Raw genomic sequence first — 113,132 nt, 5'->3', positions numbered from 1 at the left:
CACACCAGGTCTGGTTGGGTTCATCGGCCGGGCGTAAATGCGTCGGAGCACGCGGGCGCAAAGGATAAGGGCGCCGCGCAATGACCAAGCCAGCCTTCTTCAACCACTCACCGGCAGTGCTCGCGGCCGGCCATGGGATCTGTGGATCGGACTTTCGCAGGCGATCAATGATCTGTTTGGGACCTCGATCCGGATGCTCGTTTTTCTTGGCCAGCAATGTGGCGATGATTTCATCCGGGGTTTGATGAGGGCAGTTCAAAGGCTTGCGGGATTGCTCTTTCAAGCCATCCACACCGAGCGCTGCATACCGATCCAGCCATTTATCGACGGTTGGCCGGCTGACCCCATAACGCCGGCTCAATTGGCTCTTGGTGTAGCTGCCACTGAGCCAGTCACTGACTAATTTCACTCGTTGATCCATCGGGGACTCTTGATTCCAGGGCATGGTCAGCACCTCCTGACCATGATTGATACCTGTAAACCATGTCCCCGGTCTCAAACGTAAAGGATGTACCCGGTCTTTACCCACCCCAGCCCTCTCCCCGAGGAGAGGGAGCCGTTTTTTGTGCTTTTCAAAGCCTGAGTTCAACGCGGTATCGCACGTCGGCGAACCTCTCCCAAACCACTCGGTCAGTCCCCTCTCCCTACGGGCGGTCCGACGTTTCGGGAGGGCTAGGGTGAGGGGCTCTTGATCTGGCTCTTGATCTGGCTCTTGATCTGGCTCTTGATCTGCTTTTGATTTTTTGCCTCTTCGGCAGGCCGAGCGAAGGTGTCCATCAGGGGGTAGGCGCGCAGCGCCGTGCGGCGCAGCCGCATACATCGAGAGGAGGTGCAGCGAAGCAAACCGTAGGCGATGCCCCCTGATGGACACCGTAGCGAGGGAACACTGAGCCTAAGCGAAGTGCCGTACGCCGGGGCAAAAGCCTTTTGGTTCCTTTTTGGCGTTTGAAAAAGGGACTCGCTGTAAGAGCGAAACCGCCAGCGGCAGCACCCGAAGCAACGGATATGCCCCCAATCTCAAAATCCACCAACCATTGACCCATCCCCACACCCTGCGTAGCCTTGCGCTTTCGAGGTTCTTCGGCCCACGCCGAAGCTAAGAAGGGAACGCGGTCCAAGCCGCGGCTGCCCCCGCAACTGTGAACGGTGCTGTTCGCTGCCACGCCACTGCCAACTCAATCCAGAGCCAGCGGGAAGGCGCAGCGAATACCGGGCCAAGGCCCGAACACCGTCAGCCAGGAGACCTGCCTCGTCACAGATTCTCACTTTCAACCGGGCGGGGTGATCCGGTGGCGAACTCTCCAGGCACGCACTCGCGTTGCCGGTCTCGTCCCGTATGCCCGCCACCTTGCCAAAGGGCATCCGATGAAAACACTGGCCAAACTCCCCGTCACCATCGTCACTGGCTTCCTCGGCTCGGGCAAAACCACCTTGCTGCGGCACATGCTCGACAACGCCCAGGGCCGCCGTATCGCGGTAATCGTCAACGAGTTCGGCGAGCTGGGCATCGACGGTGAAATCCTCAAGCAATGCACCATCGGCTGCACCGAAGAAGAAGCCACCGGCCGCGTCTACGAACTGGCCAACGGTTGCCTGTGCTGCACGGTTCAGGAAGAGTTCTTCCCGGTGATGCGTGAACTGGTGGCCCGTCGCGGCGACCTCGATCACATCCTGATCGAAACCTCGGGCCTGGCCCTGCCAAAGCCGCTGGTGCAAGCCTTCCAGTGGCCGGAAATCCGCAGCGCCTGCACCGTTGACGCGGTGATCACCGTGGTCGACAGCCCGGCCGTGGCCGCTGGCACCTTCGCCGCGTTCCCGGATCAGGTCGACGCCCAGCGCAAGCTCGATCCGAACCTGGATCACGAATCGCCACTGCACGAACTGTTCGCCGACCAACTGGCCAGCGCCGACCTGGTGATTCTCAACAAGGCCGACCAGACCAGCCCTGAAGACCTCGCGCGCGTCCGTCTGGAAGTCGCCGAAGAGCTGCCGCCAGCAGTGAAAATCATCGAAGCCAGCAATGGTCGTCTGCCGCTGGACGTGTTGATCGGCCTCGGCGCCGGTTCCGAAGAACACATCGACAGCCGGCACAGCCATCACGATCACCACCACGACGATGACGATCATGATGACCACGATCACGACGCCTTCGATTCGATTTCCATCGAGCTGCCGCAAGCCGACGAAAGCCTGCTGCTCGACGCATTGACGCAACTGGTGGTTCAGCACGGCATCCTGCGAGTCAAAGGCTTCGCGGCGATCCCGAACAAGCCGATGCGTCTGTTGGTTCAGGGTGTGGGCACTCGTTTCGACAAGCACTTCGACCGTCAGTGGGGCGCCGATGAGGCGCGCGTGACGCGTCTGGTGTTGATCGGTCAGGAGCTGGACGCCGCCCAGCTCGAAGCGCAACTGCGCGCCGCGCTCAGCGTTTAAGCCATGCACCTGCTCAGGACCCAGCCCGGCGGTTTCGTGTCGGATGACAACATTGCCGACCTTGGACAAACCCCCGCCGAGCTGGTGATCCTGTGCAGCGGCGATTCCAGCCTGGCGCTGCTCGCCGAAGCCGCGCAGCAACTGCCTGAGGATTACCCGAGCGTGCGGCTGGCCAACCCGATGCAGGTGCAGAACCATGCGTCGGTCGACCTCTATGTCGATGAGGTACTGCGCCACGCCAAGGTCATTCTGATTTCGCTGCACGGCGGCATCGCTTATTGGCGTTATGGCGTCGAGCGGCTGGTCGAGTTGTCCGAGCGTGGCGTGCAGGTGATTCTGGTGCCGGGCGATGACCGGCCCGACCCGGAACTCAGCGACTTGAGCACCGTGGGCGCCGAGGATCGCGACCGGCTCTGGCAGTTTCTGCGTCAGGGCGGCATGGGCAATGCGCTGGACTTTTTCCGTTGCCTGGCCAATCGCTGGCTGGCGCGGGATTACGTGTGGGGCGAGCCGCAAACGCTGCCGCGCACGGCGATATATCATCCGAACAAAAACACCGCCGCACTGAGTGACTGGCAAGCCGATTGGCTGCCCGGTCAACCGGTGTCGGCGGTGTTGTTTTATCGCTCGCATTTGCAAGCGGCGAACACGGCGTTTATCGACGTGTTCTGCCAACGGCTTCAGGCGGCCGGACTCAATCCGCTGCCGATCGCCGTGGCCAGTTTGAAAGAGCCCGGCTGCCTGTCGGTGGTCGAGGGCTGGCTGGATGAAGTCGAGGCCTCGGTGATTCTGAACACCACTGGTTTCGCCCAGTCCAGCCCGGAAGCGCCGCATCTGCGGCCGTTCCGTCGCAACATTCCGGTGATCCAGGCGATTTGCGCCCAAGACAACGAGCCTGGCTGGCGCGAGAGCGAGCAGGGCCTCGGCCCCCGGGATCTGGCGATGCACATCGCCTTGCCGGAACTGGACGGCCGGATTATCAGTCGGCCGATCAGCTTCAAGGATCTGGCCTGGCGCAGCGAGCGCAGTCAGTCCGACGTGGTGTGTTATCGGGCCCAACCCGAGCGCATGGATTTCGTCGCCGAACTGGCGCGACGCTGGGTCGATCTGGCGCGGGTGCCGAACGCTGAAAAGCGCATCGCCCTGATCCTCGCCAACTATCCGACCCGGGACGGGCGCATCGGCAACGGCGTCGGCCTCGACACGCCGGCTGCCGCGCTGAATATCCTGCGGGCATTGCGGGCCGAAGGTTATCCGCTGCCCGCCGAACTGCCGGACAGCGGCACCGAACTGATCCGGCAATTGCTGGGTGGCGTCAGCAATGACCTCGACACCCTCGATCAGCGCCCGTGCCAGCAAAGCCTGGCGATGAATGATTACCTGTCGATGTTCAACGCACTGCCCGAAGCCAACCGCACGGCAGTGCTGGAGCGCTGGGGTTCGCCGCAAAACGATCCGATGTGCCGGGACGGGCGGATGATGATCGCTGGCCTGCGTTTTGGCCTGACTTTCGTCGGCATTCAACCGGCGCGGGGTTATCAGGTCGATCCGAGCGCGGTGTATCACGACCCGGATCTGGTGCCGCCGCACGCATACCTCGCGTTCTATTTCTGGCTGCGCCAGACCTACGGGGCTCACGGCGTGATCCACGTCGGCAAGCACGGCAACCTCGAATGGCTGCCCGGCAAAGGCGTGGGTCTGTCGGAGAACTGCTGGCCGGACGCGCTGCTCGGGCCGCTGCCGAACATCTATCCGTTTATCGTCAACGATCCGGGCGAGGGCGCCCAGGCCAAACGTCGCACTCAGGCGGTGATCATCGACCACCTGATGCCGCCGCTGACTCGCGCCGAAACCTATGGTCCGCTGCGTAATCTGGAGCTGTTGGCAGACGAGTATTACGAAGCTCAGTTGCTCGATCCGCGCCGCGCCCGGGAATTGCAGCGCGATATTCTGCAACTGGTGCGTGACACGCAGATCGACCGCGAGCTGCAACTCGACGAAGCCCTCGACAGCGATGCCGATGCGGCGATCTGGCTGCCGCGTCTGGATACTTATCTGTGTGATTTGAAGGAGTCGCAGATCCGCGATGGTCTGCACATCTTTGGAGAGTCGCCGAGTGGTCGGCTGCGCATCGACACGTTGCTGGCGTTGCTGCGGATTCCGCGTGGCGATGGCAAAGGCGCGCAATCGAGTTTGTTGCGGGCGTTGGCGAAAGCGTTTCAGTTGGGGTTCGATCCGCTGGATTGTGCACTGGCTGATTCCTGGACCGGCCCGCGCCCAATGGAATTGCAATCGCTGAGCGATGAAGTCTGGCGTACGGCGGGGGATACTCGCGAACGTCTGGAGCTGTTCGCCACCCAACTGATCTCCCAGTCACTGCCATCCCCCTGTGGGAGCGAGCCGCGCTGGGTTGAAGTCGGTGCAATCCTCGACAACCTCCGCGAAGTGATCGCCCCACGCCTCGACGCCTGCGGCCCGGCCGAAATGCGTGGCCTGCTTGATGCCCTGAGCGGCCGCTTCGTCCCGGCCGGCCCGAGCGGCGCGCCAAGTCGCGGTCGCCTCGATGTGCTGCCCACCGGTCGCAATTTTTACTCCGTGGACGTGCGCAACCTGCCGACTACCACGGCGTGGCGAATCGGCTTCCAGTCCGCGACCCTGATTCTCGAGCGACACCTGCAGGATCACGGCGATCACCTGCGCCAGCTCGGCCTGTCGGTGTGGGGCACCGCGACCATGCGTACCGGCGGAGACGACATCGCCCAGGCCATGGCGCTGATGGGCGTGCGCCCGGTATGGGCCACCGGCAGTCAGCGGGTCGATGATTTCGAGATTCTGCCGCTGAGCCTGCTCGACCGGCCTCGGGTCGATGTCACGCTGCGGGTCTCCGGATTTTTCCGCGATGCGTTCGCCAACCTGATCCGCCTGTTCGACGCCGCCGTGCAAGCCGTGGCCGAACTGGACGAGCCGGACGACCTCAACCCGTTGGCCGCCAAGGTGCGTGCCGAACGTGAGGCGTTGCGTCAGTCCGGGCTGGACGAAGAGGCTGCCCGACGTCAGGCCGGCTGGCGGATCTTCGGTGCCAAGCCCGGTGCCTATGGCGCGGGCGTGCAGGGCGCCATCGATGGTCGCCTGTGGCAAACCCGCGAAGATCTGGCCGAGGTCTACCTGAACTGGGGCGCCTATGCTTACGGTGGTTCCGACGAAGGCACTGCCGCCCGCGAGCAATTCGTCCAGCGCCTGAGCCAGGTGCAGGCCGTGCTGCAAAACCAGGACAACCGCGAGCATGACCTGCTCGATTCCAACGACTATTACCAGTTCCAGGGCGGCATGCTCGCCGCCGTGGAAAGCCTGCGCGGCGAAGCGGCGGCCAGTTATCACGGCGATCACAGTCAGCCGGACCTGCCGAAGATCCGCACCTTGAAGGAAGAACTGAACCGAGTTATCCGCTCGAGGGCGGCGAATCCGAAATGGATCGACGGGGTCAAGCGCCACGGCTATAAAGGCGCGTTCGAACTGGCGGCGACGGTCGACAACCTGTTCGCCTTCGACGCCACCACGCAACTGATCGACGACCATCAGTACGCCTTGCTGGCCGATGCGTATCTGCTGGACCCGGCGACCCGCGAGTTCGTGCGCGAGCATAATCCCCACGCACTGCGCGACATGACCGAACGCATGCTCGAAGCGCAGCAGCGCGGGATGTGGCAGGAACCGGGCGCCTACAAAGAAGCTCTGGAAAACCTGCTGCTGGACATAGAAGAAGAGAGCTAAGACTGAACATGACCGACATTTCGCATTTCCCGCTCTCCGCCGTGGTTGGCGCCGATGATCTGAAACTGGCGCTGTACCTGACGGCCATCGACCCGAAGATCGGCGGCGTGCTGATCGAAGGCCCGCGCGGCATGGCCAAGTCGACGCTCGCCCGGGGTCTGGCGGATCTGCTGGCCAGCGGTCAGTTCGTCACCTTGCCGTTGGGCGCCACCGAAGAGCGACTGGTCGGCACGCTGGATCTGGACGCGGCGTTGAACGACGGTCGCGCGCAGTTTTCTCCCGGCGTTCTGGCGAAGGCTGACGGCGGCGTGTTGTACGTCGATGAAGTGAATCTGCTGCCGGATCATCTGGTGGACTTGCTGCTCGATGTGGCTGCCAGCGGCACTAACCTGATCGAGCGCGATGGCATTTCCCATCGGCACTCGGCGAAGTTCGTATTGATCGGCACGATGAACCCGGAAGAGGGTGAATTGCGTCCGCAATTGCTGGATCGCTTTGGTTTGAACGTCGCCCTGAGCGGTCACACGGCGCCGGCCGAGCGTGGTCAGATCATTCGTCGTCGGCTGGATTTCGACAGCGATCCGCAGGCGTTCTGTGCGCAGTGGGAGGCTGAACAGCAAGCTCTGCGTCAGCGCTGCGAGAACGCCCGCAAGGTTTTACCGGGCATCCCGCTGGATGACGCGGCGCTGGCACAGATCACCGAGCGCTGCTTCGCGGCAGGCGTCGACGGTTTGCGCGCCGATCTGGTCTGGCTGCGTGCCGCGCGGGCGCATGCGGCGTGGCGCGGTGCGGACGCCATCGCCGAGCAGGATATCGATGCGGTGGCTGAGTTCGCATTGCGTCATCGTCGTCGCGAACAGTCTTCGACCAGCTCGCAGCCACCGGCGCAATCGCCGTCCGGCACTAACGCCGAGCCGAGCGAGGGGCAGGGCCAGTGGGGAGAAATGCCGGCGCCGGCACTGGCTACCGGCGCACGCTGCGAAGTCCCTACCTGGCCGCCACACCTACAAAAAAAGCGTTAGGCATTCGCCCCCGATCCGACGCGGGGGCGAATGCCAGACCCCGCGCCGGACGCCTCGATAACGGCCGCCAGGGCAAGCGTCATGCCGCTCGCAGTGGCTCGGTGAACTGGCCCGGAACCTTGCTCAATGGCCGCCCGAAAACCCGGGCGGATCTGCTGTTTCAACTGCGTACCCGCACGCCCCATGAACTGTGGCTGGTGATCGTCGATGCCTCGGCCTCGACCCGTCGTCATCAGGCGCTGAGCGATGCCAAGGGCGTGCTCGCACAACTGTTCGATGACGCTTACCGGCAGCGCGCGCGCCTTGCGTTGCTGACCGCAAGCGGCGCCGCGCCGAAATGGCAGGTGCAAGGGCTGAAGGCCTCCAGCGGCTTGCGCGCGTGGCTCGATGGATTGGGTGCGGGAGGCGGCACGCCATTGTTGGCGGCGTTGACGGAAGCCGGGCATTGGCTGACGGTGCGGCGCAAGCGTTTCCCCGCTGAACAGCAACGGTTGCTGGTGATCACCGATGGCCGTTTGAAAGACTGGCCGCAACTGCCGGCGCTCGCATGTCCGGGCCTGTTGATCGATATCGAGCGCGGGCCGATCCGCCTGAAGCGCGCAAGGCAATTGGCGACCGCACTGGACGCGGATTACCGGCATATCGACGAGTTATTGTCGGTCTGAGGGCTATGCTGCATTCAGGCCAATTCACAAGGAGTGAGTCATGCGCGTGCTGGTCGCCAATCCGCAGGATGATTTTCGCGTCAAGGCCTACGCCGGCACCAACGGCGTGTTGCTCGCCATGGATCTCGCCGAACCCCGGCGCAAAGGCCTGCTGGGGTTTGCCATCGAGAAACAGCAGGGCGCCAAACCGTGGCTGTTCCTGTTCAACAGCCTGACCTTTCCCGGCAGCGCCCATACCTTCGCGCAGTTCCACGCCACGCCGAGCGACAAGGCACCGCTGCAGAAATTTCGCTGGGCCGATTACGCGGTCAATCCGGGCATGACGATCCACTATCGCGTGCACCTGGCGTATGGCACGCCGGATGCGCTGCAACTCGGTGAAGCGCTGGAGCTGACAATCCGTTCTGATGACGGTCATCCTGTCAGTCAGGGCGTGATCTTCAACCGTGCCGTGGCCGCCAGTCAGGCGTTTCAGCGCAAATTCCCCGATCTCGACGCACAGATCAGTGCCAACAAAAACCTGCCCATCGAAGCCTGGCCCGATGCCGCGCGTCAATGGCTGGAGAACGGTCTGCTCGGGCGTCTGCAAGGCTTTATCGAGCGTGCAGTCGACGGCCAGTGGGCACTGGACATCGCGATCTACGAATACCAGTTGCAAGCCATCGTCGACACGGTGAACGCGGCGTTCGATCGAGGTGTTCAGGTGCGTGTGCTGTATCACGCCCGGCCCGACGACGAAGACACGACGATCAACGAAGCAAGCCTTGCGAAACTGCCGGCGAGCAGCAAGCGCGGGCGGGTCACCCACAATATTTTCCATAACAAGTTCATCGTCCTCAGCCGCCTCGACAGAGGCGGCGAGCGTCAGCCGCAAGCGGTGCTGTGCGGCAGCACCAACTTCACCGCCAACGGCGTGTACCGCCAGGCCAACGTGGTGCATGTGCTGGACGATTCGGCGGTCGGCACGAGTTACTTGAAAACCTTCGAGCAGATCTGGGCCGAGCCGGCAGACGTCGGCGCCACCCGCGACTGGATTACCCAACACAACCCGATGAACCCGGCGCAACCCCTGTTCGCCGGGTTCTCCCCGCGTACCGGCGGCGCGGATCTGCGGGAGTTCGTCGATATCATCGAGGGGGCGAAAAAAGACCTGCTGTTCGTCACCGCCTTCGCCTTGCCCGACGCGATTCTCAACGCGTTGCTCGGCCAGCCCCACGACGACATCCTGCGTTACGGCCTGCAAAACACGGTCAGCCGCATCACCGGGTTTCACGCCGACCGAACTGCCGAATTCGCCGCCACCGCGTTGCTCAACACCGGGCTGGAAGGCTGGTTGCGGGAAAACATGAAAGGCCAGAAAGGCAACCTGCTGGTGCACACCAAAGCGGTGGTCACCGACTTCACCAGCGACAGCCCGACCATCATCAGCGGCAGCCACAACCTCAGTTCATCGGCCAGCAACGGCAATGACGAAAACTACCTGATCATTCGCGGCGACACCGATCTGGCGGATCGCTATGGCCTGGAACTGCTGCGGTTCTACGAGCATTACCGTTTTCGCTACTTCGCGAAAAAACTGGCGTTGAAGCAGGTGCAGCCGTTGGCGGCGGATGACAGCTGGACCAACGACTACTACGTCGAGGGCGATCTGCGCCAGTTGTCTCGCCTGCGGTTTTCCGGGCGTTAGCCCTTGCGCATCCGTTGGCTGCCGATGCTGACGAGAGCGGCGATAGGCAGGCGGCGTACAGATTTTGAAATGATTTCCAGCTGTAGGAAAAGTCATCAGAGCCTGTACGCTTCAAGGCCTTTTTTCATTCAGGATTTGCATGAACACCCTCTCGGAGCCTCCCAGTTCTATTCAAAGAACCCTGTTCCCCTCGCGCCACCGCGCGGTCTTGACGCACTCGCAACATCCGGTCTACCGACTACCGACTATCGTTGTTGGCGCAGCCTTCGAGCTTTCCCGTCGTACTTTGCCGTGTCCGGCCGCCTGAATTCACTGACGAGAGATAGAGACAGATTATGGAATGGTTAGCGGATCCCACGGCGTGGCTGGGCTTGTTGACACTGATCGTGCTGGAACTGGTACTGGGTATCGACAACCTGGTGTTCATCGCGATTCTGGCGGACAAACTGCCGCCGCATCAGCGCGACCGCGCACGCATCATCGGTTTGAGCCTGGCGCTGATCATGCGTCTTGGCCTGCTGGCGAGTATTTCCTGGCTGGTCACCCTCACGGCACCGTTGTTCGAGGTGTTCGGCAAGAGCTTCTCCGGCCGTGACCTGATCATGCTGTTCGGTGGTGTGTTCCTGTTGTTCAAGGCGACCATGGAATTGCACGAACGGCTGGAAGGCCACATCGGCGAGCGCTCGACCAACACCGCTTATGCGCTGTTCTGGCCGATCGTGGCGCAGATCGTCGTGCTCGACGCGGTGTTCTCCCTGGACGCGGTGATTACTGCCGTGGGCATGGTCGATGAACTGGCGGTGATGATGATCGCGGTGGTCGTGTCCATCGGTGTGATGATCGTTGCCAGCAAGCCGCTGACCCGCTTCGTCAACGCCCACCCGACGGTGATCATGCTGTGTCTGGGCTTCCTGATGATGATCGGTTTTGCCCTGACCGCTGAAGGCCTGGGTTTCCACATACCGAAAGGTTATCTGTACGCGGCCATTGGTTTCTCGATCCTGATCGAGATCTTCAACCAGACCGCCCGCGCTCGTCGCAAGCGCTCGATGCAGGGCTTGCGCCCGATGCGTGAGCGCACGGCCCATGCGGTGATGCGTCTGTTGGGTGGTCGCAAACTGGCGGAGGAAGAGGTCGGCGAGGAGATTTCCGACTTGCTGGACAACGGTGAAGCGCCGAGCGCGGAGCTGTTCGACCGTCGCGAGCGGGTGATGATCAGTGGTGTGCTGCAACTGGCCGAACGACCGATTCGCGCCTTGATGACAGTGCGCGCCGATGTCGATCACATTGATCTGGCGGACGACGCCGAGGCTATTCGTACGCGGTTGATGCATTCGTCCTACTCGCGCTTGCCGCTGATTCGTAACGGCGCAGTGGATGAGCCGCTGGGCTTCGTGCACAAGAAGGAACTGCTCAAGGAGTATCTGGCCGGCAACGAGCCGAACCTTGAACACCTGGCGCGCAAGACCGTCAATCTGCTGGACAGTTATTCGATCCTCAACGCACTGGAACAAATGCGTGCGGCCTCGACCCACATTGCCTTTGTGGTGAACGAGTTCGGTGACTTTGTGGGGGTGTTGACCATGACCGACATTCTCGAATCGATTGCCGGTGAACTGCCGGATGCCAGTGAAATCGCCGGCCCCGACGTGGTCGAGGAGCAGGGCGGGTTTATCGTCAATGGTGCGCTGAACCTGACCCGCATCCGCGAGCACACCGGTTTTCGCGCCGAGCCGACCGAGGATTATCAGACCTTGGCCGGACTGGTGATGAGCCTGCTGGATCGCCTGCCGATGAAGGGCGATCGACTGGAGCATGAAGGCTGGGGCATGACCGTGATGGCGGTCGAAGAACGTCGTGTGACACGGGTGTTACTGGTGCGTGAGGCCTGACGGGCTCATTGATGAAAAGTGTAGCGGTCCTTGCCGGTATGCTTTGACTCATACAGTGCTTCGTCAGCCTTGATCAGCGCCTGGTTCAGGGTGTCGCCATCTTCGACCCGGGCCAGACCGATGCTGATGGTCACCGGGTGCCGGGTCGGTTGCTCACGCACCACCCGGCACAATTCCCCGGCCAGCGCCTCGACATCCTCGCGGCGCACACCGGCCAGGTAGATCGCAAACTCCTCGCCGCCCAGTCGGGCGTATTCGAAGCGTGACATCACGGTTTTGATGTCCGCCGCGATGCGCTTGAGCACTTCATCGCCGATGTCATGGCCGTAGACGTCATTCACTTTCTTGAAGTTGTCGATGTCGATCATCGCGAGGTAATGGTCGTGCTCACGAGGCACGGCTTGCAGGGTTTTTCCGGCGCGGCTCATGAACGAGCGACGGTTGGGAATTTCGGTGAGGGTGTCGTTGTAGGCCTGATCCAGCAACAGCTTGGACATGATGTAGTTGTAGAGCTTGGCCTCGCGCAGCTTCAGAAACGTATAGATCGTCAAAGCACAGAGAAAAACGCTGTAGGCGATGGTCATCACGCCTTTGAGTTCCAGCAGGTCGATGCCGGTGTTCATGAACGGATTGAGCACCAGCCAGGTGATGGCCTGGGCACCGAAGAACGACCAGCGGCTGAGCGGCAGTACCGAGGCGCTGTACAACGTAGTGGCTGCGGCGAGCACCAGCCAGATGCCATGAAAGGTCGGCGGCAGGCCGTCGATCACCATTCGGATGCCGAGTGTGATGATCACCACGAATGTCAGGTTCAGCCAGTCGAAGTGTCGAGCCTTGCGGGTGAACATCAACACCACAGCAAGAATCGCAAAGGCCGCGATGAACACCATCGAACGCCAGGTGAATCCCTGATTGCCGATGAAGCTGACGATCAGGTCGAAGGCGAGCCAGATGCCGATGCTCGCCAGGTAGATCAACAGGCAGAACGAATGCAGCCGCTCGAATTCATGCTGGATGAACTCGCTCCACAGTTCGGCGGGTGCGGTCTTCTTCAGGACTTCGTCTTCAATGGTTTTGTACATTGCTGCCCGGATGCTTGCGTTGGTTGTCGAGGATGACCGAGCCCCACGGTCGATAGCGCAGGGAAAACACCGCGTTCTGATGACAGCCGGTCGAGGTCGCATCCGGGCTGGCCGGTTCGGCACGGAAGGGCTCGCCCTCGCGGCTGACCTGCCGGAAGGCTTCGCGCACGATCCCCACGGAACAGGGCAGTGCACTGGCGTAACCGTTGCGCACCAGCGGTGACAAACGACCGGTGCCCGCGCCGTCCTGCCACCAGACCTGCGCACCCGCCGCCGTCAATTCGCCCAGCCATTGGCCGTTGACCGCCGGAGCCAGCTTGCCGGCACTGAAGGCGCTGACATGCAGCGGCGCATCCAGCTTCGTGGCGAAATCCTTCAACTGACGCTGAAGCGTGGCCCGTCGATCTGCCGCCAGAAAGTGCAGGTCATCCAGTTCCAGCGGCAGATACCAGCCGCTGACCGGCAGCTTCCAGTCCTGCCGCAGCTTCTGCTGCTGGGCGAGCGACTGGCCCAGTTGCGCCTGCCAGTAGGCGCCGAGGCCGGCGCTGTCCAGTTCATCGATGCGCTTGTAGTAAGCCGGGTCCATCGCCAGGCCGAGCACCAGTTGCAGACCTTGTCGTTGAGCGAGTTTCAAGCTGTTGGCGAGCCAGCCATTGGCGCCGCCGAAGTCCGAGTCGCCATAGGCTGTCCACTGCACGATCACGGTTCGCGTGCCTTGTTTCGCGGTGTCTTGCCAGACCTTCTGCCACTGCGCCTGCGTCAGGCCGGCATCGACATTCAGCGGCTGATAGAACAGCCGCTCATCGGCCTTCGCGACGGTGGCGCTCATCAGCAAACACAAACACAGCATCCATCGAGCCATCAGAAATTCCACTCCACGCCCAGCAGCACACCGTTGCCGCCTTCATACAGATTGCCGCCCAGCGACTGTTGATATTCGGTGCGAATCGTCAGTTTCGAACGGTAGGCGTTGTAGCGATCCTCGTCGTACCACCATTGCCAGCGCAGACCGACACCGGTGCGCAGGTCCTGGCGCCAGTCGTTGCTCGGGTCCTGGCTGGCAAATTCGAGGAAGCCGTAAGGCATGATCGTCTGGGCTCCGCTGAACGGCAGTTTCCATGCATGACCTTGCTGGAACCGCGACAGCCACTGGTGATCGCCGGCCTTGGTCCACCACGCGGCGTCGAGGTACAGGAAACGCTCGTCCCAGTCGTTTTCGTCGACACGCCAGTCGTTGCGGTACTGGCCCTGATCGAGGAATGAGGCGGTGGCGCGCAGCAGGTAATCAGTGGTGGTGTGGCCGTCCTTGCGGTGATCGTTGACCTGATCGAACAGCTTTTCCGGCACCAGCATCTGGCCGAGGCTCAGGCTGTGACTGTCGTCATCGTCGAACTGGCTCTGCTTGTAGATCTCGCCGTAGAAGTTGATGTTCTGTGTGCCCCACGGTTTGTAGCGCAGGCCGACACCGGCGGCGAGGGACTCGGCGTAACTGGAGCGACCTTGTCCGCCCAGCAAGACACGTCCGTACACCGACAGCGTGCTGCCGGCGCGGCTTGGTTCTTCGCCCAGGGCGTGGTCCCACATTGCCAGTTGCACATTCTGCGAATCCGAGCGACGGCGTGAACCTTTGCTGTCGTCCGGTCGCACGAAGTCGTTGGTGGAGATCCCGGCCGGCGACCAGGTGCTGGCAATCGTCCGGCTGTCACGCCGGGACAAGGTTTCATGGGCGCGGCGCTGGCGATAACGGCGGGCCTCCATGCTGCCGTCTTCGTCATCCGCCGCCACCGGGTTCTGCTCCAGATCGATCACCCGGCGCAGTTCCTTGCGTGCGGAGGCGCTGTCTTCCACTTCGTCGTAGCGCCAGGCCAGGGTTTCGCCGAGGCGGTAATCCTCGGGGAAATCCCGGGTCGCCTGTTGCAGATACGGAATCGCCGTGGCGCGCTCTTCGCGGGTTTCGGCACCGGCCAGACGCATGCCGTAGTCGGCGCGATAACGCGGGTTGTTCGGCTCGTGGTGTACCGCTTCGGCCAGCCATGCAGTGCTTTGCGGCAAGTCCCCGGCCTTTTGCGCTGTGACCGATGCGGCGTAGAAGTGGCCGGCATCCGGAGCCTGTTGCAGGGCCTGCCGCTGACGTTGCAGTGCCTGGGCGTGATCACCCCGTGCGTCGGCGATGGCTGCGCCGAGGGCCCACTCATTGGCGCCGCGAGTGGTGCTTTGTTGCCAGTAGGTTTCTGCGGTCTGGCTGTCGCCGACATTCAGTGCGCTGCGACTGGCTGTCAGACGCGCGTTGTCGCTGAGTTCGGCGGTCGGGAAGCTGCGCCAGATGGCCAGCGCACCGGCAGAATCACCGGCCGCTTCCAGGGCATAGGCCAGCGGCAGACGACTGCCGCGATCACCGAGTTTTTCAGCCTGCTGGTAATAGACGACGGCCTCACCCGGGCGATCAGGCATGGCGCAGCGACCGAGCGCGCGGTAATCGCCAGCCGCTTGCGGGTGGCTGCCGATGGCATGCTGCACGGCGTCGCACTGGCCGGTCTCCGCGAGTTGCGCGAGCAGTTGGCCGCGCGTGGCACCGTCCACCCGGTTGAGCAGGAGCGCCATGCGTCGCTGTTGCTCCGGAGTCGTGGAGGGCGCTGCGGCATACAAACCGGCCAGACGCTGCAACGCCGTCGCCGGCAAACGCCCGCCATGACGATCGAACGCGGATTCCAGCAACTGTTGGGCATGCGCGCGATCACCCGCATTCACTGCCAGATAGGTGGCCTGATTCAGCGAGGACAGATTGTCGGTTTGCCGGTAATGCAGTTCCCACAGGGTTTGCGCTTCGATCATTCGCCCCATGCGCTGTGTCAGTTCGGCTCGGCGCTTGACGATATCGGGCGTCTGTTGCTGACCGGCCAGCCACGCGTTGACCTCGGCGCTGCGACCTTGCTCCTGCCAGATGTCGAGCACCTGCGTTTGCCGACGGCTGTCCCAAGGCTCCGGCAGACGGGTGCTTTGCAACAGATCCGTGGCTTGCAGGCGCTGGGCGAGTACCAGCCAGGTTTGTGGGTCGTCCGTTGGCGTGCAATTGCGCAGTTGCTTGAGCGCCGCTTCCGGATCCTGCCGCGACAGCCATTCGGCGGTTTCCAGGCAAGGACGTTGCAGATCGTTGCTCAGACGCTGCACGGTGGGCACGTCTTCGGTCTTGCGTGCCAGTTCCCACAGACGCTGTCGTTGCGCCGGATCGGCGAGGTCGCTGGCCGGCAGCGACTGCATCCAGCGCTGGGCCTGTTGCTCGTGACCCATGGCGATGGCGCGATCGACCATCGCCAGGCGAATGTTGCGCGCGGCTTCGGGACTCGGCGCCTGTTGCAGCAGTTGCTGCAGCGGCTTTTCATCGAGGCGTTGCACGTAGGCATTGGCCAGACGTTGCCAGCCTTCGGCGTCCAGTTGTTTGCGTGCGGCCAGCGGTGCCAGTTGGTCGATGGTGCCGCTCCAGTCGCGCAGTTGCTCCGACCAGTTGGCGCGGGCCAGACGCAGGATATTGTCATCGCCCTTGGGCGCCAGTTGCGCCAGCCAGTCGTGGGCCTTGGCCGCGCCGCCGAACTTGGCCAGGCTCAGGCTGTAGGCCTGCCAAAGGCGCACGCGGTCATTCAGGTTGCTGGTGGCCATCCAGCTTTCCACTTGCGTGCTGGTCGGAGGATCCTGTTCGATCCAGGTCAGGCGCAGGTCGAGCAGCGCTTCGCTGTTGTCCGGCAAGGCTTGCAGCGCTTCCTTGTAACGACGCTGCTTGGCCAGGGACTCCACCAGCAGTGCCCGGGCCTCGTCATTTTTCGGGACCTTTTCCAGCAAGTGGCGCATCAGGCGTTCGACTTCTTTCCAGTTACCCTTTTTCGCCTCGCGATAGCTGCGGTCCATGTAGGGATAGCTGCGGAACTGTTCAAAGTCGCTCAGTGGTGCCGCTTGCAGCGGATACGTGGTGCTCAGGCCCAGCAGCAGGCTGCCCATCAGCAAGGTTTGACGATGCACAGGCTTCATGCGACCTCCCGGACAATGCGGTAGGCAGCTTGCTGTTCGCTGGTCTGATCAGCCAGCGCCTGTTCCAGTACTTCCTGGGTAATCATGCCCCGAGAAATCAGGTGTTCACCGAGTGACATCTTCTCGGCATCGAAGTCGATCAGCGCCTGATTGAACAGGGTGGGCGGCACCATGCCGCGTACCTGCAACAGATTGCCGAGCAGCACTTGATGGCGACTGACCCGTTCCAGCAGGGCCTCATCGTCCTGATGGCGCTCAAGCACTTCGAGCATATGACGCACTTCCTCATTCTGGCGGGGGCTGGCGTACCAGTAGCGAATCCCCAATGTGACGCGGCCCTGTGGTGCGAGACGGCTGCGCACCGGGCGTTTCAATTGACGGCTGATGGCGCCCAGCGAGACCTGGCTGACCGGGCCTTCGGAGGCCAGAATCAGGGTGTCGCCTTCTTCGGCCACCGGCAAAATGCCGTAGTGGGAAGCGACCCGGCGCGGTACGGCATCGATCAGGCGTTTGTCGAGCTTGAACGGATTGAGTGGCGCCCATTCCAGATCAAGCTGTTCGGCCAGGGTTTGCACAAGTTGGGTGCTGTTGATGTATTCACGCAAAAGCAGTTCGCGCCCGAGGCGCCGGCGTACCGGGCTGGTGATCGCCGCTTCCAGTTGCTCTTCGGTAAGCAGGCCTTTTTCCACCAGCCGATGGCCAAGTGGAGTGCGCTGGGCCTTGGTCAGCGCCGGGAATTCGTGGGTGGTCTTGTCCCAGGCCACGCGTCGCGAATCGCCCATTTCCATCACCTGACGCAGGGCGCGCAGGTTGGCGAAGAAGTTGACGAAGTTGCTCCACATCATGCGCGGCGCTGACAGCAGACCTTCAACCAATCCGTAGTAACGAGTGACAAACCAGCCGCGCTGGAACAGGCGGTTGAGCAGCATCAGGCCGTTGAGCCACAGCAGCACCGAGAGCAGCGAACTGTCCGCGAGGATCGAGGGATAACGCCACGAGTCCGGGGAAATGATCGTGACCGCCCACATCGCCAGCAGCACCAGGAACAGCAGGTTCACCAGAAAGCTCAGCAAATAGGCGATCAGCCCGCGACGGTCGCGCCACAGGAAATAATTGAGCAGACCCTTGCGGCTCCAGCCCAGGTTCTTGGTGCCCTGGAACACGATGCCGACAATCCACCGCGATTTCTGCCGGATCGCGTGTTGAAGGTCGCGGGGAAAGTGCTCGCGCACGCAGATCACCTGGGAGAACTCGCGGTTCATACCGAACACCCAGGGTTGCTCCAGTGCCAGTTTTGGATCGCTGACCGAATAACGGGCGAAGATGCATTTCATGCCTTTCTGCTTGAGCCGGAAGCCGATGTCGTAGTCTTCGGTGAGACTCTGCACATCGAAGGCAATACCGTCGCCGTCTTCCAGCAGGGCGCTGATGGCCTTGCGGCTGAAGCAGGTGCCGACGCCGGCGCTGGGCACTTGACCGGTGAGGGCTTCGCGAACAATGACGTCTTTGCCGTGGTTTTCCGCGAACTCATCGACGTAGTGCCCGGCGGTGAAGCCTTTCCACTCCGGCGCGTAGGGGTAGACCGGAATCTGGATCAGGTCCTTGTTCGGCAACAGATAGTTGTAGAGGCGCAATTCCATCGGCGAAATCACGTCTTCGGCGTCGTGCAGGATGAACCCGGCGAACTGGATTTTCGCCTCGCTCTCGAAGCGCAGGATCGCGTCGATGATGTTGTTCAGGCAGTCGGCCTTGCTGGTCGGGCCGGGTCGGGCGCAAACCACTTTGTGCACGTTGGGGTAGTGCTGGCACACCGCGTCGACATCGGCCTGGGTGTCGGCATCGTTAGGGTAGGTGCCGACGAAAATCTGATAGTTCTCGTAGTCGATGGTCGAGGCGGCCAGACGCGCCATTTCGCCGACCACGCCGACTTCGTTCCACGCTGGCACCATGATTGCCAGCGGCTTCTCGGGAATCGAATACAGGCGCTCCTCGTCGGCGCGCTTGAATTTTTCGTAGATCCGCCAGCGCCGGATGAACTTGCGGCTCCAGTACACGAGGTCGATGAACAGGTCATCGAGGCCGAGGATGAACATCAGCAGGGCGAGGGCAATCGCCACATATTTGAGACCGAACAGCACATACGCGAAGAAATCGACCCAACCCAGACTCATACCCCTTTACCCACCGCCGAGTGTGCGCTCAGCCAGGCGTGGAGGCGGGTGGCGATCAGTTCGCTGGCGTGACCGTCGCCATAGGGGAAGTGCACGCGGCTCATGCGGGCGTAAGTGTCCGGGTCGTCTAGCAGTTGGCGGGCTTCCTTGACGATGCGCGCCTTGTCCGTGCCCACCAGCAGCATGGTGCCGCTCTCGAGCACGGAAGGCCGTTCGGTGACGTCGCGCAGTACCAGCAGCGGTTTGCCGATTGCCGGCGCTTCCTCCTGGACGCCGCCGGAGTCGGTCAGGATGAAGTGCGCGCGGCCCATCAGCCAGACGAAGTTCGGATAGTCCTGCGGTGGCACCAGATAGATGTTCGGTTTGTCGGCGAGCATGCCGTACACCACCTCCTGCACCAGCGGATTGAGGTGCACCGGATAAACGAATTGCACGTCCGGGTATTGTTCGGCCAGTTCGGCCAGGGCCTGGCAGATATTGCGGAAACCGTCGCCGAGATTTTCCCGTCGATGGCTGGTCACCAGAATCATCCGGCGCTGGTCATCAATTGCCGCCAGAGGCGAATCGGCGGGCGGATGCCAATCGATGTCCTGCTGGTGCTTGCGCATCCACAGCAAGGCATCGATCACAGTGTTGCCGGTGATTTCAATGTTGTCTTCGGGTACGCCTTCGCGCAGCAGATTGGCAGCGGATTTGGAGGTCGGCGGGAAATGCAGGTCGGTTATCACGCCGGTCAGGCGCCGATTCGCTTCCTCGGGCCAGGGCGCGCGCAGATTGCCGGTACGCAGACCGGCTTCGACGTGACCGATGGGCAGCTGACGATTGAAGGCGGCGAGGGCGGCGATGAAGCTGGTAGTGGTGTCGCCGTGGACCAGCACGATGTCCGGTTTGACCCGCTCGTAGGCCTGATCGAGCTGGGCGAGCAGATGTTGCGACAGACCGTTCAGGGTCTGGCCTTGGGTCATGACTTGCAGGTCTTCGTCGACCGTCAGTTCGAACGCGTCCAGCATTTGAGTGAGCATCTCGCGATGTTGACCGGTGGAGCAGATGTTGAGTGTGATGTCGGGCCCCTGACGCAGAATCCGGGCCAGCGGAGCCATTTTGATGGCCTCCGGGCGGGTGCCGAAAACCATCATGACTTTAAAGGACATTGACCCCTCCTGGGACGTAGCAAGGCTGCGACCCGAGGGCCGGCAGCACTCTTCTCTTTCTGAGAAATAAAGAAAAGCAGCCGGATGGGAGCTTGTCCAATCCGGTCTCGAGGCTAGTTGTTACAGATCAATAGCAGCGAAGGTGCAACTGCCTGATGGCGCTTGGATGGCACTTTCAGGAAAGGTTCCACCGTTTTGCGCGGTGGACGGTGCAGAGGGTGCGGAGGGTGTGATGCAGCCAGTTCAGGTCATGGCTCGGTTTGCGTGGTGCAGCGCAGTGCCTGGTTTTGCCGAGGTGTTGGGTGAAGTTGTGACGCAGGGATTCCTCTGTACCGATGCCTTTCAGTATTTTGACCAGAACCCCTTCCTTGTAGAACAGCACCGTCGGTGTGCCCTTGACATCCGGATGCCGACACGACTGTGCGGTATCGAGCATGAAGATATCCATCCAGGGCCGAAAGGGCTTGGCGATCTCGAGAAAAACGGGGCCGGAAGACACGCAGGCACCGCAGTGCTCGTTGAAGAAATACAGGACAACAAGGCGCCTGGCTTTCAAGACTTTCCGGTACGTCGGGGGCAACGCTGAATATCGAGTCGGTGTCGTCATCGGAGCCTCCTGAACAATGAATCTGGAAGGCCTTTGACGTTAAAGCAGGGCAAAACGGCGGTCTACTGTCAGAAATTACAGGTAGGTCCTGCAAAGGATGATTTCGTCCTACTTTGATGCAAGAGCATTCCCTCAGAAGACTCAGATCCGCGGAGGCAAGGCAGCTGGTATCGTTTTCAGGCATTTATCATAGGAGCTCCTGATGGGCAGCGATGCAGGTTTGAAAGCAGTTTCCGTAGTACGAATCGATGAGGCACTTATGAATCGCCTTGAGGATCTGGAGCTGATAGCTCTCTGCAAGGAGCGGGAAAATGATCCGACCATAAAAGTTTCGATAGACGACCTTTGAGCTAGGTTCTCGGAGATAAACGCTGCCCCTGAATCGATCACCCGTGCACCGACTGGGAACCTGTTACCCGCATTGTTGTAGCCAACGGTAGCGCACGCTCCGCGCTCTCGCTGTTTCTCTATTTTTCCGTTTTACGTATCTCTTTGATTCCTGTGAATTTTCAAACGGGTGCAGATTCCCCGCGAATCCTGTGGCACACTTTCTGCTGTCTATTCCGTAGTAACAAACCGTGTTCCGGTATAGCGGAATAAACAATCCTCTGGAGTGCTTGCCATGCATCGCCGACCTTCCTTGTTCAAAGCGTGTGTTTTTGTTCTCGCGGCTTCTTCCGCTGTCATGGGTATGGCCGAAGCGGCCGACAGCAAGCTCGACAGCGTCCTGGCCCGTGGAAAACTGATTGTGGGCACCGGCAGTACCAACGCGCCGTGGCACTTCCAGGGCGCGGACGGCAAGTTGCAGGGCTTTGATATCGACATCGCGCGGATGGTGGCAAAAGGGCTGTTCAATGACCCGAGCAAGGTCGAGTTCGTGGTGCAGTCGTCCGATGCGCGGATTCCCAACCTGCTGACCGACAAGGTCGACATGAGCTGTCAGTTCATCACTGTCACCGCCAGCCGTGCGCAGCAAGTGGCATTCACTCTGCCTTACTACCGCGAAGGCGTCGGCCTGCTGCTGCCGAACAACAGCAAGTACAAGGAAATCGAAGACCTGCAGGCCGGGGGCGATGGCGTGACCGTAGCCGTATTGCAGAACGTGTATGCCGAGGAATTGGTGCATCAGGCGCTGCCCAAGGCCAAGGTCGATCAGTACGACAGCGTCGATCTGATGTACCAGGCCGTGAACTCCGGTCGCGCCGATGCCGCTGCCACCGACCAGTCTTCGGTCAAATACCTGATGGTGCAGAACCCTGGCCGCTACCGCAGCCCGACGTACGCCTGGAGCCCGCAGACCTACGCCTGCGCCGTCAAACGTGGCGATCAGGACTGGCTGAACTTCGTCAACACCGCGCTGCATGAAGCCATGACCGGCGTCGAGTTCCCGACTTATGCCGCCTCGTTCAAGCAATGGTTCGGCGTCGATCTGCCATCGCCCGCCATCGGTTTCCCTGTCGAATTCAAATGATCCCGTGAGAGTGGGGCGCTCTGACGCGCCCCGCTCAAGGTACTGCCGACCATGAACTATCAGTTGAACTTTGCTGCCGTGTGGCGCGATTTCGACACCTTGCTGGCGGGGCTCGGTCTGGGCCTCGAACTGGCGCTGGTGTCGATCGCCATCGGCTGCGTGATCGGCCTGCTGATGGCGTTTGCCTTGCTGTCCAAGCATCGCGCCTTGCGGGTGCTGGCATCGGTGTATGTGACGGTGATCCGTAACACGCCGATTCTGGTGTTGATTCTGTTGATCTATTTTGCGTTGCCGAGCCTGGGGATTCGGCTGGACAAGATCCCGTCGTTCATCATCACGCTGTCGCTGTATGCCGGGGCGTACTTGACCGAAGTGTTCCGCGGCGGTTTGTTGAGCATCCCCAAAGGCCAGCGCGAAGCCGGGCTGGCCATCGGTCTGGGCGAGTGGCAGGTGAAAGCCTACGTCACCGTGCCGGTGATGTTGCGCAACGTGCTGCCGGCGCTGTCGAACAACTTCATTTCGCTGTTCAAGGACACCTCGCTGGCCGCCGCGATCGCGGTGCCGGAGCTGACCTATTACGCGCGCAAGATCAACGTCGAGAGCTACCGGGTGATCGAAACCTGGCTGGTAACCACGGCGTTGTATGTCGCGGCCTGTTACCTCATAGCCATGCTGCTGCGTTATCTCGAGCAGCGTCTGGCAATCCGCCGATAGGAGGCTGCGATGTACCAATCCCCCAATTGGTTGCATGAGTTGTGGATTGCCCGTGAAGCCTTGTGGCAAGGCTTTCTGACCAGCGTGCAGGTGTCGGCGCTGGCGATTCTGTTCGGCACGGTCATCGGTGTGTTTGCCGGGCTGGTGCTGACTTACGGCAAGTTCTGGATGCGCGCGCCGTTCCGCTTTTATGTCGACCTGATTCGCGGTACCCCGGTGTTCGTGCTGGTGCTGGCCTGCTTCTATATGGCGCCGGCGCTTGGTTGGCAGATCAGTGCATTTCAGGCCGGCGCCCTCGGGCTGACGCTGTTTTGCGGCTCCCACGTAGCCGAGATCGTGCGCGGTGCGTTGCAGGCGTTGCCACGCGGGCAGATGGAAGCCGGCAAGGCCATCGGCCTGACGTTCTATCAATCCCTCGGCTACGTGCTGTTGCCTCAGGCGCTGCGGCAGATCCTGCCGACCTGGGTCAACTCGTCCACGGAAATCGTCAAGGCCTCGACCTTGCTGTCGGTGATCGGCGTGGCCGAGCTGTTGCTCAGCACTCAGCAGATCATCGCCCGGACGTTCATGACTCTGGAGTTTTACCTGTTCGCCGGTTTTCTGTTCTTCGTCATCAACTACGGCATCGAATTACTCGGCCGGCACATTGAAAAGCGGGTGGCCCTGCCATGACTCAAGCTCAAGTTTCCAACGTCCAGAACGGTCAGCCCCTGCTGGACATCCGTGGCCTGCACAAACAATACGGCGCGGTCGAAGTGCTCAAGGGCGTCGACCTGAGCATGCAGCGCGGCAACGTGGTGACGCTGATCGGCTCCAGTGGCTCGGGCAAGACCACGCTGTTGCGCTGCGTGAACATGCTTGAGGAATTCCAGGGCGGGCAGATCCTGCTCGACGGCGAATCCATCGGCTATGACGAACTCAACGGCAAACGCGTGCGCCACCCGGAAAAAGTCATTGCCCGTCATCGGGCGATGACCGGCATGGCGTTTCAGCAATTCAACCTGTTCCCGCACCTGACCGCGTTGCAGAACGTCACGCTCGGCCTGCTCAAAGTCAAAAAGATGCACAAGGACGAAGCCGTGGCCCTGGCCGAAAAATGGCTGGAGCGGGTCGGTCTGCTGGAACGGCGCAATCACTTTCCCGGCCAGTTGTCCGGCGGTCAGCAGCAGCGCGTGGCGATTGCCCGGGCGATTGCGATGAACCCGAGCCTGATGCTGTTCGACGAAGTCACCTCGGCCCTCGATCCGGAACTGGTCGGCGAAGTGCTGAACGTGATCAAAGGCCTGGCCGAGGACGGTATGACCATGTTGCTGGTGACCCACGAAATGCGTTTTGCCTTCGAGGTATCGGACAAGATCGTTTTCATGAATCAGGGGCGCATCGAAGAGCAGGGGCCTCCCAAGGAACTGTTCGAGCGTCCTCAATCGCCGCGGCTGGCGGAATTTCTCAAAAGCACGCGGTTCTGACTTTTCACTTTTTCAATCAGGAGAAACACCCATGAGCATTACTCGTTACGGCACCGGCAGCACCGCCGCTGGCGGCCAGCCGCGTCCATTCGCCCGCGCCGTTGAAGCCGATGGCTGGCTGCATGTTTCCGGGCAGGTGCCGGCGGTGGATGGCGAGATCATTGTGGGCGGCATCGTCGAGCAGACGCACCAGACCATGAAAAACCTGATCGCGATTCTCGAAGAGGCCGGTTATGGCCTGGAAGACGTGGTACGTGCCGGCGTGTGGCTGGACGATCCGCGGGATTTCACCAGTTTCAACAAGGTCTTCGGCGAGTACTTCAAGCCCGAACACGCACCGGCCCGGGCCTGTGTGCAGGCGAGCATGATGGTCGACTGCAAGGTCGAGATCGACTGCATTGCGTACAAGAAAAAGGCCTGATCAGCACGCGGATCGTTCCCACGCTCTGCGTGGGAATGCCTCAAGGAACGCTCCGCGTTCCAAAGGACGCAGAGCGTCCCTGGCTGCATTCCCACGCGGAGCATGGGAACGATCTTTCGCGATAAACTCCCGGCACTTTGAATGGGAACCACAGAAATGACCGAAGACACCATCAAGCGCCGGGCACGCGGTCTGGACCGGGCGTTCGATATCCTCGATTTCCTCAAGGAAATCGGCCAGCCACTGCGCCCCAACGACATCGCCAACGGCATCGGCAGCCCGAAATCCACGGTCTACGAACTGGTGGCGTCATTGCTCGAGCGGCGGATCCTGGAGCCGGTGGGCAAGGATGGTCACGTCTATCTCGGTCGTCAGCTGTACTTCCTCGGGCAGGCGCATTTGCGGCATTTCGACCTCAGTCGCGAGGCCGATCACGCGCTGCAGGAGATCGTCAGCCAGACCCGGGAAACCGCGCAGATGTGCCTGCTTAACGGGCGCAAATACACGGTGGCACTGATGAAGGAGGGCGAGCGGCATTTCCGCATTTCTTCCGATATTGGCGAAAACGCGCCAATCCCGTGGACCGCCTCGGGACGCCTGCTGCTGGCGCACTTGAGTGACCAGCAGATCAGCGACTTGATCGACCCCGACGACTTCATCCTGCCGGATGGCGAACGCCTGCCGATGGAGACGTTTCTGGCGGAAATCCGTCAGGCCGGCATCGACGGTTTCTTCTCCTTCGACAGTGTCGCCGACACCTTCACCCACTGCTTCGCCGCCCCGGTCAAAGACCCGAATGGCGTGGCCATCTGCACCCTGTGCATCGTCGCGCCGCGCGCCGATGCCAAGAACAATTACAACGACTATCGCCGGGTCTTGATCGAGAGCGCCAACAGCCTCGCCCGGCGAATCAACGAATAACCGCGCCTGCCTGCGGGCGCGACTGTGAGGAGTTCGACCATGACGACTGCCAACAACACTGCTGCCGTGGAAAAGGGCGATGCCGCCATCGGCGCACAACTGGTGCGTGACATCAGCCTGCCGGCGCTGGTGCTGCACCGCGAAGCGCTGGAGCACAACATCCGCTGGATGCAGAAATTCGTCAGCGACAGCGGCGCCGAACTCGCGCCCCACGGCAAGACCAGCATGACCCCGGCGTTGTTTCGTCGTCAGCTCGACGCCGGCGCGTGGGGCATCACCCTGGCCAGCGCCACCCAGACCCGCGCCGCATACGCCCACGGCGTGCGCCGGGTGCTGATGGCCAACCAATTGGTCGGTACGCCGAACATGGCGTTGATTGCCGATCTGTTGGCGGCCGATTCGGGCTTCGATTTCTATTGCATGGTCGACCACCGGGACAACGTCGCCGATCTGGGCGCTTACTTCGCGTCGCGTGGCGTGCGGCTGAACGTGATGATCGAGTACGGCGTGGTCGGTGGCCGTTGCGGTTGCCGCAGCGAGCAGGAAGTCATCGAACTGGCCAAGGCCATTGCTGCACAACCGGCGCTGGCCCTGACCGGCATCGAAGGTTACGAAGGCGTGATCCATGGCGATCACGCTGTCACCGGCATTCGTGAATTCGCGGCTTCGCTGGTGCGCCTGGCGGTGCAGTTGCAGGACAGCGGCGCGTTCGCTATCGCCAAGCCGATCATCACCGCGTCGGGTTCGGCCTGGTACGACCTGATCGCCGAATCGTTCGAGGCGCAGAACGCTGGCGGGCGTTTCCTCAGCGTGTTGCGTCCCGGCAGTTACGTGGCCCACGACCATGGCATTTATAAAGAGGCGCAGTGCTGCGTGCTCGATCGTCGCAGTGACCTGCACGAAGGGCTGCGTCCGGCGCTGGAAGTCTGGGCCCACGTGCAGTCGATGCCCGAGCCTGGCTTTGCCGTGATTGCCCTGGGCAAGCGTGACGTGGCGTTCGATGCCGGGATGCCGGTGCCCTTGCTGCGTTACAAGGCCGGTGTGCTGCCAGCGGTGGGCGACGATGTCGGCGCCTGCAAGGTGACGGCAGTGATGGACCAGCACGCGTTCATGACCGTGGCGCCCGGCGTGGAATTGCGCGTCGGCGACATCATTTCCTTTGGCACTTCGCACCCGTGCCTGACCTTCGACAAGTGGCGCGTAGGGCTGCTGGTGGACGAGCAGCTGTCGGTGATCGAAACCATGGAAACCTGTTTCTGATGAACACGCTCAGTCCGTTGGGTCCGAACACCCCGCGCATCGCCCTGATCGGCGAATGCATGATCGAACTCCAGCAACGTGCCGATGGCAGCCTGCAACAGAGCTTTGGCGGGGACACGCTGAACACGGCGGTGTATCTGTCCCGCGCCATGGGCGACAAGGCGCAGGTCGATTACGTCACGGCGCTGGGTGACGACAGCTTCAGTGATGCGATGTGCCGCAGTTGGGCCGATGAAAACATTGGCTTGGATCTGGTTCAGCGTTTGCCCGGTCGCCTGCCGGGCCTGTATTGCATCCAGACCGACGCTGCCGGGGAGCGCCGCTTCCTTTACTGGCGCAACGAAGCCGCCGTTCGCGACTGCTTCACCACGCCGGCGGCTGCGCCGATTCTGGCGGCGCTGCCGGATTATGACGTGTTGTATTTCAGCGGTATCACGCTGGCGGTACTCGGCGCACAGGGTCGGGAAAAGCTGATTCAAACCTTGATCGAAGCCCGTCAGCGTGATACGCGAATCGTCTTCGACAACAACTATCGGCCGCGTTTGTGGGCATCGGTGGAGGAGGCGCGGACGGCGTATCGCAGCGTGTTGCCCCATGTCGATCTGGCATTGCTGACGGTGGACGACGAGCAGGCGCTGTTCCATTTCGAGGACTGTGACGCGGTGTTTGACGCGTACGCGCAGATTGGCACGCCGGAAGTGGTGCTCAAGCGCGGCGCTGAAGCCTGTCTGATCCGTTGCGACGGGGAAGCGTTTGAAGTTCCGGCGCAGAAGGTCGAAAAGGTGGTGGACACCACGGCGGCGGGGGATTCGTTCAGTGCGGCGTATCTGGCGAGTCGCTTGTCGGGCGCAAGTCCTGCGCAGGCGGCGGAGGCGGGACATCGTTTGGCCAGTCAGGTCATTCAAGTGCCTGGGGCGCTGATCCCCAGGGATTGATGCCGATTCCTGAAGGCGCTGCCGAAAGCCGCGCCTTCAGGGCACTGGATCAATCGCGGTAAAACACCTGCACCAGGTGATACCCGAATTTGCTCTTGATCGGCCCGTGCACCGTGCGCAGCGGCTTTTTGAAGATCACCGCATCGATCGCACCGACCATCTGCCCCGGCCGCACTTCACCCAGATCGCCGCCGCGCTTGCCGGACGGACAGGTCGAAAACTTCTTCGCCAGCACATCGAACGCTTCACCATTGGCGATGCGTTGTTTGAGTTTTTCAGCCTCTTCGGCGGTCTTCACCAGAATATGGCGGGCTTGGGCTTTCATCGTGCAATACCTGTAGCGGGGTGACGGCGGGGCGCGGATTATGCCTCAAGTCACGGATTTTGGCTGATCATCGTGCGGATCTTGCCGGCCAGCTGTTCGATGGAAAACGGCTTGGCGACCATGTCCATGCCATCTTCCAGAAAGCCCTGGCGTTCGGCGGCTTTCTGCGCGTAACCGGTCATGAACAATACTTTGAGCCCCGGACGATGCTGGCGGGCGATCTCAGCCATTTGCCGGCCGTTCATGCCCGGCAGGCCGACGTCGGTCACCAGCAGGTCAATCCGCATGTCCGACTCCAGCAGCGGCAGGGCACTCTTGGCGTCTTCGGCCTCATGGGCGCGATAACCCAGCTCCTTGAGCAGATCCATGACCAGCATGCGCACCGCCGGATCGTCCTCGACCACCACCACGTTTTCGCCGGTCGCGGGGGTGGGTGTCTCGCTGACCGTTTCCGCCAATGGCTGCTCAGGTTCCGGCGCGTGGAGGCGCGGCAAGTACAGCCGCACGCAGGTACCCTGGCCAGGCAGGCTGTCGAGGCTGACGTGTCCACCCGATTGCTGGGCAAAGCCATAAATCATCGATAACCCGAGCCCGGTGCCTTGCCCGATGGGTTTGGTCGTAAAGAACGGATCGAACGCCTTGGAGCGCACCGAAGGCGTCATGCCGGTGCCGTTGTCGCTCACCGCGAGCATCAAGTAGTCGCCGGCCTTGACCGGTTCGAGGGTGGTGATGTCGTTGCCGTCGAGGTAGACGTTGGCGGTTTCGATCAACAGCTCGCCGCCGTCGGGCATGGCGTCGCGGGCGTTGATCACCAGGTTGAGCAGGGCGTTTTCCAGTTGGCTGACATCCGTACTGACGGACCAGACATTGTCGGCGAGGCGCAACTTGAGCTCGATCGGATCACCCTTGGTGCGGCGGATCAGGTCTTCCAGCGAGTGGATCAGTTCATTGACGTCGATGGTCTTGCGATCCAGCGACTGACGTCGGGAGAACGCCAGCAGGCGGTGAGTCAGCGCGGCTGCGCGGTTGGCCGAGGACACCGCCGCGTCGGTGAAACGGCCGATCTCATCGGCGCGGCCATTGGCGATGTAGCGCTGCATCAGGTCGAGGCTGCCGATGATGCCGGTCAGCATGTTGTTGAAGTCGTGGGCGATGCCGCCGGTGAGCTGGCCGACCGCTTCCATTTTCTGTGCGTGACGCAGGGCGTCTTCGGCGCGTTCGCGTTCGAACATCTCGTTCTGCAAACGCTGGTTGGCCTGGGCCAGTTGCTCGGTGCGCGCGCTCACACGTTCCTCAAGGGTTTCGTTGAGGTTGCGCAGGGCTTCTTCGGTCTTTTTGCGTTCGGTCTCGTCGATCACGAAGATGTAGAAACCGTTCACCGCACCGTCCGCACCGTGGCGCGGCAGGTAATTCATCAAGGCATGCCGCTGGCTGCCGTCGCGGTGTGGCGTGTACAGGCTGAACGAGCAGGGCCGACCGGCGAGGGCTTCAGCGATGTACGGTGCCCGCAGGAAATAAGCCTCTTCGCCGATCACTTCGCGGATCGTGCGACCGTACAGCTCCTGTGGCGTGAGCCCGTACCAGTCGAGGTACGCGGCGTTGTTCAGGCGAAAGCGTTGTTCGTGGTCGACATAGCTGATCAGGATCGGCATGGCGTTGATGATCAGTTGCAGCTCGGTCTGGCTTTGCCGCAGTGCCTGTTCGGTGTGCTTGCGTTCGGTCAGGTCCAGCGCGGCGCCGAGAAAACGCATCGGCCGGCCATGATGATCCTTGTAGCAGCGCCCGCGCGCGAACACCCAGCGCAGTTCCCCATTGGCTTGCAGCAGGCGATATTCCTCGGCGTATTCGGTGCCGTGGGTAATGCAATGCTTGATACTGCGGGCGATCATTGCGCGGTCTTCGGGGTGCACGCCGTGCAGGTACTCGCTGATCGGCAACTGACCGGCCAGGGCCGGATCGACACCGTGCAACTGGGCGAAATGCGCATCGGCGATGAAGCGGTCTTCGCCGATGTCCCAATCCCAGGTGCCGACCGCATCGGTGGCCGCCAGCGCCAGTTGCAGGCGCTCTTCGCTTTGACGCTGGGCCTTGAGGCTGTCTTCGGAACGTTGCTGCAGTTCCAGGGCGATGCGTCGGCGTTCGTTGGTTTCGATGGCGGTGACCAGAATGCCAGCCACTTGCGCGCTTTCATCGCGGATCGGGCTGTAGGTCAAATCCAGCCAGAAGTCGGAATCCTTGCCGTCCCGTTGCAAGGTGAAGCGACGTTCGCTGTAGGTTCGCACCTGGCCTTGTAGGACTGCGCTGTAAATCGGGTCGGTAAAGTCTCGAAGTTCCGGCCATATCTGGTGTGCCGGCTGTCCGAAAGCGTGCGGATGCTTGCTGCCGGCCAGCAGCGCAAAGCCGTTGTTGTAGATCTGGGTCAGTTGCGGACCCCACAACAGCAGCATCGGCATCGGCGAGTGAATCACGATGTCCACCGCGGTGCGCAAGCTCTGTGGCCAGGTGCCGGAGGCGCCCAGCGGGCTGCGGCTCCAATCGGTTCGGGCAATCAATGCCTGGGCGTCGTTGGTGTTCGGTACAGCGTTCATCACATCAATCCTGAGCATCGGTCGGTGAGGCGGCGTCTACTATCCTAGTGCGGTAGACGCTGTAAGGCCCGTCGCGTCACGACGCACGGTCTTAAGTTCATTGAAAGCTTCGCAGGTGCTTTTGGCCATGGAAATCGACGCATTGCTCAAACAACTGGCGAGCCGCCACGGTTCGGATCTGTTCCTGTCCACGGGCGCGCCGCCCAGTGCACGGTTCGACGGGGTACTGACGCCCTTGAGCGATCAGCCCTTCAAACCCGGCGAAGTAGCGACTGTCGCTGCCTCCCTGATGGACGCCGAGCAGCGCCGGGAGTTCGACCGGGACTTGGAAATGAACCTGGCGATTTCCCGCACTGGCATCGGCCGGTTCCGGGTCAATATCTTCAAGCAGCGCAACGACGTGTCGATCGTGATCCGCAACGTCAAGCTCGATATACCGCGATTCGAAGACCTCAACCTGCCACCGGTGTTACTGGACACGGTGATGCTCAAGCAGGGGCTGATCCTGTTCGTCGGCGCTACTGACTCCGGCAAATCCACCTCGCTGGCAGCCCTGATCGACCATCGCAATCGTCATAGCAGCGGGCATATCGTCACTATCGAAGATCCGATTGAATATATCCATCGACATCAACGTTCGATCATCAACCAGCGTGAGGTCGGTGTCGACACCCGCAGCTTTCATGCTGCGCTCAAGAACACCCTGCGCCAGGCGCCGGATGTGGTGCTGATCGGCGAGATCCGCGATCGCGACACCATGGAGCATGCACTGGCGTTCGCGGAAACGGGTCATTTGGTGCTGTCCACATTGCACGCCAACAACGCCAATCAGGCGCTGGACCGGATCATCAATATGTTTGCCGAAGAGCGTAAGCCGCAGCTGTTGCAGGCGCTGGGCAATAATTTGAAAGCCTGCATCTCGCAACGGTTGGTGCGTACAGTGGCGGGGCAGCGAAGAGCAGCGGTCGAAGTGCTGCTCGGCACGTCTACCGTCGCCGATCTGATACAGGGCGGCGAGTTGGACAAACTCAAACCCATCATGGAAAAGTCCACGGAACTTGGCATGCAAACATTTGACGCAGCGTTGTTTGCGTTGGTGTCGGAAGGCGTGATCAATGAACGGGAAGCCTTGAAGAACGCTGACTCGATTAATAATTTGAAGTTGCGAATTAAACTTTCAGATGGTGCGGATGATGCTCAAGGCTCAGTGTCCGGGAAGTGGGATTTGATGGAATAGTTTTTTGCGTGCGCAAGTTTGTGAAGGGGGTTGGTAACGGAATTTAATGGTTTTAAACTAGACGTTGTTTTTTCGTTTAAGTACAACTTCGTCCGGCTGAGCGAATAAGCTCTTAACTTGATGAGGTTGTAAATTGGATACCGTTAAAAAGAACAAGTTCTTCCGGCCATCGGCCGTTACGCTTGCCGCGTGGAACAAAACATCCAAGGCTGATGCCGATGAACGTCGCGTTGTCCTGGAACAGTTGGAAATTGCGCTGGACAAGTATTCCGATGATCAAATCATCGACTGGTTTGCGCATGAAGTTGAATTGCAGGATGGTTCGTCGCTGTTCCAGATTTACAATCCCGGCATGCTCATGCTTAACAAGCTAGAGGAGTTAGGTGCGGTATTTGGGGCACTTATTCGGGAGGACGCTCGCGATCATGACGGTCTGTTACGCGTTACGGCCGACGGCAAGATGGAAGTCTACGTCGGAAAAAGAGGTTGGGTGGATCTGGTTGCAGCAGGGCACTTTGAATTCACTGAGGAAGTACGTTCAGAAATAAAGCTGATTTCAGATGTGGCTCGGGCGGCAGGCGGTTATATATGGACCGATCTCGCTATTACGCTTGACCAGTGGTTTGAGTTTCATGAAATCGACGTGCCGAAAAACAAGGCGCAGGTCAGCAACCTCATTGCGTTGTTCAAGTTTGATCCTCAAGTAGACGAACCCGCAGACTACTGGGAACATTTTCAAACTGAAGGCCAGACACTGGTAACGTTGTCAGATGAACAGTTTTCGGCCATTCGCCGGGCCAAAGCCAAAGTCATGACGAAAAGCAAGTTACTGACCGCTTTTTATAACGTCACCGGACGCGCCAAGGTCTCCCATGAAAACGCTGCTCAGCGCATTGTCGAGTACGTCAGTTATCCCGTCTCCCAGATTGCTGCCAGGAAGTATCTGCAAGAACTTGGCTGGGTGGGCGAGAACGAACAACTGCCTGTCTCCGATGCCGTTCTCCGGCAGTTCTTGACTACCGCCATATTGCTTGATCTGGATCCCTCGATAGGCCACAGCCATCAGCGCAGGAACATTGGCGGATTTGTTCTGTATTCACCGGACGATATGGATCGTCATCCATCGGTAATACGTGAGCTACTCGCCGATTTTCTTTCGGCCAAGGGATGGGTAGATCGACAGGTGGCTCCCCTGGCTGCGCACTTGCTCCTGGCGCGCACGGCTCCGGAGTTTCTGGTCAGTGATACACCGTCCTCTGTCACCCTGGGATCGATTGCATGGCTCAACCTCAGTCGTGCCGTTGCACTGGTGGAGGCGGTGAAAACGGGTGCGTCGCGAGTATTGAGCTATTCGCAGATCATGGCTTACGCCGATCTCGAACCGGTCAGCGCAGCACAAAAACATTTACGGGATCTGGCTGTGATCGACCCGATCGTCGATTGGGCACTGCTTAACCAGGTAGTGACAGGCACTGAACTTGAACAAGCTGAGGAAGCCACCACTCGACGTGCGATCGATGCGTTCGAACAATACTCGGAGCAACTCGCCCAGATAGCCCGTGCATTCTCGACCCCATTACCCTCCAGAGCAGCCATTGCCCGCGCGGCATTGAAAGTCGCGGCACCGGGCTGTGACACCCTGGACGAAAATGCCCTCTCCGAGCTGGGAGGGCAGCAAGTCATGTCCATGGTCGACCTGCATCAATCGGGCGATCTGGTCACTGGCAAGTGGGACAGGCGCACTGTGCGTCTGGTGACAAACGGGATCCCCAAACCGGCCATCAATTACAACCCCTCGGGTATCAGCCTGTACACGCGCTACCCACAATTATTGAAGCTCACTTCCTGTGACGAGGAGATGGATCGTCAGTTAGCGGTGTATCGGACGGAACTCAACAGCGCCATGTTGTCCACCGTGAAACTGGCGTTGGCGCAGATGCCCGAACCGGATCTGAATGTATTCATGAATGCACAGATAAACTTTCTGACGGTGCGCGGATCAGCGATCTATACCGTTAAACGTCGTGGGCCTGGCCCTTTGGAGATAGAGCAAGATAGAGAAACCCAGCAAACCAGAGACGCTGCGACCGGACGTTTTGGCTTGGTGATGTTCGCTTCTCACGACAACGCCTTCATTTGCTATGAGCTGTTCACCTCGCGTGGAGAATTCCGCAAAAACGACGCGCTGGGTAATTGGATCATTCGCGAGCGAAAACTCGAACAGCGTTCGCGAATGAGTTGGCCGGCAGATCTGACTACTCAAGTGACGCTGACTGACCCGCAAGAACTGCCACTCAATTTGAAATGCTATACCCATGCGGCGGCACCGGACCCTGCGACCACTACCAGCCAGGCAATCCTCGATAACTTTGGTAAGTTGCCCAAGCCCCATACCTCTGCAAATCCCAGGCAGGGTTTATACCAGCGCTTCAACGATCCGAACGTTGCGCGCATTGCCAGGTTCATCGTCGATCACCGTCCGTTCCTGCATGCCCATGAACTCAGAGAGTTGGTGCGCATACCGACGCCACTTGAGCTTTCCCGACAGGAGGGTGAGCGACTGCTCACTTATTTCATCGACCTGGTGGTGCCGTTCAAAAAATGTATTGAGGACATTGCATCCGGCGAACATGACAAGGTAGTAGACGGGATCTACGGTTGTTTGATGGATGGCATTGGCCTGGTGGGAACGGTGGCGGGAGCCGCTTCGAAAGTGGTGAGCATTTCAGCCAAGGCCATTTCCAACACGTCAAAAGCGGCGCGTTTCACCAGGTTGGCCTTTACCTCGGCGATTTCCCTTTTCAATCCGTTCGACGGTGTGCCTTCGGGCCTGCAGAGCGGTGGGAAGCTCGTTCATAAAGGCCTGCTGCGATTCAATAAAAATACGCATGAGATTATCACGAGAGCGAACAGGCAGCTTCACACGATCAGCGGTCGCCGACATTCCTTTGATCTGATCGAAAGCGCCGGTACGCAAGTGGGAGTTGGCAGCTGGCGGCCATGTGGTGTCGCGAGCGACAGCGTTTCGGTACTGGCTGCGCGCAGAGATGGCAAATGGTATGCCTTGAATCGTCGCGGCGACCTTTGGGGCAAGCCGCTGGACGGTTTTTCGTATCGAGCGCCTGTGCAGTTGCCTTATTCCCCTAAAACCCTGCCAGAGAGCTACACGCGCAAGTTCGTCGAGCAGAGTCTGCCGCGCGCTCGAGCGAAAATAGATAACGCCATCAATGTAATCCAGCAACATGACTTCAAAAAAGATTGCAGCCTGGTGATGAAGACATTATTTGGTGACACCTCAGCGGTAGCCACCGATCGCCTGGTGAACTATCTGCGCTTGATCCGCTTCGACTTTGCCGGTTTTTCGATGAGTAACATTGTGCTCGATGGGTTTAAGGAAGACGCCACGCTCGCCGCATTGGACGTGGACAATTACAAACGCTGGAAAAGTTCTGGGTCCAGTAGCGGATCAAATATTGCATTTGTTGAAATCCATACCAAAAATCTCAACAGTCACTTCACAGGTCTGGGCTTCAACCATGATGTGGTGGCCGATGACCTGATTCATGAACTGTTCCATGCAAGCGCTCAAACCGATGATGTCGGCTATGTCACTGATGCAGAGTTCGAAAGTAACGAGGGGCAGCGACTCGATATAACGCCGTTGCTGAATATCGCCATGGGTTGTCTGCCTGTATCGGAGGAAGGCACGGAATGCCATCCTCCGTCCAAGGCATTTGCAAACGCCGACTCTCTGGCTGTGGCGACGTCGCTGCTGAGTCAGGTTTGCACCAACAAGATCACGTTTGACGACAATATGGCGATTATTGGCGGCGCGGTCGACACCAGTGGCGGCAAGCCAATTGTCGAACCGGTGATCATCACGTTGAACAAGCCAGTGTAAGCATGCTGGCTGTCGGTTGATTCAAAACCGCCGCCCGGTCAGGTCGTCAACTCCGGCCGATCCCGAAACTGCTCCAGCGCTTCGGGATTGGCCAGGGCATCGGTGTTTTTCACGGGCTTACCGTGCACGACATTGCGAACCGCCAGCTCAACCACTTTCCCGCTGATGGTGCGCGGAATGTCGGTGACCGCGACGATCTTCGCCGGCACATGGCGTGGTGTGGTGTTGGCACGGATCACCTGGCGGATCTGCTGTTGCAGCGCTTCCTCCAGCGCTACGCCTTCCTTGAGGCGCACGAACAGCACCACACGCACATCATCCTGCCACTGCTGACCGATGGCGACGCTGTCCAGCACCTCCGGGACTTTTTCCACCTGACGGTAGATTTCCGCCGTGCCGATGCGTACGCCGCCGGGGTTGAGCACCGCGTCGGAGCGGCCGTGAATCAGCATCCCGCCGTGAGGCAGTTGTTCGGCGTAGTCACCCTGGGCCCAGACGCCGGGGAACTGACTGAAATAGGATTTGCGCAGCTTCTCGCCATCGGGGTCGTTCCAGAGTCCGATGGGCATCGCCGGGAATGGTCGCGTGCACACCAGCTCACCCTTTTCGCCAATCACCGGTTGCCCCGCGTCATTCCACACTTCCACTGCCATCGCCAGGCTCTTGCCCATGATTTCGCCCCGGCGAACCACTGACATCGGGTTGCCGTTGACGAAGCAGGACACAATGTCCGTACCGCCGGACATCGATGACAGGCACACGTCCGGTTTGAAGTCGCGATAAACGAAGTCATAACTCTGCGGCGACAGCGCGGAGCCGGTGCAAAGCAGGGTTCTCAGGTGGCTCAGGTCGTAGCTTTCGCGCGGCTTGATGCCGCTGCTTTCCAGAGTCGCGAGGAATTTCGGGCTGGTGCCGAACACGCTGACCTGCTCGTCGTCCAGCAACTCCAGCAAGCGCTCGTTGTCCGGATAAAACGGTGAACCGTCATACAGCACCACCGCGCTGCCGACCGCCAGTGCCGAGACCAGCCAGTTCCACATCATCCAGCCGCAGGTGGTGTAGTAGAACAACCGGTCGCCGGGGCCCAGGTCGACATGCAGCCCGTGCTCCTTGACGTGTTGCAGCAGCACGCCGCCGGTGCTGTGCACGATGCACTTCGGCACGCCGGTGGTGCCGCTGGAATACAGCACGTACAGCGGATGATCGAACGGCACCGGGACGAATTGCGGCTCATCGGCCGGTTCATAGAAGTCGTTCCACAGCGTGACGTTGGCGGGCGTCCGGTAATCCGTGACATGGGCGTGGGGGCGCGCGTAAGGGACGATGATCAGCTGTTGCAAGGACGGCAGCTGTTCGAGGATTTCGTTGATCTTGACGGTCTGGTCGATCTCTTTGCCGGCGTAACGGTAACCGGCGCAGGTGATGAGTACTTTCGGTTCGATCTGGCCAAAGCGGTCGATTACGCCGTGGGTGCCGAAATCCGGCGACGAGCATGACCAGATTGCCCCGAGACTGGTGGTCGCGAGCATCGCCACCAGGGTTTGCCAGGTGTTGGGCATGCACGCGGCAACCCGGTCGCCAACGACAACGCCAGAGGCTTGCAGGCTGGCCTGGAACCCGGCGACTTGCTGGGCCAGTTCGCCCCAGGTCAGCAGTTCTCGCTGGCCATTTTCCCCGATAGCGATCACGGCGATGGCATCGTCGCGTCTACTCAGCAGATGCTCGGCGAAATTCAACGTGGCGCCGGGAAACCATTCGGCCCCCGGCATTTTCATGCCTCCACGCAGAACAGCGTCGGGCTGGGTGTGAAAACTGATGTCGAAGAAATCCACGATCGCCTGCCAGAACGCTTCGCGCTGGTCGACGGACCATTGGTGCAGGGCCGGGTAGTCGTCGAGCTTCAGGTGGTGGCGCTGATTGATGAAGCGCCGAAAGCCGTCCATGCGGGACCGGGCAATGCGTTTGGCATCGGGCTGCCAGAGAATGTCGGACATGGTTTGCCTCTTATTGTTGGTCAGAAAGCTCCCACTGCAATGTGGGAGCGATCAGTTGCAAGCTTACTGCGCCAGCCATCCGCCATCGATATTCCACGCCGCGCCACGCACCTGGCTGCCGGCCTCGCTGCACAGAAACAGCACCAGCTCACCCAGATGTGCCGGGGTGACGAACTCCAGCGACGGCTGTTTCTCGGCCAGCAGATCGTGCTGCGCCTGCTGCGGGTCGACACCTTTGGCCGCGCGATCGTCGATCTGCTTTTGCACCAGTGGCGTCAGCACCCAACCAGGGCAGATGGCGTTGCAGGTGACATTGCTGGCGGCGGTTTCCAGACCGACCACCTTGGTCAGGCCGATCACGCCATGCTTGGCCGCTACATACGCGGCCTTGCCGGTGGACCCGACCAGACCGTGCACCGAGGCGATGTTGACGATCCGTCCCCACCCCTTGGCGCGCATGCCCGGCAGACTGAGGCGGGTGCTGTGAAACACCGACGACAGGTTGATGGCGATGATCGAATCCCAGCGCTCCACCGGAAACTCTTCCACCGCCGCGACGTGCTGGATACCGGCGTTATTGACCAGAATGTCCACGCCGCCGAACTCGCGCTCGGCGTAGGCGATCATGTCGGCGATCTGCGCAGGGTCGCTGACGTCTGCCGGGTGATGGCCGACCTTGCCGCCGAACTGTTCGACTTCGGCGATCACCTTCGACGCGTCGCCAAAGCCGTTGAGGATCAGGTTGGCGCCAGCCTTGGCCAGCGTCAGGGCGATGCCCAGTCCGATGCCGCTGGTGGAACCGGTAACCAGTGCGGTCTTGCCAGAAAGAGTCGTCATCAATACCTCACACAATGCCAGTGGCGTAGAAAGTGCCGATCACCACGAAAACCGCCAGGGTCTTGATCAGCGTAATACAGAAAATGTCCTTGTAGGCCTCACGGTGAGTCAGGCCGGTGACGGCGAGCAGGGTGATCACCGCGCCGTTGTGCGGCAGGGTGTCCATGCCGCCGCTGGCCATCGCGGCCACCCGGTGCAGCACTTCCAGTGGAATGTTGGCGGCGTGGGCGGCGCTGATGAATTGTTCGGACATCGCTGCCAGCGCGATGCTCATGCCGCCCGAAGCAGAACCGGTGATGCCGGCCAGCAGGGTCACGGTAATCGCTTCGTTGACCAGAGGATTGGGAATGCTCTTGAGCCAGTCGGCCAGCACCAGGAAACCCGGCAACGAGGCGATGACGGCGCCGAAACCGTATTCCGAAGCAGTGTTCATTGCCGCCAGCAGCGCACCGCTGACTGCGCTTTTGCTGCCCTCGGCGAGCTTGCTTTTGATCGCTTTAAAACCGAACGCCAGCACCATCAGAATGCCCACCAGCAAGGCTGCCTGCACCGCCCAGATCGCCGTGAGTTTGGCGATCTCGGTGGTGACCGGCGCGGTCATGCCAGGCAGCGCGAGGCTGTGGGTCTTGCCGTACCACTGCGGAATCCATTGGGTGAACAGCAGGTTCATGATCCCCACCGCCAGCAGCGGCGACAGGGCAATCCACGGGTTAGGTAGTTTCAGGTCTTCGGCGGTTTCCGGTTCGTTGCGCAGTTCGGTGCCGTAGCCCTCACCGGCACGCTGCGCCTTGTTGCGTTGGCGCTGCAGGAACAGCATGCCGGCGCAGAACACGAAAATCGTGCCGATCACACCCAGCCACGGCGCCGCCCACGCGGTGGTGTTGAAGAAGGTGCTGGGAATGATGTTCTGGATCTGCGGCGTACCGGGCAGGGCGTCCATGGTGAAGGAGAACGCGCCGAGGGCGATGGTTGCCGGGATCAGGCGCTTGGGGATGTTGCTCTGGCGGAACATTTCCGCTGCGAACGGGTAGACCGCGAACACCACGACGAACAGCGAAACGCCGCCGTAGGTGAGCAGGGCGCAGACCAGCACGATCACCAGCATTGCCTGGCGTGTGCCGAGCAGACGAATCGCTGCCACGACGATCGAGCGGGAGAAACCCGAGAGTTCGATCAGCTTGCCGAACACCGCGCCGAGCAGGAATACGGGAAAGTAGAGTTTGATGAAACCGACCATCTTCTCCATGAACACCCCGGTGAAAGCAGGGGCGACGGCAGACGGGTCGGTGAGCAGGACGGCGCCGAGGGCGGCAATCGGGGCAAAAAGGATAACGCTGTAGCCACGGTAGGCCGCGAGCATCAGCAGCGCGAGGGCCGCCAAGGCGATGATCACACTCATGGTGTGCTCCTTCGATTGTTATTTTTGTGGGTGGAACGGGTGTGGGGAGTGCTATAGCGAGATTTGTGCCAGATGGTTAAGTTGTTGAAATAAAAGGAGTTAGTTTGGTTTTTGGCGGCGGTCTTCGGGGTTTTGTCTCGGTTTGGAGACTTCTATGACTGAGAGGACGCTTTCGCGGGCAAGCCCGCTCCCACAGTTGAACGCATTCCCCTGTGGGAGCGGGCTTGTCCGCGATGCTTTGGATGTTGTCTTGATTTGGAGAGTTGTGTCTCCTTATTGAGACTCTGCGATCCCCAGCGCAATCATTTTCTTGTAAAGCGTCGACCGCCCAAGCCCCAGCCGCTCAGCCGCTTCAATCACCTTGCCCCCGCATTGCGCGAGGGTCGATTGAATCAACTGTCGGTCAAACCGCTCGCGGGCCTGACTGAAAGTCTCGTTGGTTGCCGGCTCTGACAGAGGCGTCAGCGTTCGCTCAACCGGAGTAAACGTGCCAATCGCCGCCCGAATGTCATCCGCCGTCAGCATCAAGTCATCACTGAGCAGCGCCGCCCGCTCCAGCACGTTGCGCAGCTCGCGGATATTCCCCGGCCAGGCATGCTGACCCAACAGCTCCAGCGCTTCACGGTTCAACTCGTGCTGACTGCGCAACTCCTCAAGAATCGCCTCACTGAGCGCCGGCAGATCGTCCAGCCGTTCTCGCAGCGGCGGTACCTGAATCGGCAATACGTTGAGGCGGTAATACAAGTCGGCGCGGAACTCGCCGCGCTTGATTGCCGCTTCCAGATCCGTCGAGGTCGCGGCAATCACCCGCACATCGCTCTGGATCACTTCGTTGGAGCCGACGGGTTCGAACTCCTTTTCCTGCAACACCCGCAGCAATTTGCTTTGCAAGGGCAGCGGCATGTCGCCGATTTCGTCGAGAAACAGTGTCCCGCCCTGAGCGATCTGCAGCTTGCCGGTGCGGCCCTTGCGGTCGGCTCCGGTGAAAGCACCCGGCGCAGTGCCGAAGAACTCGGCTTCAAGCAGTGCCTCGGGAATCGCCGCGCTGTTGATGCTGACGAAGGCCTTGTGCGCCCGTGGCGAAGCACCGTGGATGGCCTGTGCCAGCAACTCCTTGCCGCTGCCAGTCTCGCCCAGTAACAGAACCGGTGACTCAGCACTGGCGCTGCGACGGGCACGGCGTTTGACTTCCAGACTGGCAGCGCTGGTGCCGATAAAGTGGGCGAAGTTGTATTTGGTCTGCCGGGCGCGCAGCAGCGAACGGGTGGAGGCCAGTTCTTCCTGCATGCTCAGGTAGCGCTTGAGCATCGGCGACAGCGTGCGCAGTTCGTCGAACAGGGCAAAACCGATGGCGCCGATCACCGCGCCGGCGTCGTCATGGATCGGCAGGCGCATGACCACCAGCGGTTCTTTCGGGGTGTCCTGCATGTCCAGCAGAATCGGCCGCCCGGTGCGTACCACTTCGCGCAGCAGGCTGCCGGGGATCACGCTTTCGCAAGGCTTGCCGATGGCGCCGGCGGCGGAGTCGAGCCCGAAGCGCCGGGCGTAGCGCTCGTTCATCCAGACGATGTTCGCATCGCGATCGACAATCACCGTGCCTTCACTGGATTGCTCGATGATCTCGAACAACGAACGGATCGCCAGCGTGCGGACCCGTTGGTAATCCTTGAGGCTTTCGGTGGTGTTCATGGCGGCGTCCATTGGCGGAAGTCAGGTGGCGCGATTATGCCTATCCAGGATGCGCCGCCGCCAACAGCTCTTTGGTATAGGGATGCTGCGGCGAATCGAACACATCATGGCTGGCGCCGCTTTCGACCACTTTGCCGTCCTTGATCACGATCATGTCGTGGGCCAGCGCCCGCACCACAGCCAGGTCGTGACTGATGAACAGATACGTCAGGCCATGTTTTTCCTGAAGCTGGCGGAGCAGGGCGACCACCTGTTTTTGCACGGTGCGATCCAGCGCCGAAGTCGGCTCGTCGAGCAGGATCAGCGCCGGTTTGAGCACCAGCGCCCGGGCGATGGCAATGCGCTGACGCTGGCCACCGGAGAACTCATGGGGATAGCGATGACGGCTTTCGGGGTCGAGGCCCACTTCCTTGAGCACGCGGATCACCTGGTCGTCGCACTCGTCGGCAGTGGACTGGCAATGCACCTCCAGCCCTTCGCTGATGATCTGCGCCACCGACATGCGCGGGCTGAGGCTGCCGAACGGATCCTGGAACACCACCTGCATCTGCCGGCGCCACGGCCGCATCTGTTTCTGGTCGAGGCCGTCGAGTGCCGTGCCCTGGAAGCGAATGCTGCCCTTGGAGTCGAGCAGCCGCAGGATCGCCTGACCGAGGGTCGACTTGCCCGAACCGGACTCGCCGACGATGCCCAGCGTCTTGCCACGCTGGATGTTCAGGCTGATGCCGTCCACCGCGCGCAGGTATTGCTTGCGCTGGAACAAACCGCCGCCGACTGTGAAATCCACCCTCAGGTTATCGACTTCGAGCACGTTTTCGCGTTCGTCCCGCGGGAGCGCTTCGCCTTCCGGTTCGGCGTTGAGCAACACACAGCTGTAAGGGTGTTTCGGTTCGGTGAACAGGGTTTCGCACGGCGCCTGCTCGACGATTTCCCCGGCCTTCATCACGCACACCCGTTGGGCGATGCTGCGCACCAGATTGAGGTCGTGGCTGATCAGCAGCAGCGACATGCCCAGACGCCGTTGCAGGGACTTGAGCAGCAACAGGATCTTGCGCTGCACGGTCACATCGAGGGCTGTGGTTGGCTCGTCGGCGATCAGCAGTTCGGGCTCGCAGGCCAGGGCCATCGCGATCATCACCCGCTGGCGTTGACCACCGGACAGCTGATGCGGATAAGCCTTCAGCCGTTCTTTCGGTTTCTGGATGCCCACCAGTTCGAGCAGTTCGAGGATCCGTGCCTGAGCCTCTTTGCCACCGAGGCCACGGTGCAGCAACAGCGTTTCGCCGATCTGCTTTTCAATCGTGTGCAACGGATTGAGCGAGGTCATCGGCTCCTGGAAAATCATGGCGATGCGGTTGCCCCGCAGGTCGCGCAGGGTCTTTGGGTCGGCGCCGACCAGTTCCTGCCCACGATAACGGATGCTGCCGGTAGTCCGGGCATCGCATTCAGGGAGCAATTGCAGGATCGAATGAGCCGTCACAGACTTGCCCGAGCCCGACTCGCCGACCAGTGCCAGGCACTCGCCGGGGCGGATGTCCAGGCACAGGTTGCGCACCACGGTCTGGCCATGGAAGGCGACGCTGAGATCACGGATTTCGATCAGGTTGTCAGTCATATCAAGGGTCCGTTCATGAGCGCGGGTCAAAGGCATCGCGCAATGCTTCGCCGATGAATACCAACAGGGAAAGAATCAGCGCCAGGGTGAAAAACGCGGTCAACCCGAGCCAAGGCGCTTGCAGGTTCTGTTTGCCCTGACCGATCAACTCGCCCAGCGATGCGCTGCCGGCGGGCATGCCGAAGCCGAGGAAATCCAGCGCAGTCAGGGTCGAAATCGCCCCGGTCAGAATGAAGGGCAGGTAGCTCAGGGTTGCGTTCATCGCGTTGGGCAGGATGTGCCGGACAATCACCTTGCGATCGCTCAAGCCCAAAGCTCGGGCAGCCTTGACGTACTCCAGGTTGCGCCCGCGCAGAAACTCGGCGCGGACCACGTCCACCAGCGCCAGCCAGGAAAACAGCGCCATGATCCCCAGCAGCCACCAGAAGTTCGGCTCGACGAATCCCGAAAGGATGATCAGCAGGTAAAGCACCGGCAAGCCCGACCAGACCTCCAGCAAACGCTGGCCGAGCAGATCGACCCAGCCCCCGTAATAGCCCTGCAGGGCGCCGGCCGCGATGCCGATCAGGGCGCTGACAAACGTCAGCATCAGGGCGAACAGGATCGACACCCGTGCACCGAAGATCACCCGGGCCAGGACGTCGCGCGCCTGATCGTCGGTGCCCAGCCAGTTGATCGAAGTCGGCGGGCTCGGTGCCGGTTTGTTGAGGTCGTAGTTCGGGGTGTCGTCACTGAACGGAATTGGTGGAAACAGCAGCCAGCCACCGTCCTTGCGGATCAGTTTCTGCACGTAATCGCTGCGGTAATCGGCCTGGAACGGCAGTTGTCCACCGAACTCCTGCTCGGTGTGGCGTTTGAACACCGGGAAATACCATTGGCCCTGATAACTGACGACCAATGGCTTGTCGTTGGCGATCAGTTCGCCGCCAAGGCTGAGCAGGAACAGGCCGATGAACAGCCACAGCGACCACCAGCCCCGGCGATTTTTCTTGAAGCGTTCGAAGCGGCGACGGCCCAGAGGCGAGAGCTTGAACATCAGGCATTCCTCGCGGCGAAGTCGATGCGCGGGTCGACCAGCGTGTAGCACAGGTCGCCGATCAGTTTTATCAGGAGGCCGAACAGGGTGAAGATGAACAGCGAGCCGAACACCACCGGATAATCACGGGACACCGCCGCTTCGTAACTCATGCGCCCCAAGCCGTCGAGGGAGAAGATCACTTCGATCAGCAACGAACCGGCGAAGAACACGCTGATGAACGCCTGGGGAATCCCCGACACCACCAGTAGCATCGCGTTGCGAAACACATGTCCATAGAGCACCCGGTTTTCGCTCAGGCCTTTGGCGCGCGCGGTCACCACGTATTGCCGGGTGATCTCATTGAGGAACGAGTTCTTGGTGAGAATGGTCAGGGTGGCGAAACCGCCGATCACCAGTGCCGTGACCGGCAACACCAGGTGCCAGAAGTAGTCGGTGATCTTGCCCAGCGTCGACAGGGATTCGAAGTTGTCGGACACCAGCCCGCGCACCGGGAACCAGTTCAGCGAGGTGCCGCCGGCGAACACCACAATCAGGAACATCGCGAACAGGAACGCCGGCATGGCGTAACCGATGATGATCGCCGTGCTGCTCCAGATATCGAAATGGCTGCCGTGGTGCACGGCTTTGCGGATGCCCAGCGGGATCGACACCAGATAAGTGATCAGCGTCGCCCACAGGCCGAGGGAAATGGTCACCGGCATTTTCTGCAGGATCAGGTCGGTGACCGTGGCACCACGGAAGAAGCTCTTGCCGAAATCCAGCTGCGCGTAGTTCTTGAGCATCAGCCACAGGCGTTCATGGGCCGGTTTGTCGAAGCCGTACTGTTTTTCGATGTCCTTGATCAACTGCGGGTCGAGGCCGCGGCTGGCGCGGGACGTGCCGTTCATGGTCTCGCTCGCCCCGCCGCCGACGCTGGCGCCGCCAATGCCTTGCAAGTGGGCGATGGCTTGTTCAACCGGACCACCTGGCGCGGCCTGGATGATCACGAAGTTGACCAGCAGAATGATCACCAACGTCGGAATGATCAGCAGCAGGCGCCGCAGTATGTAAGCCCACATCAGTGCGGCCCTCCGGGTCTGCCACGGCTGATTTTCTCGGCCGTCATCTGCTGGTTGGTCAGCGGCGTGCTGCTGATTTCCCACCAGCTCTCGATCGCTTCGTCATTGCTCGCCTGCACGGTGGGAATGCCGAAACGGTTCCACCACACAGTCGATGTGCCCGGCGGGTAGTAGTTGGGAATCCAGTAGTAGTTCCATTGCAGCACCCGATCCAGTGCATGGGCGTAACGCAGCATGTCGGCCTGGGTCGAGGCGCGGATCAGGCCGTTGATCAAGGTGTCGACCGCCGGGTTCTTCAGCACCATGTAATTGTTGGCGCCCGGGTCGTTGGCCGATGCCGAACCGAAGTAGTTCAACAGTTCGCCGCCGGGGGAGGTGGTGACCGGGTAACCGGTCACGATCATGTCGTAGTCGCGGCTCATCAGACGGTTGACGTATTGCGATGAGTCGATGCGACGGATGTCGAGGTTGATGCCGATCTGTTTAAGTGTGCGCTTGTACGGCAGCAGCAGACGGTCCATGCCGTTCTGGCTGACCAGGAACGTAAAACTCAACGGCTCGCCACGGTCGTTGACCAACTGGTCGCCATCGGGTTTCCAGCCGGCCTGTTCCAGTAGCTCCAGTGCTTGCAGTTGTTTGTCGCGGATAATGCCGCTGCCATCGGTTTTCGGCGCTTCGAAAACATGGGTAAACACTTCGTCGGGAATCTGTCCGCGCAAGGGTTCCAGAATCTTCAGCTCTGCGGCATCCGGCAGCTGGCGCGCGGCCAGGTCGGTGTTGGAGAAGTAACTCTGCTGGCGAATGTACATGTTGCGCATCATCTGCCGGTTGCTCCATTCGAAATCCCAGAGCATGGCCAGGGCCTGTCGAACGCGGCGATCCTGGAACATCGGCTTTTGCAGGTTGAACACGAAACCCTGGGCCGACTGCGGTGCCTCGGTGGCCAGATGAGCCTTTTGCAGGCGCCCGTCGCTCAGGGCCGGACTGTCGTAACCGATGGAGTAGCCGGTGGCGGAGAATTCACGGTTGTAGTCATAGGCGCCACCGCGCAAGACCTGGCGGGCAACGTCGGTGTCGCCGAAGTACTCGATGCTGAAGTGATCGAAGTTGTACAGGCCACGGCTGACCGGCAGGTCCTTGCCCCACCAGTCTGGATTGCGTTCAAAGGTGATGCTGCGCCCGGAGTCGACTTTGCCGACCCGATACGGGCCGCTGCCCAGCGGTGGCTCATAGCCTCCACCGCCGGCGAAATCACGGGTCTTCCACCAATGTTCTGGAAATACCGGCAGGGTCGCGATGTCCAGCGGCAGGGTACGGTTTTCGTTGCTCTTGAAGTCGAAACGCACGGTGAGCGGGGCTTCGACTTCGACGCCTTTGACGTCGGCGAACTGGGTGCGATAACGCAGGCTGCCCTGGGTCATCAGCAAATCATAGGTGTAGCGCACGTCTTCGGCGGTGATCGGCTTGCCATCGGCGAAGCGGGCTTTTGGATTGATAAAGAAGCGCAGGGACAGGCCGTCATCCGAGCGTTCCATTTTCTGCGCCACGAGGCCGTATACGGTGTAGGGCTCGTCGAGCGAGCGCTGGGCCAACGGGGAATACAGCAGGCCGTCGATCTGGCTGACGCCGATGCCTTTATCGATATACGGCAGGACATGATCGAAGTGGCCTATCTCGATGGCCGAGCGGCGCATCGTCCCGCCTTTGGGCGCCTGGGCGTTGGTGTAATCGAAGTGACTGAAACCGGGCGGGTACTTTGCCGGTTCGCCATAGACGGTCATCGCATGCTGCGGTGCGGCGTCCACACCAGTGATCCCAAGCAGCAGGATCAGGGCAGTGAACATCAATGTCGGGAAAGCCAGTCGCATTGTCAGCCTTAAAGCCGGGTAATCGATAAGCGCAATTTGTACGCGAGCGGCGCGCCGTTCGCCAGCGGTGCGGTGTAACCAAAACAAAACGGCCCGCCATCAGGCGGGCCGTTGCACAGCAGGTCGGGCTGAAATCAGTCCTGACGGCTGGTGACTTCCAGCAGGTGATAGCCAAACTGGGTCTTCACCGGGCCTTGCACGACGTTGATCGGTGCGCTGAATACCACGGTGTCGAATTCCTTGACCATCTGGCCAGGACCGAACGAACCCAGGTCGCCGCCCTGACGGCTGGACGGGCAGGTGGAATTGGCCTTGGCTACTTCGGCGAAGTCGGCACCGCCTTCAATCTGGGCCTTGAGTTCGTTGCACTTGGCTTCACTGGAAACCAGGATGTGGCGGGCAGTGGCTTTAGCCATGGGGAAATTCTCCAATCAAATCGATAAAGGGTGGAGCCTACCGGATTCAGTGGTCGATTTCTCGGCAAAGTTCCGTTCGCTGGTCTGATGAGACATCTATAGATCAGCGGCTTGAAGGCGCAAGGCGTGCTCGACATAGAGACGTATCGAGTCGTTAGCCATGGCGTGTTGCCCGCTTGCCCGCCGCAGAGTATGCAGGTGATCGAGGGAGTAGTCGGAGCGGATCACGGTGCCCAGGTGAGAGCTGAAGCGACCGACAAGTCCGTCGTTCTGGGCGAGTTCTGTAATGAAGTATTCCGAGAGGGCGCAGCAGATGTCCTGGACAGGGTCGAGCGACGGCTCTTCGGGTTCGGGTACGACGCCGCTCCATGAAAAATAGCGAACGCCATTCACCCATTCTGCACCGTGACCGCCCCAGACCTCGGGCAGACCCTGCGGGTATTTGTCGTTGAAGTTGCCGACCCCCTCGGTCGTCAAGGCACCCAGCGCAGCCAGTGCGCTGTGCGGCAATGCCTTTTGCCCGCTGAGCAGTGACAGAAAATCGGCAAACCGGGTCGCTACATTCTGTGCCACGACCTCCGGAAGTCTTCCAGGTATCAACGCCTTGCGCAGGAAGTCCGCCAGTTCCGAGCCATGGTTTGGCCCGCTGACTGACGTAACAGACGCAACGTTGTGTGGGGCTAGCGCTGCAGCATAGCGTGCCGTGAGTGCGCCTTGACTGTGGCCGATCAGGTTGACTTTGGCCGCGCCTGTGCCCCTTAACACGGCGTTGATTTGCGAGAGCAGTTGCTCCCCGCGTATTTCATTGTCATGGATGACCGACAGATGGGGCACAAACACCTGCGCGCCGGCAGCCTTGAGCGCCTGTTTTACGTCGTGGAACAGTTCGAACGGGCCAATGCGCTCGAATCCGAACAGGCCATGCACCAAAAGAATGGGATGATTGGTTGTCGCATTTAGTAGCATTTTTCGTCCTTGATCGCAGATGATCGTCGATGTTTTCTGCTTGCCACTCTAAAACAGTCATGAGGCTGGGGATGCCTGAAGAATCGCCGTCATGCGTTGGAAACTGGATCAATGCGTGTATGAATTTTCACTGCTGCATGAACTCCGCTTCGGAACATTCAGACAGCTCCCGCCTCATCGAATGTACTTTTCCCTTTTTTACCTACTTCCTTTAGTGCGTTTGGCCATGGCTCGAACAGTAAGGAGCTGACATCCGATCGGTGGTGAAGCGGTTTAAATGGAAGCTCTTCGACGCAGAGCTCAGGCGACGTGTCATTTCCAGGGAATGGAGAGGCAACTGATGAATGATTTACAAGCAGCGGTCTTGCAAGAAAAGGAGACAGGGATGGAGGGTGGCAGCGTTCAGTCGTTCGGACCCTGTCGGGAGGGCGCAGGGGCTTTGCCGTTGCCGGCGCCCACACTGGATTCGATTGTCGGCGCTGTCGTTGATCCGTCATTGAGCAAGGTTGTCGTGCGGATTGCGCCCTGGCCTGGAATGGCATGCGGTGACAGGGTCGTGTTGAGCTGGCATGGTTTCGATACAGAAGGCCTGCCGTATCGGCACGACATTGCGAGATCCGTCAGTGAAAGTCAGCTGGGCAAGGATGTCGTTTTGATCGTGCGGGACGTTCACATCGCAGCATTGGACGGGGGCACGCTGGAGGTGTTCTGGACATTGAACAGCGTCACGAGATCGGCGCCTGGTTCTTCAATGCGTACGCTGCTGGACGTCGGAGACGTCCGCTACAGTCTGTTACCGGTCCTCGTGGAGGATGCCGTCGGGGGCAGTCTCGATCCGGCTCGCGTACCCGACGGAACGACTGCCATCCTTCAACCCTATGCCGGAATGAGTGCAGGCGACCGGGTAGAGTTGATCTGGCAGGGGCCTTCGCCGCAGGCATCATTTCGAGACATTCTTATCGTTGAGTTCTTTGCTGTCGGTCAGCCCTTGGTGTTCGGAGTCGCGCCCGAATTCATCGCTCCGCATATGGGGGGCGAGGTGTTGGTTCACTACCGTGTAGAGCAGAAAAGCGGAGCCATTCGCGAGTCAGGCGCTACGCGGATCAGCATTGGCCCATTGGCACGAGATGAGCTACCGGCACCCCGAGTGCTTGAAGCGGAAGACGGCGTGCTTGATATGCATGACGCCACCGATGGCATCAGCGTGATGGTAAGTGATGCGCAGGTGGAGGAGGGTGAGCTGGTTTATCTCAAGTGTGACGGAGAGTCGTTCTTCCATCGGGACGACCGGGAAATCATCGGGGGGATGGCCATGCAGCCGTTGGTTTTCATCGTGCCTTACCGGTTCTGGCGAGAGCATGTGAACACTGTTGTGCGACTGTCCTACTCGGTCGAACGGCTGGATGATGTGAGTCAGGAGTCTGCGGTGACTCTGGTCCGCGTACAGGCTTGATCCAGCGTTGCGAACGTAGCCCGCCCTCCGCTTGAAATTCGGCGGAGGGCGGTGCTCATCATCAGACCGAAGTCTGTTTGCGCATACGGTGGGCGGCATCCAGCAGCAATTGTCTCGTGGCATCGAACCCGAGGCAGCCATCGGTTACCGAAACCCCGTAGCGAAGCGACTCGCTCAAGGGCTGGCATCCTTCGAACAGGTGCGATTCAAGCATCATGCCGATCAGCGAGCGGTCGCCCTGCAAACGCTGCTCCAGTACATGATTGAACACTTCGGGCTGACGAAGCGGGTCCTTGCCGCTGTTCGCGTGGCTACAGTCGACCATTATCCGGCTCGGGATTTTCAGTCGGCTCAATTCGCTGTTGATCCTGGAAACGCTTTCACGGTCGTAGTTCGGCCCCTGATGTCCACCCCGCAACACCAGATGCGTATCCGGGTTGCCCAAAGTCGGGATGATTGCCGGATGGCCCTGGCTGTCCACGCCGAAATGGCGGTGGGGATGAGCTGCCGAACGCATTGCATCGACGGCAATGGCGACACCACCATCGGTTCCATTCTTGAAGCCGACCGGCATGCCAAGCCCGCTGGCCATTTCACGATGGATCTGAGATTCAGTGGTGCGGGCGCCGATGGCGACCCAGCTCAGCAAGTCGTCGAAGTATCCGGCGGCCATGGGTTGCAGCAGTTCAGTGGCAACCGGCAGTCCGAGGCGGATCATTTCCAGCATCAGTTCGCGCGATAGCGTCAGGCCCGCAGCCATGTCGTCGCTGCCGTCGAGATGAGGGTCGTATGCCAGACCTTTCCAGCCGACGGTTGTGCGAGGCTTTTCAACGTAGGCGCGCATGACAAGCTGCATGTCCTGACGGACTTCGCTGGCCAGTTGTGCGAGTTTTCCGGCGTATTCAAGTGCGGATTCGGGGTCGTGTATCGAGCAAGGACCAACGATCACCAAAAGGCGTTGATCTTCACCATTGAGAATCGCTCGGACCGCCTGGCGGTGGGCAACGACTTGATTGTTCAGGGCATTGCTGAGCGGCAATTGCTGCTTGAGTTGCAGCGAACTTGGCAGACGCAGGGTCAGCGCTTCGTTGGCAGAGTTCAACGTGGACAGTGGCAGAGCAGAAACGGACGAGTTCATATTCGGTATTCCTGGGCGGACGGCGGGGTCTTCCCGCTCAATCGACCCTACTGGGGTGTTCGACAATTGGCCGGATTGGCTACGTGTGTTGGCTTGCCACCTGTGGGTGACCGATCGGAGGCGGCAGGCTGTCCCGAGCGGAGGCTGGTAAATCGCCAGGCGGTAAAACTGTCGTAACGGTAATAAGTGGCGTAGTTCATTGGTTGAATCCTCAAAGTGTCTGGTGTGTTGCTGAAAAAAGTTCGGGCCTGAAAAAACAAAACCCCCGGTCGGGAGGCCGACCGGGGGTTGAGAAATCTCTGGTAGGCGACCCGTTAAAATGGGCGCCGGTTGGGTATCAGGCGCGCCAGTGGCTAAACCAATACCCAAAATAAAAGCTTGCTGGAGCCGAGGCACCGTTCACCCGGGCAGCCGCAACCGAGCGCGAGGCGCTGCTGGTATGGAGCTGTGAAAGGGCGTTGAACATGAGCTGTCTCCGATGAATGCGCCGAGCTTACTAGAGGCTGCTGCGCATCAGCAATCAGAAAATGCTATCGGAGTAGCAAGAAGGACTTTATGGGTTGAGCGCTCGCCTGGGTGTGCCACACTCTGCTTTTGACGCGTATCGAGGCGGGAATGAGTTTTGAATTGCGCCAGGCAACGGCCGCCGACCTGTCGTTTGTGCGAGAGCTGACTTGCCGAAACATGCTCCGCTACTACATTCACTATGACTTGCTGTGGCAGGACGAGGCGTTCGATGTCGCCTGGGCCGGGCGCGACAACTGGTTGATCCTTCAGGAAGGCGAATTGGCGGGTTATTTCAGTCTGAGTCGTGATGCTCGGGCCGTGTACATCCGCGAATTGCAGATCGTCGAAAGCGCTCAAGGCCAGGGCGCGGGATCCTGGGCGATCGATCAGGTTGTTGCGATGGCGCGGCTGGAGCGTCGCCCGGCGTTGCGCCTGACGGTGTTCAAAAACAATCCGGCGCAAAACCTGTATCGAAAAAAAGGAATGTTGGTGCAGGGTGAGGATGAGTGTTTCCTGCGAATGCAGCTCGATTTCAGTACACCTGTGCTCTGAAACCCACAGCCGGCAAGCCCCCGATGAAGAATTGAAACTTTTAATATGTCGCTTGCCGCTAGGTCTGCCCCGCACTTTTTGCTAAGGTGTCCGGCATCCCAATAAGACCATATCGCGAGGTGTCTGCTTGATTAGGGTGCTAGTGGTCGATGACCATGATCTCGTTCGTACAGGCATTACACGTATGCTGGCCGACATCGATGGCCTGCAGGTGGTGGGCCAGGCCGAGTCCGGGGAAGAATCCCTCATCAAGGCTCGTGAGTTGAAGCCCGACGTGGTGCTGATGGACGTCAAGATGCCGGGCATCGGCGGCCTCGAAGCTACGCGCAAACTGTTGCGAAGTCATCCCGACATCAAAGTGGTTGCAGTCACCGTGTGTGAGGAAGATCCGTTTCCTACACGTTTGTTGCAGGCCGGTGCGGCGGGGTATCTGACCAAGGGCGCCGGGTTGCCGGAAATGGTTCAGGCCATTCGCCTGGTGTTCGCCGGCCAGCGCTATATCAGCCCGCAGATTGCCCAGCAACTGGCAATCAAATCCTTTCAGCCGACCAATGATTCACCGTTCGATGCGTTGTCGGAACGGGAAATCCAGATTGCGCTGATGATTGTCGGCTGTCAGAAGGTTCAGATCATTTCCGACAAGTTATGCCTGTCGCCCAAAACAGTGAATACCTACCGTTACCGCATTTTCGAGAAGCTCTCGATCAGCAGCGATGTCGAACTGACGCTTCTGGCAGTCCGTCACGGCATGGTTGATGCCAGCCTCTGACCATGACTGAAACATTCGATTCGGGCGCTTTTTTATCGACCGTCAGCGGGCGCCCCGGCGTTTATCGCATGTTCGACAGCGACGCGCGTCTGTTGTACGTAGGCAAAGCCAAGAACCTGAAGAAACGCCTGGCGAGTTACTTTCGCAAGACGGGGCTGGCGCCGAAAACGGCGGCACTGGTCGGGCGTATCGCCCAGGTCGAAACCACCATCACGTCCAACGAGACAGAGGCGTTGCTGCTTGAGCAGACTCTGATCAAGGAGTGGAGGCCGCCGTACAACATCCTGTTGCGCGACGATAAATCCTATCCTTACGTCTTTTTGTCTGACGGGCAATTCCCGCGCCTGAGCATTCATCGCGGGGCCAAGAAGGCCAAGGGCAAGTATTTCGGTCCCTATCCGAGTGCCGGGGCGATTCGCGAAAGCCTCAGCCTTCTGCAGAAGACGTTCTTCGTGCGTCAGTGCGAGGACAGCTATTACAAGAACCGGACCCGGCCGTGCCTGCAATATCAGATCAAGCGTTGCAAGGCGCCTTGTGTCGGGCTGGTCGAGCCTGAGGTGTACGCCGAGGACGTGCGTCACTCGGTAATGTTCCTCGAAGGACGCAGCCATGCGTTGACCAATGAACTGTCTACGGCGATGGAAGAGGCTGCAATCAACCTCGAGTTCGAACGCGCCGCCGAACTGCGTGACCAGATTGCCTTGCTGCGTCGGGTACAGGATCAGCAGAGCATGGAAGGCGGAACGGGTGATATCGATGTGATCGCCGCGTTCGTCAATCCGGGCGGTGCTTGTGTTCACCTGATCAGCGTGCGGGGAGGGCGAGTGCTTGGCAGCAAGAATTTCTTCCCCCAGGTCGGGATCGAAGAGGACGTAGCCGAAGTCATGGCTGCGTTTCTGGGGCAATACTTCATCAGCAGCCCGGAGCGCGACTTGCCGAGCGAGTTGATCGTCAATGTCGTTCACGAAGACTTTCCTGCGTTGATCGAGGCTATTCACACGCTACGCGGACGTGAGTTGACCATCAGTCATCGGGTGCGGGGAACACGGGCTCGCTGGCAGCAGTTGGCCGTGACCAATGCCGAGCAGGCGCTTGGCGCAAGGTTGGCCAACCGTCAACACGTTGCCGCACGCTTCGAAGCATTGGCTGAAGTGCTGAACCTCGATGAGCCGCCACAACGGCTGGAGTGCTATGACATCAGCCACTCCAGCGGTGAAGCCACGGTTGCTTCCTGCGTGGTGTTCGGGCCGGAAGGAGCGATCAAGTCGGATTATCGCCGCTACAACATCGAAGGTGTGACCGCTGGCGACGATTACGCCGCCATGCATCAGGCCCTGACCCGACGCTTCAGCAAACTTAAGGAAGGCGAGGGCAAGTTACCGGACATCCTGTTGGTGGACGGTGGCAAGGGGCAGCTGTCGATGGCACGTGATGTGCTCAACGAGCTGGCTGTCCCCGATCTGATTCTGCTGGGGGTCGCGAAGGGTGCCACGCGCAAGGCGGGCTTCGAGACTTTGTATCTGAATGATGCGGCGCATGAGTTCACCTTGCGGGGTGATTCGCCAGCACTGCACCTGATCCAGCAAATCCGTGACGAGGCCCACCGCTTTGCGATCACCGGCCACCGTGCACGGCGCGGCAAGACCCGCCGCACGTCAACGTTGGAAGGCGTTGCTGGCGTAGGGCCGACCCGGCGGCGGGACTTGTTGAAACATTTTGGTGGATTGCAGGAGCTGTCTCGTGCAAGCATCGAAGAGATCGCCAAAGCACCGGGGATCAGCAAAAAGCTAGCAGAGTCGATTTATGCAAACCTGCATAGTGAGTAGAATGCCCATTCACCTCGTAGCCAGTTGTGCCGATGAATATCCCTAATCTGATTACCGTTCTCCGCGTCCTGCTCATCCCGATCTTCATTCTGCTGTTTTATCTGCCTTACCAATGGAGCTATCTGGCCTCAAGTTCGGTATTCGCCTTTGCGGCGGCGACGGACTGGCTGGACGGCTATCTCGCGCGACGCCTGGAGCAAAGCACGCCTTTTGGTGCGTTTCTCGATCCGGTAGCCGACAAGCTCATGGTCGCCGTCGCACTGGTCTTGCTGGTGCAAGAGCATGGCAACCTTTGGCTCACACTGCCGGCAGCTGTCATTATCGGTCGCGAGATCGTGGTCTCGGCATTGCGTGAGTGGATGGCCGAACTTGGTGCCCGGGCCCATGTGGCCGTGTCGAATCTGGGCAAGTGGAAAACTGCTGCGCAGATGCTTGCTCTGGTGATTCTCCTGGCCAATCCCAAGGTTTTCAGTTTCTGGGTTGTCATCGGTTACGCGTTGCTGATGGTGTCGGCAGGCCTGACCCTGTGGTCGATGGTTCAATACCTTCGTGCTGCCTGGCCACATCTGAAGACCGATGTTGAAAAGAAATAAAACTTTTTTGAATCAAAGGGTTGACGGGGCATCTGGAATCTATAGAATGCGCCACACCAAGCGGGAATAGCTCAGTTGGTAGAGCACGACCTTGCCAAGGTCGGGGTCGCGAGTTCGAGTCTCGTTTCCCGCTCCAAGTTTGTACAACGTTTGTTGTTGCGCTACTGACAGCAAATGTTTTGAGGCCGAGTAGCAAAATGGTTATGCAGCGGATTGCAAATCCGCCTACGCCGGTTCGATTCCGACCTCGGCCTCCACTCTTAAAAACCCCGTAGATCAATGATCTACGGGGTTTTTTATTGCCTGCTGGAAAGTGATGTGTTCCGCAATTTTAGGGAGGTGTTCCGCAACTATCGTTGTGCCCGCGTCGATTTGTTGTGGATATTGAGCTTCCCTTAGTGACGCTGAGTGGGCATCAGAGTGGCGGCATGGCTCGACAACACTGCTGGCAGCATGCCACTCTGAACCAAAGGGAAATGCTGGAGAGGCATATGTTTTTCATCAAACTTTTGGCGTTTATAGCCTTTGTGGTTTCCGGTGTATGGTTCTGCGTCCAGCCGGATTACGAGCCAGGGATAGCGGTCGTAACTTCGCTCTCCACATTCATAGGGCTCTGGCTTGCTCAGCGACAGTCGCGGTCGCGCAATAGCCCTGCTCAGGCTCAGACTGTAGGAGCGGGAGGTACCGCGATTCAGTCAGGCGGTGACACCCATATCGGAAACATATCGACTGGGAGAGCGAAGGATGCTCAATAAGGATCAAAATCAAGATGTTGGTGCTGGTGGTATCGCAATGCAGGCCGGTGGCAATATCGTGTTCGGCATATCAGCGGCAGATGCTCGAGCCATTGCGTTAGACGTTGCCAAGGCAACGTTTTATGAGCTTTCGGGAGTGGCAAAGGATGCAATGATTGCCCGTGTTGAGGAAATCACTGATAAGTTCATATCGAGGCTCGAAAACGAGTTTCCTGAAGGATTGAAGAAAGCAATCGATCCAGACTTTCAGCACGCACTTTATACCGTTCAAAAAAATTATGGTAGGACTAACGACAAGGATCTCGGTGATTTACTTGTTGATATATTGGTAGATAGAAGTAAACAAGATCAACGCGATTTTATGCAAATTGTTTTGACTGAGTCGCTAGATGTCGCACCTAAGCTAACGCCGTCACAGATTTCGGCTTTATCTGTCTCATTCTTTCTGGGTAATTCAGCAATGCAGGGGATGAGTACGGATGATCAGCTATTTGAGCTTTTCGATAAATTTCTGATGCCGTTTGTAGATAGCGCAGCCATAAGTGAGCCTAGTATTCAGCATCTGATTTTTGCAGGATGCGCCATGCATGACATCGGATCCGTATCTTTGGAAGAGATCTTGTTCCAGCGCTACCCATTCTTTTTTCTGCACGGATATTCGTTAGAGGATATAAATAACTCTGGGGTTTCTGCCAATCAGATACAGAATTTTTTTATGTATTGCCTGAATGACAAAGATAAGGGTCAAGTAGCTGCAATCAATGATAACGTGCTTCGGGAGAAATTTGAGGTGTTTCAGGCTTCCGAGAGTGATCGCACTATAATTTCCGGAATGCTGAATGGAAATCGAATGAGCGCTGAAAATATCCGTTCTAAGTGCGTGCAAGCGCGTCCTTATATGGATGAGATATTTTCCATATGGAACTCTTCATCTTTAGGTAGGTTGCGCTTGACGAGTGTCGGAAGTGCTATAGCCCATGCAAATATTAAAAGGTTGGTTGGGGAGTTTGCAGATTTATCAATCTGGATAAATTGAGTATGTGTAAGATGGGCAAGATAGACTGCCCATCAGCTCATTTAGTTGGTTTGACGATCTCTCCAACCCGACGATAAACCTTCTTGGTCATCTCTTCTGTGGAGTGGCCGAGCAGCCGGCTTGCATCCTTAATGTTCTCGATTTCGCTGCCTGCCTTCGGTCGGATATCCCTGAATTGAAACTTCCGAATTGTGCTGGCCAGCTCGGCGTCACCTTCGGCCGCTACCTTGGTGGCGGCCTTGTCTCGGGCTTCGTCCCAACGGTTGCGCAGCATGTTGTAACTCATCCGTAGTCCGGCTTGGTTGGTAATGAGTATCGAAGTTCTGACGCCGGCCTGAGATCGCCGATCCAGCAGCCCGTTTATAAAGATGCACAGATCCGTCGCTGTATCGCCGTCGTATAGTTTGATACGCAGCCGCTTTTCCGTCTTGCCCTGGTCAACCATCAGATAGCCATTATTGAGGTCGTTGGTTGAGGCTTTCAGCACATCGGCCGCGCGCTGGCCTGTCAGATATGCCAAATCCATCGCATCTCTGAGATCTTGCCCGGCTTGCTCGTACACCGCTTTCCAAACGATATCCCCGGCATAAAAATCCCTGGGCGTTTCCTTGTTCCGGCGCAAACCGAAGCAGGGGTTGGCCTTGTCAGTCAGTCCCCACTCGCGGGCGAAGGTGAACATGGTCGATAGCAGCGCTATCTCCCGATTGGCACGTACCTTTGCCGTGCGTGCATCTCGATATTGGGCGATGACCTGAGGGCTCATCGCCTCTATTGGGGCTGACTCGAAAGCTTTTCGAAGCTGCTTCAGGCTTAAGAGGTAGTCGCGCTGGGTGCGTGGTTTCAGTGTCGGTATTATTTTCGATGCATATTCGTCAAAGAGGCGGTCCATCAGGTGGGCGGGCTTGGGCGTCGCTTTGCGATCGAGGCGCGCCCATTCGATTTTGGCTTCGTCAAGATCGCTACCTAAGGGAATCTCAACGCGATTACCCTCGGCATCCCTGCCGTTGTAGTAATACCCAACCCAGATCTGTCCGTTTTTCCTTTTTCGGGAACGACGGATCATCCGTGGGGGCAGGTCTCGGTTTTCGGGTTTCTTCAGGCGCATTATTAGCTCACACGAGATAGATCGAGGGACCAGGTTTCGGCGACAGCGTTGGTTGCTGAAGGCTTTACTCCGGCAAGCTTTAAGCGGGCGTAAACACGGCCTACGATGGGGCGTTGTGCGCCGGTGAGTACGTATTCCCATTCGTTTCGGGTAAGCCACTGGCGCTGAAAACACGGCGTCTTGTAGCCGGTGATGGTTGTCAGCTCATCTTCCGAAAGTGTCTCGCTCGCCATTTGAGGCTGGCTTTCGCGGTTCATGATTTCTCCAGAGGGAACCGGTCCCGTGGCTGCGTATGTTCACCAGTTGAGGCATTTAGTTGTTCTCGGAGGTCGGAACTCTTCGCTCTTGGCGTCATCTCGTCGCGGACTTTTAAGGTGTTCGTGCTGGGCCTCGTGCCGCTACCACTTTGGCTTTGTGCATGCATGGTGTTACTCCTTTACGCATCCCAGCACTACCGTACCGGGTGATCCATTAATTGCAGCGTGTTACGCCCGCTGGAAAATCCAGCAGCGCACCGTGGTGCTCCTTTTTGGCGTGCCATTTATGACGGCCTGCGACGCACGCACCGCGCTGTAAACCGCCTTATTGGTCTCCACCCATTTACGGCTACGGCTATTCACCAACAGCCCGCGCAATGTCTTCAGGTCAGCAAGGTTCTGCCGATGCTCGCTGGCCTTTTCTGCGAATTCGTTGAGGTTGATCGCGATGAGTTTCGGGTCGGTGCTGTGATTGACCTGCGGGCCTTCGCCCAGGCTTTCGAGGTATTCGAAAACCTCCCAAAATTCGGCAATCAGTGGGTGATCTGCGCTGATCGCGGCCTGCCGTTCCAGTGCCATGGTCATCAGCGCCTGCTGCGTCGTGGCGACGTGGTTATCCTCGAGCGGGCAAACCAGGCGCAGGCAATCGACCAGGGCCATCAGCTGGCTGTGGTTCTTGATGATCCGCTCCACGCGGATGTCCTTGAGCTTGCGCAAATGCTGTTCATGAACTCGCACACGTTCGGCAAACTTCGCCATCACCTGGGCTTCCGCACGCACGGCAAGCAATAAAAAGTGGCTCAGTTGCTCGACTGGGATCAGGTTCAAGTTGTCAGCCGCCGCACGGCTCTCGGTGGTGACTTCCGGACGTGCAAAGTGCGATTTGATAATCCGCGTCAGGATCGCTTCCGACGCGCTGACATCAGCGTTCTGGCTGATCGCAATTGCGCCCCGGAACGGTGGTTCGTAAGTCTCGTTGCCGCTGGTTTTCATGCCCTTGGTGCCGAGCGTGCCGCCGCCGTAGAAGTCCTTCAGCTCGTCCCAGTCGAAACCCTTGGCGTGGGCCTTGTCCGGCTCGTTGCGGTCGCCCTCGATCAGTACGACGGGCATATTGGAGACCTGGCCCATGGCGCGCTGACGGCCGGCGCGGGTCGATTTCGATGGGTCAAAACCTTCATGCTCGCGGCCGAGCAGTTTCCACAGAAAGGTCAGCAGCGTGGTCTTGCCGGCACCGGCCTCGCCGGTGACCTCAAGGAAAGGAAAGGATTTGTACTGCGCCCGGATCTGCTCGGCGAACAGCGAGCCAAACCAGAAGGCCAGGGCCACAATGCCCTTGGCGCCAAAGCACAGCCACAACATCGGCAGCCAGTCGGTCCGGTACTGCTTGGCGTCACGCTGGATGTGCATGGCAATCGACTTCTGCAGCGTCTTCAACCGCAGCTTGCCGAATTCGAAAAAGTCCTCCTTGTTCACCGTGCTGACGATGCCGCCACGGACAGCCAGATCGCCGAACACGTAGCAACTGTGGAGTTTGCTGTAACCAATGAAGTCGATGGTCTCGACGGTCTTCAGACCGAACAACTGATCCTTCATGATCTTGTCGAGCTGCTGGCCACTGCCGGTGAACACCGCGCCGGCAGCCATGCTGAGCAAGCGCTTCTTGAACTCGCTGGCGGCGGCGACCTGGCCACCGGTGAAGGTGTTCTTCACGCTGCCGCTGTCGTGGGGAAAATCGACGCGGAAGTAGTACCAGGATTCGTCGGTGACTTCGTTGCGCTGGAAGTACAGCGCCTGTGGGTAGCAGTTGGCGATTTCGACGATGCCACCGCATTGGCGCAGGGCCTTTTGACGACGCTGTTCTTCAGTAAGAAGCTGGTCTTCATGACGATCGGAAGTTTCCAGCGAATGCATTGCTTTGCTGAACTTCTCCAGGTCCATCTTGAACCAGTACAAACGGTGGTCGAAGCCGAAGTGAAATTCATGGCGCTCGCGCCAGTCGTACATCAGCACGCCTTTCTCTGCGGCGCTCTCGGCGATCAACAGCGAGCCATGGTAAAGCGCGGTGGCTAGGTCCTTTTTGACCTGCTCGGCGCGCTCGCTCTCATCATCGATAAAAGCCCAGCGTTGATGCAGATCGTTCCAATCGACCTTGCGATTATCTCGTTGCGGGATCTGCGCGGCGCCGCATTCGTAGCCCAGGGTGCGTGCCTGCCGAACCCAACGCTTGGTGTATTTGTGCGCGCCGGGTTCGTTGTCGAGCGCCCACACCAGTTTGGGTAGCTTGCCGCCGCGCTGGCGCGACAGCTCTTTCAACGATTCCTCCGGATAGGCGCCGGAGGACATCGCCGATACCGCCGCAATGCCGTTATGCACCAGAGCAATGGCATCGAAGATGCCTTCAACAATCCACAGCTCTTTGACTTCAAGCAGCTCGATGCTGGGTGGGCACCACCAGACACCACGCGGGCTGTCGCCGGGTTTGAACCGCGCTTTCATCTTGCCGAATCGGTGCGGCCGATCGATCAGGCGTTCCCAGTAGCCACCTTTTTCCAGCGCGAAACGCACTGTCGCGCTGCCGGCATTCAGCTCCTCGGAAAAGTACGAGTCTTGCGTATACCAACCCTGAATCAGTTCATGACGAAAGCCCCGGGCAAACTCGAGGTAAGCCCGGGCTGTCGCTTGGGGAAATTGCTCGGAGGAGGGCGCCCGCTTGCTCCAGTCATCGAACAGGTCTTCGTAGATTTCCTTGAGATGCCAGCGCTGAGCGCACTTGCCCTCACGACCACAGATGATCAGCCACGGCTCAGAGTAGCGGGCGTACAACTCCTTTTGGCCGCAAGCCGGGCATTTGCCGCCCCGCAGATAGTCGGTGCTCAAGCGACGCTTGAGCCCGTAATCATCCGCGAGGCGCTGCAATACATCGGCATGCAGCGCGCTGGTGAAGCTGTTCACCAAGGTCTCTTAGCCCCAATGCATGCGGAGAGGATGGTGATCAGCTGTTGCTGCGCCGCCATCGCAGGGATTGCTGCATGCAGTGCTGAGCGTCGTTCGGTAATAGGAATAGAGCTGAAACGTTCCTCATCCCAATGCTTTTTAAAGAGGGCGACTTGCAGCAGACGTGCGTTATCCAGCAATCCGCACGCTTCAATCCGGGTCAGTGTGAGGGTGACGCAAAGAGTATCTTCCATAAAAACCTCAATTTTTAGGCATGGCATGCCCATCACCCCGCAATACGGGGATGCCAGAAATGGAGATGGGCGGGAGGGTGGGTTACGCGGAAAGCGCTTCGGCTTGCTGGATGTCAGTCCAGGCCAGATGCACCAGTTTCGCCGCAAGGCTGGCCGGCACTTCCAGCGCCACAATCAAATGACGTTCAGCACTGCTGAACAGTCGATCAGAGTCCACCAGGTACTCTGCTCGATGACGCAACAAATAAGCGTGCGCGGCGTCCTGCATGCAGGTGCGGTAGTCCGGGGCAAAGTGGGTGGTGTTCATTGGTTGGCCTCCAGTCCCTGGATCGGGATCAGCATCAATTGCTCATCGGCCGGTTTCATCGCGGACCGACGTAGTGCTGCATCCGCCAAAGGGAGTCGCACGGCGGGGTTCGCCATACCGCTGGGGCTCATCTCATGCGTCATTTCGAACTGCGCCCGAACGGACCAGCCGCAGGCTTCATTCAGGCACTGCAAATACGCGACGCGGAGAAAAATATGAGTGCCTTCGCTCGTGCGTATTCGCATCCGAGACTGGCAGTGAGGGCAAACGAGTTTGTAAGTGCTCAATGACGGCATCCTTGCGTTAAATGAACGATGAATCTCAGTTTCCGGTGCTGATCGTGCCTTCCTTTATGCCCAGCAAAACGGCGGCTTGATGAGCCTTGCCGCGACGTCCTTTCTTGCGTCCGTTGAGCAAGTCGCTCACCAGATTGCTATTGAGATCATGCCGGCGGCAGAACTCGGCAAGGCTGATGCCTTGTCGATCCAGCGCTGCTCGGGCTTGCTCGGGCGTGAGTGGGGCGGGCATAGTGTCCATTCGTGTGCATCCGTGTTGATTAGGCGTCATTATGCCCAAAGAGTTGGGCCTGTAAAGGATGAAAGCTTGAAAAGTTGTGCATCTGATGAAGACTTGGACGTTGGAGTGGGTGAGCGTTTGCGCGAAGAAAGGACGCGCTTAGGGCTCAACCAAGATGCCTTTGCACAGCAGGGCGGCATCACCCGCAACACCCAGGGCAGCTACGAAAAGGGCGAGCGAAACCCCGATTCCGCCTACCTCACCGCCGTAGCCAAGGCCGGTGTAGACGTGCTCTACGTCCTGACGGGCGGGCGTTTACCACAGCCTGCCAGCACGCTGGATCCTGCCGAAAACCAACTGCTCCAGCAGTTCCGCAGCCTGTCCGACTATGACCAAAAAGCTGTGCATCGCATCGTCGGTGCCATGGCCGAAGTGACTCAGCTTTCCAGTGCCAGGAAATAAATCGTCGAGATTTAGAACATTCGTTACGACGGATTTCAGTTTTGATTTTTCGCGCTCCTGAGTAACGTTGCCCCCGCAATGCACTTAATGGAGTAGTGGGCATTTGGATCAAGATGAAAAAAAGAACATGCGCATGGATAAGCCCAATAGCGAAATGTCCGAGTTAACACAAGAAGAGTGGAATCTTCTTACACGTTATAGAGCGATGTCTGAGCAGGATCGGGAATACATCCAGCACTTTGCAAACGTGCTGACGAGTGCAGCCTGATGGCGTAGACATACCAATAATCAAGTAAACGATTTAATTGAAATGAAAACACAAGAAGGAACCCGGCCCCGTGTCGGGTTTTTTGTTGGGCAATGAGGGAGGGCGCCCACACTCAGCACGCCCAACCGCCCATGAATTCCCAAAATGCAGAGTGCCCTAGCCGCTATGTTGCAGCCTTCAGGATCACTCTCTTGGGTCGGGGAGAAACGGCTTTCACCACATCATCAATCACCGCCTTGCCCATCGCCGTCAAAAAATGCGCGGCCCAGGCATATCGGTCGGTTTCTTTCATGAATGCAGCGTCTTCGGCGAAGGCCTTAGCCAGGCTCAGCAGATCGGAAGCCTGTTCCAGCGCCTCTTTGACAGGGACGCCAGCGCTGACTTGGAACAACGGTTTTTCACCGCAGTATACGAAGTGGGTGTAGCCGATGGTTGTTTCTTCGACTTCTTCGATCAACGGTCACCTCCATTGAGTGAGAGGTGCTGAGGGAAGAGCGAGGTTTCACATTGAGGGAGTAACGGGATTTCTAACGGTTTAACTGTGTGCATTGTCTAGCTCCTTGACATAGGGAGCTGCCGATTTCGTTACCAAGCGAAATGGGTGGCAGCTGCGCGCAGGTTGGTAAACCGGGAGTCAAGGAGACCGGCACGCCCGAAGGCGTCCCACGCACAGCCGCCATAACAAAACTGCCGGCTCTAAAAGCCGTCAATGATGAAGGGACGCTGTTGCGCAACTCGTCGGGTTACCAAGCCCGATCACTGAATATGCAGTGACGTCTGGAGAATATCCCGCCGAAAGAAAGGCCAACAAGGCGATGCCTGCTGAAAAGCACGATAAACGCACTTCCTTACGCAACACGCAGATTTTGCCTACAAGTCTGGCCTGAAGCTACTCTAGAATCGACCACGCTACCCAACTCCTCTCGACTGGATGCGTTGACGCTCGGGATGAGTCGTTGCAAATACTTATGCCCGTTGAGGTCGTGCGCGTTTAGCGACTGAGTGGTACACCAATTAGCCGTCTTTCAGTGTCGTCGATTGCGGAGGCTCTGACGTAGCAGGCTCCAGAGGCTTTCTTGCTGCTAAGGCGTTGTACGGTCAGAAGCTTGGCCATGACTTCTTTGCATTTGGTTTCTGAGTCAGTCGGGATTGCTTCAATCGGTTGACCTTCGATCATCAGGATGAAAACCCACAGTGTCAGCATGATGCCTCCATGGCTGTCGAGCTATGTGGTTGAAGGGGCTTTCACAACTCTAGCGTGGACTCCTGTATTTCCCAGCGACGCTCCCCCTCTTTAATCGAAGGGCGGAGGAATGTTGGCCTATATTCGCCAGGAGCAAACGACGGACGAAAAAAAACCGCCTTTGCGGGGCGGTTCTTTTTGAGCATCGGCTTGCGGCCAACGCTCGGTGCATCTCACGAGAGTACACTGGCGTGGGTTCATCTTATAAAGCTTTGCCACTGCTTGCAACGTCATTTTGTTCGCCTCGATAGGGCGGGAAAGCCTCGAAATAAGTGCCTCGCGGTGGACGGCGGTCCTTGATCAACTCTGACAGAAACAACAATTTACAAAAGCGATGGCTTCCTGCGCATAGAAAACTCGCAGGAGGGCTTTTCCATACTTTCGAGCTCGTGATTCTAGGTTAATATGCCGATGCTCACACGCCAGCGATGCAATGAGGTTAGGTCGGTTGAATACCGATTTCATCCCCCCTGACACGGTTTTGCACCCGTGCCGGAATGATGGCTCGGAGGGGCCCCAACCGGCCACCTCATGAGGGTATGCTGGCGTATACTCCCGAAGGTATGCGTGATCCGGTAAGTGTGCTGGAGGTTTGGCCCCCAACCTTGGAGGCCAGAACGTATGAAGCTTTTGTTGCGTACGTTGAGCCTCGTATGGAGATTGTTGAAAGCGTTTCGCTTTTACGAGTTCCTGCGAGACCACTTTGATGACCTGAAGTAACGGTCATTGATGTGGGGAAACCCGTGTCAGTTTCTACTGATGCGGGTTTTTTATTGTCCTTAAAAAGCTGTCAAAAGTAATATTTAAATCAGCTTGTTCTCGGACGACAGTGGGGCATTTCGTCGGCTTTTGTAGGAATGATCTGGGGACTCTGAATATACTGGTTATGCGTACAGTATTATTCGCATGGGAAACCGAACCGATGAAATCCTCAATCACCGTCACACCCGCCAAGCCGACAAAAGACTTGATTCACTGGCAGGCGATGCTCGCCGACAGATCCGCACTTATCGCTCGACCAGGCGCTCACCACAAAGCACTCCTGATCGGAGCCCGCGCGCTGTACACAAACAAGGTGATTGATAGCGACGACCTGTGTGGTTTGCTTGAGCTAGCCGATGGAGCGCTGGCCTTTGCAGTGGAATGGATGCACGACGTCAATAGTGATGAGTAGGCGATGAACAGTCGCTTTGCTCCTGCAGTCCATTTTTCATTCGGGTTCGAATCATGAGTGTCACCATCCTTGGCCCGCTGTTGGCGGGCGGCGAAACGTTCCCGCTTTACTCGTTCCGGATCCCGGCGGGTTTTCCATCGCCAGCGGCCGACCACATCGAAAAACACATCTCTCTGGACGAGCTGTTCGATATCCGAGCGCCGCATGTTTACCTTGCCAAAATTGAGGGAGACAGCATGCAAGGCGCCGGAATATTTTGCGGGGACCTGGTGATCGTCAATCGCAGCCTCGATGCCGAGCATGGCGATATCGTGATTGCCGGCCTCAACGCCGAGCCCATCTGTAAACGCCTTCATCGTCGCGACAACGTGGTCATGCTGCTGTCGGCCAATAGTAAATATCCGCCGCGCTACGTGATGGAAGGCGATGAACTGGTGATTTGGGGCGTAGTGACCTACAGCGTGCGCGACCATGGCAGGTCGTGATCAGGTCTTTGCCCTTATAGACTGCAACAGCTTCTACGCGAGCTGTGAGCGAGTCTTTCGTCCCGACCTTGCCAAGACGCCGATCGTCGTCCTGAGCAACAACGATGGCTGTGTCATCGCGCGCAGTTACGACGCTAAACCGTTCGTGAAAATGGGCGCACCGTACTTTCAAATCAAAGACGTGTTACGCCAAAACGGCATTCAGGTGTTCAGCAGCAACTACGCTCTGTACGGCGACATGAGCGAGCGCGTGATGACGATCATCGAGTCCATGGTTCCTGCCGTCGAGGTGTACAGCATCGACGAAGCCTTCGCCGATCTCAGCGGCATGCCGGGTGACCTGACCATCTTCGGCCGAACCATTCGCGCGGCGGTCTATAAAAGGACGGGTATCCCTGTTGGCGTCGGTATCGCACCAACCAAAACCTTGGCCAAACTCGCCAACCACACAGCGAAGCGTCTGCAAGCTCACACGGGCGGCGTGGTGGATATCTGCGATCCCGTAAAAAGGGATTGGGTGCTGCGTAACACGGATGTCGGTGAAGTCTGGGGCGTCGGGCGCCGGATGAAAGCTCATCTTGAGACAATGAACATCAAAACCGCGATGGATCTGGCCAAGGCTGATCCTTGGACGCTTCGACAGATATTCAGCGTAGTGATCGAGAAAACCGCGCGTGAGCTCTCTGGCACCTCGTGCCTGGAACTTACCGAGGCCGAGCCAGCCAAGCAAGAGATCTGCAGTAGCCGTATGTTCGGCAAACGACTGACCACCATCGAGCCGATCAAGGAAGCGGTGGCCACCTATGTGGAAAGGGCAGCCGAAAAGCTGCGCGCGCAGAATTCACTGTGCAAGAAAATCCGCGTCAGCATCCGCACGGGCATGTTCAACCCTGAGGAAGCGAAGTATGCCAATGGCGCGCTGGTCGAACTGCCATACCCCACCAACGACGCGCGGCTGCTGACCAAGGCGGCGGCGGAGGCGGTCAACCGCCTGTTTCGGTCTGGCTTCAAATACAGTAAGGCTGAGGTTTTGCTGATGGATCTGCGGCAGCCGGGTGAGTTCACCGATGACCTGTTTGCTCAGTCCCAGTCAGCTGCTGCGGAAAAGGTCATGGGAGTTCTGGATGAGATCAATCAGCGCTGGGGCAGGGGCACGCTTCGGACTGGAAGCGTGCCGGCGACGCCTGATTGGGGGATGCGTCGAGAGATGATGAGTCAGACGTTTACCACTAGTCTTGATCAGTTATGGACTGTGAAGTGCAATTGAGATTCAAGGTTGAGGAGGAAGCTTGTCCGGCGGTGTCTGAAAATTCATCAGGCGGAGTACTTCACAGTGTAAATTCTGTCGATGTCCTCATCACCATCATTACATGCCTAGACACTGATCATCAGCGTTTCTCAGATGCAAGGTCCGCTGTTAAGCACTGAGCAATATCGAACAGGGCACATAATAGGGCTTATGTTTTTTGATGAAATAAAATTGGTATGCGTGTCCTGCAAATAGTGGATGGGGGCTAGTGGCTTTCGTTCTACTATCGGTGGTTGGATTTTGCACTTTTCAATGGTGAAAGTATAGCCAAGCTCTCTGTCTGGTTTCGCTACGACTGTTTTGTTATCATTAATTAACGCAATTTTTGTTCCGGCAATTGAGGTTTTTATATTGCATGCTTCCGGGGGGAGATGAAATGAAGAAAAGACTAGTATCTTTTTTAACTGGACGTCCGCTGAAGATGTAAGAGATTGTAAAAAACCTAGATATATAATTACGGAGTACGAAAAGCCGAGCGTTAAAATCAGCCCCCTGTAGGAAAGTTTTTTGTTGAAGATTGAGTTTGTAGTGTAAGAGTTTACATATTTTGGTGTTTTTTTGTTAGATCTTATAAAGTTGTATGCGGCATGCAATGCGATTAATAGATATGTAGGCAGGCTGATGCGCATGATTATGTAGAGCCATATGCCAATAACTCCTATGAATGTGAAGGTTTTCTGGGCCGCCGAAAATTGACCGGCCTCTACATTCGTGTAACCAGTAATGGCGTCATCTGCGAGACTGTTGGCTATCAATGTGATGATAATGGTTAGTATGGCGCCCAGCAGATTAAAAGCTGTAGTGTTTGAAAGGTAAAGTCTGTGAATGCGATAGTGAATGATAGCAAATATGACTGTACTGCCGCATATGATCGAATATAGCGAGTAGGTTATCGATTTAGGGAAGGTAAAACCAAGGGTGATTAATAGCGCTAAAGCTATAAAAATAGCTGTGCTACCAGTTAAAAGTAAAGCGATAACATCAAGGATTGTCCAGCTTTTGAAGCTGTAATTTATGCTTATATGTAATAGTTTGTTAGCTGTTTTTTTTACGGATATCATTTTTTCCAATGCGCAGAATGTAAAAAGAGAAGCGCAAAATAGAATTAATATAGAAATTATTGCCATTCTATTGGTCTACTTTTCAGAGGGGGCTTGTTCGATGGCTAAAGCTTGCGCCTTCTGTTGGGCCATGGCCAATTTATGAATGTTCGGTTGGGCGTGGTGTAATATCTCAGAGATATCTAGATAATAATAAGGGTAGGAGTTGTATTTATCACCCTTGTCAATAGCTAAATATTCTTTTTTGTCGAAGAAGCTGACGTCGTAACCAGAAAACTCGCAGAGTACGCGCAGATATGAGCGAATGTATCTATAGGAGCCTATTAGCTCTTTGGTTGAGCTGCCGACGCATGTAAAAGTAAGGTTGTTGGGGGAGACAAGATTGACGGTGTCATAAATTGTGTAATTTTTACTGGCTGATTTTAGCTTCTCATATATGTTTGGTAGTGTTAATAGTCCTGCCAATGCATAGATTTTATTGCATGCATCTGCATAATTTAATGCGGAGGTTATAAGTGGAGTTTCCTTTAGAAGTGCAGTGTGGATGTGGATTTTTATTGCCGTCAAGTTTTCAATTGCTGAATCAAATCGAGCAGTATCTACCTTCGGTGTTCCATTTGCCGGTCCTTCATCTTTAAAAAAACGCAAATGCAGTCTAGGATGCGCGTGAAAGTCACCTTCTATGTCGCCTGGATATGTAATCTGCTTCAAGGCGCCGAAGTACTCAAACATTGCTTTTCGATGAGCGTAATAGCCATCCATGTTGTTCTTTACATTAGTGGCGGCAATCTGAATAGATGTTTGATGGGTTGCATGTATTCGCGCAACCAGAATTGATAGCGGGATAGAGAACGAGAGAAGTGCTATTGGTAAGGTGCTAATTCTCAGAAATTCGGACAGTCCGTCCGAGTTGATCGATATTGAATACCCTTGCCAAGAAAAATAACCGAAAGTGAAAAAATACATCACCGGAGCTATAATGCTTAGCCATAGGTAACCTTGCTCTGCTAATCCTCTACTGGCATCCAGAGAAAAGGGAGTGAGCTCTTTATATTGATTATTAACTTGTTTTTTTGATGAGTTATATACTTTGAATCCAATTTTAACTATAAGGATACCGAGGGCAAATGGTAGGATCAGACAGGCTAGGAGCTTAAAAAATTCGTCCATGAAAGAACTCTATCGTGGTTTTAGCGGTGATGCCATTGTGCCATCGTCTTTGCTGAATGCAAGAAATACTCCGGTATTGAGGTTCAGGACCCAGTCATGCAATTGGTTAGTTGCGCGTAGAGGTCCAGATTGCCCCAGGCCTCTACGCATTGGTTTATGTTATCGACATCAAACCGCTTCCTATCCACTCCGCCACCTGCGTAACAACGGCGTTTCCGGCAGCGAAAGCCTCCGCAAGGTTGGCCGCATCCAGTCCGAGGCAAAACCCATCATTTTCAGACGCTCGCTGCCGCTCAGCCATCTGATCCCATCCGTTCGCGTGAGCGACGAAAGTGGTACAGCCCAGAGGGATCTGGGATCCGTCTCTGTTGGCCAATAAAGTATTGGCAGCCCAGGCATCCGCGGGCCGTGGCCAGCGCTGCGATCGAGACGCTGGAGGTATTGCGTCCACTGGCGCGGCGTCAGCCAGCAGCTCGAAGGGGGGCATTTGTCGATAACCTGCGACCAGGAATATTCGACGACGCTGCTGGGGGACTCCGAAATATTGAGCATTAAGCACTCGCCAGAATCCCACATACCCGCAGTCCGCAAGGGCCCGGATGACTGTTTCAAAGTCGTGGCTATCGTTGACAGCGAGCAGGTTAACGACGTTCTCAAGCACCACCCAGCGAGGTTGAATTTCCTTGAGGATTCGTATGACTTCCCAGAACAGGCCGCTGCGTGCGCCGCGCAGGCCGCGTGTGTCTCGGTTGCTTTCCCGGGCGCCGGCGACGCTGATGTCCTGGCAGGGGAAGCCGGCGGTGAGGACATCGACGGGACTGAGGTTGTGAGCGCCGCATTGGCGCACGTCTTCAAATTGCTGTGCATGGGGAAATCGATCGGCAAGCACAGCCCGGTTGATGGGGTTGAGTTCGACTTGCCAGGCGCTGCGGTATCCCGCGTTTTCAAATCCGACATCAAAGCCTCCTATACCTGCGAACAGGCTGCCAAGGGTGGGTTGCTGCATTCAGGAACTCGTTGTTCTGGATGCTCGCGGCACGCTTGGGGGAGGCTCGGGGCCTTCAGGTGGTTGAGTGTCCGGCAACGCGGGCACTTGATCTGTAATTCAGTGAAGCCGCTGGCGGCGGCAAGTTTGCGGCAACAGTGGCCGCAGCGGATGTCTTGCATGAGTCGTCCTTGTTATCTCTGCATCTTTTTCCATTCGCGGTCAGCGGCGCGTTTGGCTGCGTTTTCCGTGGCGTATAACCAGCGCAATCGCCGTGCCTTGCTCTGATCGCCGGATGTCACCGGTTTTTCCTTCCCGGTTTTCTTGTCGCGGTAATACGCAATAGTTCCCGTGTAGTCGTTCCGGTTCTCCTCGGCCAGATGCTCAACAGTGTCTTCCGGCAGCTTGCTCTCCATTTCCAGGCTGACGGTGTAGCCACTGTCTGCGCTGAGGGTGTGCTGCACGTTGCCGCCATACCAGATGATCTCGTCAATCTCCGGTTTCACCCCTTCGAGCGTATAGGTCAGCTCCGGGATCAGATCGGGCCGGCCCATGGCCAGGGTGTAGCTGAGCGTCGCGCTGCCACGTTGCAGGCGATTGAGTTCCGCCCGAGCGGAACGCAGGGCCGACTGTCGGTCGCTGTAGGTGTGCCGCAGATCCTTGAGGTTCTCGCCACCGCCGGCGATGGCTTCCTGTTTTTTGGCGCTGTTCACATCGTAGAAGTACGCGCGCACGCCTTCGTAACTGTCACGGTCAGCTTGCAGGTAGCGGTGCTGGTCGCCGTCGGCGCGGGTGAGAGTGATGTGGGGCAGTTCGGCGCCGCTGGAAGTCTTGCCGCCGCCCGCTGGCAGGCATAACAGACGGCCGGCCTTGACGGTCACCACGGCATCGAATTCTTTGCTGACGCGGCTGATCAGGTTGGCGTCGGATTCGTTGGCCTGGTCGAGCTGCAGGATGGGCAGCCCGTCGAGGGGGCCGGCGATGGTGGCGGTCAGGCCATTGCCCAGGGCGATGTCACCCAGCACGTTGCCGAGTGTGGTGTTGCTCCAGCTGCGTTCGCGTTTGATCTTCAGTCCCTTGCGCAGATCGGCGGAGCGCGCGCGAATGCTCAGCACGTCGGGCGTGCCGGAGTGTTCGGTTTCATCGACGGTGTAGGTGCCTTTGTCGACCAGTCCGGTATCACTCCAGCCCAGCCACAATCGAACCACTGCACCCTTTGGAGGAATGGCCAGCAGCCCGTCATGGTCGCTGAGGGTGATGGTGAGCTGATCCGCCTCAATGCCACGGTTGTCGGTCAGGTCCAGGCTCATCAGGCGCGGGCTGATGAGTCGGGCGATGTCGTTGCCATCCACGGTGAGACGAAACGCCGGCACCGGGTAGGCTGCCTCGCGCTTGTAGCGTGAGAGGGTCTTGTCCAGAAAACCGGTGACGCGGGAGAGGGGGGCATCGATCACAGCAGCGCCCTCATGATGCTGACGCCGACGCTAGTACCGGCGCCAATCAGGTCGATACGGTCGTCATCGATGCGCTTGAGATTGAGCGTAAATTCGATCCGTCGTGGTGTGCCGTCGCGGAAGAACAGGGTTTTGGTTTCGCTCAGGCTTTCGATGATCCACAGGCCGTAGATCCGGCCGCTGCCCTCGACCATGGGCCAAGCCTTGCCGGTGTTGGCCATCAGACGCAGGGCATCGAGACTGAGAGCGCTGCCAGCCAGCTCCGGCAGAATGACGCCGGGCAGGGTGATCGAGTCTTCACCGCGCCCGATGAACTGGCGGGCCGGTGCGGCACCGACTCGGCCGCTGCTCGCGTGGCGCCAGTCAGTCTGGCGTTGCAGCTCCTGGTAGGCTGCGGTGGAAAGACTGAATACGAACATGCCCAAGGCAAGCATCATGGGCTCTACTCCAGATCAGCCAAGCGGCTGCGTTGACGGGCTTCTTTTTCATGCTGGATGCGGGCCATCTCGACCCGTACAGCGCGGCCAATAGCCAACGCATCCATGCCCGGAGCGGGGTGGATATTGATCTCGTAGGTGTCGTGACTGTCTTGAACCGAAGGTGCTGCAGATTTGATGGGCGCGCGGTCATCGACAGTCAGTGAATGGGTGAACTGGCCGGGTTCAAAGCTGATTGATTTGGTCGCAGAACTGAGCTGCTGAGCCAATCCGCTCAGCACACGAGTTGGATGATTTTGGTTCTGTTCCAGTCCCTCTGCGAGCCCCGCCATGGTGAAGCCGCCCAACTCGGCGAAGACTCGGGAAGGGCTATTAATCCCGAGTTTTTCCTTGAACCAACCGACGGTTGAATCACCGATTTCGCCCATCACATTCTTAAGCTGGCCGAATCCGGCTTTCAGTCCTTTTACCAGTCCATCGATGATCATTCCGCCGAACTCGGTGAAGCGTCCGGGCAACTCGATGCCCAGGTATTTCATGACGCCAGCGAAGGCCTTGTAGAGCATTCCGACAGGGCTGAAGTTGATTAAGGTTTTGAGTATGTCGGCGGTGCCGCCGTTGAAGCCGGCTTTGATCTCTTTCCACGTCTCAGAAAAATACTGCTTCACAGCGTCCCAATTTTCGTAGAGAAGATAGGCAGCGCCGGCAATGGCAGTGATTGCCAATCCGATCGGGTTCAGCATCAGCGCTCGCCCGAGGATAAGCAGGGCGCGGCCCACAAATGGCAGTACCTTTCGGCCGAGCTTCCAGAGCAAACTGATCAGGCTAGGCAGGCGAATACCCAAGCTCAAAAACATCAGACGAAACGCCACGAACGGCAGCATCACGCTGGCAACTGTCACCATCAGACCGCCAAGCACTACCGCCAGCGTCGCAATAATCGCGACAGTTTTCACGATCCCGGCCGCGAGCTTCGGGTTTTCGGCGGCCCACGTTTTCACGCCACGTACGATCTCTGTCACCGACTGAACCAACGAACGCAAAGGCCCATCCTGTTGATCCTGCAATTCGATCCCCAGGTCCTGCCAGGCGCTGCCGAGCGTTGTCAGATCGCCTTTCAGGTTGTCCGCCATCACCCGCGCGGTGCGGGTGGCTTCGCCTTGGCTGTTGCGCAAACTGGCGATCAGCTTTTGCAGCTCACCGGTGCCAGCTTGTTCAACCAACTGGGCCATGCCTTTGACGGCTTCCTCACCGGCGATGGCCTTCAGCAATCCACCTTTTTCCGCGGTGCCCAGGCCTTTGGTCTTGTCGTGGATCTCCTTGAGGATATCCGGCATTTTCCGCAAGTTGCCGTGAGCATCGGCGGTGTGGATCTTCAGTTGGGTTAGCGCTTTCTCAGCGGCTTTCGGCGGGGCTGCCAGACGGTTCATGATCGAACTCAATGCGGTGCCGCCCATGCTGCCTTGCAGACCTGCATCGCCTAATTTGCCCGCCATCGCGGCCGCCGTTTCCAGCTCAACGCCGTAGGTCTTCGCCATCGGCGCGGCGTATTTCATCGTCTCGCCGAGCATCTGCAAACTGGTGTTAGAGCGGGTGAACGTACCCACCAGCACATCGCCCAGCTTGCTCATGTGCGCAGCCTCCATACCGAGCCCGGAGAGAATGTTCGACGCGATATCGGCGGTCTGAGCGAGATCCGTGCCACCGGCTGATGCGAGGTCGAGCATGCCGGGCATGGCCGCTCTGATCGCTTTCGGTTCGAAGCCGGCCATGCCCAGAAAGCCCTGGGCATCAGCGGCTTGACCGGCCGTGAACTGCGTTGACCCGCCCAAGCTCCGAGCTTGCTTGCGCAACGCCGTCAGCTCGGCGGAAGAGTGATCGAGCCGAGTGATGGCTTGCACCTTGCTCATGCTGGCGTCGAAGTCGATCCCCGGCATGATCGTCTTCGCGCCGGCGTACAGAACTGCGCCACCACTGGCAGTGGCGACGGCGCCTTTTTCAGCGAGGGAGCGGGTGACGTTCCGTTGGTTTTCCAATGTGACGCGTTCGGCTGCCAGCCTTCGCTGTTGAGCACCCAACGCCGCCAATCGCCGGGTTTGCTCAGCAATGCTTTGATTGGCGACGTCGGTGTGTTCACGCAATCGGCGTTCATGATGGCTCAGGTCTTTGGTGTGAATACCGGCGTCGTGCAGCCGAGTGCGCAAGCGTTGCAGGTGTTCGCTTTGTTGCTGATGCTGTTGCTTGAGCCGTTGTGCTTCGTGCACGGCGTTGCGGAAGTCCTGCGTCATGGCCTTGGTGGGAACGCCGGTTGCAGCGAACTGCTGGCTCAGGGTTTTGACCTTGTCGCGCGCAGCGCTGAGTGCCTGAGCGGCCGCATGTGCAGCCGCCCGCTGCGAACGCCATGCGCTGACATCTTTCTGCTGGGCGTTGAGTTCCTTCAGGCGCTCACGAGCCTCTTTCAAAGCACGGGCCGCACCGATGCTGCCGTTATTGATGGCCTTAAGTGGCCGCGTGGCTTGATCGATCGCGCTCAGCAATACCCTCAGTTTCAGATCATTCGCCATTGGCGACACTCCGCAACCTGGCGCGCTCGCGCCATTCCATCAGCTCCTGCAGGCCCAGCGAATCCATGTCCGCCGGAGCCCAGTGAAAGACCACGGCCAGGTCAGCCATGGCGTCCTCTACGCAACGAGGCAGACATCCGTCTTCACCGACTTCTGCAATAAAAAACCGGAGATCTTGCTGCCGCACGCCAGCAGGTCCGCCGGATCCATGCCCGCCGCCTCGGGTGAGGTAATGCTGGGCGATGTGATGCGCGGCAGCAGTTTGATCAGGGTTCCAACATCCATGTTCAGCAGCTCGACCAATTGAAGGCCGCGCAGCTCGCCGGACTGCGGCTTACGCAACGTGAGCGAGTCGATTGTGGTTTTGCCGCGAATAATCGGGTTGTCGAGGGTGACGGTGTTGTCGTCCGGCAATGGGATCTCGACTGATTCAATGTTCTGCATGGGAAGTATCCACAGGGCTAGGGAAAGTCAGAGACCGAGGGCGGCGCGTTGCTTTTCGAGCATGTCCACGCCGTTCACTTTCTCGATGAAATTCAGCAGGTCGATCTCGATGATGTCCTCGTTATCGACGACGAGCTTGTAGTAGGAACAAGTGGTGGTGATGCTGTGTTCGGTGTCTTCGCCGGGTTGGGCTTCGCCCATTTCGATGGTTTCGTGACGGCCGCGCAAGACCACTTCCACGGCGCTGACGTCGCCAGTGTCGTCCCGCTGAAACGCGCCGGAAAAACGCAGCGCAACACCTGAAGCATTCACCGCACCGAACTGACGTAGAGAAATCAGATCCAGTCCGCCGGTCTTCCATTCAAACTGGATACCGTCATCGGAAAAGCCCAGGTCAGCCTTGACCGGGCCGTTCATGCCGCCGCCGCGATAGCTTTCCATCTTGCGACCGAGCGGGGGCAGGGTGACGGTCTTGACCACGCCGACGTAGCTGTTGGCATCGTTGAACAGGTTGAGGTTTTTCAGTTTGCGCGGCAGGGCCATGGCGCCGTTCTCCGGTTAGCGGTTGATCTGGCTGGCGAAGGTGATGAGGTAGCGGTCGGTGATGCGCTGGCGCAGGGTCAGGTCTTCCAGCGGCGGGATCGGCGTGTAGTCGTAATCGAGCCAGAGCTTGCCGGCCTTGAGCGTGTCTTTGGTGTTGATGTCTTCGGGATACCAGCAGCCTCCGCCCACCAGATAGCCGCCAGCGACTTTGGTACGAAACTCGGCGTTCACGGACTCGATCATGTCGCGCACCAACGACGCGTGCAGCGGTTTGTCCATCGCCCACATCTGTGCGCCGGCCATGGTGTCGGCCAGCACTTGCGCGGTGCGGGTGTAACTCTCGAATGCGAACAACGGGTCGTCGCTGCAGGTGCGGCTACCCCAGAAGCGAAAGCCACCTTCGTTGATCAGCGTGGTGACGTCGTGGCTGTTGAGGTAGTTGGCGTCGGTGGTCGGGTTTTGCAGGTCCCAGAACACGTCGGCGTTGATGCCGGTGACGCCGTTGACGGTCACGTTGGACAGGGTTTTGTGCCAGCCAACTTGCTGATCGATCTTGGCGCGCAAACCGAGGGCGTTGGCCACGGCGCTGGCAGTGGTGGTCTTGTTGGTGGCGGTACTCCAACACTGAAAGTCAGGCCAGATAACCATCACTTCCCGAGCACCGAAATTGCGGCGGTAGGCAACGGCTTCTTCTTTGGTTTGGCAGCCCCAGGCGCTTACATAGGCGAAGGCCCGTAACTGTTGGGCGATGGAAGCGAGGGCGTTGGCGACAGGCAGTGAATCAAGGCCGGGCACGCCCAAAATACGAGGCACCAAGCCCAGCCGTGACTTGGCGGCGAGCAAGGCTTTCATGCCGGTGTATTTACCGGTTTCCGTGGTAGTGCCGATCAAGGCGCTCGTGGTTGCGGATTCGTCTTCACCTTCTTTCACGCGCACAACGATGACGTAAGGTTTGGTCTGGTCGGAGATGGCTTGCAGGCTGGTGGCGAGAGTGCCTTTCACGCCGGCCTTGCCAATGGCTGTCTGAATGCTGCTGACGAGTACAGGCGTATCCAGCGGAAAGGTCGCCGCATCGGCATCATCGGCAGTGCAGACCATGCCGATGACCGCCGTCGGGATGGTGCGAATCGGGCGAGAGCCATCGTTGAGTTCGATGACTCGCACGCCGTGTAGATAATCGGACATGGTTAATCTGCGTGGTGAGAAAAGACACCACACAGGCTGCCGCGCTTATCAAAAGCTGACGAGGCGCGGCAGTTGTATCGAGCAGGTCAACAAGGTGCGAATGGCAATTGGAACTGACTCAGGGTGTACCTGCGGTTGGCGGTACTGGCCACTCCAGGTTCATGGGAAACCCAGGGCTTTGCTCAATTCGATTGAGTTCGACGCAATAACGCATCCAGCCCATTAGAGCCGTTTGTTCGTCCGGCGTTATCAACTGCAGTTGCTCTGCATACTGCAGCGGTGCGATGCGCAGTTGAGCGTGCTGCATCAAGGCGTCACGCTCCAGTAACACCTGCGCCTTTTTTTCCGCCGCCAGTGCTGACTGATCCAGCTTCCAATCCTCCCCTGTCCAGTGATGGTGGGGGCCAGGCCACGCTTTTATCGTCACCGTATCGGGGAGTACGCCGACCTCTCGCCAGAGCAATGATTTCCCGGTATCTGTTCGGTAGACGATGCCACGGTGGTCTACCCGTTCCTCCGGCAAGCCATCAACCATGACCCAGACATGACCTGCTTTTGCAGGCTCCAGTGGCTGCGTCAGTTGTACAGCGTTGCTCGGCCTTTCGACTCCAAGACCGGGAACAACCGGAAATTCGACCGGCCCTGTCAGGATACCCGCGTTATCAAACAAGTAATTCGTCATCTCTACCTCAAATGATTTTGATCCGTCCTGGATAGGCGATGTTTCGAGGGCGCGCTGTTGCAATCGTGCCGACTTCGCTTCCTTCCAAAATGTCAGCTTGTTCAAATGCCAGTAGGCTTTCTTCATAGTTCGCGTTTTCACCCAGGTCGAACCCATGGATGTCGTGGGCTCGTACCAAATACTCTTGGGTGAGGCTTGTAGTTAGCGCGACAATCTCGTCACCCCTGGCGTCGTAGGTTTGTCTTGAGCCCTTTTGCCAAGAACCAGGTTTCCGACCTGCATCCACGTCGCGTGACTCGTCCAATATTCGTAGAAATTCGCCCCGGCCTTCTGGTCCCCGAAAGGTTAAACCGTCATCTTGTGCGATCCATCCGCCCTCGTTACCTATGCTGTGTTGCTCGGTGTTGAGCATTCCTGACTGCTGCGCGTGATCCCAAAGCCAGGGCCACTCTGAGCGTTCAAACGTTCGACCATTCAACGCGGCGTATCCACCCGGACTGAACTGGGTAGTGGTTTCAAAAACGGGATGCCCCAGCGGCAACGTATCCAGTCGCCCGAGGGGCCACCAGTGGCCACGCCCGTCCGCACACAAGTGCCACCAATCGCCCGTACCCATCAGGGGTAGAAACGGATACCCGTTATAGGAAAGATGCGTATGGAACAGGATGCGATCTGAGCCATGCGCTCGAACCACCAGGCGATGACCTGAGTGGTCTTTGCGACGTATCAGAATTTCTCGCCTCGTCAATTTCGAATCGGAAGGTGGGAGCTCCAACGTCACTGCACCATTGCTGGCGTCGCAGAGCACCAGACCCATATGCTCGGAGGAGAGGCTTTTGCCTTCGCGGATCAGTGTGTAGGGCCGCGAGTAGGCATCTCGTATAGAGCGATCCACAAAATCGCGGGTAGCCAGTACGACTGAGGGATCGATTTTCAACTGAATGTTGGCGGTGCCATTGGTGATGATGTGCATACGCACGACCTGGTTACGCCCCGATCCTTGCCCCAACAATGGCTTGTAACTGGGAGCAAGATTCGCCACCGCAGAAAAGACGCCGTCCTTGTCTTCCAGCGCCAGCTCTCTCAACCACCAACCGCCGACTTCTGGGGGGAGGACTACTTCGGCGATCAGAACGTTCGGATCGGTAGGAGAGACGCGCAGCTGATTGAGCGGCGCGCGGTGTACCGGGTTGATGAGCCGGGTCTGCGCAGGATCAGGTACAGGATCGGCACCATTGGCATCGCCGATCAACATATGGCTCGGTTCCCAAGGAATGCCGAGGGCGTCGCAGTTGGTTTTCTTGGCGGCTCCGAGGGTGGTGAGCATGCCGCCGAACAGGGTGTTCTTATCAACCATGAAGGTACACGTCCATTTCATCAAGGGTGTAAATGCTTGCGCCGCCGTAACTCTGAATGAACACATCGATGTCCGGGTTTATCCACGGGTAAACATCGATTTCGTCGCCGTCATCGGTGGCAATCACCGCATAGGACTCGACACGTGTTTCCAGAATGATGTCGAGGCCCGTCAGGTGGCGGGTGAGAGGTTTGGCGTCATCGATGAGCCAGGTCAATTCCTGGTACATCTGTTCGGTGATGCCGGTTCCGGACACGCTGATGTTCAGGGCAAACGTCGCACGTGGACCGAGCGGAATGGTCTGCCACCATTCCACCACTTCAATCGCAAAACCTAACGGCTCGACGACACGCCGCAGGGAGCCGAGCGTGCCTTTGCGGGAGTGGATGTAATACGCCGAGCGAATGGCCGAGCGCTTGGCGGACTCGGGCCATTGCGAGTCCCAGCGATCGACCGAAAACGACCAGGCCAAATACGGCAGCAAGGGCAGGGGGCATTTGTCCGGGTTGTACAGCGTGCGTAGGGGAATGGGCACGCGTTGGATCTGTGCTAGGGCTTCCGCGGCCTGTAATTCCAGCGGCGTCGAATTGCTTGGCAGCAACGTCTGATAGGTCATCATTCGATCCCCAATACCAAGACGATTTTCGTGCAGTACGGCGCTTGGTATTTGGTGGCGACGATGTCTTCCCAATCTTCCAGCACGACCTTGCGCACGCCCTCGACGTGCAGTGCGGCGTGAACGATGGATTCGGACACTTCCAATGCCAGGCGCCGCCGTTGGTGCACGAACTTGAGCAATTGGGCTTCGGCAGCAGCAAGGACGAGTTCGGTTTCTGGGCCGTTGCTGAGCGGGTAGATCTTGGCCTTGATCTGGTAGTTGATGATCTCCGCACCCTGCACGGTCAGACGATCCCCGACCGGCCGGCGGTCGTCGTCGCTGAGGTAGGCTTTGACCTTGTTAAGCAGGACTTGCGAGGCGTTGCCATCGCCCAGGACTGATTGAACAGTGACCACCGCTTCGGCCGGCGCCGGACTTTCGGCAGTGGCGTCGGCGACCTGACCATCAGCGGAACGAGCGTGGAAGATGTAGGCGTTACGCGGGCCGGCGGTGCTGAGGCCTTCCCATGCCATCTGCGCGCGCTCGCACAGGCTGTCGTCGCTCTCCATGAGTCTGGGAAGCGGCGGCACGGCTGTCGGGTTCGCGGCCTGAATGACCAGTCGCTTCACATTGAAGTTGGCGGCGAGCTGTTCGAGGTCGGTGCCCTTGGCCAAGGCGAGCATGTTGGCAACGGAGGCTTCGTTGACCCGCTGCCGCCAGATGGTTTCGCGGTAGGCATTTTCCTCGAGCAGCTTGGTCAACGGCTCCGACTCCATGTTGAGGCGCGCGGCAATCTCGGCCTGTTCCTCGACCGGCCAGAGGCTGATGGCGTGGGCCTTGCGCTCGGCGAGGATCTGCTCGTAATCGATCTGTTCGACGATCTGCGGCGCCGGCAGTTGGCCGAGGTCGATGGCGACAAAACTATTCATACGCTGCCTCCCAGTTGCAGAGGCACGCTCAGACTCAGCGGCTGATTGTTATCGACAATGGTGCCTTCGAACTCCAGCAACGCCTGGCCCTGAAGGTTCGTGCCGATGAACTGGATGCGGCTGAGGCTTATGCGGGTTTCCCATCGCATCAGGGCCATCACCGTGGCGGCGTAGACCTGCAAGCGGGTGAAGTCGTTGAACGGCTGATCGACCAGCTCAGGCAGCAGGCTGCCGTATTCACGGCGCATGACGCGGGTGCCGATGCGTGTGGTCAGGATGTCCGTGATGGATTGGGCGATGTGTTCGACCAGGCCGAGGGCCGCGCCGGTTTCTCGGTTCATTCCGGTTTCCCCGTCTTCGCGCCGCCGGGCATGACACCGCCGTGCGGGTGGTTGACCAGGCTGATGTTGGCCGCCACCACGTCCACGGACACGGTGACCTTGCCGGTGACGTTCTGGTTGCCGGTCTGGGTGTAGTCGCCCTCATGGGTGATCGGGCCGATGATGTGGATGCCGCCCGTGCTGGTCAGGTTGGTGGTGCCGCCTTCGGCCAGCGTGACGTTGAGGTGGTGTGCGACGCTGTCGTACTCAATGACGGTGCCGTCGCGGTAGGTGCAGCGGTGCAGGCCTTCTCGGTCGCCGTTGGCGGGGATCTGGTCGCTGAACAGGCCGGTCAGGGCTATGCCGTTGCCGAGCTGGCCCGAGGGGCTGAACAGGATGACCTGCTCGTTGACGGTGGGCGGGTTCCACTCGCGGTCTGCACCGGCCCGGGCAGCAATCCATGGGAGCCAGCCGGTGGTAAGCGCTCCGGTTTTGATCTGCACGCGCGGGGGCTTCATCTGAACGGCAGCGATGGTGCCGAGGCGGATGAGGTTTTCGATCAGGCGGGCGAGGGTGGCTAAGTCGTTCATGGCGCCGATGATGGCGCCATGTGCGTACCAGTGCAGCTTAAGAGACTTGTAGTAGGTGAAACTACAAACTAACTCAAGTGGGCCGCGAAAGAAGGTTACTCACCAGAGGAGTCCTTTTTGGCTATCACCTCTTTGTAATATTGGTTCAGGTAGTCATGACCGCTATCGTTCGGCTCAATGGTGATGTTCTCTCCGTCTTTTTCGAAGAGGAAGTTGTACTGGTCGGGGTATTCAGAGAAGGCAAGGTCGCCTAATGGAATTTTGGTAGCTCTGATCATTTCTATTTTCTGATCAGGGTTGGTAAACGTTGAAAGGATACTTTCTTTATTCTGTCCAGGAATCCATTTCAATTTCGATCCGTGACCATTAGTTTCTTTGACCTGCCAAAATAGCACTTTTTTGTTAGGTTTTTCTTTCAAAACTATCTCCTTGTTCGTAGTAATAAGCGGCTAGACTTTTACCAATTTATCGATGAAATGGGAAATCCTCCGTAGGCGCTCTCAACGAGATATAAGATGCGAGTGCAAATAATCGCGTATCAAGTTTAAGTCATCTCCGGTAAATCCAAGCACCTCACGCTGTTGGTAACGAGTCTCGGGGCTACCACGCTCGGCGCGATCGTTCAAGCCGTCCTGATGCACTCGCGCGATTCGAGCAATCTTTCCTATGAAGCCGACCCTTATTGCGTTTTCATCACCTTGTACCTTAAGGAAGTTCGCTGTGCGCAGCTTCTGAAACATCTTTACCCTCCGCTTTACCCGCCCCTGTTTACCACGTAGATCACGCTGCTTACGCGGCGCGTACTTGCTGCCATCGGGGTTTTGCTGAGCAATGATTCGTTGCTGCTGGCTACGCCGCAAAGCCTGGCCAACGCTCCGAGCCAGCTTATTGCGTGATGCTGGTCCAAGTTGTCCAAGCAGTTCCGCCGCCCAATCCTCCAGAGTTTCCAACCGGTTAGTCATGTTGGCAGTCTCCACTCGCTACCAGTGCCTTGGGCGCCAGTTATCCAGTTCGGATCGAGAAAGTCAGCAGCCCGCTGAGGCTCGCCGGGATGACAGATGGTGGTGTTGCCCTGGTCGTCTTTGCCTACCACAACACGCTCAGTCAGCGGCAGCGTCAGGCTCATATCCACCTTGCTGTTGTCGAGGATGTCGGCCTCGAACTGAATGCCGTCTGCGGTTTTGCTCAGGTTCCCCAGCAGCTCGGATTGGTGGACGCTCAGCCAGCCTAGCAGCGGCAGCATGACGCTGTCAGGGTGGCCAGCGAAGTCGGTGAGGATGACCTGCAGGTCGAATCTGTATTCGAACGAGAGCGTATGCGCTGCAGTGCAGCGGATCTTGCCATTGTCGATGAAGATCAACAGCCGGTCAGGGTTGTGCTTCAGCTCTCTGACAGTGGTGAGTAGATGAGCACGGAGGTTTTCAGGTTTGTTCATTGCTGGTTCTCAGTCCCATAGGTTTAGTATCTGCCTTTGCGGGGCAGCGGCCTGGGCTTCGGGCATCTGCACCAAAAGACCTTGCGGCAAGGTTGGGCCGTGGTCGGCCAGGCTGGAGTTGGCTTCAAGTACCGCTTCGGTCACGCCGGCGGTGCGGCCGTAATGACGCCAGCAAAGGGCGTCGACGGTGTCGTTCTGTTGGGTGCGGACGCTGACGGTCATCAGATCAACTCCACGGTGGTGCGGCCGAGGCCGAGGAAGTCGCGCACGGCCCAGCGCTGATCGCGGCGCAGTTCTTCGATGCTCGGGGTCAATTCGTCGGCATTCTGGTTGCCACTGTTGGTGCTGTCGTAGGAGCGGTAGCGCTCGCAGATCTCAGCGCCGGTCGCGGCGTAGATCGCCCGCTGGTAAAGGTGAACAAGTTCAGATTGGTCCTCGATTTGCTCGGCCAGTACATCTGTAAGTGTGGCGTAGCCTTCTGCCTGTTTGGCGCGGCGCCATTTTGCGAACTCACGGTTCACGCTGATGGCGGCGGCAATGGTCGCGGTTTCCAGACGGATCGGCGTGACGCTGGCATCGATGCGCAAGGTGCCGCGCACCTCGTCCAGATCGATCGACGGCCAGAAGGGGTCGGTGTTGATGTGGCCGGCCGGGGAGGTGGCGCCGGTACCACTCGCTACGAATCCGCTCATGAATCTGCGCTCTGTTGTAGGTCGCCGGTGGTCGGGGCTTCACGTTCAGGAGGAGCGGCCTGGCCGATCCGCCCCGAGCCGGCGGGGTGCGTGGGGACGCTCAGGTTGCTGCCCTGATTCAGTGACCAGAGCCAGCGAGTTTGTTGAGCAGACGTTCGGCCCGCTCCAGATCCTTCTTGCCACCGCAGGCGTCGTGCAGGTCGATGGCTTTTTTCAACAGGTCGATGCCGGCTTGCACCTGACGGGGTTGGCCGGGTTTGTCGTCGGTGATGCCCTCCAGCGTCGCGCGGCCCATGGCGAGGCACAGCTTGGCGCGGGCCTGGTCCGGCATGTCCTCGGCGTCGGTCAGTTCGGCGGTGCGGTGTAGGATGGCCAGGTCGAACGGTTCGCCGACCTTCTGCGCCTTGAGAGCAACGGTGGCTACTTCTTCTGCCACTAGGCATCCGGTGGAACGCTCGAACCGGTCAGGCATAACCAGTTTGTGCTTGAGGACGTAGTCGGCAATGTCCAGAGCGCCGCTGTAGTCTTCAGCGTCGATACGCCAGACCATGATGGTCGTCATCACATCGTCCTGCGCACCTTGGCCACGTTCCAATACTCCCTGCACATAGGGGATGTATTCGGGCAGTAGCAGCCGTTTGAGTTCCGCCTTGCCCTGGTTCGATTGCACCTGTTTCAGGCGCAGACGGTCTTGCAGCAGTTGGTTGAGCTGATGTTCGTAAGCCGTGGCGCCGGCCATGGTTTGAGTGGGATTCGCCGCTGCCGCTTCGATGGCCGCACTGACGCGCACAAAATGGCGCCGGCAAGGATTGGTCATGGTGTCGGTCTCAACTCAGGGTGATGTTTTCGGCCATGGCTGCGCAGCCCAGGTCTTCAATCACGTAGCTTTCGTTGACCGACTCATAGTTCTCGACGCGGTCGCGTTTCGCGTTGTCGACGACGGTGCGGCGGCGGGTGCCCTCTTGCCAGTAGATCGACAGGTTATCGAGGCGAGTAACCAGCAGACCGTTCGGAGGGAAGTGCGGCACACGCACCGCCGGCAGGTTGCCCAGGCGTTTCTGGCTGGTGACGATGTCGGCGGCCAGCATTTCAGTCGGCGCCTGAGTTTTGTTGATGATGGGGAAGTATTTGTCGGCCAAAAGCTGACGCCCGCAGATAACCACCAGATCGGTGTCTTCCTGATACCACGGGTCGATGAATTCGTTGACCATGCTGATGACCAGCGCGTCGATATTTTCGAAGTCTTTGCCGGCGCCGATTTCGATCTTGCCGCTACCGGCCGAGACCTCGGCCATGACCCGCGCTTCGTTCTCTACGCGCATCTTTTGCAGCCAGCCGACGTTCACGTCCTGCAACAGCGGGTTGGTTGTAGGGTTCGAGGTGGCGGCACGGCTGGTGCCGTTCCAGCCGATCATGATCCGGTTGAGTGCCTGAGCCTTGATGATTGCGTCGCGGATGCGTGCCTGGAAGTCTTTGAATTTTGCCCACTGGTCCAGCTTCTGGTAACGAAGGCCGGTGTCAAAGTTCGTCTGGGTGCATGTGTACCCACGGTTGTCCAGGCTGCTCGGGTCACGCGGTTCGCGATCCTTCACGGTGGTGTCGGTGGTGCTGGCAATGGTGCCGTCGATACCGATGCCGATCTTTTCGCCGGACTGCTCAGACACGCCGTAAATGTTGATCGAGCTGAGGAACGAGCTGGATTCCTGAATTCTGGTTTCTAGCGTCTGAGCAACGCTCGGTGCTGCGGTGAATTTGGTGGTTACGTCGCTTACGCCGTGCAGTTGAGCAAGCTGGTGCAGGTAGGCGTTAAACAGCACTCGGGTGTCGTTGCGCATGGTGGTCGTCCTTGGATATTCGGGGGCGGCGGTGGGGGGACTGTTAACAGTCGGTCACGACCGAGTGATCGCCGCCGGTTATCGGTGGACGCGTCTTTTGGTTGTGGTCTTGGGTGTTGGCGAGTTTGGTTTTCAGCTCGGTGAAGTCCTTGCTCAGTTGATCGAGCTTGGTGCTCAGGCCAGCGGAGAATTTCTTCTCGGCGGCGAGTTGGTCGGGCAGATCCTTGACGTGATCCGCCACGGCTTCGACGGCATCGCTGATCTGCGAAAACTCGCTGTCGTCCTTGGCTTGCTTGCCCTTGAGCAGGTTTTGCACCCTGCTGAACAGCTGGGCACCGATGCTCGGCTTCTCCTCGATCTCTTCAAACGTGAGTTCGGTTTCGACCGCTTCGGTGAACATCGAGGTCGCGGAGTAGTGGCGATCCTTGAAAGGGCTGACGTCAGGTTTCTGGGCTGAGAACGCCAGAACGTCAGTCCCGAGGCTGGCCGGCGAATCGGTAACTGCCAGACCGACGATGTAGGCCTCGCCGGTGTCGGCAAAGCTGTCGTCGATTTCGATAGACGTGTAGATCTTCTGTTTTGCCTTGTTCATGGCGATCAGGTCGGCGGTCGGCTCGACCTGGGCGAACAACGCCAGTTTCTTCTGGCCGTTCACGTCCACTTCTTCGGTCTTCACGGCCAGCACGTCGCCATAGGCCCTGAAGGGGCTGTCGGGCAGCAGGCTGCGGAAATGCTCCAGCCAGATGCGGGCGCCGTAGGTGGCCGGGTTGAAGTTCTTCGCGGCTTGTTCCAGCCAGCTGCGTTTGATGGTGCGCTTGTCCGAGGTAGCGCCCTCGACGGCGACGCGGAACCAGTTGCTGCGAAATTTCTTCATGCCGGGAATCCTCAATGCGTGGGGCGCTGAAAGCTGTGCGATGAGGGGCATGGTCGTGACGCGCGCGAGTTGCGGCAACGAGGCGGGACTGTAGGGGCGGGGGCTACAAGGGGCGGCGCTATTGAGTCGCGGGCGTGGGCGGCAGCATCGCGGCCATGACTACGACCGCACTGTTGCCCATCGATCCCCGCCGCCAATCCAAGTTCCTGTACTGGATGGGTTGGCGCATCTGTGAGATTGCCGAGGCTACGGGCGAAAAGGAAAAAACGCTACACAGCTGGAAGGCCCGCGACGAGTGGGACCGGGCCGACAACGTCGAGCGCATCGGCGGGGCGCTGGAAGCGCGGTTAGTGCAGTTAATCCTCAAGGACAACAAGAGCGGCGGTGACTTCAAGGAGATTGATCTGCTGCACCGGCAGCTTGAGCGACAGGCCCGGATCCAGCGTTTTCAGGGGGGCGGCACCGAAACCGACCTCAACCCGAATCTGGCCAAACGCAACGCCGAGCCGAAGAAAAAGGCCGTCAAAAACGAGATTGACGAAGACCAGATCGAGCTGCTGCGCGAGGCCTTCATCGACGGCTGTTTTGACTACCAGAAAGACTGGTATCGCGCCGGTAATCAGCGCACCCGCGTCATCCTCAAGAGCCGGCAGATCGGTGCGACTTACTACTTCGCCCGTGAGGCGTTCATCGATGCGCTGGACACCGGGCGCAACCAGATTTTTCTGTCAGCCTCGAAGAACCAGGCCTACCTGTTCCGGGGTTACATTCAGGCCTTTTGCCGCGAGGTGATCGGCGTCGAGTTGACGGGTGATCCCATCGTTTTACCCAACGGCGCCGAGCTGTTTTTCCTCGGTACCAACGCCCGCACCGCCCAGGGCTACCACGGCAATTTCTACTTCGATGAGTTCTTCTGGACGTTCAAGTTCGAGGAACTGAACAAGGTCGCCTCGGGCATGGCGATGCACAAGAAGTGGCGCAAGACCTACTTCTCCACGCCGTCGAGCATGGCCCACGAGGCGTACACGTTCTGGACGGGCGAGCGCTTCAATAAGGGCAAGTCCGCCGCGCAGCATACGAAAGTGGATGTGTCCCACGGCGCGCTCCAACAAGGCCGGTTCTGTGAGGATCGGTTGTGGCGGCAGATCGTCACGATTCTGGACGCGGAGCGGGGTGGTTGCGACCTGTTCGACATCGATGAACTGCGCCGCGAGTACAGCCCCGAGGCGTTCGCCAACCTGCTGATGTGCGAATTCGTCGATGACGGCGCGAGCATCTTCCCGCTGACCCTGTTGCAGTCATGCATGGTGGACAGCTGGGTCGAGTGGGCCGAGGACTACAAACCCTTCGCCATGCGCCCGTTCGGCGACCGTCAGGTCTGGATCGGCTATGACCCGGCCGAGACCGGCGACTGTTCCGGTCTGGTGGTGGTCGCGCCGCCACTGGTACCCGGTGGCAAGTTCCGCATCCTTGAGCGTCACCAGTTCCGGGGCATGGATTTCGCTGCGCAGGCCGCGTTCATCAAAAGCGTCTGCGACCGCTACTGGGTGACTTATATCGGCATCGACGTCACCGGCCTGGGCAGTGGCGTGGCCCAGCTGGTGCGCCAATTCTTCCCGGCGGTGACCACCTTCAGCTACTCGCCCGAAGTCAAAACCCGCCTGGTGCTCAAGGCCTACGACGTGATCCACAAGGGCCGGCTCGAATTCGACGCCGGCTGGACCGACATGGCCCAGTCGCTGATGGCCATCCGCAAGACCGTCACCGCCGGCGGACGTCAATACACCTACACCGCCGGCCGCAACGACAACACCGGCCACGCCGACCTGGCCTGGGCGCTCTTCCACGCATTGCATCACGAACCGCTTGAAGGGCAGACGACTGCCAATACCGGGCGCATGGAGATTTATTGATGACCGAACAATTGGCCAAGCAGACGCTTTTGCCCGCAACCACATCCGCTACCGGCGTCAGGACGCAGGTATTCTCCTTCGGCGAGCCGACGCCGGTGTTGGGTGGCCGGGAGGTTTTCGACTATCTGGAATGCTGGTTCAACGGGCGGTGGTATGAGCCACCGTTGTCGCTGGACGGGCTGGCGCGATCGGTAGGAGCGAGCGTGCATCTGCATTCGGGGTTGATGTTCAAACGCAATTTGTTGAGCAAGACGTTTATTCCGCATCCGTTGCTGTCGCGGGCCTCGTTTGAACAGTTCGCGCTGGACTTCCTATGCCTGGGCAATGGCTACCTTGAGGGGCGTCGTTCGCGGTTGGGCGGGGTTCGGAAGCTGGAGACGCCGCTGGCGAAGTACATGCGCGCTGGGCCCGATGGGCAGTTTTACCAGGTGCGTGGGTGGAAGGATGAGCATGCGTTTGAGCCGGACAGCATTTTTCACCTGCGTGAGGCGGATCTGCACCAGGAGATTTATGGGCTGCCGGAGTGGATCAGCGCGTTGCAGTCGGCGTTGCTGAACGAGTCAGCGACGCTGTTCCGGCGCAAGTATTACGAGAACGGGAGTCATGCCGGGTTCATCCTTTACATGAACGATGCGGCGCAGACAGAGGCGGACATTGATGCGTTGCGCAAGGCACTGAAGGAATCGAAGGGGCCGGGGAATTTTCGAAATTTATTTGTGTACTCGCCGACCGGCAAAAAGGACGGGATTCAGTTGATACCGGTAAGCGAGGTGGCAGCGAAGGATGAATTCAACTCGATCAAGAATCAGACGAGGGATGATGTGTTGGCAAGCCTTCGCATTCCTCCGCAGTTGATGGGCATCGTTCCGCAGAACGCGGGTGGGTTTGGGTCGATCAGGGAGGCGGCTCAGATTTATGCGGCTAACGAGTTGGAGCCGATCCAGACGCGAATGACTCAGTTGAACGACTGGCTGGGTGAAGAAATTATGCGGTTCAAACTCTATGAAGTCGGAGGGGGGGTAACCCCTCCGTGAATAAGTAAGTGTAGGAGGAAATTAAAAGCCCCGTGTTGTTAATAACTCATGGGGTGATCTAGAGAGTAGATAATATTGTTATGAATGTCATTTATTAGGTTTGAATTGTTTTCAAATAGTGGAACTGCGTATTCTTTGAATTCGGATAGTGTTTGTAAGTTGCTGAGTAGACCTTGCATTACTCCCGCTTGGCACCTGCCCACAGCATAAATCATTATCGAACTGAAAAGTTCTAACTTTTCTTTTGTAAAGTCTACACTTCGAAATCCTGAGTGTACCGAGTTGTTGCGGAAGTCGCGGATTTCTTTGACTGTTTCAGTAAGCTGTTTTTGCCAATATTTATATCTTTCATGGTTTTCTAATTTGGCTTTAACTGTTGGTGATAATGTCAAAAGCTGTAGTCCGTTTGGGAAGCCTAGAAATAATCGAATGTAGCTTTCAACGCAGTTATCGGTTTCGTCTGCTTTCAATAACGCTTCTAAGGAAAACCATAAAAAGATGATTTTCAATTGAGGATTTGTTTCGTTTTTGCTGTTTCTTCCCCAATGCAGAGAGCGCCTGTATCGGTCGCTAAGCTCATTTTTAAGTGATAGAACATAACTGGTGGCGTCAATGCACTGTATGGTGCCGTGCCGCACAACGAAAGAAAGAGACTGCTGAAATCCGTATCTTTCAATGGGTGTGATTTCACCTGAAGATAAATTTTTGATTAGGCCAATTCGCGATGTCTTTATCGCTGACACAGCAAATTCTGTTGATTTAAAGTCAAGGACTTCGAGGAATTTTATGTCGGCGATATGGATGGCTTCAATATGCGTTTCGCAGTCCACGATCGTAGCAATTCTTGCACATATTTTATGTTTGTTAAAATCCAGCCCGCCTTCGGATGCAGACTTTTCAAACGCCTGTGCTTCGAGTTCGGTATCAGCCGAATAAGATCGAAGTTCAACACTTCCATAGTTTAGGGTGGATGGAAGCGTGATACTTCTATCATCCAAGATTTTCACCACTAGAAAGCTAGTCATTTGTACCTCTGAAGGGCGTGTGTAAATCTAGTGATAACTATTTGCTTGAACCAAGTGTTAAACTGTGGGGAGAGTGCTATGCGGTATTTGTCTAAGTATCTTGCTAAAGGCGCAGCTATTATATAGCTCTGTCGTTCGATACATACTTCAAGGATGGTGACCAGTTGGTCGTTTTTTAAGCGTTTTTCAAGTAGCTCACAGCTTGTACTTTCGCAAGCTGCAACGTTATTTTGCGATTGATAATAGCGTAATCGAAACCATAGCACCTCACTGCTATCTTGCGCTGAGTCAGTCAGGAGTTTGTCGTATTTGTACACCCAGTCATTGTCAAAGGTGGCAATTGCAATGGTGTAGCCTAATCGTATTGTCTTTTCATGGTTAGGGCTTATTTTGCATAGTTCTAAGAAGAAATACTTGGCCTCTAGGAGTCTCCCTCGTCTGACTAAGGCAGCGATATAGTCTGTAAGGCGCTTAGGGTACTTTCGATTGTTAGTTGCTGTCGCTCTATAGTTTTGTTCATACTCTTCCAAAACGCGAAACTCCCTTCTCTACGGTCGAGCAAATTAATAATACTGTCCCATTTCACAGCCTACCGCGCCTGCATCGCGTTTCCGGAACTCAGTCGTATCATACGTAGCAATCACGGCTTCAGTAATGACTTTCGTCACCTGCCATTGTGGTCGTTTTACAGTGACCTTTCAGATATCACCTAAGCGTATGTCAATAGGCAGTCATGGCGGCAAGGCTGCCTCCGTGATTCGACAGATGTATTGGTAGGGAGGCGGTGAGCTTACAGATAGGTACGCCTAACGATGTGCGAAAGAGGTGCGGGCGGGGGGCTTGGCGCGCGCCGTCGTCCCCCCACCGCGCCTCCGGGCTAAATGTGTCTTTTTTTCCGCAGTCCTGCACGGTGCTGAACGCGGCTATGGCCGGTACTTGCCCTGGTAATCATCTTGGGTGAAAAGCCTGCAAATCCCTGCGGGGGGTGGCTCACTTGATGTGTCGCCGCAGTCGGTCGCCAGGTGTGGGCCAGCGTTTGGAGAGGATTTTCAGGAACACATTCGGAAAAAGGTAATGTGGTAATCCGGGCATCAGAACGCCGCTGAAAGCCCCGTATTCATTGGCTTTGCTGGATTACATCAGAAGGTAATTTGAAGTAATGAAAGAGGTAATGTTGCCGTAAGTGGTTGATTTATATGGGATGCAAAAATAAGAAAATTACTTTCTTGAAAGGTAATTACCTTACCTATTCATTACTTGAAAATTACCTTGTGCCAATCCTACGCAGACCAGCGAAATCAAGGCTCCCAGCCGAATAAAACGTTCGGCTTACCAAAATTACCTTTTTCCGACGTCTTTCCCGAAAATCTGACATCGCCTGTGCGGCGGTGCAGCGCTTCGTCTTGCTCGTCCTCATGCAGGACGCAGACACACTCTCGCCCAGGTGCTTCGTGCTCGTGCAGGAATGCTTGTAGGGAGTGCTGGGGATTAGAGCGACAGGCACGCGCGCCAACGAGGAATTTCGGCGTGTCGCGTGGTGAGACATTAGAAGGGTAGTACGAAAGTGGTACGAAGATTTTTCGGTGGCGCTGAATGCCTAGTGATTCAAGGTCTACAGAATCAGCTGATCCAATCCATCATCGGGAAAAACCAGGAGTGAACTGGGTTTGTATCGCCTAGCCTACGATAAATATTTTGTGCTAAGAGGGCTGCTAATGACTTGGGGAATCTGTAAGGGACTAAATGATGCATCAGATCCATAAGGACAATCACTATGTACCTAAGCTTTACCTGAAGCAGTGGGCTAAAAACGGAGTAATTTCTACGTATCGCCTACTGGTTCCCAATGAGAAAATTCCGCTTTGGAAGACCCACTCCCTAAAGGGGATAGCCTATCAGGAGCACCTTTATAACTACGTTGTAGCCGGTGAGCAGACGGATGAGTTTGAACGATGGCTTGACAGAGAGTTTGAGGCACCCGCTGAAGAAGTGATTAGTCGTGTGATTTCTGAGCAAAGGCTTCTACCAGACCATTGGCGGACACTTATCCGTTTTGCAATGGCTCAGGATGTGAGGACACCTGCACGATACAGAGAGTTTGTTGCACGGCAGTCTGAATCGCTGGAATCGCTTTTGAACGATACGTTAGAGCGATCAGTTGCTGATTTAGAGCTCGCAGTTTCAGAGGGCCGCTCTCTCGGGCGTGCGGATAACACGGCTGCAGAGGGCTTCCCGTTCAATCTAGCTATCGACCGTCAGCCCGATGGAAGCGGATTGTTGCATGCCCATACAATCGTTGGACGGCGATTGTGGGTCTGGAACGCTCGGCGTTTGCTCACTGACACTATCAAAAAAATACCGATGAAAGATTGGACAATTCTAAAGGCGCCTCCTGGCTTGAGCTGGCCGACTAGTGACAATCCACTTGTTAGGCTCAATTATCATGGGCACGAGCAGTACGATTTCAAGGGCGGTTGGAAGGTTCAAAATGGAGATATCCTTCTCCCGTTGAGTCCCAAACATCTCCTTTACACGTGCGTTGGTAATCGTCCGATGATTCGTGGCACCACATTGGATCATGACACCGCTCAGTTCATGCGACGGATAATTATTGAGCATGCCGACCGATATGTATTTTCTACAGAACCAAGTGACGTGCACTTGATTCGTCCTAGGAAAGCATGTGCCAAGCAGTTCGTGGCGGAGCGGAGCGCCTGGGGTGATTGGAACCGTGAGCAGTCGGAAGCCGAAGCGAAGCTTGTGAGGTAAAGCTCCATCTTGCCGCATCGACCGATTGCATCCTGAGGTGGGATCGAGCTAAAAAACGTTCCGCAACCCCAGTACATACCCTTTACAGCTGGGGTGTGTAGGGCATTGAAAATCAGTAGCTTGCGGAACGCTTTTCGTGCTAACCTGTTGATCTACTTAGCTTTGTAGCGTGGATTGCAAATCCGCCTACGCCGGTTCGATTCCGACCTCGGCCTCCACTATAAACAAGCTCCGTAGATCCATGATTTACGGAGCTTTTTTATTTGCATTGCACGGAAAGATTTAGTCTTTGAAACGGCAACTGCAAACTTGCTTCACCGGGAAGTGATGTATATATTTCCCCCTCTGCCGGCGACGTGCAGTTCCTGTCAGGACTGTGAATCGTCATCAGAGTAAAGCTACACCGCGCTGCCGCCCGAATGGCGAAACTGGTAGACGCATGGGACTTAAAATCCCCCGCTCGTAAGGGCGTGCCGGTTCGATTCCGGCTTCGGGCACCATGAATATCAAGGGCTTGCATGACATACCTCATGCAAGCCCTTTTTCGTGCTCAGACAAACGCCTGCCCGCTAAATCCTCTAGGCAAACGCTGAAGCCCGGCCATAGCCGTCAACCGCTCGATCCACTCGGAACGCCAGTCGGACGCCGAGCGTGCAGCCCAGGATTGGCGAGCCGCGCGCCGCGCCTCATTGCGCTGATTTTTGCGCGCATCCTTGTATGCATCGGTATTGCGGCAGCTACGGCACTTCACTCGATTGAGTTCGCTGCTGGAGGAGAGGTTGTTGCCCTTGTGCCCACAGGCCAGATGCCCGTCGACTTTGAAATGAGTGACCATGGGACGTCTCCTTGGTGACGTGTAAAGGTTTTGACCTCTCACGACCAAGGGCGTTCTTTCCTGCCCCAGGCGAACGAAGAGCTATCTGAAGCGTGGTAGCGGCCGATCAATGGGTTTAAGCGACGACAAGGTACTGCGAATGAGGGGAGTGTCCTTGTCGATATCGTTCAGCCGGTCGCGGATGCGCAGAGCGGTCGGGTGTCCGCCTTGATGATCGACCCAGTCGGCGATCTCTTTGCAAGCTGCCGCGAGACGCGCCTCCCGAGCCTCGAGCAAGGTCAGCAGAGTGGTGATGGACTCTTTTTCGGACATGGAACACCTCCGTTCATTAATCCGCTCGGTACCAGCAAAAAGCTCGCCAAGCGCGAGCTCTCTGCCGTTGGGGCGCTGCTCCTTCAGCTGGTTTGAGTATAGACCCGTAAATGACAGCTATCAGCCCGACGACTCGGGGGCGGTCACTTGCGAGCTGGCGGTGTTGAGCCGATGACATTCCTTGCGGGCGTCCTCTTCCCGGTCGAAACCATCGCCGATGAAACCACCGGTTCGCGTGTCGCAGATGCGATACCAGCCCAAGGCTTCGGCGGGCTCATGGAGCGTTTCTCCGGCGCGCCGGCCGTGGATGACAATCTTGTTGCAGCGCTTCACGACAAATATGTCTTCCATGGCGTCACCGCAGCTGATTCCTACCAGATCAACTATAGAAGCCCTGAACAATCGTGCAAAAAATAGACAAGTCAGTTCGTCGGGTGCAGTTGCCAGCCTGACTGCTGCCAGCGCAGGTGGTGGGTCGGATTCAACGCCTCAAGGAAATCCTGATCGTGGGAAACGGCGACAATTGCGCCCGGAAATGTCTGCAATGCCCGCTCGAATGCTTCCACGGAAGGCAGATCCAGATGATTGGTCGGCTCATCCAGCAACAATAGCTGCGCAGGATCCGATCGCCACAAGGCCATTGCCAATGCCGCTTTCAAGCGTTCGCCACCGCTCAAAGAAGCACAGAGGCCCGTAGCGCGGCTCGCATCCAGTTGCAAGTTGGCGAGATAGCTGCGCAGGGTGCCCTCGGTCAGCGCAGTTCCATGCATCATCAGCTGTTCGGTGATGGAACGCTGATCGTCCAGTTGGGCCAACCGCTGATCCAGGAATGCTAAGGGCACGTGTGTTGTGGCGATTCCATCGACGGGTGCGAGTTCCCCGGCGAGCACCTTCAGCAAGGTTGATTTGCCACAGCCGTTGGGACCGCTGACAGCGATCCGCATCGGGCCGTGGATCGTAAGGCTCAGTGCGCCGTTTGACAGCCAGGGCAGCCGAGCATCAACCAGCGTGCAGATCTGGCGGTTGTTCGGCACCGCGCTCCCGGGCAGGTTGATCAGCACGCTGTCCTGGGGTTGCACCTTGGCGTAAGCCTCGCGCACCTGGGCATCCAGTTCGGACTTGCGGGCCTGATGGCCCTGCCGGACATGCCCCATGATTTCCCGGGCGGCGCCCTTGATCGCCACGTATTCGAAACTGGCAATGTTGGCGGTTTCGGCGTTGCGACGGGAGTTGGCGGCGTGGCGTTGTATCGTGTCGTGCTCGCGCCGTAATCGAATCCGCTCGCGCTGGCGTTCGCTTCTGGCGTGGTCGAGACGTGCTTGCGCCGCTGCATGATGAATTCGCTGATGCTCACGAAACGCCGAGTAATTGCCACCGAATTCGATAGCCCCCGACGCGTTCAGCTCGACGATGCGCTGCATCCGGTCGAGCAGTTGCCGATCATGGCTGGCAACGATCAAGCCGGTGTGCCAGCGTTCCAGCGAGTTCATCAGCCATTGCCGTCCCGATGCATCCAGATGGTTGGTCGGCTCATCGAGGATCAGCAACGGAGCCTGACTCAAAAACGCGCCAATCAGGGCGATGCGCGCTTGCTGGCCGCCACTGAGGTTCCCGGTGTGATCGGTGAAGGCCACTTCGGCCAGGCCGGCGTCATCAAGCAAGCGGCGCAGGCGGTCCGCCAGATCCCATTGTTCGCCAATGAGGTCGAAATCCTCGACTGATCCGCAGCCCCGGTTCATTCGCTCCAGCGCTTGAAGAATCGCGGCGCTGCCGGTGGACTCGGCGACCGTCTCGCCGGCTGTCGCGACAAAGGTTTGTGCCACGTAGGTCGTCGCCACGGCGCGCGTCACGCTGCCGCTTGTAGGTTGCCAAAATCCGGCGATCAGGCGCGCCAGTACACTTTTGCCAACGCCGTTGCGTCCGACAATGGCGGTCGGGGTGTGATCGAATTTCAGATTCAGTGCAGTGAAAATCGTCTCGCCATTGGCGAACTGGAAACCCAGTTGATTCAGGGAGACGAGAGCAGGCGTACGCGAGACGTGAGTCATCGGCACCTCCAAAAAATGTCGTGAGCATTGACAAGCGCCAGGAGCGGCGTGTCGCGATTACATTTTTTTGAGGGCTTAGTTGTTCACTTCTGCGGTCGTCCCGGGGAGGTAGGAGGGCGTAGCCTATTCGAGATGGCCGAAGGCTTCAAGGTGCAGCTGCCTTCTCGACCATCCGTTCAAGGAACAGGGCCAGCGCGACTTCTTCCTTGCGCAGCCCCTTGCGGACGCGTGGTTTCGGCAACTCGGCCAGGGCCCCGAGCATGAAGTGCTCGACCACCGCCGGGTGGATGTAGCACTTGCGACAGACCGCCGGCGTGTTGCCCAGTTGGCGGGCGACGCCCTTCACCATCTCGACCACATGCCGCTTGGCTTCGGCCTCGGATTCCCATTGCAGCTCCCGCAGGACTGCCAACGCCAATGCGCTGCCGGCCCAGGTCCGGTAATCCTTGGCGGTGAAATCCGCCCCGGTCAGGGTCTGCAGGTAGCTGTTGACGTCGGAAGAGCTGACGGTGTGTCGCTCGCCGTTTTCATCCAGATACTGAAACAGGTTCTGCCCCGGTAATTCCAGGCAGCGCTTGATGATCCGCGCCAGGCGCCGGTCCTTCACTGTGATCTGATGCTCGATGCCACTCTTGCCGCGAAACTGGAACAGGATCGCACTCCCGTTGACCTCGACATGCCGGCTGCGCAGGGTGGTCAGGCCATAGGAGCGATTGTCCCGCGCGTATTGCGTGTTGCCGACGCGGATCAGGGTGGCGTCGAGCAGCGTGATGACGGTCGCCATGACTTTGTCTCGGCTGAAGCCCGGCGATGCCAGCAGCGCTTCCAGCTGTTTGCGTAGTTTGGGCAGCGCCAGACCGAATTCACGCAGTCGCGAATACTTGTCCGCGTCGCGCACCTCGCGCCAGCGCGCGTGATAGCGATATTGCTTGCGCCCACGGGCATCGCGGCCAGTGGCTTGCAGATGGCCGCGCGGGTCGGCGCAGATCCACACGTCGACATAGGCCGGTGGAACGGCCAGTGAATTGATGCGTTTGATCTCGTCGGGATCGGTGATGCGCTGGCCCTCGGGATTGAAATAGGCGAATTTCCCGCGCAGTTTTTTTCGGGTAATACCGGGCTGGGTGTCATCGACGTAATGCAGATCCGAAGGCAATACCTCGGTGAGCGCAGTATCGGGCATGGCGGACTTCCTTCGCGGCAAATCAGGCTGTTAAAGCCATTGACCGCACGCCATGACGGTCGTGCCCGCGGGTTTACGCCAGCACCGCGACGGCCTTGATCTGGGCCCACAATGACTGGCCCGGATGCACGCCGAGTTGGTCCCGCGAGTAGCGTGTGATGCGCGCCAGCAGCGGTGTGCCCCCTGCATCGAGACGAATGAGCACGTGGGCGGCGTTATCGGCCGGCTGCTCGCTGACGACTGTAACCGGCAGTCGATTGAGGATGCTGCTGAACTCGCTGTTTTGCAGGGTCAGGCTGATGTCGCGCGCGTGCACCTTGCAGCGCAATCTCTGGCCCGTCGTCATCGGCGCGTGGGTCACGCGAATGCTCAGAGGCGAGTCCGGCAATTGCAGGGTGAGCAATTGATAGTCGGCATCGTAGTCGCTGACCTGGCCTTCGATGATCACGCCGGCGTCGTTGTCCATGGCCAGGGGCAGGTCGAGCCGTGCCAGGGTTTCGCCAATCGGACCGCTGGCCAGCGCTTTGCCGTCGCTGAGCAGCACCAGATGATCGGCGAGCCTGGCCACTTCGTCCTGCGCGTGGCTGACATACAGCACCGGGATTTCCAGTTCGTCGTGCAGGCGTTGCAGGTAGGGCAGGATTTCGCTTTTGCGCTGACTGTCGAGGGCCGCCAAAGGCTCATCCATCAGCAGCAATTTGGGGCTGGTCAACAGCGCGCGAGCGATGCCGACACGCTGACGCTCACCGCCGGACAGATGCTGAGGGTGACGATCCAGCAAATGGCCGATGCCCAGCAATTCGGTGGCTTGGGTCATGTCGACCCGGCGCTGCGCCTTGGGAATGCGCTTGAGGCCGAACTGCAGATTGGCCAGCACCGACAGATGCGCAAACAGGCTGGCTTCTTGAAACACATAGCCGACCGCACGTTTGTGTGGCGGCACGAAGATGCCTTTTTCGCTGTCCTGCCAGACCTCGTCATTGATGCGGATAACGGCCTGCGGCGCGCGTTCGAGCCCGGCAATGCAGCGCAGGCACGTGGTCTTGCCCGAGCCGGACTGACCGAACAGCGCCGTCACGCCGCGACCGGGCAGCTGCAGATCAACGTCGAGGCTGAAGCCCGACCAGGCCAGTTTCAGGCGTGCATCAATCATCGATCAGCTCCAGCCCGTGCGGGTTTTGCGGCTGGAATACAGCGCCAGCAATACCAGAAACGAAAACACCAGCATCGCCCCGGCCAGCCAGTGCGCCTGCGCGTACTCCATGGCTTCGACGTGGTCGTAGATCTGTACGGAAACCACCCGGGTCTTGTCGGGAATATTCCCGCCGATCATCAACACCACACCGAATTCTCCGACGGTGTGGGCGAAGCCGAGGATTGCCGCAGTGATGAAGCCGGGGCGAGCCAGGGGCAGAATCACGCTGAAAAAAGTGTCCCAGGGATTGGCGCGCAAGGTCGCCGCCACTTCCAGAGGACGAGTACCGATTGCGGAGAAGGCGTTTTGCAACGGCTGCACCACGAACGGCATGGAATAGAGCACAGAGCCGATCACAAGGCCGATGAAGCTGAAGGTCAAGGTGCCAAGCCCCAGCCACTGGGTGAAATGGCCAATGAAGCCATTGGGGCCGAGCGCCAGCAACAGATAGAAGCCAATGACCGTCGGTGGCAGCACCAACGGCAGCGCGACAATCGCGCCGATGGGACCGCGCAACCAGGAACGGCTGCGCGACAACCACAGGGCAATCGGCGTACCGACGACCAGCAAGATCGCGGTGGTCAGGGACGCCAGTTTCAGGGTCAGCCAGATCGCCGCGAAATCGGCACTCGTCAGCGCCATTTACAGTTGATAACCGTAGGACTTGATGACCGCAGCGGCTTTCGCGCCTTTGAGGTAATCAACCAGCGCCTTGGCAGCGGCGTTGTCCTTGCCTTTGTTGAGGATCACCGCGTCTTGCTTGATCGGGTCGTGCATGCTCGCCGGAACGATCCACGCCGAACCGCTGCTGACCTTGCCATCCTTGTAGATCTGCGACAGGGCGACGAAGCCCAGCTCGGCGTTGCCGGTGGACACGAACTGGTAGGCCTGGGTGATGTTCTGGCCTTCGACGATCTTGGCTTTGGTGGCGTCGGTCAGTTTCAGCTTTTCCAGCACCTGGGTGGCGGCCAGACCGTAAGGCGCGGCTTTCGGGTTGGCGATGGACAGGTGCTGGTATTGGTTTTTCTTCAGGACATCGCCTTTGGCGTCGACGTAACCTTCCTTGGCCGACCACAGCGCCAGGGTGCCGATGGCGTAGGTGAAGCGCGAACCTTTGACGGTTTCGCCTTCTTTCTCGAGTTTTTCAGGTGTGGTGTCGTCGGCCGAGAGGAATACCTCGAACGGCGCGCCGTTCTTGATCTGGGTGTAGAACTGGCCAGTAGCGCCATAGGCTGCGACCAGTTTGTGCCCGGTGTCTTTTTCGAAATCGGCGGCAATCGCCTGGATCGGTGCGGTAAAGTTGGCCGCGACGGCAACTTGCACTTCGTCGGCCTGCGCCGCGCCGATGGCGAATACCGCGAGCAGGGCAGGGGCAAAACGTGAGGCACGATTGATCATGTAACGGCTCCGTGGGTGGCAAATGCAGTGGGCAGTCGTTATCGAAGGAGAGACTGCGCCGATGCGAAAAGGTGAAGCGCTATATATCGAAATATATAGCGAAATGCCGCCAAACGGAAAGCACTCCTTTGAAATCGGGTGAGGGCTCCACGTTTCCTCCCCCGATCGAGTTCATCATCGCGTCAGTTTTGCCAGTGCGCCTTCAGCCAGTTGTCGGGTCAATTCAGCGCTGCCGAGGTCTTTCCCGAGTGTGAAGGCCTGGCCGGCCCAGAGGTTGCTGAAATCTGGTTCGCCCTTCGCACGCAGCGGCATCAAGGCACCGCCAGCCAGCGGAAAAGCGGGGGGCTTGTCCGACATCGGGCCCAGTTCGCGCATCACCCGATTGAGAATCCCCCGCGCCGGGCGTCCGGTAAAGAGGTTGGTCACCGCCGTTTCGCTTTCCTTGGCGGTACGCAAAGCCTTGTGGTGCGACGCGCTGACTTTCGCTTCCGGAGTAAACAGATACGCCGTGCCGACTTGAACTGCCGAAGCGCCGAGCATGAACGCTGCCGCCACACCGCGCGCATCGGCAATCGCACCGGCCGCAATCACCGGGACGCTCACCGCGTCGACCACTTGCGGCACCAGGGCAAACGTACCGACCTGACTGCTCAGGTCATCGCTGAGAAACATCCCGCGATGGCCACCGGCCTCGTAACCCATGGCGATGATCGCGTCGCAACCGTTCTGCTCCAGCCAGATCGCTTCGTCGACGGTGGTTGCCGAAGAGATGATTTTCGCACCAGTGGCCTTGACCCGATCCAGCAAGGACTTTTCCGGCAGGCCGAAGTGGAAGCTCACCACTTCAGGGCGAAACTCTTCCAGCACCTCGCAGGCGGCTGCATCGAAGGGCGCGCGGTTGGACACCGGCGTCGGCGCATCGAAATCGACACCCAGTTCGCGATAGTAGGGTTCCAGCAGGTTTTTCCAGTCGCGGGCCTTTTGCTCATCGGCGGCCGGAGGCTGATGGCAGAAGAAGTTGACATTGAACGGCTTGTTCGTGCCCTGGCGAATGGTTTTCAGTTCTTCGCGCAGTTGCTCGATGGTCAGCATCGCGGCCGGCATCGAACCGAGGCCACCGGCGTTGCAAGTTGCGATAACCATGGATGAATTAGTGGCTCCGGCCATGGGGCCCTGGATGATCGGCAGTTCGATGCCGAACAGGTCAAGAATGCGGGTATCAGGCCATTGGCTCATGGAATAGCTTCTCCGACGACAAAACAGGGCAGGGACGGTAGCAGCCGGTTTTTTAACGCAAAGCCAACCCCATGACCAGCACAGATTTGTAGCTTGAACAGCCGACTTTGGCTCGGCGTTGGGGCGCGATTGGCTAAAGGTCGAGTGGGGCAAAATGTTGCAATGTGCTATTCCAATGCCTCGACATCCTGAATTTCACCGGTAAGAGGCAGTCATGTTTAAAGGCATTGTGATCGATAAAGACAACAGCGGTTATCGCGCCAACCTGCAAGAGATCAGTGATGAGCAGCTGCCGGACGGCGCTGTGACGGTTCGCGTCGCGTACAGCACGCTGAACTTCAAGGACGGCCTGGCGATCACCGGCAGCAGCCCGGTGGTGCGCAAGTTTCCGATGGTGCCGGGGATCGATCTGGCGGGCACCGTCGAAGTCAGCTCGCACCCGAACTACAAGGTCGGCGACGCGGTGCTGCTCAACGGCTGGGGCGTCGGCGAAAGCCACTGGGGCGGACTCGCGCAGAAGGCGCGACTGAACGGTGACTGGCTGATTCCGCTGCCCAAGGCATTCACCGCCGCGCAAGCCATGGCCATCGGCACGGCGGGTTATACGGCGATGCTGTGCGTCATGGCGCTGGAGCGCAACGGTGTGACAGCGCAACAGGGCGAAGTGCTGGTGACCGGCGCCAACGGTGGCGTCGGCAGTTTTGCGATTGCGTTGCTGAGCAAACTTGGCTACCGCGTGGTCGCTTCGACCGGTCGGGTGTCGGAACACGAATACCTGAAACAACTGGGTGCCAGCGAAATCATTGATCGCGCCACCCTGTCCGAACCCGGCAAGCCGCTGGCCAAGGAGCGCTGGGCGGGCGTCATCGATTCGGTCGGCAGCCACACGCTCGCCAATGCCTGCGCCAGCACTCGGGCCGAAGGCACCGTGGCTGCATGCGGTCTGGCTCAGGGCATGGATTTCCCGGCGTCGGTGGCGCCGTTCATTCTGCGTGGCGTGACACTGGCCGGGATCAACAGCGTGACCCAGCCCACGGCCCGCCGCATCGAGGCTTGGGATCGTCTGGCGAAGGACCTGGATTTTGCCCTGTTGCCACTGATCAGTCATGAAATCGGCCTCGGCGAAGCTATCGACGCGGCACCGAAGTTGCTGGCGGGGCAACTCCGGGGGCGAGTTGTCGTTGATGTGAATCGCTGATTACTGTCGGGGTTTGCCTTCACGCTCGAGCAATTCGCGCTTGCGCTCCACGCCCCAGCGGTAGCCCGACAGATTGCCGTCACTGCGCACAACGCGATGACAGGGGATCGCTACCGCCAGGCTGTTGGCGCCGCAAGCCTGGGCCACAGCGCGCACGGCTTTTGGCGAGCCGATCCGCAGGGCGATGTCCGCGTAGCTGGCGGTGCTGCCGACCGGTATTTCCCGCAGCGCCTGCCACACCCGTTCCTGAAACGCGGTGCCGCGCACATCCAGCGGTAAGTCGAGGCCGATGGCAGGCGCTTCGATGAAGCCGACGACGCGAGCGATCAGTTGTTCGAACTCGGCATCGGCACCGATCAGGTTGGCCCGGCGAAACTGGTCCTGCAGGTCGCACACCAATTGGTGCGGATCGTCCCCCAGCAGAATCGCGCAAATCCCGCGCTCACTCTGTGCCACCAGAATAGCCCCGAGCGAGCATTGGCCGACGGCGAAGCGGATGTCGTTGTTCTGGCCGGCAGCCCGGAAGTCGCCGGGTTTCATGCCCAGCACCTGATCGGCCGCCTCGTAGAAACGGCTGTTGGAATTGAAACCGGCGTCATACAACGCGTCGGTCACCGAGCCGCCGTCCGCCAGACGCTGACGAACCCGACGCGAGCGATGCGCGGCGGCATAGCCTTTGGGCGTCAGGCCCGTTGCTGCTTTGAACACGCGATGAAAATGAAAGGCGCTCAGGCCGGCAGTCTCGGCGAGATCGTTGAGCGCCGGCAGGCTGTCCGACGCTTCGATCTGGCGACAGGCTGCCGCGACGGTCGCAGCATGTTGCGCGGCGACTTCGGTCTGATCCTTGCTCGCCCGTTTGCTGGGACGATAGCCCGCTGCCTCGGCATCCTCGGCGGTGTCGAAAAACTCGACGTTCTGCGGTTTCGGCAAGCGCGCCAGGCTGCTGGGGCGGCAATAGATGCCGGTGGTTTTCACGGCATAGACGAACTGGCCGTCCGCCCGAGCGTCGCGTGCCACGACTGCGGCCCAGCGTGGATCGTCTTCAGTGTTCAGCGAGGTGGTAAGCGTTTTCATGATGGAGAGTCCGTTGACCTGTTGAATTTCAGGTTAACCAGTGCCACCGGCCGGAACACTCCGAGCCTTGCGGTCAAACTTTGCAGGATTATCCGGCGACGCGAAACGTGAGGTTGAAGCGTTGATCTCCCAGGCGCGGGTGTCGGCCGGGCTTGATTGGCAGGATGCCGTGAAAGCGCAGCCGGTCGACGCCGCCCCAGATCACCATGTCGCCGTGCAGTAGCGGGATTTTCTGGCTCCTGTCGCCACGCGTGAAACCGCCGAACAGGAACGTCGCGGGCAAGCCCAATGACAGCGAAACGATCGGCGCTTCGTAGGCATTTTCGTCTTTGTCCTGATGCAACGACATCTTCGCGCCTGGGACATAACGATTGATCAGGCAGGAATCCGGCATGAAGTCGGAAAATCCGGCGCCTTTCGCCGCCGCCTGTGCCAATTCACGAAACACCTCGGGCATTGCCGGCCAGGGTCGATGGCTCACTGGATCTTCGGATGAATAGCGGTAACCGCTGCGATCGGTGATCCAGCCCAGTGCACCGCAACTGCTGGTGGCCACCGACATGCTGAAGCCCCCGGGCGTCATCATGTGGCGCAACGGAGCGCAGGCTATGATCGATTCCAGGGCCGGCAACAACTGCTCGATTCGCGGCAATGCAAAGCCGCGCAACACCCAGGATTGCTCGCCGATCTGTTCGGCGCGCCGAGGCTGCTCGGATTCTGTGTCGGCGAACAGATCGAAGGTGGTTTGCATGATCGTCAGGTCGCGTCGTGGAAGATGATGCCCAGAGTATGCCGTTTTCCGCTGTGCAGTCGGCTGACACCGTGGCGCATGGTCACCCGATAGTCGCCGCGCACGCCTTTGACCGGGCGCTGGTTGACGGCAAAGATCAGCGCGTCGCCTTTTCTCAGGTCCATCACCAGAGGGCGTGATTGCATTCTCGGACGTTGTTCCGTCAGGACAAATTCACCGCCGGTGAAATCTTCGCCAGGTTCTGACAGAAGAATCGCCACTTGCAGCGGAAACACATGTTCGCCGTACAGATCCTGATGCAGACAGTTGTAGTCCTGTGGGCCGTATTGCAGCAAGAGCGGGGTAGGTCGCAGTTGACCGGCGGCGTGGCAGCGCTCGAGAAATTCGCTGTGTTGCGCTGGAAAACGCTCCAGCAGCCCCATTCGCTCCTGCCAGCGGTTGGCCAGAGGCACGAGTCGCGGGTAAAGCGCGCTGCGCAGGCGTTCCACCACGGATGGAAGCGGATAGCGCAGGTATTTGTATTCCCCGCGTCCGAAACCGTGGTGGGCCATGATCACCTGGGACCGGAACGGTTCGCTTTGTGGGTAAAGCGCACTCAATCGATCGCAGGTCTCCGGACGCAGCAGCGTGCGGATGAGGGCGCAACCGTCCTGATCCAGTTGCCGCTCCAGGGCGATCCAGTCGAGCGCAACGAGCGGGGAGGCGGGTGAGGCGGGTGAGGCGGGTGAGGCGGGTGAGGATGACATGCTGATTCCTTGGCTTGCATTCAGGTATCAGTCTGGGCCGTCCACCCGGCCGGAACACTCCGCCGCTTGCGGTCAAATTGTCATCCGGGGCTTACAGGGCTTTGCTGACGCTGATGTCGCTGATCACATCGTCGCTCTGGCCGTGCAGGGCATTCAGTGCTGCCTTGGCTTCTTCCGGCGTGCCGTTTTCCAGTTGGGCGAACTCGAAGCGGCGTTCACCGTTGAGTTTGTACTTGATTACGTATTTGGTCGTTTGGGCCACGTTGATGCTTACCTGTCTGCGTTGGCGGAACCGCTCAGCTGAGTTTGGAGCTGGAGCGGCGGATGATCTTGATCGAATGCGTCAGGGTCGGCTTGCGGGTCACGCTGATTGCCCGGCGGCTGACGGTGTCGATGGTGATGTTCCAGAAACCGGTGCTGGGTGCGGTGATGCGGGCTGGAAACGTGTCAAAGGCGCCGCCGTGATAGGTGTGGCGCCCGCCATTTTTGAAGCTGCGGAAGTTGGCGTCGTTCATCAAGCGGATGTTGCAGGTTTGCGAGCATTGAATGACGACGATGTCGTCTTCGTTGAGGTGCTCGCGCTGGTGAATGAATTTCATGGGCGCCTCCAGAAGGGCTTTTTCTACAAAATCAAAACGATAGCATTGTCGATTGGCGCAGTTTATCAGCCCGGACAGGTTATTATCCGGCCGTCGGGCAGCGCTTTGACAATTAAAAACAGAATTCACGATTCGATGTGGGTTAAATGCAGTGAGCCTCGGAGAAAAACGGCATTCATGCTGTCGGAGGGTCTTTATTGGAGGTTTTGTATGAAGTGGGGTGTGGTGATTCTGCCGTTGGCATTGGCAATGGGTGGTTGCGCAAGTGTTTCGGAAATCAATGAAACACTGCCGACCATGAACGTCATTTCCGGCAAGAAGCCCCATGAATATGCGGAATGCCTGGCCGAAAAGCTGTCCAGCAGCCGCGGTGCCCTGCAGGTAGAGCGGAACAAGGACGAGGTTCGGGTCATTGTGCCGGGCAAGCTGGGATCGGGGCCGGCGGCGGTGTTTGACATCGAGGATCGCTCCGGTGGCAGCAGCATCAAGCTGCACGAGCGGATGTCCAACGTGCCGCTGCGTCCATGGGATGTACGCAAAGCCGCCACGGCCTGTATTTCCGGCTGATAGACTGTCAGCAGTCAGCATTGATGCCGTCACAGCGTTGCTGTGGCGGCATTGTCATTTCCGGAGCGGTGAATGAAGAGAGAGCAGGTGCGGGAGCGACACAAGGAAGGGCTTATTGCGGCTACCCATGTGATCCAGAACCCGGCAAATCCGGGGGAGTGGATCGTGTTTTTCAAGAAAAGCGCCGGGCGCAGTTACTTCCTGGTCGACGATAACGACGAAGTCGAATCATTCAACCGGCTCGACGACCTGATCGAGGTCGTGCGCGGGCTGGGGATCAAATTCGCCGAAATTCACATGTAAGGCTATTTGCAGACCACTACCACGCTGCGGGTTTTGTAGTTGCCGACGTCGACGCCCAGCGTCTTGTCGTCTTCCTTGGGCGCCGGTGTGCCGTCAGTTCCGACGATGCGATAACCGGTGCCGGCGCAGGACGCGTCAGCCTTTTCATAGCAGGTGGCCCAGGAATTGGCCTCGCCGGAGCAATCGATGCTCAACCCTTGTTCGCCATTGTTCAGGTAAGTGGTCTGTGAAGTGGCGCAGCCGGTCAGGGCGGCGAGTGCAATCAGCGGCAGGAAACTGATGAGGGAACGGTTGGTCATGGCAATGTCGTCTTCGAGGAGGAGGGGCTAGACGCTATGACAGCGCCGGCAGGAAAAGGTTATAGCGATTGGCCACTTCTTTTCGCGCAGCCAAAAAAAAGCCCTGCGCAATGGCAGGGCCGGCCTTCGTCGTTACCGATCAGTCCTGTTCCTTGCCGCGACGTTTCGGAGCTGCGGGCGTGTAATCGAGCACCGCGGCGACTTCAATCGCCATCGCCTCTGTGGGCAACGGGCCGGACACGTCTTCGCCGTTGGTGGCAGTGATATGCCACTGGCCATCTTTAGCCTTGGCGACGGTGTACCCGTTGATGATTTTTGCTGCGGACATCTAGCGGCCTCGTTGGCTGGTTCAAAGGCGCCATGATAACGGTAAATGGGCGAACGGGCGCAGGTCGATGCGGCGTTCCGAGATCTTTGGGCTAAGCTGAATGCGCAGCCTCTGTGAGCGGATTGAACTATCCGCCAGATTATTTCTCTATGTTGACATCGGTTAGCCAGTGCGGGGCATTGTAAGGTGCGCGCCGCCTGATTAGACTGCGCCGAAACTCGTACACACAGCCCTTTCAAGGACTTATATGATCAAGAAATGCTTGTTCCCAGCAGCCGGTTACGGTACTCGCTTCCTCCCAGCGACGAAGGCCATGCCCAAAGAAATGCTGCCGGTGGTAAACAAGCCACTGATCCAGTACGGCGTCGAAGAAGCTCTGGATGCTGGCCTGAACGAAATTTCCATCGTGACCGGCCGTGGCAAGCGCGCCCTGGAAGACCACTTCGACATCAGCTACGAGCTGGAAAACCAGATCAAGGGCACCGACAAGGAAAAATACCTGGTCGGTATCCGCAAGCTGCTGGACGAGTGCTCGTTCTCCTACACCCGCCAGACCGAAATGAAAGGCCTGGGTCACGCGATCCTGACCGGTCGCCCATTGATCGGCGACGAACCGTTCGCCGTAGTGCTGGCGGACGACCTGTGCGTCAACCTCGACGGTGACGGCGTACTGACCCAGATGGTCAAGCTGTACAAGCAGTTCCGCTGCTCGATCATCGCCATTCAGGAAGTCGATCCGCAAGAAACCAGCAAGTACGGCGTGATCGCTGGCGAAATGATCCGCGACGACATCTACCGCGTACACAGCATGGTCGAGAAGCCAAAGCCGGAAGACGCACCGTCGAACCTGGCGATCATTGGTCGTTACATTCTGACTCCGGACATCTTCGACCTGATCGAACAGACCGAGCCAGGCAAGGGCGGTGAAATCCAGATCACCGACGCCCTGATGAAACAAGCCCAGAACGGCTGCGTGATGGCTTACAAGTTCAAAGGCAAGCGCTTCGACTGCGGTGGTGCTGAAGGCTATATCGAAGCAACCAACTTCTGCTTCGAAAACTTCTACAAGACTGGCAAGGCTTACTGATAGCGCCTGATCTGCCTGTACGAAAAAGCCACCTTCGGGTGGCTTTTTCATTTTCCGCCCCTATATCGGCAGGAGTGCTTGCCCAACGGACGACGGCGGGTATGCTGATCGCCTGCCGAGGAGATAGAAATGGCCTACGATTTTGACCTTTATGTGATTGGTGCCGGTTCCGGCGGTGTGCGGGCTGCGCGTTTTGCTGCCGGGTTCGGTGCGAAAGTGGCGGTGGCCGAGAGCCGTTATCTGGGCGGCACCTGCGTCAACGTCGGTTGCGTACCGAAAAAACTGTTGGTGTATGGCGCGCATTTCGCCGAAGACTTCGAACAGTCCTCGGGTTTTGGCTGGAGCCTGGGCGAGGCGGATTTCGATTGGGCCACGCTGATCGCCAACAAGGATCGCGAGATCAATCGCCTGAACGGCATTTATCGCAATCTGCTGGTCAACAGCGGCGTGACGCTGCATGAAGCCCACGCGAAGATCGTCGGCCCGCACGAAGTCGAGGTCAATGGCGAGCGATACACTGCGAAGAATATTCTGATCGCCACCGGTGGCTGGCCGCAGATCCCCGAAATTCCTGGGCATGAACATGCGATCAGCTCAAACCAGGCGTTCTTCCTCAAAGAACTGCCCAAGCGCGTGCTGGTCGTCGGCGGCGGCTACATCGCCGTCGAATTTGCCGGGATTTTCCATGGGCTGGGCGCCAACACGACATTGCTGTATCGCGGGGATCTGTTCCTGCGCGGTTTCGACGGTTCAGTGCGTAACCATTTGAAAGAAGAGCTGACCAAGCGCGGTATGGATCTGCAATTCAATGCCGACATTGCGCGCATCGACAAGCAGCCGGATGGCAGCCTGAAGGCGATCCTGAAGGATGGTCGCGTACTGGAAGCGGATTGCGTGTTCTACGCCACCGGCCGACGTCCGATGCTGGACAACCTGGGGCTGGAGAACACTGATGTGCAGCTCGACGACAAAGGCTTCATCAAAGTCGACGAGCAATATCAAACTACCGAGCCGTCGATTCTGGCGCTGGGCGATGTCATCGGCCGTGTGCAATTGACGCCGGTGGCGCTGGCTGAAGGCATGGCGGTGGCGCGGCGTCTGTTCAAGCCTGAGCAATACCGTCCGGTGGATTACAAGATGATCCCGACGGCAGTGTTCAGTCTGCCGAACATCGGCACTGTCGGCCTGACCGAAGAAGAAGCGCGGGAAGCGGGTCACGACGTCGTGATCTACGAAAGCCGCTTCCGGCCAATGAAGCTGACCCTGACTGACAGTCAGGAGCGCACGCTGATGAAGCTGGTAGTCGATGGCAAAACCGACAAGGTGCTGGGCTGTCACATGGTCGGGCCGGATGCCGGCGAGATCGTGCAGGGTCTGGCGATCGCGTTGAAGGCTGGCGCCACCAAGCGTGACTTCGACGACACCATCGGGGTACACCCGACGGCGGCCGAAGAGTTTGTCACCATGCGTACGCCGGTCGGCGCTTAAGTCTTTTTCGGTTCTGCTGCGTCTGGCGCTGCCGCAACGGCAGTGGCCAGGCGCAAGCTGGCTTGAACCTTGGTCAACTCCTTCTCCAATGACTGATTGAGCTGCGACTGCTCGTCGACGTTCTGCTTGAGCGTCTGGCTTTCCAGCAGAGCCACGCGCAGGCGTTCCTGGAGGAGGGTGCGTTCGCTGTCGACGCGTGACGCTTGCTCCAGCAGTTGATCCTGACGCTGATTGCTTTGTTTGAGCTGATCCTGCATCAGGCTCAATTCGCGTACGGTGCCGCGATTCTCGGTCAGCAGACGTTCGTTGTCGCGGTGCAACTGAGTGATCTCGTCCTGGCGTACCAGTGCGCTTTGCTGCGCCTGGCGCAACTCCATCTGCAACTGCTGAACCTGAGTTTCGTGACGGCTTTGCTCCTGCTCACGCTGTTCCTTGATGGCGTTGCGGTAGTGCTCAAGCGCATCGCGGGCGTGCAGGTGCTTCTCTTCCAGCGAGCGGATCTGCTCGTCCTTGTCCTGCAGGCGCAATTCAAAGTCTGCCAGTGCCTGATTCAGTCCGGCATTGCGGGTCTGTTCGGTCTGCAACATCGAGCGGGTATCGCTCAGCGCTTCGGATTCCTTGGCCAGCGCGGCAGTCTGAATGTCGTGCTTCTTCTCCAGTTGCACATGATCCTGACGAAGCTGATTCAGTTCGTCCTCCAGTGCCTGACGCTGTTGCTCGTACTGCTCGCGCGCCTGGTCAATCGGTTCCTGTGCCTGTTCTTTCAGGCGTTGGGCAAGGCGCGTAACGAGTGCCAGCAGCTCGTCATCGATGGGTTCTGCCGAAGGATCAGCCGGTTCGCTGCCGTCATCCAGCTCTTTCAGATAGCGATGAATCGTGGTTTTTGAACCCGTATTACCAAGTTCGATTCGTACTGCGTCGATGCTGGGGTGTTCGCCACGGGCGAGGATCGCTGCGCGCGCGATCTGGACCACTGCTTTATTAACGCCGCCACGGGCCATATCTGCTCCTACCATTTCGTACTGTGGTACATGCCACTAAAGTACGCAGTGTGCCATGTTGAAAATAAAGTGAAACAAGCGCTGATAAACGGACGGGATATACTGGTATTACCCCATGTGAAACCCGTAAAATCGGTTTCCGCACAAACCTCCAGTACGCCACGAGAAAATCAGCCCATGAGCGATATCGATCGCTATCTGCAAGCCGCCACCCGTGACAACACTCGCCGCAGTTATCGCGCAGCCATCGAGCACTTCGAATCTGCGTGGGGAGGGTTTCTGCCGGCGACAGCGGACAGCATCGCGCGGTATCTGGTGGCGCATGCCGGCGTGCTGTCGGTCAACACGCTGAAGTTGCGTCTGTCGGCGTTGGCGCAGTGGCATAACAGTCAGGGCTTCGCCGATCCCACCAAGTCGCCGGTGGTGCGCAAAGTGTTCAAGGGCATTCGCGCCCTGCATCCCGCGCAGGAAAAACAGGCCGAGCCACTCCAGCTGCGCGATCTTGAGCAGACCGTCGCCTGGCTTGAGCAGGAAATGAAAGACGCCCGGGAACAACAGGACCGGCCGGTGCTGCTCCGAGCCTGCCGCGACCGCGCGTTGATCCTGCTGGGCTTCTGGCGTGGCTTTCGCAGCGATGAGCTGTGTCGGGTGCAGATCGAGCACGTGCAGGCGCACGCCGGCAGCGGCATCACCCTGTACCTGCCGCGTAGCAAGGGCGATCGGGAAAACCTCGGGCAGACCTATCAGGCCCCGGCGCTGCTGAAGTTGTGCCCGGTGCAGGCTTATATCGAATGGATCACCGAAGCGGCGCTGGTGCGGGGCCCGGTGTTTCGCGCCGTCGACCGGTGGGGCAATCTGAGCGAAGAGGGCTTGCACGCCAACAGTGTGATCCCTTTGTTGCGCCAGGCTCTGGAGCGCGCGGGAATCTCTGCCGAGCGCTACACCAGCCATTCCCTGCGTCGCGGCTTCGCAACGTGGGCCCATCAAAGCGGCTGGGACCTCAAGTCGTTGATGAGTTACGTGGGCTGGAAGGATATGAAGTCCGCCATGCGCTATGTTGAAGCGAGCCCCTTTCACGGGATGGCCCGGATTACGGATAAGCCGCTGTCGCCGTAGATATCGTTTTCTTCTATTAATATCCTCAGCTAATAGCGAAAACAAATCAGCAGCATCAGGTTTGCCAATGAGCCATCCGTCGAGTGACTGGGTAGGATTCACCCATCGAATTCACAACCCTGACGGAGAGTCATCAATGCCTATCATCAACAGCCAAGTAAAACCGTTCAAAGCTACCGCGTTCAAAAACGGCGACTTCGTACAAGTCTCGGACGCTGACCTGAAAGGCAAATGGTCCGTAGTGTTCTTCTACCCGGCCGACTTCACTTTCGTTTGCCCAACCGAACTCGAAGACCTGGCTGACAACTACGCCGCCTTCCAAAAGCTGGGCGTAGAGATCTACAGCGTTTCGACCGACACCCACTTTGCTCACGCTGCCTGGCACAACACTTCGCCAGCCATCGGCAAAATCCAGTACACCATGATCGGCGACCCGACTCAGGTCATCTCCCGCAACTTCGACGTGCTGATCGAAGAAGCAGGTCTGGCTGACCGTGGCACCTTCGTGATCAACCCTGAAGGCCAGATCAAAATCGTTGAACTGAACGATGGCGGCGTTGGCCGTGACGCTTCCGAGCTGCTGCGCAAAATCAAGGCTGCTCAGTACGTCGCTGCTCACCCAGGCGAAGTTTGCCCGGCCAAGTGGAAAGAAGGCGAGGCCACTCTGGCTCCGTCCCTGGACCTGGTCGGCAAGATCTAAGTCTGTGACAAACGCAATGCAGGGCGGGATTCCGCACCTACTCAAGTAAGCTGCACCGCCCAATAGAAAAGCCCGGGCGAGATTCGCTCGGGCTTTTTTTCGCCTCAAATAAAGTCAGGAGATCGCCCGTATGTTGGACGCCAATCTTAAAGCCCAGTTGAAATCGTACCTGGAACGGGTCACCCAGCCGATCGAGATCGTTGCCTCA

Annotated in this window: 112 protein-coding genes, 3 tRNA genes and 1 riboswitch (2 of these 116 running past the window's edge); of the genes, 42 read left to right on the top strand and 73 right to left on the bottom strand. The window is 58.5% G+C overall.

The window, feature by feature from the left end:
• Positions 1-445, bottom strand: the start of a protein-coding gene (locus BMZ46_RS19680) for an integrase core domain-containing protein (protein WP_074690342.1). The gene continues 707 nt to the left of window position 1, outside the view; the window shows 445 of its 1,152 coding nt (coding positions 1-445); its start codon is at positions 443-445; its stop codon lies off the left edge, out of view.
• Positions 446-1,056: 611 nt separating this feature from the next.
• Positions 1,057-1,267: riboswitch (cobalamin riboswitch) on the top strand.
• Positions 1,268-1,365: 98 nt separating this feature from the next.
• On the opposite strand from BMZ46_RS19680, the gene cobW reads away from it, so the two are divergent.
• The 6 genes from cobW (at position 1,366) to BMZ46_RS19650 (ending at position 11,470) form a co-directional block, all read left to right on the top strand.
• Positions 1,366-2,433, top strand: a complete 1,068-nt coding sequence (gene cobW / locus BMZ46_RS19675; RefSeq protein WP_074690344.1) for a cobalamin biosynthesis protein CobW — start codon at positions 1,366-1,368, stop codon at positions 2,431-2,433.
• A 3-nt stretch (positions 2,434-2,436) separates the two neighbouring features.
• Positions 2,437-6,204: a cobaltochelatase subunit CobN gene (gene cobN, locus BMZ46_RS19670; RefSeq protein WP_039768816.1), complete on the top strand. Its 3,768-nt coding sequence runs from the start codon at positions 2,437-2,439 to the stop codon at positions 6,202-6,204.
• An 8-nt stretch (positions 6,205-6,212) separates the two neighbouring features.
• On the top strand, positions 6,213-7,226 hold the full coding sequence (locus BMZ46_RS19665; RefSeq protein ID WP_074690346.1) for a magnesium chelatase ATPase subunit I: 1,014 nt from the start codon (positions 6,213-6,215) through the stop codon (positions 7,224-7,226).
• A gap of 101 nt (positions 7,227-7,327) precedes the next feature.
• Positions 7,328-7,891, top strand: a complete 564-nt coding sequence (locus BMZ46_RS19660) for a vWA domain-containing protein (RefSeq protein ID WP_080770625.1) — start codon at positions 7,328-7,330, stop codon at positions 7,889-7,891.
• A gap of 40 nt (positions 7,892-7,931) precedes the next feature.
• Positions 7,932-9,578: a phospholipase D-like domain-containing protein gene (locus BMZ46_RS19655; protein WP_074690350.1), complete on the top strand. Its 1,647-nt coding sequence runs from the start codon at positions 7,932-7,934 to the stop codon at positions 9,576-9,578.
• A gap of 335 nt (positions 9,579-9,913) precedes the next feature.
• Positions 9,914-11,470, top strand: coding sequence for a TerC family protein (locus BMZ46_RS19650; RefSeq protein ID WP_074690352.1), 1,557 nt, complete (start codon positions 9,914-9,916; stop codon positions 11,468-11,470).
• 5 nt (positions 11,471-11,475) lie between these two features.
• On the opposite strand, the gene BMZ46_RS19645 is transcribed toward BMZ46_RS19650, so the two are convergent.
• The 6 genes from BMZ46_RS19645 to BMZ46_RS19620 form a co-directional block, all read right to left on the bottom strand.
• Positions 11,476-12,552 (bottom strand): GGDEF domain-containing protein, encoded by a 1,077-nt coding sequence (locus BMZ46_RS19645; protein ID WP_039768809.1) that lies wholly within the window; start codon positions 12,550-12,552, stop codon positions 11,476-11,478.
• Positions 12,536-13,414: a DUF4434 family protein gene (locus BMZ46_RS19640; protein WP_074690354.1), complete on the bottom strand. Its 879-nt coding sequence runs from the start codon at positions 13,412-13,414 to the stop codon at positions 12,536-12,538. Before BMZ46_RS19640 ends, BMZ46_RS19645 begins: the two co-directional genes overlap by 17 nt.
• A complete protein-coding gene (locus tag BMZ46_RS19635; RefSeq protein ID WP_074690356.1) occupies positions 13,414-16,572 on the bottom strand; it encodes an NfrA family protein in 3,159 nt (1,052 codons plus the stop codon). The genes BMZ46_RS19640 and BMZ46_RS19635 overlap by 1 nt, the downstream gene beginning before the upstream one ends.
• Entirely contained in the window at positions 16,569-18,743 is a 2,175-nt protein-coding gene (gene nrfB, locus BMZ46_RS19630) for a cyclic di-3',5'-guanylate-activated glycosyltransferase NfrB (RefSeq protein WP_074690358.1), read from the bottom strand. The genes BMZ46_RS19635 and nrfB overlap by 4 nt, the downstream gene beginning before the upstream one ends.
• Entirely contained in the window at positions 18,740-19,894 is a 1,155-nt protein-coding gene (gene wecB / locus BMZ46_RS19625) for a non-hydrolyzing UDP-N-acetylglucosamine 2-epimerase (RefSeq protein WP_074690360.1), read from the bottom strand. The genes nrfB and wecB overlap by 4 nt, the downstream gene beginning before the upstream one ends.
• Before the next feature lie 175 nt (positions 19,895-20,069).
• A complete protein-coding gene (locus BMZ46_RS19620) occupies positions 20,070-20,501 on the bottom strand; it encodes a thioredoxin family protein (protein ID WP_074690362.1) in 432 nt (143 codons plus the stop codon).
• Between the two features lie 202 nt (positions 20,502-20,703).
• On the opposite strand from BMZ46_RS19620, the gene BMZ46_RS19615 reads away from it, so the two are divergent.
• The 9 genes from BMZ46_RS19615 (at position 20,704) to BMZ46_RS19575 (ending at position 27,689) form a co-directional block, all read left to right on the top strand.
• A complete protein-coding gene (locus tag BMZ46_RS19615) occupies positions 20,704-20,850 on the top strand; it encodes a hypothetical protein (RefSeq protein WP_172829487.1) in 147 nt (48 codons plus the stop codon).
• 273 nt (positions 20,851-21,123) lie between these two features.
• Positions 21,124-21,972, top strand: coding sequence for a transporter substrate-binding domain-containing protein (locus tag BMZ46_RS19610; protein ID WP_039768800.1), 849 nt, complete (start codon positions 21,124-21,126; stop codon positions 21,970-21,972).
• Positions 21,973-22,023: 51 nt separating this feature from the next.
• The gene (locus tag BMZ46_RS19605; protein ID WP_059405928.1) at positions 22,024-22,686 is read left to right on the top strand and encodes an amino acid ABC transporter permease; all 663 of its coding nucleotides are present in this window, start codon (positions 22,024-22,026) and stop codon (positions 22,684-22,686) included.
• Between the two features lie 9 nt (positions 22,687-22,695).
• On the top strand, positions 22,696-23,358 hold the full coding sequence (locus BMZ46_RS19600; RefSeq protein WP_074690364.1) for an amino acid ABC transporter permease: 663 nt from the start codon (positions 22,696-22,698) through the stop codon (positions 23,356-23,358).
• Positions 23,355-24,152, top strand: coding sequence for an amino acid ABC transporter ATP-binding protein (locus BMZ46_RS19595; RefSeq protein ID WP_011334480.1), 798 nt, complete (start codon positions 23,355-23,357; stop codon positions 24,150-24,152). The genes BMZ46_RS19600 and BMZ46_RS19595 overlap by 4 nt, the downstream gene beginning before the upstream one ends.
• Before the next feature lie 31 nt (positions 24,153-24,183).
• A complete protein-coding gene (locus tag BMZ46_RS19590) occupies positions 24,184-24,573 on the top strand; it encodes a RidA family protein (protein WP_039768794.1) in 390 nt (129 codons plus the stop codon).
• A 156-nt stretch (positions 24,574-24,729) separates the two neighbouring features.
• On the top strand, positions 24,730-25,494 hold the full coding sequence (locus BMZ46_RS19585) for an IclR family transcriptional regulator (protein WP_039768792.1): 765 nt from the start codon (positions 24,730-24,732) through the stop codon (positions 25,492-25,494).
• A gap of 39 nt (positions 25,495-25,533) precedes the next feature.
• The gene (locus BMZ46_RS19580; RefSeq protein ID WP_074690366.1) at positions 25,534-26,754 is read left to right on the top strand and encodes an amino acid deaminase; all 1,221 of its coding nucleotides are present in this window, start codon (positions 25,534-25,536) and stop codon (positions 26,752-26,754) included.
• Positions 26,754-27,689 carry a sugar kinase gene (locus tag BMZ46_RS19575; protein WP_074690368.1) on the top strand — a complete coding sequence of 312 codons (936 nt, stop codon included), beginning with the start codon at positions 26,754-26,756 and terminating at the stop codon, positions 27,687-27,689. The genes BMZ46_RS19580 and BMZ46_RS19575 overlap by 1 nt, the downstream gene beginning before the upstream one ends.
• 49 nt (positions 27,690-27,738) lie before the next feature.
• Here BMZ46_RS19575 and BMZ46_RS19570 read toward each other — a convergent pair whose 3' ends face one another.
• Both BMZ46_RS19570 and BMZ46_RS19565 read right to left on the bottom strand, forming a co-directional pair.
• Complete coding sequence (locus BMZ46_RS19570; protein ID WP_007952044.1) at positions 27,739-28,014, bottom strand: peptidylprolyl isomerase; 276 nt, start codon at positions 28,012-28,014, stop codon at positions 27,739-27,741.
• 50 nt (positions 28,015-28,064) lie between these two features.
• Positions 28,065-30,602 carry a PAS domain-containing hybrid sensor histidine kinase/response regulator gene (locus tag BMZ46_RS19565; protein WP_074690370.1) on the bottom strand — a complete coding sequence of 846 codons (2,538 nt, stop codon included), beginning with the start codon at positions 30,600-30,602 and terminating at the stop codon, positions 28,065-28,067.
• Between the two features lie 127 nt (positions 30,603-30,729).
• Here BMZ46_RS19565 and BMZ46_RS19560 point away from each other — a divergent pair, with 127 nt between their 5' ends.
• Both BMZ46_RS19560 and BMZ46_RS19555 read left to right on the top strand, forming a co-directional pair.
• The gene (locus tag BMZ46_RS19560; RefSeq protein ID WP_039768786.1) at positions 30,730-31,839 is read left to right on the top strand and encodes a PilT/PilU family type 4a pilus ATPase; all 1,110 of its coding nucleotides are present in this window, start codon (positions 30,730-30,732) and stop codon (positions 31,837-31,839) included.
• A gap of 133 nt (positions 31,840-31,972) precedes the next feature.
• On the top strand, positions 31,973-35,740 hold the full coding sequence (locus BMZ46_RS19555; RefSeq protein ID WP_074690372.1) for a hypothetical protein: 3,768 nt from the start codon (positions 31,973-31,975) through the stop codon (positions 35,738-35,740).
• A gap of 38 nt (positions 35,741-35,778) precedes the next feature.
• Here the strand turns inward: BMZ46_RS19555 and BMZ46_RS19550 are convergent, their stop codons facing one another.
• From BMZ46_RS19550 to BMZ46_RS19505, 10 genes are all read right to left on the bottom strand, one after another.
• A complete protein-coding gene (locus BMZ46_RS19550) occupies positions 35,779-37,734 on the bottom strand; it encodes an acetoacetate--CoA ligase (RefSeq protein ID WP_074690374.1) in 1,956 nt (651 codons plus the stop codon).
• A gap of 63 nt (positions 37,735-37,797) precedes the next feature.
• Complete coding sequence (gene hbdH / locus BMZ46_RS19545; protein WP_007952053.1) at positions 37,798-38,571, bottom strand: 3-hydroxybutyrate dehydrogenase; 774 nt, start codon at positions 38,569-38,571, stop codon at positions 37,798-37,800.
• A 7-nt stretch (positions 38,572-38,578) separates the two neighbouring features.
• Positions 38,579-39,970, bottom strand: a complete 1,392-nt coding sequence (locus tag BMZ46_RS19540; RefSeq protein ID WP_074690376.1) for a GntP family permease — start codon at positions 39,968-39,970, stop codon at positions 38,579-38,581.
• Positions 39,971-40,243: 273 nt separating this feature from the next.
• Positions 40,244-41,659 carry a sigma-54 interaction domain-containing protein gene (locus BMZ46_RS19535; RefSeq protein WP_074690676.1) on the bottom strand — a complete coding sequence of 472 codons (1,416 nt, stop codon included), beginning with the start codon at positions 41,657-41,659 and terminating at the stop codon, positions 40,244-40,246.
• 40 nt (positions 41,660-41,699) lie between these two features.
• Complete coding sequence (locus tag BMZ46_RS19530) at positions 41,700-43,274, bottom strand: ABC transporter ATP-binding protein (protein ID WP_074690377.1); 1,575 nt, start codon at positions 43,272-43,274, stop codon at positions 41,700-41,702.
• 13 nt (positions 43,275-43,287) lie between these two features.
• The gene (locus BMZ46_RS19525; RefSeq protein ID WP_074690378.1) at positions 43,288-44,310 is read right to left on the bottom strand and encodes an ABC transporter permease; all 1,023 of its coding nucleotides are present in this window, start codon (positions 44,308-44,310) and stop codon (positions 43,288-43,290) included.
• Positions 44,310-45,371 carry a microcin C ABC transporter permease YejB gene (locus BMZ46_RS19520; protein ID WP_074690379.1) on the bottom strand — a complete coding sequence of 354 codons (1,062 nt, stop codon included), beginning with the start codon at positions 45,369-45,371 and terminating at the stop codon, positions 44,310-44,312. Before BMZ46_RS19520 ends, BMZ46_RS19525 begins: the two co-directional genes overlap by 1 nt.
• A complete protein-coding gene (locus BMZ46_RS19515; protein ID WP_074690380.1) occupies positions 45,371-47,239 on the bottom strand; it encodes an extracellular solute-binding protein in 1,869 nt (622 codons plus the stop codon). The genes BMZ46_RS19520 and BMZ46_RS19515 overlap by 1 nt, the downstream gene beginning before the upstream one ends.
• Positions 47,240-47,373: 134 nt before the next feature.
• Entirely contained in the window at positions 47,374-47,655 is a 282-nt protein-coding gene (locus BMZ46_RS19510) for a peptidylprolyl isomerase (protein ID WP_007952068.1), read from the bottom strand.
• Positions 47,656-47,751: 96 nt separating this feature from the next.
• Positions 47,752-48,621, bottom strand: a complete 870-nt coding sequence (locus BMZ46_RS19505) for an esterase/lipase family protein (RefSeq protein WP_039768776.1) — start codon at positions 48,619-48,621, stop codon at positions 47,752-47,754.
• Between the two features lie 340 nt (positions 48,622-48,961).
• On the opposite strand from BMZ46_RS19505, the gene BMZ46_RS19500 reads away from it, so the two are divergent.
• Positions 48,962-50,074, top strand: coding sequence for a hypothetical protein (locus BMZ46_RS19500; protein ID WP_254778421.1), 1,113 nt, complete (start codon positions 48,962-48,964; stop codon positions 50,072-50,074).
• Between the two features lie 61 nt (positions 50,075-50,135).
• Here BMZ46_RS19500 and BMZ46_RS19495 read toward each other — a convergent pair whose 3' ends face one another.
• Entirely contained in the window at positions 50,136-51,212 is a 1,077-nt protein-coding gene (locus BMZ46_RS19495; protein ID WP_039768775.1) for a 3-deoxy-7-phosphoheptulonate synthase, read from the bottom strand.
• Positions 51,213-51,827: 615 nt separating this feature from the next.
• Between BMZ46_RS19495 and BMZ46_RS19490 the strand changes: the two genes are divergently transcribed.
• The 7 genes from BMZ46_RS19490 (at position 51,828) to BMZ46_RS19455 (ending at position 57,250) form a co-directional block, all read left to right on the top strand.
• Entirely contained in the window at positions 51,828-52,271 is a 444-nt protein-coding gene (locus tag BMZ46_RS19490; RefSeq protein WP_011334464.1) for a GNAT family N-acetyltransferase, read from the top strand.
• Positions 52,272-52,398: 127 nt separating this feature from the next.
• Positions 52,399-53,040 carry a response regulator transcription factor GacA gene (gene uvrY / locus BMZ46_RS19485; RefSeq protein ID WP_032829778.1) on the top strand — a complete coding sequence of 214 codons (642 nt, stop codon included), beginning with the start codon at positions 52,399-52,401 and terminating at the stop codon, positions 53,038-53,040.
• Between the two features lie 2 nt (positions 53,041-53,042).
• Complete coding sequence (gene uvrC / locus BMZ46_RS19480; RefSeq protein WP_039768773.1) at positions 53,043-54,866, top strand: excinuclease ABC subunit UvrC; 1,824 nt, start codon at positions 53,043-53,045, stop codon at positions 54,864-54,866.
• 32 nt (positions 54,867-54,898) lie between these two features.
• A complete protein-coding gene (pgsA, locus tag BMZ46_RS19475) occupies positions 54,899-55,459 on the top strand; it encodes a CDP-diacylglycerol--glycerol-3-phosphate 3-phosphatidyltransferase (protein WP_007958898.1) in 561 nt (186 codons plus the stop codon).
• A gap of 60 nt (positions 55,460-55,519) precedes the next feature.
• Positions 55,520-55,595, top strand: a tRNA-Gly gene (locus BMZ46_RS19470).
• A 47-nt stretch (positions 55,596-55,642) separates the two neighbouring features.
• Positions 55,643-55,716 (top strand) — tRNA-Cys (locus tag BMZ46_RS19465).
• A gap of 487 nt (positions 55,717-56,203) precedes the next feature.
• Complete coding sequence (locus BMZ46_RS19455) at positions 56,204-57,250, top strand: LPO_1073/Vpar_1526 family protein (RefSeq protein WP_074690382.1); 1,047 nt, start codon at positions 56,204-56,206, stop codon at positions 57,248-57,250.
• Between the two features lie 37 nt (positions 57,251-57,287).
• Here BMZ46_RS19455 and BMZ46_RS19450 read toward each other — a convergent pair whose 3' ends face one another.
• From BMZ46_RS19450 to BMZ46_RS19420, 7 genes are all read right to left on the bottom strand, one after another.
• Entirely contained in the window at positions 57,288-58,355 is a 1,068-nt protein-coding gene (locus tag BMZ46_RS19450; RefSeq protein WP_074690383.1) for a tyrosine-type recombinase/integrase, read from the bottom strand.
• Positions 58,356-58,357: 2 nt separating this feature from the next.
• Positions 58,358-58,612, bottom strand: a complete 255-nt coding sequence (locus tag BMZ46_RS19445) for a DUF4224 domain-containing protein (RefSeq protein ID WP_074690384.1) — start codon at positions 58,610-58,612, stop codon at positions 58,358-58,360.
• Between the two features lie 228 nt (positions 58,613-58,840).
• Entirely contained in the window at positions 58,841-61,564 is a 2,724-nt protein-coding gene (locus BMZ46_RS19440) for a bifunctional DNA primase/helicase (RefSeq protein WP_254778422.1), read from the bottom strand.
• The gene (locus BMZ46_RS19435; protein ID WP_074690385.1) at positions 61,561-61,800 is read right to left on the bottom strand and encodes a hypothetical protein; all 240 of its coding nucleotides are present in this window, start codon (positions 61,798-61,800) and stop codon (positions 61,561-61,563) included. The genes BMZ46_RS19440 and BMZ46_RS19435 overlap by 4 nt, the downstream gene beginning before the upstream one ends.
• Before the next feature lie 82 nt (positions 61,801-61,882).
• Positions 61,883-62,107, bottom strand: coding sequence for a hypothetical protein (locus BMZ46_RS19430; RefSeq protein WP_074690386.1), 225 nt, complete (start codon positions 62,105-62,107; stop codon positions 61,883-61,885).
• A complete protein-coding gene (locus tag BMZ46_RS19425; RefSeq protein WP_074690387.1) occupies positions 62,104-62,394 on the bottom strand; it encodes an Ogr/Delta-like zinc finger protein in 291 nt (96 codons plus the stop codon). Before BMZ46_RS19425 ends, BMZ46_RS19430 begins: the two co-directional genes overlap by 4 nt.
• Before the next feature lie 34 nt (positions 62,395-62,428).
• Entirely contained in the window at positions 62,429-62,635 is a 207-nt protein-coding gene (locus BMZ46_RS19420; RefSeq protein ID WP_074690388.1) for a DNA-binding protein, read from the bottom strand.
• On the opposite strand from BMZ46_RS19420, the gene BMZ46_RS29860 reads away from it, so the two are divergent.
• Entirely contained in the window at positions 62,552-63,085 is a 534-nt protein-coding gene (locus BMZ46_RS29860) for a helix-turn-helix domain-containing protein (protein ID WP_081353129.1), read from the top strand. The genes BMZ46_RS19420 and BMZ46_RS29860 overlap by 84 nt on opposite strands.
• Before the next feature lie 103 nt (positions 63,086-63,188).
• On the top strand, positions 63,189-63,353 hold the full coding sequence (locus tag BMZ46_RS29365) for a hypothetical protein (RefSeq protein WP_170844923.1): 165 nt from the start codon (positions 63,189-63,191) through the stop codon (positions 63,351-63,353).
• A gap of 163 nt (positions 63,354-63,516) precedes the next feature.
• Here the strand turns inward: BMZ46_RS29365 and BMZ46_RS19410 are convergent, their stop codons facing one another.
• Positions 63,517-63,810 carry a DUF3077 domain-containing protein gene (locus tag BMZ46_RS19410; protein ID WP_074690390.1) on the bottom strand — a complete coding sequence of 98 codons (294 nt, stop codon included), beginning with the start codon at positions 63,808-63,810 and terminating at the stop codon, positions 63,517-63,519.
• A gap of 534 nt (positions 63,811-64,344) precedes the next feature.
• The gene (locus BMZ46_RS19405; protein ID WP_074690391.1) at positions 64,345-64,557 is read right to left on the bottom strand and encodes a hypothetical protein; all 213 of its coding nucleotides are present in this window, start codon (positions 64,555-64,557) and stop codon (positions 64,345-64,347) included.
• Between the two features lie 961 nt (positions 64,558-65,518).
• On the opposite strand from BMZ46_RS19405, the gene BMZ46_RS19400 reads away from it, so the two are divergent.
• The 3 genes from BMZ46_RS19400 to BMZ46_RS19390 are packed head-to-tail and all read left to right on the top strand — an operon-like array spanning position 65,519 to position 67,522.
• Positions 65,519-65,770: a hypothetical protein gene (locus tag BMZ46_RS19400; RefSeq protein WP_074690679.1), complete on the top strand. Its 252-nt coding sequence runs from the start codon at positions 65,519-65,521 to the stop codon at positions 65,768-65,770.
• A 53-nt stretch (positions 65,771-65,823) separates the two neighbouring features.
• Positions 65,824-66,255 carry a LexA family protein gene (locus BMZ46_RS19395; RefSeq protein WP_074690393.1) on the top strand — a complete coding sequence of 144 codons (432 nt, stop codon included), beginning with the start codon at positions 65,824-65,826 and terminating at the stop codon, positions 66,253-66,255.
• Entirely contained in the window at positions 66,242-67,522 is a 1,281-nt protein-coding gene (locus tag BMZ46_RS19390; RefSeq protein WP_074690396.1) for a Y-family DNA polymerase, read from the top strand. Before BMZ46_RS19395 ends, BMZ46_RS19390 begins: the two co-directional genes overlap by 14 nt.
• A gap of 131 nt (positions 67,523-67,653) precedes the next feature.
• On the opposite strand, the gene BMZ46_RS29125 is transcribed toward BMZ46_RS19390, so the two are convergent.
• The 25 genes from BMZ46_RS29125 to BMZ46_RS19270 all read right to left on the bottom strand — a co-directional run bounded on the left by BMZ46_RS29125 (position 67,654) and on the right by BMZ46_RS19270 (position 86,719).
• A complete protein-coding gene (locus BMZ46_RS29125) occupies positions 67,654-68,691 on the bottom strand; it encodes a hypothetical protein (RefSeq protein WP_139184869.1) in 1,038 nt (345 codons plus the stop codon).
• A gap of 9 nt (positions 68,692-68,700) precedes the next feature.
• Positions 68,701-69,795 carry a hypothetical protein gene (locus BMZ46_RS19385; RefSeq protein WP_074690398.1) on the bottom strand — a complete coding sequence of 365 codons (1,095 nt, stop codon included), beginning with the start codon at positions 69,793-69,795 and terminating at the stop codon, positions 68,701-68,703.
• Positions 69,796-69,949: 154 nt separating this feature from the next.
• Positions 69,950-70,801: a DNA cytosine methyltransferase gene (locus tag BMZ46_RS19380; protein ID WP_074690400.1), complete on the bottom strand. Its 852-nt coding sequence runs from the start codon at positions 70,799-70,801 to the stop codon at positions 69,950-69,952.
• Complete coding sequence (locus BMZ46_RS19375) at positions 70,762-70,962, bottom strand: Com family DNA-binding transcriptional regulator (RefSeq protein ID WP_074690402.1); 201 nt, start codon at positions 70,960-70,962, stop codon at positions 70,762-70,764. The genes BMZ46_RS19380 and BMZ46_RS19375 overlap by 40 nt, the downstream gene beginning before the upstream one ends.
• A gap of 12 nt (positions 70,963-70,974) precedes the next feature.
• A complete protein-coding gene (locus BMZ46_RS19370; RefSeq protein WP_074690404.1) occupies positions 70,975-72,234 on the bottom strand; it encodes a phage late control D family protein in 1,260 nt (419 codons plus the stop codon).
• A complete protein-coding gene (locus BMZ46_RS19365; protein ID WP_074690406.1) occupies positions 72,231-72,671 on the bottom strand; it encodes a phage tail protein in 441 nt (146 codons plus the stop codon). Before BMZ46_RS19365 ends, BMZ46_RS19370 begins: the two co-directional genes overlap by 4 nt.
• A gap of 5 nt (positions 72,672-72,676) precedes the next feature.
• Positions 72,677-75,235: a phage tail tape measure protein gene (locus BMZ46_RS19360; RefSeq protein WP_074690409.1), complete on the bottom strand. Its 2,559-nt coding sequence runs from the start codon at positions 75,233-75,235 to the stop codon at positions 72,677-72,679.
• The gene (locus tag BMZ46_RS19355) at positions 75,225-75,344 is read right to left on the bottom strand and encodes a GpE family phage tail protein (protein ID WP_074690411.1); all 120 of its coding nucleotides are present in this window, start codon (positions 75,342-75,344) and stop codon (positions 75,225-75,227) included. Before BMZ46_RS19355 ends, BMZ46_RS19360 begins: the two co-directional genes overlap by 11 nt.
• An 8-nt stretch (positions 75,345-75,352) precedes the next feature.
• Positions 75,353-75,679: a phage tail assembly protein gene (locus BMZ46_RS19350; protein ID WP_074690413.1), complete on the bottom strand. Its 327-nt coding sequence runs from the start codon at positions 75,677-75,679 to the stop codon at positions 75,353-75,355.
• 27 nt (positions 75,680-75,706) lie between these two features.
• Complete coding sequence (locus BMZ46_RS19345) at positions 75,707-76,222, bottom strand: phage major tail tube protein (protein ID WP_074690415.1); 516 nt, start codon at positions 76,220-76,222, stop codon at positions 75,707-75,709.
• A 15-nt stretch (positions 76,223-76,237) separates the two neighbouring features.
• Positions 76,238-77,407, bottom strand: coding sequence for a phage tail sheath protein (locus BMZ46_RS19340; RefSeq protein ID WP_074690417.1), 1,170 nt, complete (start codon positions 77,405-77,407; stop codon positions 76,238-76,240).
• Between the two features lie 118 nt (positions 77,408-77,525).
• Positions 77,526-78,089 carry a tail fiber assembly protein gene (locus tag BMZ46_RS19335; RefSeq protein ID WP_074690419.1) on the bottom strand — a complete coding sequence of 188 codons (564 nt, stop codon included), beginning with the start codon at positions 78,087-78,089 and terminating at the stop codon, positions 77,526-77,528.
• 7 nt (positions 78,090-78,096) lie between these two features.
• Positions 78,097-79,446, bottom strand: a complete 1,350-nt coding sequence (locus tag BMZ46_RS19330; protein WP_074690421.1) for a phage tail protein — start codon at positions 79,444-79,446, stop codon at positions 78,097-78,099.
• Complete coding sequence (locus BMZ46_RS19325) at positions 79,439-80,062, bottom strand: phage tail protein I (RefSeq protein WP_074690423.1); 624 nt, start codon at positions 80,060-80,062, stop codon at positions 79,439-79,441. Before BMZ46_RS19325 ends, BMZ46_RS19330 begins: the two co-directional genes overlap by 8 nt.
• Positions 80,062-80,973: a baseplate J/gp47 family protein gene (locus BMZ46_RS19320; protein WP_074690425.1), complete on the bottom strand. Its 912-nt coding sequence runs from the start codon at positions 80,971-80,973 to the stop codon at positions 80,062-80,064. Before BMZ46_RS19320 ends, BMZ46_RS19325 begins: the two co-directional genes overlap by 1 nt.
• Entirely contained in the window at positions 80,970-81,314 is a 345-nt protein-coding gene (locus BMZ46_RS19315; protein ID WP_074690427.1) for a GPW/gp25 family protein, read from the bottom strand. Before BMZ46_RS19315 ends, BMZ46_RS19320 begins: the two co-directional genes overlap by 4 nt.
• Complete coding sequence (locus BMZ46_RS19310) at positions 81,311-81,883, bottom strand: phage baseplate assembly protein V (protein WP_074690429.1); 573 nt, start codon at positions 81,881-81,883, stop codon at positions 81,311-81,313. Before BMZ46_RS19310 ends, BMZ46_RS19315 begins: the two co-directional genes overlap by 4 nt.
• Before the next feature lie 95 nt (positions 81,884-81,978).
• Positions 81,979-82,302 carry a hypothetical protein gene (locus BMZ46_RS19305; protein WP_074690431.1) on the bottom strand — a complete coding sequence of 108 codons (324 nt, stop codon included), beginning with the start codon at positions 82,300-82,302 and terminating at the stop codon, positions 81,979-81,981.
• 81 nt (positions 82,303-82,383) lie between these two features.
• A complete protein-coding gene (locus BMZ46_RS19300) occupies positions 82,384-82,845 on the bottom strand; it encodes a phage virion morphogenesis protein (RefSeq protein ID WP_074690433.1) in 462 nt (153 codons plus the stop codon).
• Positions 82,842-83,318, bottom strand: coding sequence for a phage tail protein (locus tag BMZ46_RS19295; RefSeq protein WP_074690435.1), 477 nt, complete (start codon positions 83,316-83,318; stop codon positions 82,842-82,844). Before BMZ46_RS19295 ends, BMZ46_RS19300 begins: the two co-directional genes overlap by 4 nt.
• A gap of 9 nt (positions 83,319-83,327) precedes the next feature.
• A complete protein-coding gene (locus BMZ46_RS19290; RefSeq protein WP_074690437.1) occupies positions 83,328-83,540 on the bottom strand; it encodes a tail protein X in 213 nt (70 codons plus the stop codon).
• Positions 83,540-84,010, bottom strand: a complete 471-nt coding sequence (locus BMZ46_RS19285) for a head completion/stabilization protein (protein ID WP_074690439.1) — start codon at positions 84,008-84,010, stop codon at positions 83,540-83,542. The genes BMZ46_RS19290 and BMZ46_RS19285 overlap by 1 nt, the downstream gene beginning before the upstream one ends.
• Before the next feature lie 118 nt (positions 84,011-84,128).
• A complete protein-coding gene (locus BMZ46_RS19280) occupies positions 84,129-84,827 on the bottom strand; it encodes a phage terminase small subunit (protein ID WP_074690441.1) in 699 nt (232 codons plus the stop codon).
• 10 nt (positions 84,828-84,837) lie between these two features.
• A complete protein-coding gene (locus BMZ46_RS19275; RefSeq protein ID WP_074690443.1) occupies positions 84,838-85,845 on the bottom strand; it encodes a phage major capsid protein, P2 family in 1,008 nt (335 codons plus the stop codon).
• A 43-nt stretch (positions 85,846-85,888) separates the two neighbouring features.
• Complete coding sequence (locus BMZ46_RS19270) at positions 85,889-86,719, bottom strand: GPO family capsid scaffolding protein (protein WP_074690445.1); 831 nt, start codon at positions 86,717-86,719, stop codon at positions 85,889-85,891.
• Positions 86,720-86,874: 155 nt separating this feature from the next.
• On the opposite strand from BMZ46_RS19270, the gene BMZ46_RS19265 reads away from it, so the two are divergent.
• Positions 86,875-88,632, top strand: a complete 1,758-nt coding sequence (locus BMZ46_RS19265) for a terminase ATPase subunit family protein (protein ID WP_074690680.1) — start codon at positions 86,875-86,877, stop codon at positions 88,630-88,632.
• Positions 88,632-89,666 (top strand): phage portal protein, encoded by a 1,035-nt coding sequence (locus BMZ46_RS19260; RefSeq protein WP_074690447.1) that lies wholly within the window; start codon positions 88,632-88,634, stop codon positions 89,664-89,666. Before BMZ46_RS19265 ends, BMZ46_RS19260 begins: the two co-directional genes overlap by 1 nt.
• Positions 89,667-89,704: 38 nt before the next feature.
• On the opposite strand, the gene BMZ46_RS19255 is transcribed toward BMZ46_RS19260, so the two are convergent.
• The gene (locus BMZ46_RS19255) at positions 89,705-90,691 is read right to left on the bottom strand and encodes a HEPN domain-containing protein (RefSeq protein ID WP_074690449.1); all 987 of its coding nucleotides are present in this window, start codon (positions 90,689-90,691) and stop codon (positions 89,705-89,707) included.
• Positions 90,688-91,221, bottom strand: a complete 534-nt coding sequence (locus tag BMZ46_RS19250) for a hypothetical protein (protein WP_074690451.1) — start codon at positions 91,219-91,221, stop codon at positions 90,688-90,690. Before BMZ46_RS19250 ends, BMZ46_RS19255 begins: the two co-directional genes overlap by 4 nt.
• Before the next feature lie 1,216 nt (positions 91,222-92,437).
• On the opposite strand from BMZ46_RS19250, the gene BMZ46_RS19245 reads away from it, so the two are divergent.
• Together BMZ46_RS19245 and BMZ46_RS19240 are read left to right on the top strand one after the other, a co-directional pair.
• Positions 92,438-93,460: a DUF4238 domain-containing protein gene (locus tag BMZ46_RS19245; protein ID WP_074690453.1), complete on the top strand. Its 1,023-nt coding sequence runs from the start codon at positions 92,438-92,440 to the stop codon at positions 93,458-93,460.
• Between the two features lie 413 nt (positions 93,461-93,873).
• A tRNA-Leu gene (locus BMZ46_RS19240) sits at positions 93,874-93,960 on the top strand.
• A gap of 50 nt (positions 93,961-94,010) precedes the next feature.
• Here the strand turns inward: BMZ46_RS19240 and BMZ46_RS19235 are convergent.
• The 9 genes from BMZ46_RS19235 to BMZ46_RS19195 all read right to left on the bottom strand — a co-directional run bounded on the left by BMZ46_RS19235 (position 94,011) and on the right by BMZ46_RS19195 (position 101,667).
• Positions 94,011-94,295, bottom strand: coding sequence for a hypothetical protein (locus tag BMZ46_RS19235; RefSeq protein ID WP_074690455.1), 285 nt, complete (start codon positions 94,293-94,295; stop codon positions 94,011-94,013).
• 81 nt (positions 94,296-94,376) lie between these two features.
• Entirely contained in the window at positions 94,377-94,607 is a 231-nt protein-coding gene (locus tag BMZ46_RS19230; RefSeq protein ID WP_039768768.1) for a hypothetical protein, read from the bottom strand.
• A 120-nt stretch (positions 94,608-94,727) separates the two neighbouring features.
• Positions 94,728-94,958 (bottom strand): hypothetical protein, encoded by a 231-nt coding sequence (locus tag BMZ46_RS19225; protein WP_039768766.1) that lies wholly within the window; start codon positions 94,956-94,958, stop codon positions 94,728-94,730.
• Between the two features lie 71 nt (positions 94,959-95,029).
• Positions 95,030-96,655 carry an ABC-F family ATP-binding cassette domain-containing protein gene (locus BMZ46_RS19220; RefSeq protein ID WP_074690458.1) on the bottom strand — a complete coding sequence of 542 codons (1,626 nt, stop codon included), beginning with the start codon at positions 96,653-96,655 and terminating at the stop codon, positions 95,030-95,032.
• A 145-nt stretch (positions 96,656-96,800) separates the two neighbouring features.
• Positions 96,801-97,838 carry a DNA topoisomerase IB gene (locus BMZ46_RS19215; RefSeq protein ID WP_074690460.1) on the bottom strand — a complete coding sequence of 346 codons (1,038 nt, stop codon included), beginning with the start codon at positions 97,836-97,838 and terminating at the stop codon, positions 96,801-96,803.
• A gap of 73 nt (positions 97,839-97,911) precedes the next feature.
• On the bottom strand, positions 97,912-98,991 hold the full coding sequence (gene modC, locus BMZ46_RS19210) for a molybdenum ABC transporter ATP-binding protein (protein WP_074690462.1): 1,080 nt from the start codon (positions 98,989-98,991) through the stop codon (positions 97,912-97,914).
• Between the two features lie 3 nt (positions 98,992-98,994).
• Positions 98,995-99,675, bottom strand: coding sequence for a molybdate ABC transporter permease subunit (gene modB / locus BMZ46_RS19205; RefSeq protein ID WP_074690464.1), 681 nt, complete (start codon positions 99,673-99,675; stop codon positions 98,995-98,997).
• Positions 99,676-100,431 (bottom strand): molybdate ABC transporter substrate-binding protein, encoded by a 756-nt coding sequence (gene modA / locus BMZ46_RS19200; protein WP_039768755.1) that lies wholly within the window; start codon positions 100,429-100,431, stop codon positions 99,676-99,678. It lies immediately after the preceding gene.
• A 174-nt stretch (positions 100,432-100,605) separates the two neighbouring features.
• A complete protein-coding gene (locus tag BMZ46_RS19195; protein WP_074690466.1) occupies positions 100,606-101,667 on the bottom strand; it encodes an NAD(P)H-dependent flavin oxidoreductase in 1,062 nt (353 codons plus the stop codon).
• A 214-nt stretch (positions 101,668-101,881) separates the two neighbouring features.
• On the opposite strand from BMZ46_RS19195, the gene BMZ46_RS19190 reads away from it, so the two are divergent.
• Complete coding sequence (locus BMZ46_RS19190; protein ID WP_074690468.1) at positions 101,882-102,865, top strand: acrylyl-CoA reductase (NADPH); 984 nt, start codon at positions 101,882-101,884, stop codon at positions 102,863-102,865.
• Here BMZ46_RS19190 and ada read toward each other — a convergent pair whose 3' ends face one another.
• The 5 genes from ada to BMZ46_RS19165 all read right to left on the bottom strand — a co-directional run bounded on the left by ada (position 102,866) and on the right by BMZ46_RS19165 (position 106,035).
• Complete coding sequence (gene ada, locus BMZ46_RS19185; protein ID WP_039768749.1) at positions 102,866-103,939, bottom strand: bifunctional DNA-binding transcriptional regulator/O6-methylguanine-DNA methyltransferase Ada; 1,074 nt, start codon at positions 103,937-103,939, stop codon at positions 102,866-102,868.
• 88 nt (positions 103,940-104,027) lie between these two features.
• The gene (gene alkB / locus BMZ46_RS19180) at positions 104,028-104,690 is read right to left on the bottom strand and encodes a DNA oxidative demethylase AlkB (protein WP_074690470.1); all 663 of its coding nucleotides are present in this window, start codon (positions 104,688-104,690) and stop codon (positions 104,028-104,030) included.
• A gap of 5 nt (positions 104,691-104,695) precedes the next feature.
• Positions 104,696-105,436, bottom strand: coding sequence for a 2OG-Fe(II) oxygenase (locus BMZ46_RS19175; RefSeq protein ID WP_074690472.1), 741 nt, complete (start codon positions 105,434-105,436; stop codon positions 104,696-104,698).
• Positions 105,437-105,527: 91 nt separating this feature from the next.
• The gene (locus tag BMZ46_RS29360) at positions 105,528-105,698 is read right to left on the bottom strand and encodes a hypothetical protein (RefSeq protein WP_092163880.1); all 171 of its coding nucleotides are present in this window, start codon (positions 105,696-105,698) and stop codon (positions 105,528-105,530) included.
• Positions 105,699-105,732: 34 nt separating this feature from the next.
• Positions 105,733-106,035, bottom strand: coding sequence for a DUF1883 domain-containing protein (locus BMZ46_RS19165; protein ID WP_039768744.1), 303 nt, complete (start codon positions 106,033-106,035; stop codon positions 105,733-105,735).
• A gap of 210 nt (positions 106,036-106,245) precedes the next feature.
• On the opposite strand from BMZ46_RS19165, the gene BMZ46_RS19160 reads away from it, so the two are divergent.
• Together BMZ46_RS19160 and BMZ46_RS19155 are read left to right on the top strand one after the other, a co-directional pair.
• Positions 106,246-106,602, top strand: coding sequence for a hypothetical protein (locus BMZ46_RS19160; protein WP_039768742.1), 357 nt, complete (start codon positions 106,246-106,248; stop codon positions 106,600-106,602).
• A 72-nt stretch (positions 106,603-106,674) separates the two neighbouring features.
• Positions 106,675-106,905, top strand: a complete 231-nt coding sequence (locus BMZ46_RS19155) for a hypothetical protein (RefSeq protein WP_011334337.1) — start codon at positions 106,675-106,677, stop codon at positions 106,903-106,905.
• 2 nt (positions 106,906-106,907) lie between these two features.
• Here the strand turns inward: BMZ46_RS19155 and BMZ46_RS19150 are convergent, their stop codons facing one another.
• Both BMZ46_RS19150 and BMZ46_RS19145 read right to left on the bottom strand, forming a co-directional pair.
• On the bottom strand, positions 106,908-107,204 hold the full coding sequence (locus BMZ46_RS19150) for a hypothetical protein (RefSeq protein ID WP_039768738.1): 297 nt from the start codon (positions 107,202-107,204) through the stop codon (positions 106,908-106,910).
• A 139-nt stretch (positions 107,205-107,343) separates the two neighbouring features.
• A complete protein-coding gene (locus BMZ46_RS19145) occupies positions 107,344-107,532 on the bottom strand; it encodes a hypothetical protein (protein WP_039768737.1) in 189 nt (62 codons plus the stop codon).
• A gap of 247 nt (positions 107,533-107,779) precedes the next feature.
• Here BMZ46_RS19145 and galU point away from each other — a divergent pair, with 247 nt between their 5' ends.
• The gene (gene galU / locus BMZ46_RS19140) at positions 107,780-108,619 is read left to right on the top strand and encodes a UTP--glucose-1-phosphate uridylyltransferase GalU (protein WP_039768735.1); all 840 of its coding nucleotides are present in this window, start codon (positions 107,780-107,782) and stop codon (positions 108,617-108,619) included.
• A gap of 129 nt (positions 108,620-108,748) precedes the next feature.
• Complete coding sequence (gene gorA, locus BMZ46_RS19135) at positions 108,749-110,107, top strand: glutathione-disulfide reductase (protein ID WP_074690474.1); 1,359 nt, start codon at positions 108,749-108,751, stop codon at positions 110,105-110,107.
• Here the strand turns inward: gorA and BMZ46_RS19130 are convergent.
• On the bottom strand, positions 110,104-111,108 hold the full coding sequence (locus BMZ46_RS19130; protein ID WP_039768731.1) for a DNA-binding protein: 1,005 nt from the start codon (positions 111,106-111,108) through the stop codon (positions 110,104-110,106). The genes gorA and BMZ46_RS19130 overlap by 4 nt on opposite strands.
• A 177-nt stretch (positions 111,109-111,285) precedes the next feature.
• Between BMZ46_RS19130 and BMZ46_RS19125 the strand changes: the two genes are divergently transcribed.
• The 3 genes from BMZ46_RS19125 to ahpF all read left to right on the top strand — a co-directional run.
• On the top strand, positions 111,286-112,224 hold the full coding sequence (locus BMZ46_RS19125) for a site-specific integrase (protein WP_039768729.1): 939 nt from the start codon (positions 111,286-111,288) through the stop codon (positions 112,222-112,224).
• Positions 112,225-112,360: 136 nt separating this feature from the next.
• The gene (ahpC, locus tag BMZ46_RS19120) at positions 112,361-112,924 is read left to right on the top strand and encodes an alkyl hydroperoxide reductase subunit C (RefSeq protein WP_007958941.1); all 564 of its coding nucleotides are present in this window, start codon (positions 112,361-112,363) and stop codon (positions 112,922-112,924) included.
• 130 nt (positions 112,925-113,054) lie between these two features.
• Positions 113,055-113,132: the 5' portion of an alkyl hydroperoxide reductase subunit F gene (gene ahpF, locus BMZ46_RS19115; protein ID WP_074690475.1), read on the top strand. It continues 1,485 nt past the right edge of the window; the window shows 78 of its 1,563 coding nt (coding positions 1-78); it begins with the start codon at positions 113,055-113,057; its stop codon lies off the right edge, out of view.

The organism is Pseudomonas sp. NFIX49 (assembly GCF_900115915.1).
GTDB classification, from domain to species: Bacteria; Pseudomonadota; Gammaproteobacteria; order Pseudomonadales; family Pseudomonadaceae; genus Aquipseudomonas; species Aquipseudomonas pharyngis.
The sequence above is the reverse complement of the archived record's forward strand: the minus strand, read 5'-3'. Positions and strand labels throughout refer to the sequence as shown.

Coding starts and splice junctions, on each gene's coding strand:
- BMZ46_RS19580 (WP_074690366.1), top strand. CDS start 25,534: ATGACGACTGCCAACAACACTGCTGCCGTGGAAAAGGGCGATGCCGCC.
- BMZ46_RS19270 (WP_074690445.1), bottom strand. CDS start 86,719: ATGAAGAAATTTCGCAGCAACTGGTTCCGCGTCGCCGTCGAGGGCGCT.
- BMZ46_RS19375 (WP_074690402.1), bottom strand. CDS start 70,962: ATGCAAGACATCCGCTGCGGCCACTGTTGCCGCAAACTTGCCGCCGCC.
- BMZ46_RS19395 (WP_074690393.1), top strand. CDS start 65,824: ATGAGTGTCACCATCCTTGGCCCGCTGTTGGCGGGCGGCGAAACGTTC.
- BMZ46_RS19510 (WP_007952068.1), bottom strand. CDS start 47,655: ATGGCTAAAGCCACTGCCCGCCACATCCTGGTTTCCAGTGAAGCCAAG.
- BMZ46_RS29125 (WP_139184869.1), bottom strand. CDS start 68,691: ATGGCAATAATTTCTATATTAATTCTATTTTGCGCTTCTCTTTTTACA.
- BMZ46_RS19310 (WP_074690429.1), bottom strand. CDS start 81,883: ATGAACGACTTAGCCACCCTCGCCCGCCTGATCGAAAACCTCATCCGC.
- BMZ46_RS19190 (WP_074690468.1), top strand. CDS start 101,882: ATGTTTAAAGGCATTGTGATCGATAAAGACAACAGCGGTTATCGCGCC.
- BMZ46_RS19130 (WP_039768731.1), bottom strand. CDS start 111,108: ATGGCCCGTGGCGGCGTTAATAAAGCAGTGGTCCAGATCGCGCGCGCA.
- ada (WP_039768749.1), bottom strand. CDS start 103,939: ATGAAAACGCTTACCACCTCGCTGAACACTGAAGACGATCCACGCTGG.
- BMZ46_RS19160 (WP_039768742.1), top strand. CDS start 106,246: ATGAAGTGGGGTGTGGTGATTCTGCCGTTGGCATTGGCAATGGGTGGT.
- BMZ46_RS19260 (WP_074690447.1), top strand. CDS start 88,632: ATGACCGAACAATTGGCCAAGCAGACGCTTTTGCCCGCAACCACATCC.
- BMZ46_RS19515 (WP_074690380.1), bottom strand. CDS start 47,239: ATGCGACTGGCTTTCCCGACATTGATGTTCACTGCCCTGATCCTGCTG.
- BMZ46_RS19595 (WP_011334480.1), top strand. CDS start 23,355: ATGACTCAAGCTCAAGTTTCCAACGTCCAGAACGGTCAGCCCCTGCTG.
- BMZ46_RS19230 (WP_039768768.1), bottom strand. CDS start 94,607: ATGTCCGAAAAAGAGTCCATCACCACTCTGCTGACCTTGCTCGAGGCT.
- BMZ46_RS19345 (WP_074690415.1), bottom strand. CDS start 76,222: ATGGCCCTGCCGCGCAAACTGAAAAACCTCAACCTGTTCAACGATGCC.
- BMZ46_RS29860 (WP_081353129.1), top strand. CDS start 62,552: ATGCCGGCGGCAGAACTCGGCAAGGCTGATGCCTTGTCGATCCAGCGC.
- BMZ46_RS19165 (WP_039768744.1), bottom strand. CDS start 106,035: ATGAAATTCATTCACCAGCGCGAGCACCTCAACGAAGACGACATCGTC.
- BMZ46_RS19145 (WP_039768737.1), bottom strand. CDS start 107,532: ATGTCCGCAGCAAAAATCATCAACGGGTACACCGTCGCCAAGGCTAAA.
- BMZ46_RS19570 (WP_007952044.1), bottom strand. CDS start 28,014: ATGAAAGCCCAAGCCCGCCATATTCTGGTGAAGACCGCCGAAGAGGCT.
- BMZ46_RS19255 (WP_074690449.1), bottom strand. CDS start 90,691: ATGACTAGCTTTCTAGTGGTGAAAATCTTGGATGATAGAAGTATCACG.
- pgsA (WP_007958898.1), top strand. CDS start 54,899: ATGAATATCCCTAATCTGATTACCGTTCTCCGCGTCCTGCTCATCCCG.
- BMZ46_RS19430 (WP_074690386.1), bottom strand. CDS start 62,107: ATGAACACCACCCACTTTGCCCCGGACTACCGCACCTGCATGCAGGAC.
- BMZ46_RS19220 (WP_074690458.1), bottom strand. CDS start 96,655: ATGACTCACGTCTCGCGTACGCCTGCTCTCGTCTCCCTGAATCAACTG.
- BMZ46_RS19285 (WP_074690439.1), bottom strand. CDS start 84,010: ATGAGCGGATTCGTAGCGAGTGGTACCGGCGCCACCTCCCCGGCCGGC.
- BMZ46_RS19355 (WP_074690411.1), bottom strand. CDS start 75,344: ATGGCTGACCTGGCCGTGGTCTTTCACTGGGCTCCGGCGGACATGGAT.
- BMZ46_RS19645 (WP_039768809.1), bottom strand. CDS start 12,552: ATGTACAAAACCATTGAAGACGAAGTCCTGAAGAAGACCGCACCCGCC.
- BMZ46_RS19610 (WP_039768800.1), top strand. CDS start 21,124: ATGCATCGCCGACCTTCCTTGTTCAAAGCGTGTGTTTTTGTTCTCGCG.
- BMZ46_RS19390 (WP_074690396.1), top strand. CDS start 66,242: ATGGCAGGTCGTGATCAGGTCTTTGCCCTTATAGACTGCAACAGCTTC.
- BMZ46_RS19275 (WP_074690443.1), bottom strand. CDS start 85,845: ATGCGCAACGACACCCGAGTGCTGTTTAACGCCTACCTGCACCAGCTT.
- BMZ46_RS19340 (WP_074690417.1), bottom strand. CDS start 77,407: ATGTCCGATTATCTACACGGCGTGCGAGTCATCGAACTCAACGATGGC.
- BMZ46_RS19330 (WP_074690421.1), bottom strand. CDS start 79,446: ATGGTTGATAAGAACACCCTGTTCGGCGGCATGCTCACCACCCTCGGA.
- BMZ46_RS19640 (WP_074690354.1), bottom strand. CDS start 13,414: ATGGCTCGATGGATGCTGTGTTTGTGTTTGCTGATGAGCGCCACCGTC.
- BMZ46_RS19420 (WP_074690388.1), bottom strand. CDS start 62,635: ATGCCCGCCCCACTCACGCCCGAGCAAGCCCGAGCAGCGCTGGATCGA.
- BMZ46_RS19235 (WP_074690455.1), bottom strand. CDS start 94,295: ATGGTCACTCATTTCAAAGTCGACGGGCATCTGGCCTGTGGGCACAAG.
- BMZ46_RS19225 (WP_039768766.1), bottom strand. CDS start 94,958: ATGGAAGACATATTTGTCGTGAAGCGCTGCAACAAGATTGTCATCCAC.
- BMZ46_RS19380 (WP_074690400.1), bottom strand. CDS start 70,801: ATGCAGCAACCCACCCTTGGCAGCCTGTTCGCAGGTATAGGAGGCTTT.
- BMZ46_RS19605 (WP_059405928.1), top strand. CDS start 22,024: ATGAACTATCAGTTGAACTTTGCTGCCGTGTGGCGCGATTTCGACACC.
- gorA (WP_074690474.1), top strand. CDS start 108,749: ATGGCCTACGATTTTGACCTTTATGTGATTGGTGCCGGTTCCGGCGGT.
- BMZ46_RS19360 (WP_074690409.1), bottom strand. CDS start 75,235: ATGGCGAATGATCTGAAACTGAGGGTATTGCTGAGCGCGATCGATCAA.
- modC (WP_074690462.1), bottom strand. CDS start 98,991: ATGATTGATGCACGCCTGAAACTGGCCTGGTCGGGCTTCAGCCTCGAC.
- BMZ46_RS19350 (WP_074690413.1), bottom strand. CDS start 75,679: ATGCAGAACATTGAATCAGTCGAGATCCCATTGCCGGACGACAACACC.
- BMZ46_RS19385 (WP_074690398.1), bottom strand. CDS start 69,795: ATGGACGAATTTTTTAAGCTCCTAGCCTGTCTGATCCTACCATTTGCC.
- BMZ46_RS19280 (WP_074690441.1), bottom strand. CDS start 84,827: ATGACCAATCCTTGCCGGCGCCATTTTGTGCGCGTCAGTGCGGCCATC.
- BMZ46_RS19405 (WP_074690391.1), bottom strand. CDS start 64,557: ATGCTGACACTGTGGGTTTTCATCCTGATGATCGAAGGTCAACCGATT.
- BMZ46_RS19155 (WP_011334337.1), top strand. CDS start 106,675: ATGAAGAGAGAGCAGGTGCGGGAGCGACACAAGGAAGGGCTTATTGCG.
- BMZ46_RS19300 (WP_074690433.1), bottom strand. CDS start 82,845: ATGACTAACCGGTTGGAAACTCTGGAGGATTGGGCGGCGGAACTGCTT.
- BMZ46_RS19335 (WP_074690419.1), bottom strand. CDS start 78,089: ATGACGAATTACTTGTTTGATAACGCGGGTATCCTGACAGGGCCGGTC.
- BMZ46_RS19495 (WP_039768775.1), bottom strand. CDS start 51,212: ATGAACTCGTCCGTTTCTGCTCTGCCACTGTCCACGTTGAACTCTGCC.
- modA (WP_039768755.1), bottom strand. CDS start 100,431: ATGATCAATCGTGCCTCACGTTTTGCCCCTGCCCTGCTCGCGGTATTC.
- BMZ46_RS19520 (WP_074690379.1), bottom strand. CDS start 45,371: ATGTGGGCTTACATACTGCGGCGCCTGCTGCTGATCATTCCGACGTTG.
- wecB (WP_074690360.1), bottom strand. CDS start 19,894: ATGTCCTTTAAAGTCATGATGGTTTTCGGCACCCGCCCGGAGGCCATC.
- BMZ46_RS19505 (WP_039768776.1), bottom strand. CDS start 48,621: ATGCTACTAAATGCGACAACCAATCATCCCATTCTTTTGGTGCATGGC.
- BMZ46_RS19195 (WP_074690466.1), bottom strand. CDS start 101,667: ATGAGCCAATGGCCTGATACCCGCATTCTTGACCTGTTCGGCATCGAA.
- hbdH (WP_007952053.1), bottom strand. CDS start 38,571: ATGACGACTCTTTCTGGCAAGACCGCACTGGTTACCGGTTCCACCAGC.
- BMZ46_RS19215 (WP_074690460.1), bottom strand. CDS start 97,838: ATGCCCGATACTGCGCTCACCGAGGTATTGCCTTCGGATCTGCATTAC.
- BMZ46_RS19620 (WP_074690362.1), bottom strand. CDS start 20,501: ATGACGACACCGACTCGATATTCAGCGTTGCCCCCGACGTACCGGAAA.
- BMZ46_RS19450 (WP_074690383.1), bottom strand. CDS start 58,355: ATGCGCCTGAAGAAACCCGAAAACCGAGACCTGCCCCCACGGATGATC.
- cobN (WP_039768816.1), top strand. CDS start 2,437: ATGCACCTGCTCAGGACCCAGCCCGGCGGTTTCGTGTCGGATGACAAC.
- galU (WP_039768735.1), top strand. CDS start 107,780: ATGATCAAGAAATGCTTGTTCCCAGCAGCCGGTTACGGTACTCGCTTC.
- nrfB (WP_074690358.1), bottom strand. CDS start 18,743: ATGAGTCTGGGTTGGGTCGATTTCTTCGCGTATGTGCTGTTCGGTCTC.
- BMZ46_RS19525 (WP_074690378.1), bottom strand. CDS start 44,310: ATGTTCAAGCTCTCGCCTCTGGGCCGTCGCCGCTTCGAACGCTTCAAG.
- BMZ46_RS19320 (WP_074690425.1), bottom strand. CDS start 80,973: ATGAATAGTTTTGTCGCCATCGACCTCGGCCAACTGCCGGCGCCGCAG.
- ahpC (WP_007958941.1), top strand. CDS start 112,361: ATGCCTATCATCAACAGCCAAGTAAAACCGTTCAAAGCTACCGCGTTC.
- BMZ46_RS19500 (WP_254778421.1), top strand. CDS start 48,962: ATGAATGATTTACAAGCAGCGGTCTTGCAAGAAAAGGAGACAGGGATG.
- uvrC (WP_039768773.1), top strand. CDS start 53,043: ATGACTGAAACATTCGATTCGGGCGCTTTTTTATCGACCGTCAGCGGG.
- BMZ46_RS19175 (WP_074690472.1), bottom strand. CDS start 105,436: ATGTCATCCTCACCCGCCTCACCCGCCTCACCCGCCTCACCCGCCTCC.
- BMZ46_RS19565 (WP_074690370.1), bottom strand. CDS start 30,602: ATGAACGCTGTACCGAACACCAACGACGCCCAGGCATTGATTGCCCGA.
- BMZ46_RS19615 (WP_172829487.1), top strand. CDS start 20,704: ATGGGCAGCGATGCAGGTTTGAAAGCAGTTTCCGTAGTACGAATCGAT.
- BMZ46_RS19435 (WP_074690385.1), bottom strand. CDS start 61,800: ATGGAAGATACTCTTTGCGTCACCCTCACACTGACCCGGATTGAAGCG.
- BMZ46_RS19265 (WP_074690680.1), top strand. CDS start 86,875: ATGACTACGACCGCACTGTTGCCCATCGATCCCCGCCGCCAATCCAAG.
- BMZ46_RS19490 (WP_011334464.1), top strand. CDS start 51,828: ATGAGTTTTGAATTGCGCCAGGCAACGGCCGCCGACCTGTCGTTTGTG.
- BMZ46_RS19650 (WP_074690352.1), top strand. CDS start 9,914: ATGGAATGGTTAGCGGATCCCACGGCGTGGCTGGGCTTGTTGACACTG.
- alkB (WP_074690470.1), bottom strand. CDS start 104,690: ATGCAAACCACCTTCGATCTGTTCGCCGACACAGAATCCGAGCAGCCT.
- BMZ46_RS19455 (WP_074690382.1), top strand. CDS start 56,204: ATGCTCAATAAGGATCAAAATCAAGATGTTGGTGCTGGTGGTATCGCA.
- BMZ46_RS19150 (WP_039768738.1), bottom strand. CDS start 107,204: ATGACCAACCGTTCCCTCATCAGTTTCCTGCCGCTGATTGCACTCGCC.
- BMZ46_RS19290 (WP_074690437.1), bottom strand. CDS start 83,540: ATGACCGTCAGCGTCCGCACCCAACAGAACGACACCGTCGACGCCCTT.
- BMZ46_RS19665 (WP_074690346.1), top strand. CDS start 6,213: ATGACCGACATTTCGCATTTCCCGCTCTCCGCCGTGGTTGGCGCCGAT.
- BMZ46_RS19325 (WP_074690423.1), bottom strand. CDS start 80,062: ATGACCTATCAGACGTTGCTGCCAAGCAATTCGACGCCGCTGGAATTA.
- BMZ46_RS19560 (WP_039768786.1), top strand. CDS start 30,730: ATGGAAATCGACGCATTGCTCAAACAACTGGCGAGCCGCCACGGTTCG.
- BMZ46_RS19315 (WP_074690427.1), bottom strand. CDS start 81,314: ATGAACCGAGAAACCGGCGCGGCCCTCGGCCTGGTCGAACACATCGCC.
- BMZ46_RS19655 (WP_074690350.1), top strand. CDS start 7,932: ATGCGCGTGCTGGTCGCCAATCCGCAGGATGATTTTCGCGTCAAGGCC.
- BMZ46_RS19125 (WP_039768729.1), top strand. CDS start 111,286: ATGAGCGATATCGATCGCTATCTGCAAGCCGCCACCCGTGACAACACT.
- BMZ46_RS19590 (WP_039768794.1), top strand. CDS start 24,184: ATGAGCATTACTCGTTACGGCACCGGCAGCACCGCCGCTGGCGGCCAG.
- BMZ46_RS19540 (WP_074690376.1), bottom strand. CDS start 39,970: ATGAGTGTGATCATCGCCTTGGCGGCCCTCGCGCTGCTGATGCTCGCG.
- BMZ46_RS19445 (WP_074690384.1), bottom strand. CDS start 58,612: ATGAACCGCGAAAGCCAGCCTCAAATGGCGAGCGAGACACTTTCGGAA.
- BMZ46_RS19530 (WP_074690377.1), bottom strand. CDS start 43,274: ATGACTGACAACCTGATCGAAATCCGTGATCTCAGCGTCGCCTTCCAT.
- BMZ46_RS19245 (WP_074690453.1), top strand. CDS start 92,438: ATGCATCAGATCCATAAGGACAATCACTATGTACCTAAGCTTTACCTG.
- modB (WP_074690464.1), bottom strand. CDS start 99,675: ATGGCGCTGACGAGTGCCGATTTCGCGGCGATCTGGCTGACCCTGAAA.
- BMZ46_RS19400 (WP_074690679.1), top strand. CDS start 65,519: ATGAAATCCTCAATCACCGTCACACCCGCCAAGCCGACAAAAGACTTG.
- BMZ46_RS19295 (WP_074690435.1), bottom strand. CDS start 83,318: ATGAACAAACCTGAAAACCTCCGTGCTCATCTACTCACCACTGTCAGA.
- BMZ46_RS19575 (WP_074690368.1), top strand. CDS start 26,754: ATGAACACGCTCAGTCCGTTGGGTCCGAACACCCCGCGCATCGCCCTG.
- BMZ46_RS19365 (WP_074690406.1), bottom strand. CDS start 72,671: ATGATGCTTGCCTTGGGCATGTTCGTATTCAGTCTTTCCACCGCAGCC.
- BMZ46_RS19600 (WP_074690364.1), top strand. CDS start 22,696: ATGTACCAATCCCCCAATTGGTTGCATGAGTTGTGGATTGCCCGTGAA.
- cobW (WP_074690344.1), top strand. CDS start 1,366: ATGAAAACACTGGCCAAACTCCCCGTCACCATCGTCACTGGCTTCCTC.
- BMZ46_RS19535 (WP_074690676.1), bottom strand. CDS start 41,659: ATGAACACCACCGAAAGCCTCAAGGATTACCAACGGGTCCGCACGCTG.
- BMZ46_RS19585 (WP_039768792.1), top strand. CDS start 24,730: ATGACCGAAGACACCATCAAGCGCCGGGCACGCGGTCTGGACCGGGCG.
- BMZ46_RS19635 (WP_074690356.1), bottom strand. CDS start 16,572: ATGAAGCCTGTGCATCGTCAAACCTTGCTGATGGGCAGCCTGCTGCTG.
- BMZ46_RS19550 (WP_074690374.1), bottom strand. CDS start 37,734: ATGTCCGACATTCTCTGGCAGCCCGATGCCAAACGCATTGCCCGGTCC.